Raw genomic sequence first — 114,594 nt, 5'->3', positions numbered from 1 at the left:
CCGCAACGGATACGTATGGCATGTTTGTCGCAGAACCCTTTGAGTCCGGCTACGGTCACAGCATCGGTAATTCGATACGGCGTGTACTCCTGAGTTCAATCGAAGGTGTTGCGATTTCATCTGTAAAGATCGAGGGTGTTGCTCACGAGTTTCAATCTATTCCCGGTATTGTTGAAGATGTCGCTGCGATCATCTTAAATCTAAAAAAAGTTCTTTTAAAGGCGGATACCCGGGGAAGTATCCATCTCTCCATAGATGTGGATCGCGAAGGGGTTGTAACCGCTGCTGATATTCACAGTGATACCCCTGTGACGGTTGTAAACCCCGATCAGATCATTTGTACGATTAACGAAAAGCGCCGCTTGTTCATGGAGATGGAAGCGGAAGTTGGTCGTGGCTATGCCCTGGCGGACGAGCGGAAATTTACGACTGACATCGGTATTATCCCGATTGATGCGCTTTACAGCCCGGTTAAGTTGGCCCGATATTCCGTAGAGGATACGCGTGTTGGCCAGATGACAGATTTTGACAAGCTAACGCTCGAGATTTGGACCGACGGTCGTGTAACGCCCGAGACCGCATTGAAAGATTCGATTGCGATTTTAAAGCAACATCTGGATGTATTTGATTCGATTAATGGCGATTTCGTCGAGTTCGATGATGGTGCCCGTGAGGCAAGCGATGAGCAGAATCGTCTACGTGTACTTCTGAACATGAGTGTCAACGAGATTGAGCTTTCCGTTCGTGCCGCGAACTGTCTCAATAACGCAAATATTACGACGGTTGGCGAACTTGTCATGAAGGGCGAAAACGAGATGTTAAAGTACCGCAACTTCGGTAAGAAATCGTTAACTGAGATTAAAAATAAGCTCGAAGAGTTAGGATTATCGCTTGGGATGAAAGTCGACGAGCGGATGTTAAATAGTTAGGAAAACCATGCGTCACCAGAAACATAATCACATTTTAGGTGTTAAAAAGGAGCATCGTGAGGCGTTGCTCGCCAGTTTAACGACGGCGTTATTGACCCATGACCGGATTGAGACGACGCTTGCAAAAGCGCGTGCCTTACGTCCATTTGCGGAGAAAATTATCACTTTAGCCAAAAAGGCGCGCACGGTCGAAGCTCCGGAGCAAAAGCTGCACTTTCGTCGACTTGCATTAGCACGCGTACGTGATGAGAGCGTTGTGAAGTCCTTATTCGACGAAAAAGTGGAGAGCTTTTTGAAGCGCAACGGGGGATATACACGGATTTATAAACTCGTCCCGCGTTACAGCGATGCCAGTAAGATGGCGATCATCGAGCTTGTTGCTGCCGATGACGCCGGTCATAAAAAGCCGCGGCGCCGTGGTGCAAAAAAGGCCAAAGCACCTGCAGAAGAGGCGGTTGCCTAGTTTTTTGAGAATAACATTGTAAAAACAGATCTCGTAGCTGGAATGCTACGAGTTTTTTTATGATCCGAGGAGCTTCATTTAAGAATTGGCTCGAGCGTATTGCGCATCTCGATAAAGCGACGCTTATTACGCTGGCGAAACGCTTTTACGGTCAACGCGAGTTTTTCCAAAAAATCCTAAACCTCATCCAAGATGGAATTATTGTAATCGATTCTTCTGGCCGGATAGAGCTCATCAACACAACCGCAGAAACGATGCTCAACCTCAAAGATATCGGAGATATGATTTTATGGAAATGCATTCCCGAGCTCTTGAAACAAGTCGATATTCAACACATTACGGAACATTCCATCCACGCAGAGGTTCATTTGACCTACCCCTCTTCAAAAATCTTACGCTTTTATTCAGTACCGATTGAGGAAGGCGATACGCTTCGAGCGGTTTGTGTTTTTTCGGATATTACACAGCATATTCAAAAAAAAGCATGTGAGATTGAGGAGGGAAAGATCGAGTCGGTTGCGCTTTTATCGGCCGGAATTGCCCATGAAATTGGGAATCCTTTGAACTCGATTGCACTCCAACTTGAGCTCATGAAAAGTGATCTTAGCGCGGGACATAAGGATACGATTTTGTCAGCGATTGATATTTGTCGCACAGAAGTCGATCGTCTCAACGGAATTATTAAAAATTTTCTCCAGGCACTGCGCCCTGTGACGCCGAATTTGACCGATGCCGATGTGCTCGAATTGCTACATTTTGTTGTTAAATTTTTATCGCCCGAGCTTGTGAATGATGGAGTTGAGATTCGCTTTGAAGTCGATGGCGAAATTCCATTAATTATTGGAGATACCAATCAATTAAAGCAGGTTTTTTTCAATATCGTTAAAAATGCGGTCGACGCGATGACCACTCGTAAACAGCTAACGATACAAGTTTCTTCGGATGATGAGCACGTCCTGGTCGCGTTTTGCGATACGGGGGAGGGGATGAGCGAGGTCCAGATTCAGCAGGTATTTACGCCATTTGTAACCTCAAAGGCACATGGAAGTGGTCTGGGGATGTTTATTGTTCAGCGCATTCTCCGTGAACACGGTGCCTCGATCACTGTTGAATCGCACGAACATCAGGGGACAAAAATCGTGCTTTCTTTTCCGCGAAAAATTAAAAATCCGAAGCAGATTACGCAGAAAACATCGCACTTAATTGCTGACGATTGATCTTAGCATTATGCCGTGGATCGACTGGAAACTTTTTAAGGAAAAAGAAATGCTCGATTGATTCGGTTTTGGGAAATTGTTGTGCAAGTTGTTTAAGATGGCGTCGAAAAGCCCATCGTTGCCAGAAGAAATGGGGATAATAACCTTCTTTCGGAAGAATGACGAGCGCAGGAACAACAATGCCTTTGGCTTCGTAGCGAATCAGCGCTGCACGTGCGACCTTCGAGTATTTACAAAAGAGTGGCTCAATACAATCCGGAAAATATTCCTCACTCCCGGATACAACACGCTCGGACTTACGCCCACAAAACCATAGGCGACCTTTTTCATCCAAAAACCCAAGGTCACCCATTCGATGCCACAGTTTTCCGTTGTCATTAATCTTTGCCAACCGTGTTGCCTCGGGAAGTTGATCGTACGCCTCGGTAACATTTTCTCCAGAAACAATAATTTCACCGATAAAACCAGTCGGTAACACATGTCGCTCTTCAATCGCTGTTAATGGCTCGTCTATGGGAGCGATAATTTTAACAGTAACGCCTTCGACGGGATAGCCGATGCAAGTGCCTGCACCATTTTCCTGATAAGGGCGTAATTCCTCTAAAATAGTTGTCGCTTCGAGGAGACAAATCGGCAAACATTCTGTTGCGCCGTAGGGTGTGTAAATTTTGGCATTGGGGGCGGCCTTACGGATCTTTTCTAAAACGCGTGGTGTCGCTGAAACTCCGGCGAGAAAAATCTGATCCAGGCTCCGCAGTTTTAATTCATTTTCTAGGCAATAGTCCGCGATTTTTTCCCACAGCACAGGGGCACCAAAACTGCTGGTCGCTGCACTATTCGCAATCGTCTCAATGACACTAGGTAAATGCAACGTCGCCGGTTTCGTATAATCGATATCAGGAATAATCGTTGTCCGACCAAACATCGGATTAAAGAGCATGAATGCAGGTAGCAACGTGACGTCACGAGCATTTTGCATGAGTCGAAGGCTAGCTCGCAGTTTGCGTAATTGGGCGGCGAAGTGCTTGGCGCAGTAGACAACTCCTTTGGCGGGACCCGTAGAACCAGAGGTAAAGAGAATTGCAGCAACATCGTCTTCGTTCGAAGGATGCATAATCGTTGCTGGCTGCTCACGCTTTGCGAAATGGTGCGAAATCGGAATCACTTTCCCTTGGAGGGGCAAAAACTTTAAACGTACCCACCAGCGGAGCGCGCGAGACCCTAAAATAAAATCCGGTTTGGAAAAATTCGCGAGACGTACAAGTTGCCGAATCCCCATGCCCGAATCGATCAATATGGGAATTGCCCCCATCCGGATGAGTGCAAAAAAGGCGCACATCATTTCGATGCCCGGTTTGAGAAGCATAAGCACACGTTTCCCCGCACGAATCCCACTTTTTTGAAATTTCGAAACATATTGATCAATCCGCCGATCAAACTCCCCATAGCAGAGCCGACGACGAATTACCGCATGTTGGCGGTGTCGCCTCATCTCGATAACGGCATCCGTCGAAGGCGTTGCCGTTGCGTACTGTTTGATGATTTGGGTGAGATTGTCGCTCATAATGCAGCCCGAAGCGCTTGCTCGCGTTCGAGGAGCGTCGGGTGAGAATAGTAGAAGGCGCTAAAAAGGGGATGTGGAGTGAGATTGGATAAATTTTTCTGATGAAGCTTTTGGAGGCTTGCAATGAGTGGCTCGGCACTGCCTATAGCCGTTTTTGCAAAGCGGTCGGCCTCATATTCGTATTGGCGCGATAAACGGTTGAAAATTGGTTCAAACCAGAACGTAATCCCTTCAGCAACTAAGGGAAAGAGCACAAAAAGGGGTACAAAAATGTCCGCTGTTTCAAATCCAAAACTGCTTAAAAACCATGGTGCGATGGCAAGCTGGTATAGCACGGCAAAGCCCAGAAAACTACAAAAACTCTCTAATAAAAGCGACTTACGGATGTGGCATTTTTTATAGTGTCCAATTTCGTGTGCCAGCACTGCGGCGAGCTCGTCAACGGTCAACTGTGCAACTAATGTATCGTAGAGCACAATGTGGCGGAACTTCCCAATACCGGTAAAAAACGCATTGGAATGTAGGGAGCGCCGACTGCCATCCATCAGGAAAATTTTGTTAATTGGGAACTGTGTCTGTTGTGCGAGCTGAAAAAGCCGATCTTTTAGGGGGCCATCTTCTAATGGTGTTAACTTATTGAAAATTGGAAGAATAATGAGCGGATAGAGGATTGTCATGACGAGCTTGAAGCCCGTGAGTGTCGCCCAAACGAGTAACCACCAAGTATACGTAAACGATTGAAAGAGATACACAAGAAGCGCGAGAATCGGAAGACCGATTAGGGCGCTGAGGAGGTAGCCTTTAAGTTTGTCGCTCCAGAAAATTTTTAACGTTGATTGGTTAAATCCAAACCGTTCTTCGAGACGAAATTGACTCCACCAACTGAGGGGAATTGAAAAGAGAGAGAGGATCAAGTGGATAAAGAGGAAGTTAGCGGCTTGTCCCCAGATACCTGTTCCGAAGTGTTGGAGGTAAAACGAAAACAGTATAGGAAGGACGCCATAGAGGAGAATGACTGCATCCAAGCCGAAATCAAAAACATCACAGAACGATGAAAATCGCGATTTTGCCAATGTGTAGTCGACACTCTTTTGGTAGGTGTCCAAAGTCACAAAGCTTCGGCAACGTTCAGGAACCATATTGCGGCGCGCCCAGACATACCGTCGATTGAGCCCATTAAGGCATAGTTCCGTCACTAGCTTAAGCGCCAACAACCCGATCACCGCCGTCGTGACGTCATTGAGATACATACGCGTGCCAGGGTGAACAAAACCCCATCGGCGTCAACGGAAATTACGCCTCAGCACTAGCCGGTGTTATGAGGCTCTTTTTCATGGCCTCGAGATTTTTCAGCATACGATTGAGACGGGTATAGCACTCTGCCTTGGGGAGATTTTTGAGCTGAGGACATAGCTCTAGGAGTTTATCTTTTGTCGTTGGAATTTCAGCAACTAACTTTGATACAACCTCGAGCCTTTCCTTTTTACCAGCATTCATCCGCCGTTGATGATCTTTTAGCATTTTTTGGAGGTCTTTTTGGTTAAAGGTATGAATTTCTGTGGAATTATTCAGTTTTGCTGAATGTATGAGTGCCATTTGTGCGCACCCTGCCGTAGCAATTGCGCTTAACGACATAGGGTCGCCATTAACCTTTGTATGCTCATAGTTTGTGAGATCAAAATTATTCAGCATGGCAAGTACGGAAACAAATGCTTGCACTTGTTCCGATCCGATACGCTTTGCAGCTTCATCATAGGCCTGTTCGATGAGTGTGTCGTTACCAGTTGCATCGAGATGGTCTGGAATCCCATCTTTATCGGTGTCTATCTTGGAATCTGCTATACGGTCTTCTTGAATAATTTCCTGCGCTTCTTCGAAACTTTCGAGAAGCCTTTCTTTAATGACTTCAGCTTCACCCGGTTTGGGAGGTTCAGATACGGGCGTTTCGGATCTTGCACTATCGGCTGCGGAGGTCATGTCGTTACTAAGAAAGTTACTGGTAATAGCAGGTTTCTTTTCTTCCTCATTCGCGGCATCTATGTGAGCGTTGTAACTTTGAATTGTTTCAACACTGCTTTTCCTCCCAAAATCTCCTGAAACTCCTTCAATTGGGCTGCTCATCGTCGCCTCCGGGTTATAGCATTAATAAATTAGCCGGGCCAAACGATCCCGGTGCGCTGGCCGTATCTTGGGCGCAGAATTGTGAAAACTGAGTTAACTTTTCCTCGATCTTGGGGACAGAGGCAAAAAATTCACTGATGACTTTGAGCAGAAGCGTGTCCGTGAGGCCTTCAACGGATATCGTTCGCGATAAGATAAATTTATGGCTTCGTTCATCAATCGCTATGGCCGCACAGGATGTTTCAATGCCGTGAAGGTTGAGTTTCAGCGCGTATTCAAACACTTTTTCTCGGTAATCAAAAGGGAGATCCGTTAGGGCCGCGTACAAATGGAGCGTTTCACCGCTGTGCGGGAGTTCGACAATGTACTCTTTCCCAGTTGATTTGAGCCGAATGTTGCACAGATTATTATTCCCAAGGACGACCTGAAATCCAAGCGAATCGGCAATGGCGCTAAAGAGTTCATTGACGGTGGCGCGATTATCCATAACCCTGACGGAAGCGTAGTTAAATTTAAAAATTTTACAATTGTTTTTTCATTATTGTTCGCTTTGCTGTAACGCTGTGTTAAACCGGTTGATTTTTTTGTTAGGCATGTTTGCTCTGTCCCCGCTCATGGCCGGGGTGGTTGTGCTGCCCGTTGAAAAATTGCCCAAGATAGCGACAACGGTTACGGCAAAATCAGAAGATAAAAAAGCAATTTCACCGGCACAGGTAGATGCAGTTGCGGAATTTTTGAAGGATTACAGCCTTTATGTCCAGCCGACGGAATCAGGTCGAGCGTTATCGGCTCTATTTGGACTCATCCGCGAAAACGGCACGAAATTTCACGAAGGTATTGATTTTAAATCCTTTTTGAAGGATAAGACGGGAGCTCCTTTGGATGTGGTACATGCATTTTTGCCGGGGAAAGTGGCTTACGTCAACACAGCGCCGGGGCACAGCAGCTATGGACGTTACGTTATTTTGGAGCATGAAGATTTTTTAACGCTGTATGCACATTTGCAGTCGGTAGATGTAAAGATAGGCGATACGGTTTCCGCGGGTGGTAGGTTGGGGATATTAGGAACAAGCTCTAGCTGTATTGCGATTCCGAATAGCAGGGCACATGTCCATTTTGAAATCGATTTTCGGCTCGGTGACGAGACTCATTTTGCGCAGTGGTACCGGCGGAACTACAAGGATCAAAATTTCCATGGGATGTACAATGGGATTAATCTCGTCGGCGTTGATCCGCGTCAGATTGTTGAGTGTTTCCAGAAAAAACAGAGTTTAGTGACGTATTTTCGCGACATGAAAGAGGCCGCGACGGTCCTTGTGACCAGTGCTTCAATTCCCGAATTCATCAAAAAAAATGCCAAACTCTTTGCGCCGGGTGTTGATCTAACACATCCGGTACAAGCCTGGAAAATAAAGTTTACCTGGTATGGGTTGCCGTTTCATTGGGAGCCCATTGTACCTCAAGCAACGCTACCAAAATCGCAGTCACCGAGCGTTTCGCTGCCGGTCTCGTCGGCCAAAGTTCAGCTCCTTTCTTATCGCACCTCACTTTTGAGAAGTGCGGTCTTACGTGATGTACTCCAAGAAAGGAAATCGACCAAAGGAGCGGAAGTAATCCTAGGGACGCGCATCCTTAATAACCTTTCGAAGATCGGATTTTAGTACGTTGATGGATGTAAAGGCGCAATACCGCGACGCTCAGTCCGAGCAGAGAAAATAGTGTGAGTGCGTGGGTGAGGTAGAGGTAAGATCCGGCGTCGTGGGCCCGGCTCATACACCAGGGGGAAATCGAGGAACAGAGAAGCGCGATCGTCGAGACGACAGACATAATGTGGGCGAGGTGTGTAGATCCAAATAATTTAGACCATGGGGCCGCATAGATGATCCCATACAGCGCCCAATTAATGCCGAAAAGAAAAATAAAGGTCCCAAGAACCCAGGGATGAGCAATAAAGTCAATCGAGCCCGCGATAAGCCCATTAACGACAAATACTGCAACTGGGCAGAAATAGATCGCGATTCTCTCCTGAAAGAAGCCAAAAAAGACGCCAAAGATGGCACTCACGATGGCGACTGGTAAAAAGATATTGAGAGCGTTATCCATGTACGCGTGAACGTCACGAAATAGATCGACGATGTGAATTTGGAGGCCCGTGGTCGTAAACGTTGAGGTTGCCGTTGCGATCGCAAATAGCCAGAAGTCGAAAGTTCGTAACGCTTGCCATAAGGTCGAATCGGTCGCAGCGTTGGTATTCCCCGCCTTTTTCTGGAAGCCTTCGGGCGCTGCCATTTCACAGGATTCGGGACTATCGCGGCAAAAAAGCCAAAGCATCGGCAGAACAACTAAAAGCGTCACAATCCCCATTTGGAGCCATGCGCCGAGATAACCGTATCGTATAATGAGAAACTCGGTCATCTTGGGGCCGCAGCCGAAAATAATGGATACAAAAAGCCCCGAAATCCCCATAATGGCATAGGTCGTATTGGGGTACCAGCGGAGTAACATGAAGCGGCTGGCGAGCGGCAGGAGGTTTTGCCCCAGCAGTTTTAGCAAAAAGAATCCCCCAAAAAGCGTTAAAAGTATAGATGTGTGTGTTCCCAGAAAAGGCGTTAAGGTTGAGATTATCGGTTCGATATTACCTAAAAACAGTAGCGTCAGCCCTAGGCCGAATGCCGAATAGACTGCTGCCTTTCGCGCCCCGATTTGATCGAAAACACGTCCGAAAATGGGGAGGGGAAACGTACTGAGAAAAATCGCAATACCCAGTATTTGGCTAAAATCCGTCCGCGTGATTGCGAGATGCTGTAGAATCGGTTCTGTGAACGGAGCAATGCCGACATTATGCCCCGGGACGCTAATCAGCCGTTCCGCGAGCGAGATGACAAAAATCACCCAGCCGTAATAGCCGGGGATTGCTTGAGGATCAAACGGGTAGCGCGGCGCAAATAATTTTGACTCCCGAGGCATTCCCGTATGTTGATGGCCCGATGGAACTTTTCAAGTACCAAGCGCTCGGCAACGCGTACCTCGTATGTTTCGATCCAGGGCAGCTTGTATCGCTGACGCCAAAGCATATCCGCCAACTCTGCGACCTGCATTACGGTTTGGGTTCCGATGGGCTTTTATATAGCTATCCGCTCCCAGATCCGGGGCATTTTCGCCTCAAAATCTACAATCCCGACGCCTCTATCGCGGAAAAAAGCGGCAACGGCCTACGTATTTTGGCTCAATTCCTGTTTGATACTTTTAATGGCGATACTGTGTTAATTACAACGGATTCGGGAGATTGTCTGTGTCGAAAATCGAGTGATACGATCTGCGTTGATCTGGGAGAACCTCAGTTTTCGGGACCATTATTGCCATCACCGAGCACCCAAACGGTGACATTGGAGGGCAATAGCTTCAATACTACCGCAGTTTCGATGGGCAATCCGCACTGTGTGGTGTGGGTTTCGGATGTTCAACAGCTCAAAGACGATTATGTCGAGCACTTCGGGTCGCAATTCGAAATATTGCCTATGTTCCCGGAAAAAACGAATGTGCAGTTTGCCTATGTCGCATCACCAGATAAAATATGGGCCCAAATTTGGGAGCGCGGTGTTGGACGAACGTTGTCTTCGGGGAGTAGTGCGGCAGCGGTCTTCGCTGCTGCATATCGTCAACAATTGTGTGGACCGACCGTGACTGTCAAGATGCCGGGTGGAAGCCTACAGATGAAGCTTTCCGGGCGATCGATTCTTCAATATGGCCACGCCGAACGCGTCGCGCGCTGCTTTACGTTTTAGGGCCGCAACGGTAATTTTTCTTAAAACTTGACAGCGATAGTGTGAAAAATTGATTCAGTTCTGTTTTTAGGCGCTTGGGAAGGGGAAATGTAGAATGAAGAAGTGCGTTTTGTTAATGTTGGCGGTGTTGGCAGTGGCAGCCTTTGTGTGGTTCGGCAATAAAGGGGAGTGTACCAAAAAGACAGAATCCGTGCCCGTTGCCCAGGCCCGAGAAGATTATGCTACTATGTCGCTCGAGGAGTTGAAACCGCTGTTGGAGACCATCACTGAGGGACGCTTAACCGTTGCGACGAGCCCCGATTTTGCGCCGTACGAATTCTATGCGCTTGATGGCGAAGGAAATCCGAGTTTAGCGGGTTTCGATCTTGCGTTAGCGGGATATATTGCGGATTACCTCGGATTGGAGTTGGAAATCATTCCGATGGATTTCGACGGCGTGATTATGGAGCTTCAATCGGGGACTGTAGATATTGGGATGGCCGGGTTTACGCCCGATCCCGTACGCGAGGCGATTATGGACTTTTCAAAAATTTACTACCAGAGCGGACAGTCATTTATCTGCCTGAAGTCGAACAAAGATCGTTATCCGGACCTGGCGGCGACCGATCGAGCGGGATTAGAGATTGGAGCGCAGACGGGTTCGATTCAGATCGATCTCGCGAAAAAGTATAGTTCGCATGCCGATATTATCCCGTTAGCGAAAGTTCCTGAGATCCTCGCCGAAGTTCTGAGTGGAAAGCTCGATGGTGCCTACATCGAAACCCCTGTAGCGAAAAGTTATCAAACGAACTACCCTGAATTGTGTGTTGCGCTCGATGTACCCTGTGAGATCAAAGGGTTCGCGATTGGCGTTGCGAAAAATCATCCCGCGCTACTGGCAGCAATTAACCTTGCGGTTACGGCGGCGCTCGACGATGGGAGCATGGCGCGCTTTATTCGAGAGGCAAGAGAGCTTGCAGACGGAAATACGTACGAAGGTCTTCTTGGTGCTGACGGAAAGGTTCATCCGTAACTGGAGAGTCTGAAATAGACTCATGATGGAACATTTTATCCAGGTCGCGAATTTCGAAAAAATAATCCCTTACGCGAAGCTTTTCGGCGAAGGGTTTATGGTGACGGTTTTTCTTTCGCTGCTCGCGGTAATGATCGGCTTCGCGCTTGCGCTCGTTTTAGCGACCCTACGCATGAGCCACTACTACCCATTTCTTTGGCTTGCCCGAACTTTCCCAAGAATTTTTGGCTTTTTAGAGTATACGAGCAAGGGAATAAAGCGCGAAAGTGGCTTTTGGTACCGTTTGGGGCGTTTTAATCCCTTGGCTTTCATCGCCGCGACCTATGTCGAGCTCGTGCGATCGACGCCGGTAATCGTACAAATTTTCATCATCTATCACGGCGTTTTTAGCCTCATTAAGCTGCCGACGGGTACGCTTTTTGGGTTTATTAAGTTTCACCGGTTCTTGCCCGGTGTTATCGCATTGGGAATGAATTCCGGAGCATACCTTTGTGAGATCATTCGCTTAGGGATCCAGTCGGTCGACCGTGGGCAAACTGAGGCCGCGCGCTCACTGGGACTGAATCGCTTCCAGACCTTCCGTTATGTGATTTTTCCGCAGGCGCTGAAAAACATTTTACCGGCCATCGCTAACGAGTTTGTCGCCATTATCAAGGAGTCGGCGGTGACCTATACGATTGGCGTCCAGGATATCATGTCGGCGGTCAATGCGGTCCGCGGTGCGGCGTTCATCGTGATGGAGCCGTTACTGGTCGCGACGGGGCTGTATTTTTGTCTTTGTTTCCCGGCAAGCAAGGGTGTGGCCTATTTAGAAAAAAGGATGCGTCGTGGCGACCAACGATAGTCTGATTCAGATCCAGCGCCTCAAAAAGCACTACGGTCAGGGCTCAGTTAAAGCGCTTAACGGCGTTACAGTCGATATCCGCCGCGGTGATGTCATGGTGGTCATCGGACCCTCAGGCTCGGGAAAATCGACGTTTTTACGCAGCTTGAACCTGCTCGAAGAACCGACAAGTGGCGCGATTCTCTTTAACGGCATCGATATTACGAAACGCAGCTATGTGAACTCGGTGGGAAAAACAGTGACGCTAGACATCGACTATTACCGCCAACGGATGGGGATGGTTTTTCAGCATTTTAACCTCTTCCCGCATATGACGGTCTTGCAAAACATGACCCTAGCGCCGCGAAAGGTACGACATTTTCCTAAAAGGGCGATTGAACAAAAAGCCTGGGCCTTACTTGAGCGTGTGGGCTTGAAAAACAAGGCGAATGCGTATCCCATTCAGCTCTCTGGGGGGCAGAAGCAGCGCGTAGCAATTGTCCGCGCGTTATGTATGGATCCTGAGGTCATGCTTTTTGACGAGCCAACTTCGGCGCTGGATCCTGAGATGGTCGGCGAAGTTCTCGACGTAATGAAGGAGCTTGCACGCGAGGGGATGACGATGGTTGTTGTAACGCACGAGATGGGATTTGCGCGTGAGGTCGGTAATCGTATTCTTTTTATGGCGGACGGAAAGTTGTTAGAAGAGGGCAGTCCGAATGCAATTTTTGAACACCCACAGCATCCGCGCCTGCGTGATTTTCTAAGCAAAGTTCTTTGATGGCTGATCGGCTACGTCGAACGTAACGAGTTCACATAACCGGCAGTCGGGCCATTGATCCCAAATAATTTTCTGTGCTTCTTGGAGTTCCGAAGAATTTTTCCCTAAAACAAATCCACCGCTACCACTTCCCGTAAGATGGGGGCAAAAATCGTGCTCTCTCAGTGCGGTAAACAGCGTATTCAATCCGGGATAGATGTTTAAAACTAAGAATTCAAAAGAGTTAAAACACAGCGCCTCGATATCGAAATCTTTTTTAGGTGAACGAAGCGTATTTTTTAATAATGCCGTCTGTTGGTTTGAGGAATGCGGATTTTCTTTAAACAAACGGTAGATGTCCGGTGTATGAATTTCAAAGGACGGGCAAAATACAAGACAGTGATAATCTTTCAAAAGCGGAGCAATAGCGATCGGTTCCAATAGTTCCCCACGGCCAGTTGCGAGCTGTACGGATTGCTGGTGGAGAAAAAACGGGCAATCCATTCCAATTTGTTGTGCGAGTGGGCTTAGATCGGGAAAGGGATTGTTATAAAAATCGTTGAGTGCCATCAATGTGGTGGCGGCATTGCTACTGCCTCCGCCAAAGCCGGCTCCAGTGGGAATCTTTTTTTGAAGGGTAATGTTTTCGAGTGCCAATTTTTCGAGCTCTGTAGCTTCTTGAAAATATTGGACTGCTTGCGTGATGGTGTTATTCGTGTCGTCAAAAGGCAAAGTTTTACTGGACGTAATCGTTATCTCTTTTCGGTGAGGGATTAAGGTGAAATCATAACGGAGCGTGTCACAAAGCGTGATGGGCGCTATAAGGGATGTGATGGAACAATAGCCATCGGGGCGTTGACCATGGATCTCAAAAAACAAGTTGACTTTCGCCGGCGACCGTAAAGAAAGCGATCTCACTGCCGCGAGCATGAGGAGGTTTTTGTGAATTGTCCAGTACAAAGCGCTTTGCGAGCATCGCTCGAATCGCAGCGCGAGCCAATTGCCATTTTAGGAGGTGGTGTAAGTGCTCAGGGCGCGGTCCAGCTTCTGAAAAAGATCGGCCTCCCATATGCAATTTACGATCAAAATCCGGAGCGCGGATCCATGTTTGATCTAGCTGCGGCGAAGTGCCATCAGTGGGTAATTTGTAGCCCCAGTTTTACCTTGGAGCACCCATGGACGTCTCTAGCTTTAGCGCAGGGAGCGACATGTCTTTCGGAGCTCGATTTTGCGAGTCTCTACACAACTGCGCCGATTATTGCGATTACAGGGACCAACGGCAAGACGACGGTGACGACATTCTTAGCCGATTTTTTTAAAAATCTCGGATATCGGGCTTGGAGTGCCGGTAATATCGGTCGCTCGCTCAGCGAGGTCGTCGTTTGCGAGCAGCCGGGGCCTGAAGATTTCATTTTTTGTGAGGTCAGTTCATTTCAGGCGGAAACGTCCCGGTGTATTACATTTGAACATATCATTTGGACGAATTTTGCTCCCAATCATCTCAACGTACATGCCACGCTTGAGAATTACTTTAGAGCAAAATATCGGTTAGTCGGTTCGCTATTACGTCTTGGCGGTGCCGTATTTTGTGGTGTTAGTGTTCAACAAGCGGCAGAGCAGATGGGGTATATCTTGCCCAACAATACTTATGTCGTCCAACCATCGCCAAGTGCTCCAGGTGCCTTTGCCGTTGCACCTCAGCGAGAAAATTTCGCCCTTATTGAGGCTTTCTGCCGGTATCTTCACGTATCGAAGGAACGTTTTAATGCATTTACCCAACGGTTTTCACGACCAAAATATCGCTTGGAGGATCTGGGTATCGTAGCAGGAAATCATTACTGGAATGACGCTAAAAGTACCAATTTTGCGGCCTTAGAGAGTGCGCTCCAAAATTTTTCAAATAAATCGGTTATTTGGATTGGTGGGGGACGTTCAAAGGGCGAGAATCTTGAGGATATTATTCCCGTCTTAAAAGGTCGTATCGAGTTGGCGCTGCTGATTGGTGAAACAGGACAGGAGTTGGAACCGATTTTGAAGGCGGCGCAAATTCCGGCACTAGACGTAAAAAATATAGAAAGTGCGCTCGAATACATAAAAAATGCTTGCATTCAAGGAAAGACCATCGTATTTAGTCCGGCGTTTTCGAGTTTCGACCAGTTTGAGAACTACATGGCCCGCGGGAAATCTTTCGAGGAGCACGTTTTTGGTTTGCGGTGAGAACGGCATTCAATACACTCCGCGGATCGCTGTGAGGGACGCGAAAGAGGCCGCATTATGGAGCATTTGAGTTGTTGTTTTAGAGTCATTTTTGTAATTGCCGGGTTGCTACTCGGTGGGTGTACAACGCCGTTTATGGATCGCGATCGTGGACCATCGCCAACGGATACTCTGATTCGCCGTGAACAGAAGCCGGCGTGGACTGCTCCGGAACCACTGCCTATAAGGCGTGCGTTTTCGACACCGCGTCGCCCAGCGCCGGAGGTATACGTTGAGGAAACCGCTCCCGAAGTTGAGGTGATAGAGGTTATACCTGCGGGCGCGGAATACACGGTTGAAAAGGGAGACTGTTTGTTTGGCCTCGCCAAGCGATTCAATATTAGTTTCCACGAGCTCCTTACCGCGAACAAGCTCGATGAACATGCGCAGCTGTACGTCGGGCAGAGAATCATTTTGCCGGGAGTTGACGTTGCAGAAATTGAGCGCACGGCAGCTAAAACGCAAACGCACAAGGTTAAACGCAACGAGTGTCTTTCAAAGATTGCCAAGAAGTATGGCGTCAGTGTCCGTGCAATAAAATCCGCAAACAACTTGAAGAGCGACCGTATTTTTGAAGGCCAGCTGCTTGTAATCCCGGGGGCGGGGTATGTCCCGACAACAGTTCCTGAAAAGAAGGGAAGTAAGCCTAAAGAGAAGCCTTTTGAAGTCGATGCCGACGGCTATTATACCCTCCAAAAGAATGATTCGCTTTCAAAAGTTGCGCAAAAGGCCAAAGTTCGAGTGCGAGATCTTCAAGAGTGGAATGATATTAGCGACCCTAATAAGGTCACGAAGGGGCAGAAAATTTTAGTACGTGCGCCACGTGTTTCAGCGACCAAGTCGGTTGTCCCTGCAGCGGCTCCGGCTCCCGTTCTGGAAAATACAACCGTGCCTGTTGTCGAAGAGCAAAGTACCCCGTTAGATCCTTACGCCTTCATGAGCGATGCCGACTTTTTTAACGACAACGACATCCCGATTGTTCCGGTGACGGTTAAAAATCCGCCGGTTTCGAATTGATAGCTTTGAAGCGGCCGGTCAAGCTTGTTTTAGCGCTTACATTGGCGCTTAATAGCGTTGGTCTGGTTGCGTTGCCCAGTGCAAGTTTATCATTTGGAAGTGGCTTTTTCAAAAAGCAATTGCTGGCGGTAGCTTTATCTTTGTTCATCTGTTTAATTTTTGCGAAAATTCCGTTGCAAGCACTTTATCGACATCGAAAAGGGGTTTTGCAGCTTGCGTTTTTAGGACTTGTTTTGGTTCTCATTCCCAGTGTCGGACATCGCGTCAATGGATCTCGACGTTGGATTCCATTGGGTGGTTTTAATCTCCAGGTTTCGGAATTTGTAAAGATCGCGCTCATCATTTGGCTTGCGGGGTATTTGGCACAGTATCAGTCCGAAGTCGAAAATTTCACACGTGGGTTTGTGAAGCCGATGTTCGTTTGCGCAGCCCTTTCGTTTTTTGTGCTCTGCGAGCCAGACTATGGGACGACGTTTTTAATGATGAGTGTCACCCTTGCGATGTTTTTTCTCTCGGGAACGCGTTTACGCCACCTACTTTCAATTGTTGTTTTAGGAGCACTGGCATTTGGAGGACTAATTTTGTTGAGTCCGGTCCGGCTACAACGTGTGACGGCATTTTTTGATGTCGAAAATCACCGCTTCGATACGACTTACCAGCTCTGGCAAGGGATTTTGTGTTTTGCGGCTGGTGGAATGCAGGGGGCGGGCGCTGGCTTGGGACTGCAGAAATTTTCCTATTTACCGGAAGCCCATACGGATTTTATTTTTCCAGTTATCGGCGAAGAATTCGGTGGATGGTTTGCAATCGGCGTCGTTTTATTGTTTTTTTTACTCGAGGTGGTTGTGTTGTGGGCGCTACATCATCAGGAGGATCGCTTTGCGCAGTTACTGGGTGGTGGTGCCGTTCTTATGATTGCGCTTCAAGCCGTGATTAATATTGCGGTTGTGACGGGGTGTATGCCGACCAAAGGGATCGCGTTGCCGTTCATCAGTTACGGGGGATCCAATCTCGTGGCGATGTACGGTCTGATCGGTCTCGTTATTAACTGTATCAATTATACGCGTCGGGATACTGTCCGTAGCATTACGTTCTGTTGATTTAGCTTTACTTTGAAGGGGATTTGTGCTCCCTCGACGCGCGCGGGAATGAGTACAGAGACCCTCCAAGCCGTATTAGAGCGTATCGTTTACCGCAATGAAGAGACGTTTTTTGCGATCATGGCGATGCGTTCAACGGATTCTTCGTTGGGGACATTTACGGCTTGTGGTAAGGTTCCGGGAGCCAATTGCGGCGAGACCTTAACACTTCACGGATCTTGGACAGAACACCCTAAGTTTGGGCGCCAATTTGAAATTGAGTCATTTTCGGCGGCGCTTCCAGCAGATGTTAGTGGAATTCGCAAGTACCTCAGCAGTGGGATGATTCATGGCATCGGCAAAGTATATGCCGATAAAATTGTCGATTATTTCGGTGCGGATACTCTGGATATTATCTCAACGGAATCGGCGCGATTGACCGAAGTTCCGGGGATTGGTGTGGTTCGGGCAAGGAGCATTAAGGCGGCCTGGGACGAGCAGTACGCGTTGCGGGATATCATGATTTTTTTGCAGACCTACGATATTTCCAATGCGCTTTGTTTGCGGCTTTACCGAAAGTATGGCAATGAGGCGAAACAGATCCTTCAATCAGATCCCTACCGGGTAGCGCGTGAAGTTGAAGGGATCGGATTTAAAACTGCCGACAAAATTGCGCAAAACATCGGTATTCCCAGTAACCATATTGCGCGGATCGATGCTGGGATTTTGCATATTTTTTCCGAGATCGCAACACAGGGCCATACCGCATACCCGTTAAAGGAATTTTTAGGGCTCGTTCAGCAGCTTTTAGCGATCGGCAGCGAGAAAATCGAAGCACGAATTAAGACACTTATTTCGTTTGGCCGTGTACGATTCCTGAAGGGCGATTTGATACAACTCGAGCTTATGGCGAGTTATGAGACGCAATTGCTCGAAGCCTTAAAGCGTCTGCGTTCAGGACGTTCATCGTTGCCGCCGATTAACATCGAGGGTGCAATTGCGTGGGCACAAAAGCGCGAAGGGTTCCCTCTCGCCTCCGAACAGGTTGCAGCGTTACGAAACGCGCTAGGACAGAAATTATCGATTATTACAGGGGGACCAGGGACGGGAAAGACAACAATTCTCCGGGCACTCGTTTCGATTTTAAGAGCCAAAAATGTGCGAATTGGACTTGCGGCGCCCACAGGACGTGCAGCGCAAAAGATGGCTGAAACAACGGGCTGCGAGGCCAAGACGATTCACCGACTGTTGCAGTACAACCCGCAGACGGGTAGTTTTTCGTATGACGGAGAGAATCAATTGCCATTTGACTTTGTCATCATCGATGAGACGAGCATGATTGATACGCGTCTCGCAGTCTCGCTATTTGTCGCTATCCCGCCGGAAGCGCACATATTATTAGTGGGGGACAATGATCAGTTGCCTTCTGTGGGTGCGGGCAATATTTTGGCAGACTTCATTGGTTCGGGATTTTTTTCAGTCACGTACCTCGTTAAAATTTTTCGGCAAGGCAAACATAGCGAGATCACGCAGTGGGCGCATCGTATTATCCATGAAGACTTAGAGACATTGCCGGAAGTAATTTCCCTAGATCAGTGGGATCCAGAACGCGATTTCACTTTTATTGCAGCGGAATCACCCGAAGACTGTGTTGCGAAAGTCGAACAGCTATGCACAAAACTCCTCCCGCAGTGCTATCGCATTCATCCCGTCAGTGATATCCAGATTTTAGCGCCATTGCACAGGGGAACGGCGGGTATCGATGCTCTCAATACCCGTTTACAGGAATGTTTTTCGTCAAAAGCAAATCAGGTTCCGTGGTGCCGTTATCGTTTGGGTGACAAAGTTATCCAGCTACGCAATAATTACGAAAAAAATATTTTTAATGGAGACCTTGGGTACATTAGCCGTGTTAATGCCGATGATGAAACATTGACAGTCACATTTAATGACGAAAGGGTGTTACTTTCCAAAGGAGAGTTGGGCGATTTAGCGCTGGCTTATGCGATTAGTATTCACAAGTCCCAGGGGAGCGAGTTTCCAATCGTCGTCATCCCACTACTGACACAGCACTATGTTATGTTGCAGCGCAATCTCCTCTATACCGCTGTGACGCGTGGTCGCAACAAAGTGTTTTTAGTGGGGGATCCGAAAGCCTATCGAATTGCAGTTAGTAACAAGCAGAGTACGCGGCGTATTACCGGATTGCCGCTCCTATTTCATCCCGAGGTTTCGGCCGAATCGCTTAGCCTCATTAACAGCTAGCCTCTAAGCAATGTTTTTTCTTGCCATGGCGCGGTGGCTTGGTAGGGTGGCGCTGGTCTGGTGAGGTATCCAAGTGGCTAAAGGGTGCAGACTGTAAATCTGTCAGGCATTGCCTTTCGGGCGTTCGAATCGCTCCCTCACCACCAGATGAGCTTTTTAGTCGTGTGATCGGTAACGTTGAGCGAGATAGCGTTCTGCTTCTCGGAGTTCGGTGCGCTGGCGGAGGTCGTGGCGCTTATCGTAGAGTTTCTTACCCTTGCAAAGCCCAAAGAGCAGCTTCACGAGCCCGTGTGTGACGTACATTTTGAGCGGGATAGCTGAAAATCCCTCTTGCTCGAGCGCACTACGAATATGGCGGATCTCTCGGGCATGAAGCAATAAAAATCGCTCTTGTTTTGCCTCGTGGTTAGCGTAATTTCCGAAGGCATATTCGTCGATTTGCGCGTTAAATAACACCGGACGTCCTCGTTTATCGATGCGAACAAAGGCCTCATTAATCTGAGCATGGCCTAACTTTACCGACTTTACCTCGGTTCCATGGAGCACAATCCCCGCCTCGAATGTATCACCGATAATGTAGTCGTGAGCGGCTTTCCTATTGCGGATTTCCGGGGCGTTTTTTGCCATATCCCCGGTATAGAATTTTAGGCCTTGGAGTAAAGTTTGTACGTAATTTTATGCTCTGCAATCTCGCGTAAGGCGATATCTTCGGGCTCGAGTTTTTCAAGTGAATCGATCAACGGGCGTTCGCCGAACTTAAGCTGTTTAACGCGCTTTGAGACGACGTTAACCAAAATCATCGGGTCTTCGATCACACATTGCGCAGCCTGCAGATAATCGTTCCTCATAAATCGGACCTCGGTATGCTGAGGTTTATCCATGGGAACGTCAAGTTTTTTATCCATTTATTTCGTTGATTTTGCCAGTAAAATTGTTCTACTGTCGCCCGAGGTAGCATGAGGTTTGACGAGGACGAAGACGGCGAAGTCATTGAAGGAACGCAGAAGGGTGGTGCGTATGCTGCGATCATCCAGAAGAAGTTTTTGGAAGAGCGGAAAGTTTTTCTATGGGGGGCAGTAGAAGACCGCTCCGCGAAAGAAATTACGGAAAAATTGCTTTACCTTGAGCTTGTTGATCCGGGCAAGAAAATTCAGTTTTTTGTCAATACCCCAGGCGGGTCTATTACCGCTGGAATGGCAATCTATGACACGATGAAGCTCATGAAGTCGCCGATTGAGGTCATCGTAACGGGCCTCGCCGCGAGTATGGGATCGATTTTGTTGTGTGGACCGAAAAAAGGTCACCGGTTTTTGTACCCAAGTGCGCGGGTTTTGATTCACCAACCCCTAATTTCGGGTCGGTTTTATGCACCCGCTGTCGATATCGGGATCCAGGCAGAAGAGATGGAAAAAACGCGAAATGAGATGAATCGGATTCTTGCTGAGGCGTCGGGACAGCCATTGGAAAAAATTCAGAAAGATACCGATCGTGATTTTTATATGAATGCCCGCGAGGCGATTGAATATGGCTTGGCGGATGCGATTGTTGAAAAAATTTGGTAATTGAAAGATGATGAAGAAACTTGGAATGTATCTAGGAGCGCTCGGGGTTGTCGGTGTCGGAGCCGGCTTCCTGTTCGCAAAACCTGAGGAAAAGACCGCCTCTACTAAGGTGGCGCCTAAAATGGCGGCACCGGCGAAGCCTGTGGAAAAGATTCAGGTGGAGCACCGTATTGGATTTGTGAATGCGCAGCGTTTGACCGAGGGGTACTATCGCGTGACAGCGCTCAATAAGCGCATAACGGATGAGTACGAAGCGGCACAAAAGCAGTTGAATTCGATGGTTTCGGAGCACGAAGAGCTCTCGAAGGAATGCCAAAAACTCGAAGAAACGCTCAATAATCCGGCGCTCAATGCGGATGCGAAGAAAAAAACTCAGGAAACGCTGGCATCGAAACGGCTCATGCTTGAGCAAAAGACTCACGCGATCCATGATTTTAAAACGAATTCCGAGCAACGGATTCTCCAAGTGCGCATCGAGGAGGGCGAAAAGATCGCGACCCTCGTGAAGCAACGTATTAGAGATGTGGCGGTTGCACATGGGTTTACATTGGTGATTGATCAGGAGAACCCCATGGTGTTTTTTGCCGATGAGCGCTTTAACATTACGGAAGAAGTACTCGCAAAGCTTAACGCGGATCAACCGGCACCAGCACCTGTAGCCGCGGCGACGCACTAGTCTTGAATATTGCAAATTACGTCACACTTTCTCGGATCCCACTGCTATTCATTGTGGTGGGACTCTTGTGTGTTCCAATTCCATTCGCAAAAACGATTGGTTTTTTTGTGTATCTCGTTGCGGCGCTGAGTGACTGGCTTGATGGCTACATTGCGCGGCGTTGCGACATAGTCTCGACCTTCGGACGTTTCATGGATGCACTCACCGATAAGATTTTTATGATCGGGCTCTTTATTTCGATCTTGGTCTTAGGGGTAATGCCGCGATGGACGTTGTTTTTTGTGCTCGTTATCATGGGACGCGAGTTTTTCATTACGGGCTTGCGCCTCGTCGCCTCGAGCCGTGGAATTGTTCTGGGCGCCGAACGTATCGGAAAAATTAAGACGGTGATGCAAACCGTGACCGTGGGCCTTTTTCTCTCAAGTCAAATGATCCGATCCGATCTTCCGTTTTTCCCACATTGGTTTGAGCGGATGATCTATGGGGCGGCACTGATTACGTTTGGCGTCGCGTTTATCCTAACCGTCCTGTCAGGGGGGTATTACATCCACCGCTACCGCGATCTTTTTGATGATCGGGATTCGAAAGGAGTTGGCGGATGCGACTTTTAGCGGCATTACCCGATCGGTTTGTGCTCAATGTGGCGACTTTAGGGCCATTGGGACGATGTCCGGTTGCGCCGGGAACAATTGGATCCTTTGCGGGCATCTTTTGGTATCTTTTAGGTTTTTGGCATATTTCTTTCGGGCAATTTTTATTGGCGTTTGGGATTTCGGTCGCGATCGGGACCTGTTTTTGTGGCGAAGCCGAGGTGCGGATTGGAGAAAAAGATCCGTCGTGTGTCATTCTCGATGAGTTTTTGGCGATGCCGCTCTGTTACTGGAATTGCGAAAAGTTTGCTGAATACCTCGAACCCTGGAAGCTCATACTTTGGGGCTTTATTCTGTTTCGCGTCTTTGATATTTGGAAGCCCTGCGGGATCCGATCGCTTCAAAAAATGCGGGGTGGAGCGGGAATCATGCTCGATGATATTGCAGCGGCCTTTGCGACTTGCCTCGTAATTCATATTGCGGCACCATTGCTCGCACACTGAGGTTTTTGCTGTTTTACGGTTTGACTAAAACTTTACTTCCATATAATCCCCTCACGATATGGATGGAGATCGGAAGCCGTGGAAATACGGGCTCAGGGGGATTGTATCGCTGTTTTGCTTATTGTTGAGCGGTTGTGGTAGCTCGGTGCTTTTTAATGCGCTCGAGGAGCAGGAGGTCAATGAGATGATCGCACTTCTCCAACAGCATGGAATCACGGGGACGAAAATTATCGGCAAGGAGAGCTGTGCTTTATCGGTTGCGAGCGATAATTTTTCGACGGCGGTCGACCTTTTGCAGTCCTACGGTTACCCGTTGCCTAAGTACCAGACTTTGGGAGATGTATTTAAAAAATCCGGTCTTGTTTCATCGCCGTTAGAAGAGCGCGTCCGTTTTATGAATTCGCTCGCGGAGAGCGTTGCATTGACGCTCAGTAAGATTCCGGATGTTTTGAAGGCTCGTGTCCATATCGTGATTCCGGAAAATGACCCCTACGCCGAGCACATTGTCCCTTCCTCCGCCGCGGTATTTATCGCATATCGGCAGAATGCGCCGGTTGAGGATTACGTGAAGCAGATCAAGTATTTAGTGACCAACAGCGTTGAAGGCCTGAGTCCCGAAAAAGTTTCCGTTGCATTTTTCCCTATTACCTTACCGCCATTACCAAAGGCTGTTGCACCGAATGCTTCGCCGATCAATGTACTGGGAATCGACATTAGTGACGCCGATAAGGTACCGTTCTTCATGCTCATAGGAGGGCTACTGTTGGTAATTCTCCTTCTGATTGGCGCACTCGTTTGGATGTGGCTTTCGACGAAGCGGAAGAAAAAAGAAAAGACCGCGGAGATCGAAAACTTAGCGGAGGCGTCGGATATTGTCCCTGTTGCTGCCGAGGAAGGAACCCAAGAAGAATCGTTAGATTAATCATGGAAGCGCTCGATTACGTCACAACCTTGATACGGCAGCATCGCGAAAACCTTTTCCGGGAGATCTATCAGTTCAATAACGGGATGCTCGCCTACGCGCATGACGACCACCTTCAAGACTTGCCGATGTCGGTGTTACGTCCGTTGGCAGCTTCGCCAAAATTGCGATGTGCGGCAATCCAATATGCGAGGGAAGCACTGAAGTTGGAGGAGGATGTGTACGATTTCTCGGAACCGCGTTCGTATCTCTGCCTTTTTTCAGCGGAAGAAATTCAGCGCATTATTGGATATATTGGCGGTATCTGTTTTTCGGAACAGGTCCGGAAGACGATTATTGGGCGCGAAATTTTGGCGATCAAGCATGCACTAGGAAATGACGCCTACACTTTTTCAATCCGCAATGCGCCGTTATTTGTGAAGTCAGTCGTTGCGGAACATTTTCAGGTCGAAGGAGGAAATCTCGTTGAGCGCATGTTGAATACCGGACGTTCCCTGATCGGCATGGCATTATCGGGGCTTTCGGAAGCGATGTTACGGCGTTTTCAAATGAAATTTCCGAAAAATTTTGGGTGGGACTTTCGGCACAATGCCGATGAAGATCCCGGGTACTGTTTTGAGTTTATTAAACGCGTCGTAAAGCGGGCGCTAAAGGATGACGGCAGTGTCGCTGTCGCGATGGTGAGGGCATAGCAATGTTACAGATCAATCGGTCAAAGTTTAAATTATTATCGCAGGGAAAGGTTTTTAAGTGCCACGATTACGGTATGTACCTCGAGGCGGAGCGTGCAGTCGCAGAGGCGTATCAGGAGAACGATCGGCTGATTCAGTACGCGAGCGAACTGTGCGAGAAACTCGTTTCTGATACCAATGGACAAGTGTCGCAGTTCGTAACGGAGGCGAATGAGAACGTTGCATCACTTATTGCACAGGCAAATCAGAATGCCGAAACGATCATCCAGCAGGCCAACCAAAAGAGCCAGACGCTTTTAGCGGAAACTGAAAAAAAGCGCCAAGAAATTCTCGCCGAAGCGAAAAAGTACTACGCGCAGGAGGCAAAGCGAGGTTACAAAGACGGTTTTGATCAGGGGAAGGAGACACTCGCAAAGCAGTTAGCCGAAGCATCGATCAAAAATAGCGCCAATATCAAACAGCTTGAAAACAACATCGTCGGCCTTGTACTTAAGGCACTCAAACGAATTTTAGGAGAAGTCGACCAAGAGACGTTGATGGTATCGCTTGCACGCCAGGCCCTCAAAGCGGTTAAAAACCAGAGTGAAGCCATTTTAAAAGTATCGCCCAGAGATGCAGGTATCGTACGCAGTCAAATGGAGAAAGTCATGGCGGATGGCATTGTCGACTATTTGGAAGTCGTTGCTGATTCGCGCCTCCAGCCCGGGACTTGTATTTTGGAGACCGATATTGGTGTCGTCGACGCGAGCCTTGAAGTTCAGATGAATGCCATTACGGAAGCATTCAAAAAAGCCGAAAAAAGCCTGTTGGTATCTTCGTCTGAGCCGCCTGCACCAGAGCTTCAAGCTAAAACAAAAGAGGCAACAGCCACTGAGGACAAGGTTGAGGAAATCGATGCCGACAACGAAAACGAGGAAGCGTAATGGCAAACCCCAATACAATTGTTTCGTCGAACCCCTACGACCGCGTCACAGTAACCCTCGACCAGTTGCTTGAGGAGACAAAGACCGTTAAGACGAAGGGTAAGGTTCTGCAAGTTTTGGGAACCATTATCAAGGCGATGGTCCCGAACGTAAAAGTTGGAGAACTGTGTATTTTACGAACACCTTGGGAGGAAACAGAAGTTTGGACAGAGGTTGTCGGATTTGAGAAGCAAGCCGCCATTTTGAGTCCGTTAGGGGAATTGCGTGGTGTTTCCTCGGCAACGGAGGTGATTCCAACGGGAGATGTACACACCGTTGGTGTCGGAGATGATCTTTTAGGGCGTGTTGTCGATGGACTGGGGCGTGTAACGGCGGAATCAATTGCCGAGAAGGGAGAATTTATTCCGGAAACGTATTATCCGGTTTATGCGAGCCCGCCGCCAGCGATGTCGCGTGCGCCGATTTCGACACCAATTTCATTGGGAGTACGTGCACTCGATGGCTTGTTAACCTGTGGTGAAGGGCAGCGTCTTGGAATTTTCGCAGCGGCTGGTGGTGGTAAAAGTACGCTTTTGTCGCAGATTATCCGCAATACCGAAGCAGAGCTCAGTGTTTTGGCGCTGATCGGTGAGCGTGGTCGTGAGGTCCGCGAGTTTGTTGAGAAAGATCTTGGCCCTGAGGGCATGAAGCGAGCGATTTTGGTCATTGCGACCTCGGACCGTTCATCGATGGAACGTCTTAAGGCGGCTTATGTTGCGACAGCCATTGCGGAATATTTTCGTGATAAAAACAAAAAGGTCCTCTTGATGATGGACTCGGTTACTCGTTTTGGTCGTGCGCAACGTGAGATTGGTCTTGCGGCGGGTGAGCCTCCTGCTCGTCGTGGATTTCCGCCTTCAGTCTTTTCGGAGTTGCCGAAGCTCATGGAGCGTGCCGGGCAGTCTGCCAAAGGTTCGATTACAGCGCTTTATACCGTCCTAGTTGAAGGTGACGATATGACGGAGCCGATTGCGGATGAAACACGTTCCATCTTAGACGGACATATTATTCTTTCTCGAAAACTCGGTGCGGCGAACCACTATCCGGCGATCGATATTTTGGCGAGTATTAGTCGTTGTATGGCGGCAATTGCTTCGGAAGAACATAAGGCGGCAGCGAGTAAGTTGCGGACAATTTTAGCCAAATACAGTGAAGTCGAACTACTTGTCCGTATCGGTGAGTATAAGCGGGGTTCAGATGCGGTGACTGATGAGGCAATTGACCGTGTCGACGCGTGTAATAACTTTCTCAAGCAGGGCCGTAATGAGTGTAACACCTTTGATGAGACGATCGAGATGTTAAAGAAGGTCGTTGGGATGTAATGGCGCGGAAGTACGAGTTAGACGACCTGTTACGGGTTCGTGAAATCCGCAAAGACCGTGCGGAGAAGGTGCTTCACGAGGCGCAGCAGCTCGTACGCGAAGCGGAACAGGCGATTGTCAAAGCGCAGCAGGAGCTAGAGGACTACAAATTATTTGTCATTCAGGAGTCGCAACGGCTCTACGATCAGGTTATGCGCAAGAGCATCAACAAGCGTGAGATCGATAATCTGAACTTTCTCATCAAAGAGTTACAGAATAAAATTTTCGATTACATGAAGCGCGTTGAGGATGCGATTTTAGCCTGTGATAAAGCGAAGGAGCACCTAGAGGAAAGTCGAAAAGCTCTACGCGAAGCCGAGCGCAACATTGATAAGATCGAGACGATGAAGGATGTGTGGCGCGAACAGGTTCGCATTGAAGAGGAGCGCGCGGCGGATGCGGAGATGGAGGACTTACCGGCGAAGCGACGTTAAGAATTTTTAATTAGGGAAAAGATATGAGTGGGATAAAAGTAAACCAAGGGGAAATGAATCGCGCACCGTCACCGATGACGGAGTCCAGCGTGCAACGTTACGGGGCACCAGACGCAGATGATATCAACGTCTTTGATGCGGTTATGGACGGCGGTACAGTGAGTGAACAAGTTGAAGGAACGTTCAAAAAAGCGACGAAGGACAAAGGTGACAGTGCTTCAGAGACCATGCCATCCGATCACGAGGAAGTTGCACGTTTATTGGGAGGGGCCAGCGTCACGACTGACGAGTCAAATATCGGAAGCTTTGCATCTGTTATGAAGAGCGGTACCGGTAGTGAACCAGTTGAAGGTACATCGAAGAGGTCGGTGAAGGAGGGTAATAATAGCGCTTCAGAACTGATAAAATCCGATATTGGTGAGGATGTAGATCTTGCATTTCCCGTTCAAGAAACTAAGGTATTTGAATCCGATGACACTAAAGAGGTGCCCGTTTCTAGGTCCGAAAGCCAGGAAGGTTTCATGTTGGATGAAAAGGGCACTACGGTCGGAGCATCAGAGGTAAAAAATCATGCATCTATTTCAGAGGAGAAATTTAATGGAGCAGTAACCCCGGAGAGCAAGGTCGTGCCGGAGAGCAAGGTCGTGCCGGAGAGCAAGGTCGTGCCGGAGAGCAAGGTCGTGCCGGAGAGCAAGGTCGTGCCGGAGAGCAAGGTCGTGCCGGAGAGCAAGGTCGTGCCGGAGAGCAAGGTCGTGCCGGAGAGCAAGGTCGTGCCGGAGAGCAAGGTCGTGCCGGAGAGCAAGGTCGTGCCGGAGAGCAAGGTCGTGCCGGAGAGCAAGGTCGTGCCGGAGAGCAAGGTCGTGCCGGAGAGCAAGGTCGTGCCGGAGAGCAAGGTCGTGCCGGAGAGCAAGGTCGTGCCGGAGAGCAAGGTCGTGCCGGCTGCGCCTGTAATGAAAAAAAGTAATAATGCAAGCATAAAAAACGAGGAAATCGACCCCCAACATCAGGATACAACAAGCCCTATAACAGTTATAAAGCGGGAGTCGGAAACACTAACTATTGGACAAGAGGAAATCGTCGTCCAACCTGAGGAGATTGTCGCTAATTATGCCGAACAGGTGCTATCGAGTTTAACAAGTATATCGGATAATCGTACGGTTGTAGCGGCGGAGCGTATTTCTAGCATCGGTAACGCGATTATCGAGCGATTGATGGTTACCGAGGCGGCGTTGGCGGCGAAACAAGAAGTCACAATCGTCTTTAAGGAAAATATTTTACCCGGGACACAGGTCTCGATTACGCGTGACGGTACGGCGTTATCACTTTCGTTTGTTTCGGTAAATCCTAATTCGCTGGAATTTTTGCAGGCAGGCCAGGAAAGCTTGCGTAATTTTCTGATGGATCGCGTCGATCGCGTTTCCAATGTCCATATCAAGTTTGAAGGACAGCATGAGGCAAACGATCTTGCTCAACCGCGTCAACAACGCCGTCAACAGCAAGATGAACCCTCGCACGAGGAGCGTTGACATCGGACGAAATTCCATTTGCTTGCGCGTAGGTCTCCATAGTTTAAGGGATAGAACCGCGGTTTCCTAAACCGTTAATCCCAGTTCGAGTCTGGGTGGAGGCGCCACGCTACCGAAGCTGCAAAATAATCACCGCGAGTACCACGCGGTAAAACGCAAAGATCCATAGCCCATAACGGACGAGAAAACGTAAACACGGCCGAATTACCAAAAGCGCAACACTAAAGGTACATAAAGTGCCCGCAACAAAGGTCGTTAGCGAAAGTTGTTGTGTTAATAAGTGCCAATCCTCCCATAGTTTTGCAACCGTTGCGACTAAGCAAGAAAGCATTCCAAGGAGAAAACTAAAAGTGACTGCGGAGTAACGGTTCAGGCCGCAAAAATATCCACCAATCAGCGTGGTCAGGGAACGACTCATCCCGGAGATAAGTGCGAGACATTGCCAAAATCCGATGAACAGCGCTTGCCATAATGCCAGAGGTGTATAAGTTTGGCCGTTCTTAGGGTGACAAGACAACTCCGCTACAATCGCTAGAACACTACCCGCGATAAGCGCATAAGCGATCATGTGCAATTGGTGAAATGCAGAGATTGCGTGTTGAAACGAAAAAGCCATCACGCCGAGTGGCACAAAGGCAACCCCTAATAAAACGAGTTCGTTTTCTAAAAAAGGGGATCGTTTCTTGGGAATACGAAGTTTTTCGTGGAAATCACTCCATAACTGCCAGATTTTTTTTCGGAAAAAGACAAGTGCGGCAAGCACGGTTCCCAGCTGTAAGATGACGTCGAGCGCAAATAGGGTTTCCGTGGCAATAAAGTGCCCGCTGTTACAGCATCCATCAATGTTTAAAAGTGCTTCCGTGCATAGAAGATGTGAACTCGAAGAGATTGGTAGAAATTCCGTAAGGCCTTGGATGGTACCGAGTAATAAAACATCAGCTAACGAGAGCGACGCACTGTGCTCGTGTGCGACATAGATTATAAGCGCTAAAGATAAGCCGAGCAAAATGAGTAAGCGCTTTATCGCCGAAGAGGGGGTACTTGAATCTTTAAACATCACAGATTGAAAAATGCTCGAGCATTGCGCGTTGTTATACTGGAGAGTTCTTCTTCGGAAATCCTGAGCAGATTCGCGGCAAAGTTTGCAATGGCACGAACGTATGCAGGTTCATTTTGCTTGGAACGATAGGGAACTGGCGCCAAATAAGGGCTGTCAGTTTCAAGCATGAGGCGTTCGATGCCTTGTGTGAGAAGCGCTTGGCGAACATTTTCGGCACTCTTATACGTGATAATGCCTGTAAAAGATCCACGCGCACCGCGGGCGTTGAGACGATTGATCGCCCCTGGACCCTCAGAAAAACAATGTACGACGATTTTATGCCAATCAACTTTTGCCTGTTCAATGATTGTCAAACAATCATCAAAAGCATTACGCGAGTGAACGACAACGGGCAAATCGTACCTTTTGGCTATCAGTAGTTGTTGACGAAAAACTTCTTTCTGAGAGGCAATGATGGCCGCTGTGTCACCGGTAATTTCGTGATAATCGAGGCCAATTTCGCCGATAGCAACCGGTTTTGGAGTTTTCGCGCAGTATGTTTCCAGTACCTCGAGATTTTGTTCCCAAGTATTGTCGATGTTCGTTGGGTGAATGCCTACAGTGTAGTGAATATTGCTGTAAGTTGTCGCGTTTTTGAGATGGATAGGCCAGTCTGCGGGGTTCGTTCCGCAAGCAATCATCTCTGTTACGAAGGCTTCCGAAGCGCGTTGTACAACTGCCGGCAGTTGATCGCCGAAATAATCGGGGTGACAATGCGTATCGATAAGCTGCATTATTGGTCTAAAAGTTGATGGAGAATTTTATCGGTCAGCGCCGGATCGGCCTGGCCACGTGTGTTTTTCATCACGTTACCTTTTAAGGCATTGATGGCTGTTAATTTCCCTGCGCGGTACTCGTTGACGGCCTTCGGATTATTTTCAATTGCTGCACGACAAAAATCTGTTAGCGCTGCCGTATCCGAGAGCTGAGCGAGGCCCTTTTCATCGATAATGGTTTTCGCATCTTTACCCGATTGGAACATCTCAGCAAAGACATTTTGAGCCGTTTGTTTGGAAATTGTCCCCGCCTCCGTGATGCATACAAGGTCGGCAAGTTGCTGTGGAGATATCCGAAAATTTTCACGCGTGATGCTCAAGTGTGCATCTGAAAGCTCACGTAAAAGATCATTGGTGATGAAATTGGCGATTTCTTTTGGACGATCATAGCACTGAACAGCCTCTTCAAAGTAGGCGCACAGCTCTGCGTTGGGATATAGGACCGAGGTGATCGTGTAGGGCAGGCTATAGTCGGCAAAAAAGCGTTCTTGTTTTTCGAATGGGGATTCCGGAAGTGTCTGTTTCAATTCATCAACCCAAGTGCGCGCAATGTGAAGAGGGACGAGATCTGGATCTGGGAAATAGCGATAATCATCGACGGTTTCTTTGGTCCGCATCGAGGTTGAAATACCGTTTTCAGCATCCCATTTTCGCGTCTCCTGAATAATATGTCCGCCATCTGATAGAATTTTTTGTTGGCGCGAAATCTCATAGGCGATCCCATTTTTGACGCCGGAAATCGAATTGAGATTCTTGAGTTCTACCTTTGTACCTAACTCAGTCTGCCCCTTGGGGCGGATACTGACATTGGCATCGCAACGCATTTGGCCTTTTTCCATATCGCAATCGGAAATGCCGGCGTACTCGAGGTGCATGCGGAGCGAAGTCAAATAGGCAAACGCCTCCTCGGCAGAGCGCATTGCGGGAAGCGAGACAATTTCCAAAAGCGGGACGCCCGCACGGTTAAAATCAATGAGACTCTGATCGCCGTCATGTGTGAGTTTCCCGACATCTTCTTCGAGTTGAATGCGATCAAGCGCAATTTTTTTATGTTCGCCTATAATGTTTCGAGCGGGGCCCGGAAGCTCGATTTCGACGAAACCATCTTTGCAAATCGGTTGATCGAGTTGCGAAATTTGGTAATTTTTGGGGTTATCCGGGTAAAAATAGCTTTTTCGGTCCCAACGCGTGATTTCCGGAATTGTACAGTGAAAAATGAGCCCTGTCCGAATAGCCTGCCGTACCGCTTCGCGATTGAGTACCGGTAGCGCGCCTGGAAGTCCAAGAACAACGGGATCCGTCAGTGTATTCATTGAAGCACCGTAACTGTAGCGCGAACGTGCGAATAATTTCGTCGCCGTTTTGACCTGAACGTGGACCTCTAACCCAATCACGGCTTCATATTCCATGCGTTTTAGGTGAAGCATTTGGGCGCTGTTTTACAAGGAAAATTTCCGATCGCGTCCCGGAAGATCGTTGAGCATTTCGATTGCGGTATAAGCGACGAGGTCGATTTCGCTAGGCTTATTTTCGAGGCGTAGGGCGACATTAGATTTGCGATAAACAGGATAAGGGCCGAAGCGGAGTGGATCCGTAATGGTGAACAACCCAAGCGTTGGACGTCCCTGAGCGGCTGAAATATGCATGGGGCCGCTGTCGTTTGCGATCACGAGACTTGCATGCCGAATGAGAAAGACGATGTCGGTTAGCGACGTTTGCCCGCGAAAGTCAAATAAGCGAGAATTTTCGCAATGAAATCTAAGGTGCGAGGGACTTCCAAGGATAAGGAGGTTGAGATTTGGTTCCGATAACAGTAAAAGTTCGGCGAGTTTTGAAAAATGCCGCCACTCTTTTTCAGACACGCGACTTTCGGGAAAGAGGCAAACGAAGGGTCTTTGTGGGATTTGCTCTTTGAGAAATTCCGTGTATTTTGGCGACATGACGTGTTCGAATTCCGGAACGATCCCGGAAATCTCGTTGCTACAATCGACAGTCGTAAGGAATTCTTTAAGAATATCGATCGCATGCGTTGCACCGGGATATGGGACTGTCTCAGTGTATGCCAAGCACGAGAGTTCGCGCGCATCTTTGCGTCCGATTTTTCGAGGAGATCTTGCAAAAAGTGTCATAATACCGCTACGTGCCAGGCCCTGCATATCGAAAACGCAGTCGTAGGTCTCTTGGCGGATCAGCGAAAGTAGCCGGAAAAACGATAACAAACCGCCATGACGTTCGTAAATTAGCACCCGTTGTGCGATCTGCGAAGCCCTAACGAGTTCGGCAAAGCAATCCCGAGCGATCCAATCGACGACGACCTCTGGTCGCTGACGTTTAAGTTCACTCACAACGACCATCGCGTGAACGATATCGCCGAGCGAAGAAGGCTTAATGACGAGGAGGCGCATGGGGGGAACTTTTCGTCTTGGAGCTAATCGCGGCTATGGAGCTTCGTCAATAGCTCGAGGACTTCGATATAAATCCACAGAAGTGTGACAAAGAGGCCGAGCGTTGCAATCCACTCCATCTCCTTGGGGGCACCATTCTTAATCTGGTTTTCGATAAACCCAAAATCAAGAATGAGATTCAGCGCCGCAACAACACAAACAACAGCGCTAACGCCAATGCCGAGTAAGGAGTTTCCGTGGAGAAATGAAAATCCGCCCCCACCAAATGCGCTAAATAGAGCGCTCAGAAGATAAGTAATTGCGATCGCAACTGTCGCCGAGAAAACGACAAGCGTAAACCTTTGTGTCGGCTGGATGATTCCCCGACGATACATGAACAGCATAACTGCTAAAACAACAACCGTTGAAAGTGCAGCTTGCGAAACGACACTTGGAACCCTCAATTCTGCGATTCGCGAAATCGCGCCGAACACAAATCCCTCTGTTAATGCATAAAGCGGCGCGATAATCCGTGCGGCTTGAGGAGGGCAAAGGCGAACAGCGATGCAAAGACCAAATACAATCAATGAAAATAGAATAATCTGTTGGCAGAGCGCTTCCGGAGGGCATGGCCGAAACCACGCGAAGGCTGCTGTCATCAGAAGTAAACCGAGCAATATAAAGGTTTTTTTACATACACCGCTCGCGGTCATCGTTTGCACTACCTCAAACGGGCTACTCTGAACGCTACGAAAAACCTGTTCCTGAAAAACGGGGTTGCTCCGAGAAATCTCCTCTTTCATACAGTCTGGCGATTATTGATAGTTAGAGCGACTTGTCAAGTGATGCTCCGGAAACGCGGCATTTCCTCGAATTAGGAGATTTGTCCTTTTTGAGGTCATGGGAGCCTAAAATGTTAAATGTAAGCTTGCCGAAATTGTCCTGTCGCAAAGCCGCTTCCCCAAAAACATCAAACCCACGGTTATTGCGTAACGTCGGATCTAGGCCAAGGCCGACAAACAGCAATACGAGCGCTTCTAAATTTCCTTGTCGTACAGCGATATGAAGAGGACCATTGCCCTGATTGTCAGTGGCCGTGTTAATCTCGGGAATCGTACGTGCGGATACATTGCACTTACTCAGAAGCGCCAATAATCGCGTGTTATTAAGCTGTGTTGCGCGAAGAACGATTTCGGGATGAGCACGCACGAGCGCTTGTACCGGATCCGATTGATTTTCTTCAGACTGCTCAATAGAATTGGCGATCCGATTTAAGTCCTCTTGTGTAAAGTTCCGGTGGCCTTCACTTTTGACGGCCTTCTCGTGAATCGATACAGCTTCCGTGTTATCGCTCTGAGGCGGGGAAAAATACACACCCGACGCATGAACACTTCCTGTCAACATCCCTAACAAACAAACTTCAAAGTAGTACCCCATAGATTTTCCTTTGGAGAGAGCGTTAAACCTGAATCGAGCTTGTGTCAAGAAAAAAATAATGCCTCCCGAAAATCAGGAAGCACGCACAACGACACACAATTCGACCCAAGCGATGAATTCGTTATTTTGCGGTAACCGATTTCCGTGCACGACGAATAAGATGGGCAGCGGTTTCAGTTGGTTTTGCTCCGACGCTCATCCAGTAGGTTGCACGGTCAATATCGAGAATCAACGGTGCCGTATTGCCTCGGGCTTGAGGCTCGTACGTTCCGAGCTTCTCGACATACTTCCCGTCGCGACGACAGGTACTCTCCGCGACAACGATCCGATACGCGGGATGATGGATACGACCTTGCCGCTGCAATCTAATCTTTAATGACATAAGACTCCGCTACGGCTAGGGATTCGTTTTGGCGTGTCAAGTTCTTTGCGCAGAGACGATGGTATGGGCGAAATTTAGCTTGCTTCTTCGAACGGTGATCCCTTAATACACGCGTATCATGTCCCAACATCCGAGTTTTCAAAGAGGTAGTCTACATGCGGCGAAGCGGTGTGTTTTAAAGCGTTTTGAGCGCGTTGAGTTATTACGTCGGCGCGGTCAGTGGACCGAAGGGCGTCGCGTAACGGCGCTTCCGAAGACGAAGCCGGAGGACTAGTTGTTGAGCGTCCTATGGCGCTTCCTACTGGTATTAGGAGGTGTCTCATGGTTTTTAAATCAGGTACCGTTTCCGCAATTAACGTGTTCTATCCCTAAAGGGACATGTTTTGTTCGATATTTACGGGTCGATCCTGAGGATCCGGTTCTGATGAAGCTCTCGAGTAAGGAAAAATTTTTCCCGAAAAAATATATTCCGGAAGACCAACTTTTACCGCAGTGGGATAAGATGGAGTACCGCGAGCCTGATTTTATGGTTCCATGATTTTAGGTGTTGAGAGTTCTTGTGATGACACGGGCTTAGCGGTATGGGAGGCGGGGCAATTTGTTTACGAACAAACGAGCTCGCAGATTGATTTACATGCCCTCTACGGTGGGGTAGTACCGCAGCTGGCTGCTCGAGAACACCTCAGGAATTTTCCCATTTTACTGAAGGATCTTCAAAAACAGGTCGATCTTCGGAAAATACAACAAATTGCCGTTACCTGTGGCCCGGGTTTGCCAGGAAGTTTGGCTTTGGGAATTGCTTTTGCCTGGAGTTTACGCCTTGCTCTAGGTTGCGAGCTGGTTGGAGTTCATCACCTTCGAGGACATATTTTATCACCCTTCATTGAACATCTGAACTTTCGGAAACAAAACAATCTCTTTCCGCATTTATCTCTACTTGTTTCGGGTGGCAATACGATTTTGTCTTCTGTAGACGAGACGTTAAATATTCATGTGCTGGCCGCGACCATTGATGATGCTGCGGGCGAAGCGATTGATAAAGGTGCGAAGCTCTTAGGATTGCGTTATCCTGGCGGACCAGAAATCGAACAATACGCGCAGCAGGGGGATGCTCGAAAATATATATTTCCGCAAGCATTTACTCAAGATGGCGAGTGGAAGTTTAGTTTTTCAGGGATTAAAACAAGTCTCCGCTATCGACTCGAGGCATTAACGGAAACAGAATTAAAAGGACAATTCCATGACATTTGCGCGGGCTATCAACGAGCGATCATCGACGTTCTAGTAAGGAAACTACACCAAGCGCTCCAGCATGATCATTTTGGAAGTATCGGCCTATCCGGAGGAGTTGCCAATAACCGCCTGCTACGGGAACGTGTCCAAGAACTTGGAGAGGCGATGCAATTACCCGTCTTTTTGCCAAAACCTAAATATACAGGCGATAATGCCTCGATGATTGCGTTTGCCGCAGCCGTCGATCCCGTGCACACAACAGATACAATTGACTTTAAGCCGAACTGGCCGCTTTAATTCCCTTGAGGTCGTGTAGTGATTAGTTAGGACGATGAGTGTGGACGCGAACGTTTTTGATGTGATCGTCTGTGGTGGTGGCCATGCGGGCTGTGAAGCGGCCCATATTGCAGCTGTTCGGGGCGCACGAACGTTATTATTGACGTGGAATCTCGATACGATCGCTAAGATGAGCTGTAATCCCGCGATTGGCGGTCAAGCAAAGGGACAGATGGTCCGCGAAATCGATGCACTCGGAGGTCTGATGGCCCTCAATACCGACCAAACAGCGATTCAATTCCGCCTCCTCAATGCCTCGAAAGGCCCCGCAGTCCAATCCCCACGTGCACAATGCGACAAGGCGTATTACCAAGCACGCATGAAGTACGTTTTGGAACGAGTCCCCAACTTATCGCTGTTTCAAGCCGAGGCACGACAGTTAATCGTTGTGCACGGCAAAGTTACGGGTGTTGTGACCAATGTTGGCGTTACGTTTAAAGCGCCAGCGGTTATTTTAACCTCCGGAACCTTCCTTCGCGGCGTTATGCATATCGGTATGGATCCAATCTCGGGAGGACGGTTAGGGGATTTTGCGGCAAATGATCTGTCTGCGTCGTTACAGCACTACGGGATTGAGCTGGGGCGGATGAAGACTGGGACCTGTGCGCGTCTCCGCGGTTCGACGATCGATTTTTCGGCCTGTGAAGAGCAAGTTGGAGATATAGATCCACAATATTTCGCTTTCTATCAATCCCGTAACCTCAAGCTCAAACGTGGCAATCAATCGGCGTTCTTCAAAGCACGTTCTCCGCAAGATACGCCTGAAAATCGTTCGTGTTGGATTACGTACACCAATGCCGCGACACGTGAAATTATCAACAGAAGCCTCCATTTGTCGCCGCTCTATTCGGGTGTTATTACCGGGATTGGTCCCCGTTATTGCCCAAGCATTGAGGACAAGTATGTCAAATTTCCACAAAAGGATTCGCATCGTCTCTTTTTAGAGCCAGAGGGCAATGGTACAGATGAATGGTATATTAATGGGCTTTCGACGAGTCTTCCGATCTCTGTCCAGGCGGCGATGTTCAAAACGATTCCCGGTCTTCAAAACGCCCAAATGATCCGACCAGCCTACGCGGTGGAATATGATTACATGCCGCCGACACAGTTATTGCCGACCTTAGAAACAAAACAAATCGAAGGGCTCTTTTGTGCAGGGCAAATTAACGGAACTTCGGGGTATGAGGAAGCCGCAGGGCAGGGGCTTATTGCTGGTGTGAACGCTTCTGCAAAAGTTTTTGGAGAACAGCCACTTGTACTTCAGCGTCATGAAGCGTATATTGGTGTGTTGATCGACGATCTTGTTACTAAGGGGACGCAAGAACCGTACCGTATGTTTACGAGTCGTGCCGAATATCGATTATTATTGAACCACGATAGCGCGGAGTTTCGCCTCGTTGAGTATGCCAAACGTTATGGTTTAATTTCTCTAGAACGTGCGAAGCGTATTGCCATTCAGCAGCAACGCATTGATTTTTGGATGGGGCAACTTAAAGGACATAAATCTTTAATTGCCGATCTGCAGCTCAATGATCTTAAAAACTTCCCCGAAAAGTTTTTTGAAGAGCTTCCCGAAGTTCAGAAGGCGGTACAGTATCAGCTGCTCTATGGTGGGTATCTGGTACGCGAACTGAAGCAGGTCAAAAAGATGCAAGAACTTGATTTTGTTAAAATTCCAAAGCATTTTTCATATGATGAGGTGAAGAGCTTACGAAATGAAAGCCGTCAAAAAATGAATCAAATTCAGCCGAAAACCTTAGGTCAACTGTCGCGTATTTCGGGCATTAGTCCTGTTGACGTGAATCTTGTTTGGGTAGCGATTGAAAGCCAGCGCGAGACAAATAAGGTTTGAAATACGAAAAAACTTGTTTCAATGGCCGTATGGCAACAAAGGTAGCTATTAATGGGTTTGGACGTATCGGTCGTCTTGTATTTCGGGCGATTGTAGACTCGGGAAAATTCGGGAACGAAATTGAGGTCGTCGCGGTCAACGACTTGGTTCCGGCGGACAACCTAGCATACCTCCTGAAGTACGATTCGACACAAGGGCGTTTTGACGGCACAGTTTTCGCAGAAGGCGAGAGCACGCTCGTTGTGAATGGTCATAAGATCAAATGTCTAGCGGTAAAAGAGGGGCCGACCGCCTTGCCGTGGAAGGATCTCGGTGTTGACATTGTGGTTGAATCGACCGGTCTTTTTACCAAGGACGAACTTGCGGAGGGGCATCTCCAAGCCGGTGCTAAGAAAGTGATTATTTCGGCTCCAGGTAAGGGGGAACGCGTCAAGACGGTTGTGTTAGGTGTGAACGACCATACCTTGACCGCGGAACACAACATTGTTTCCAATGCTTCCTGTACAACAAACTGTCTGGCGCCGATCACGAAGGTAATCTTAGAGAATTTTGGGATTGAAGAGGGGCTCATGACGACGATTCACAGCTACACAGCCACGCAAAAGACAGTCGATGGACCTTCGCGCAAAGACTGGAAAGGCGGCCGTAGTGCGGCGACGAATATTATTCCTGCAACGACAGGCGCGGCAGTTGCCGTTGGACTCGTATTGCCTGAAGTGAAGGGGAAATTGACAGGGATGTCATTCCGCGTTCCAACACCAACGGTTTCTGTCGTTGATCTAACGGTAAAAACGCAAAAACCCACATCTTACGAAGCAATTTGCGCTAAGATGAAAGAAGCCTCAGAGGGTGAACTAAAAGGAATTTTGGGATACACTTCTGATGAGGTCGTTTCCTCCGATTTCATCCACTGTGGGCTTTCGTCGATTTTTGATGCGGGCTCTGGAATTCAGCTCAATGATCGCTTCTTCAAGCTTGTCAGCTGGTACGACAATGAATGGGGTTACAGCAATCGCTGTGTGCAGTTAATCTCGAAACTAGCGAAGTTTTTATAATTTAAAACGACAACACAAACCTGTCGGATCTCGTATAACTCGGCAGGTTTTTATTAATTACGCACATTTCAAGGTTGAATCTGTTTGGGATCTATTGAAAGAGCTTTTCGATACAAGGGGTCGCAGTCGATTACAGTCAATCTTGGCTCGTTATCCTTTTTATGTTCTAAAATCTCTACTTGCGGTAGACCACTTGTCGCATCAATTGTAGCGACTATAAGTTCAGGAATAAAAAATCCAGTTGTTACCCCTTCTTTCTTCAATTGCATTCCCGCAATTTCAATTAGAGGATAGGCCATGATCTGGTCATTTACATACAGGGGGCTAATGTACCCGCGGATTGACACGTCTTGGAATTTATGACCCAATACCCACCAATAGCATCCTTGGGCGCGATATTTATCATTCACTTCCTGCGCACTATGACCAATCTGGGTGTCGCCATATGAGATTTTTGAGTAAGGCACTCTGCCCTTACCGTGATGGCTATCGCGATTGAATTTCTGAAATTCTCCGGAGGGGCCAACGTGTATGGTGATTTTTTGACCAGATGCGTGGAGGAATCGCGTAATCTCGTTGGCTGAATCCCCGATCAAAGAAACTTCAATCAGCCCTTTAGTGTTGTGTGCAATATGGAGGGCAACTATGTTTTCAGGCGTTTTGCGTATTTCGGTAAAGGAGATCTCCTCTCCTTCGAGAGTTACCCTTTGTCCATTGAAATCTTCTATGGAAATGTATGTCCGAGTCGGAATATCGCCTGTCCTGCGGATATGTAATTTATGAACCTTTTTTTCGCCGGATACTATTTTTTCTTTAAGCCGATGAATTACAAAGTTCTTGCTGCAAACAGGCGCTATCGTACGGGAGGTACTCCCGCTAGCGGTAAAAACGGTAGCGCCGACACAAGAGATTGAAAGCAATTTCTTTAAAAATCCCCACTTGATCATATCGGAGCAGAGGGTGAATGAATAAAATGCATAGATCAAGACTATTTTGAAAAATATTTTAATTGAGTTAGGGTGCTCGAGGAGGGACTCGAACCCTTACGCTTTGCATCACCAGATCCTAAGGTCAGCTGACACGATAACAAATGGGGTTACAGTAATCGCCGTGTTCAATTGGTCTCAAAGGTGGTGAAGTGTTTACAACCGAACAGGCCTCATTGCGAATCTATGAGGCCCATACTCTGATAGTGGCTTTCCGAATTGTGAAATAATGAGAGGCAGGTCGATGGCTGCCCCTCATTTGATCTCGAGAAAAGGCTTCCCGAGGTAGTCATAGTGCCGGTTTACTGATTCTCTTGTTGAGATACAGGGGCGTGGTCTACGACCGTTAGCATAGGTTCAGAGGCGTCCTTGCTTTTAAAGATTTCGACTTTCGGTAGTCCACTCTCTTCGTCGATTTTTGCGACAACAAAGGCTGGAAAGAACTCACCCGCTCGCCCTTCCCGCGTTAAATCAATACCACTGATTGCAATTGTGGGATAGGTTGGGACTGCAAAGTTACCCATGCGAACATTCCCACTGATGGATACCGTTTGGAATTTATGAGCCAGAACCCACCAATAACGCTTATAGGGGCGATACTGCGAAGGAACCTCATCCTCATTATTACCGAACTCAACTCGAGAGTCGCTGACTTCCGTCCAGACCGTTTCACTTTTGTGACTCTCTGAGATTTTTGAAACTGCCGATTCAATCTGAACAGCCCGTTGTAATCCTCCGGAGGGACCAACATGTATCCTGATTTGCCGACCAGATACATAGAAAAATCGCGAAATTTCATTTTCAGAATCACCAACAAGAGAAACCTCTACGAGACCTTCAGAGTTGCCTGCGATAGAGATGGATTTTACATTTTCAGGCCCCTTGCGTTCCTCTGTAAAAGAGAGATCGTCCCCCTCGAGAGTCACTTTCTGCCCTGTATAATCTTCTACGAAAATGACCGTTCGACGAGGATCTGCACGGTCCTGAGAAATACGAAACCGGTGTATCTTAGTATCACCCAATACAGTTTCTTCACTAACTCGATTAATGACAACACTTTTCTCGTTACTAGACTCTTCCTCCTCGGGCGAGCTACCAAAAGCGCCAGAAGATGGAAACGTAGCTCCGATGGAAAGAATTGTCAATAAGTGTTTTAAAAAGCTTGAACGAATCATAGCAAAGGGAGTGTGGATTTAATAAAAATGGATGTCAAGATTATTTGAGAAAAGAGTTCTGCTTAGCTAGGGTGCTCGAGGAGGGACTCGAACCCTCACGCTTTGCAGCACCAGATCCTAAGTCTGGCGTGTCTGCCAATTCCACCACCCGAGCGGATGCGTCCTCAGAGCCTCCACATTTTCGTGCTTTTGTCGACGCTTTTCTGCGCCTCTTTTCAGAAAACAACTTTTTAAGGTCACTTATAAGTTTTGCTTATACTTTGTAAAACCGTTAAAAATTAGCTTGAGTCTTATTTTGTCGCCTTAGCATTAGAGGTATTCCAATAATGGAAACTTTGACGACAGTCCTGATTGGTGCGGTGATAACGATAGGCGTTTTGCTTGCGTTTATTGCTGTAATCCATCAGCAGGAGTGTTGTATTGTTGAGCGTTTAGGGGCATTTAATCGCGTTCTAGAGCCGGGGTTACATTTTTATATTCCAATCATTGAGACGCTGAGCCCGCGGTTATCGCTGCGGATTTCACAACTCGATGTTAAAATCGAGACGAAAACGAAAGATAATGTATTTATCGATCTTATGGTCTCGGTACAATATCGCATTTTGCCGGCGAAGGTCTATGAGGCATTTTATAAACTCAATAACCCGAGAAAGCAAATTGAAGCCTACGTTTTTGATGTTGTGCGCGCGCAGGTACCCAAAATTGATCTAGATGATGTTTTCGAAAAGAAAGACGATATTGCGGATGCAGTGGAGGGAGAATTGAAAGAGGCGATGGATGATTTCGGTTATGAAATCGTCAAAGCGCTCGTTACGGATATTTCTCCCGCTGGTAATGTCAAAGCGGCGATGAATGAGATCAATGCGTCGCAAAGAATTCGTGTTGCGGCAACGGAAAAAGGGGAGGCTGAAAAAATTCTCAAGGTAAAACAAGCCGAGGCGGAAGCCGAAGCGTGTATCAAGCGTGCGGAAGCCGAAGCAGAAGCGTGTGTGCTTCACGGTAAAGGTCTTGCTGGGCAGCGCTATGAAATTGTCTCCGGATTGCGCGGTTCCGTTGAGGAATTTATTCAAAATGTTCCCGGTTTGACCGAGAAGGATGTTATGGAGATGGTCCTTCTGATCCAGTATATCGATACGCTGAAAGAGATCGCGGGATCTTCGAAATCCAATGTCATTTTTGTTCCCAATTCGCCTGGAAACGTGGCTGATCTCACAGGCCAGATCCGTCAGTCGATTATCGAGGCGCAGCAAGTCGGCCAATTAACGCCGAATCCGGCATCGAAACATTAGTCATTTCCCAAAGTTAAACCATCCATCCAAAGGGAGGGACAGCAATGTCCCTCCTGATTACTTTTCAGTTCATTAGCTTAGAAACATCAATCCACGCCACGTAATTGGAATAGCGCTCAAGTTCTGAAATGGTCAGTTCGATCGTGCTATTGCTGCTTCCACAGGAAGGATAAATGCTTTCGAAGCGTTGTAGCGAGCGGTCGAGATAGACCTTTACCTCGGGATGAATCGCAAACGGACAAACTCCGCCGATCGCATGGCCAACGAGCGGCTCGACCTCTTCGGGCGCAAGCATTTTAGTTTTAACACCAAATTGCGTTCGATATTTCGTATTATCGATTTTTGTGTCGCCCGACGTGACGATTAATATCACGCCATGATCCGTCATGAAGGAAATGGTTTTCGCAATACGGCTAGGAGGGCAGTGAAGCTTTTGGGCCGCTAAAGCGACGGTCGCAATGGAAGCGTCAAATTCAATGATACGATCAGTGATGTCGAGCCACTGGAAACATGTCCTAACTTTTTCGAGTGCCATGGGATTTTTATAAGCATAGCGTTCTCATCGACAATGGATAAAACCTTATTTCCCAACACAAAATCGTTCGAAGATTTTTCCTAACATCGCCTCCGTATTGTAGCGCCCGACGATGTAGCCGAGCTGTTCGAGACTTTGGCGAATATCACTGGCGCAGAGCTCGTAGGCCTGGTGGTTTTGGAAAGCTTCGTATGCCGAGCGCAAAAAAGTGCGCGTTTTTTCAAAAATCTCTCGATGCCGTTCGTTGATAACAATGGCCGATTCTGGTGGTAACAGCGCCTTTGCCCGGACATAGGATGAAATTGCCGATTTCAATTGCGCTATGTTTTTCTGATTTTTTGCCGAGAGCGTTACGGATGGAAAATCGTTCAATTTTGAAGGAACTTTGATTTCTTGCCGTTTCGGCAAATCGCTTTTGTTCCAAACGAGGATGCATTCCGTGAGTCCTTGAAGAATGTTTGAGTCTGGAATTTTCGGGTCGTTTTGGTCGATTACAAGTAAACAGAGATCAGCGGTGCGGATGTTTTGAAGCGTTTTTTCGATCCCGAGTTGCTCGACGGAATCTCGAGTTTCACGTAGTCCGGCTGTGTCGATAATGTGAATGTAAATGCCGTCCAATATGAGGTTTTCGCGGATAAAATCGCGTGTTGTACCGGGAATGGCGCTTACAAGTGCACGCTCTTCACCGAGGAGAGCATTGAGTAAACTACTTTTCCCCGCATTGGGCGCTCCGATGATCGCAATAGCAACACCATGAAGGAGGCGCTCGCGGTAGTGGTGCGTTTGAAGAATTCCATCGATGCGTTGAAGTGAGGCTTCAATTTGCAGCGGGATATCCGAGGATATCGGCAAATCTTCGTCGGAAAAATCGATGGCAGCTTCGAGTTCGGCCAGTAGATTGAGAAGATCTTCGCTGAGGCGGGTAATTTCGTGACTGAGAGCGCCTTGCAGTTGCCGTTGCGCCGTTGTTAGGGCGGCTTCGTTGGTTGCGTGAATTACATCCAAAACCGCTTCCGCTTGGCAGAGATCGATGTGGTGGTTCAGGTAGGCGCGCTGCGTAAATTCGCCGGGCCCCGCCATTTGACATCCCGAAGCGATTAGGTCTTCAATCAAAAGGTGGATGAGGAGCGGATTCCCGTGACAATCAATCTCTAAAGCATCTTCACCTGTGTAGGAGTGTGCGGCATCGAAAAAAATTGCAATCACTTGGTCGAGGATTTGACCGTTAATATTCGTGTAGTGCGCTAAAAATGCCTGGTGAGAAATGAGTGTTTGTTTTTGAGGAAAATGCTGGGTACAAAGTGTTTTGACAAGAGGCCCACTGATGCGGATTTTCGCAATGGCAGAAACCCCAAGCGGTGTCGCGAGTGCGACAATGGTCGCTGGCATCGCTAACGAGAAGAACGCCCAGGTCCAAAGCTACGGATCGGAGCATTTTTTTGTACAACCGCATTCTTAACGCGAAACGTAATGCGTGCGCGCTCGAGGTCATGCGGATTCATTTCCATATGGACGCGATCACCGACCGCAAGGCGGATGAAATTTTTTCTCAGTTTTCCAGAAATATGTGCTAAAACTTGGTGTCCATTTTCGAGGGCGACGCGAAACATAGTCCCCGGTAACACCGCAACAACTTTTCCGGTCACTTCGATACAATCATCGGCCATAGGCTATCAAACACGCATACCCTCTAAAATTTTTCGTCTTGTGTCAACGCTGTTCGTAAAAATTTGTTATTAAGAATATTTGCTCGTGTTTTTATGCGGTGTGCGCAAAGTAGAGAAACATACGTGAAGCAGCTTTACCAGTATATTGCGCGACGATTTGTAGGGTATTTACTGCTTTCCATTCTATTTTTTTCCGGCCTATTGCTCGTGGGGCGTATGATGAAGGACATGATGACGCTTCTCATCGAAGGCAAGCTATCATTGGCGCATGGGGTGTGGCTCGGCATTATGTTATTGCCTTCGGTGGCCGCGTACGCCTTGCCCTTTGGCTTTGTGTCGGCGACCTTATTGACGCTTGGTGAGCTCTCGGCAGACAGAGAGTACATTGCGCTTCGAGGTGCGGGGATTTCGCCGTTGAAAATTTTTTCACCAATTTTGTATCTATCAATTGTTGGCGTTGTTTTGGCCTTAACAGTAAACTTCCATTACGCGCCACGGGCGATTTCATCCGCAAAAGTTCGTATTCAAAGTATTATCCGGGAAGAGCCGTTACGGTTTATCGCGCCGCAGAAATTTATCCGCGATTTTCCAGGATACGTACTGTTTGTCCGCGCAATTGATGGCGATCAACTACGCGGTTTTCGCATTTGGGAATTTGATGAAAAGGATCGCATGCGAACATTTATCGAAGCGAAACAGGGTTCTCTGGTCTACGATTCGGGAAATAATGCGCTCCAATTGACATTACTTCAGGGAACCATTCAACATCAAGAGCCCGAAGCGAAAGAATGGCCGCTCATCTCGTTTGAAAAACTGACGCTGAGTTTGTCGATGGCGAAAATTTTCCAAAACAACTTAGAAAAGCGGAAAATCCGTAACATGACCTACGGCGAGATGTGTGCATTGAAGAATCAGGCGGAGCGGGATGACGATCGTAGTCTTCTCATGGAAGTCCACGTTGGATTTCAAATGAAGGCGGCGATGGCGTTTGGAATTTTAGCGTTAGTTCTTATGGCGATCCCGCTCTCGATCCGTTTTGCACGACGAGAAACCTCGGCGAATGCGGCGATTGCCTTTCTGATTTGTGTTGGCTATTATGTTACCATGATGCTCCTCTCGTTCCTTACCAAACGACCCCAGCTACGGCCGGATTTACTCTTATGGTTGCCCAATATTGTGTTAAGTGGCCTTGGAATTTGGGGCATACGTAAGCTTTGTTGTCGTTAATGGGCTTGCCAGGGGAAGCGGTAGTTTTTTAACGTTTTTGCATGTTACAGGCCGGTATTGTAGGGCTGCCCAACGTGGGGAAAAGTACACTTTTTAACGCGTTAATTCGGGCGCGTCGTGCGCCCGCCGAAAACTATCCCTTCTGTACGATCGATCCGAACGTAGGGATGGTTGAAGTTCCCGAACCTCGTCTCAAGGTCTTACAGCCCATTGCGAAAACGGATAAACTCGTCCCTGCAGCGATTGAATTTGTGGACATCGCGGGTCTTGTTGCGGGAGCCAATCGAGGTGAGGGTCTTGGCAATAAATTTTTAGCGAACATTCGGGAAGTCGACGCAATTGTCCACGTTGCGCGTTGTTTTGAAAATGATGATATCGTCCACAGTTCCGGCAGTATTGATCCGATTCGCGATATTGAAATTGTCAATACAGAGCTCATTTTAGCCGATCTACAATCCGTTGAAAGTCAGCTCGCCAAGGTGTTGAAAAAAGCACGATCTGGCGATGCCGAGTCGATTAAAGCAGCAGCCCTACTAGAACGCCTTCAACAACACCTCAATGCCGGCAATCCCGCACGTTCGCTCGACGTCGATGAAGAGGAGAGTGCTTTATTAAAAACCTTTCATCTACTTTCAGCAAAGCCCGTACTCTATGCCTGTAATGTTTCTGAAACTGAATTGCAGGGTAATACTCATACCCAATCTGTTATGGAATATGCCCAAAAGCAACATGCGGCATGCTGTATTATTTGCGGCCAACTAGAGGCCGACCTCATTGATTTTACACCCGAAGAAGCACAGCGCTATCTAGCGGATCTCGGTGTTCCAGAAAGTGGTGTGGCCCAACTCATTCGCGCAACTTACCGTCTTTTGGGACTTGCTTCATTTCTGACGGCGGGTGAAAAAGAAGTGAAAGCGTGGACCTTCCGATTAGGGATGAAGGCACCACAGTGCGCAGGCGTTATCCATGGCGACTTCGAAAAAGGCTTCATTAAAGCAGAGGTTGTGAGCTATGAGGATCTTGTGGCAGCGGGTTCTTTTAATGCGGCGAAGGAAGCAGGGAAGTACCGTTTAGAGGGTCGCGACTATGAAGTTAGGGATGGCGATGTCATCATTTTTCGTTTTAATGTTTGAGCCATGCAGAAAATAGTCTTCAACGAGGCGGCGGAATATCCCGATTTACTGGTCATTGCGGGGGAATATTCGGGCGATGAGCATGCGGCGACGTTTGTACGGCAGCTCAAAGCGGAACGTCCGACGTGTAACATCTGTGCAATCGGTGGCGAAAACCTTGAAAAAACGGGCGTCGATTTTCTGTTTAATCTCGTCGACTATTCTGTAATTGGGACAACGGAGGTCTTAAAGCATCTTCGGTTTTTTATGCGTTTTTTAAAAATGACCTGCGATTGGATTGAGCGCTACCGACCGAAAGCAGTTTGTTTTGTCGATTTCCCTGGACTCAATCTTCGGATTGCCAAAGAACTATATCGCCGTGGCATCAGTCACAAAGCCGGTGGCAACGTGAAACTGTATTATTACATTAGCCCACAGATTTGGGCATGGCGAGCGAAGCGCCGCTTCCGGATTGCTAAATATATCGACTCACTAGGAGCCATTTTCCCATTTGAAAAAGAATGCTACCGCGATACTCCCTTGGAGGTTCAATTTTTAGGCCATCCCTTCTTGGATGAAGGTTATGAGTTACCGGTGCACTATGATCCTGAGGGGCCACTTTTATTGCTGCCAGGCAGTCGTGTAGGATCCGTTCAAAAGGTATTCCCCATTATGCTGGAGGCTGTTCAACAGCTCAAAAAATTAGGAGAGTCGCGGGAACTTGTTGTGATCTATCCCGATGACGATATTTTGTCGATTCTTGAAAAACAGAGCCAACGTTGTAAGGGATTGACGATTTCTTTTGTCCGGAGTGGAGCATGTCAAATTGGTGCTTGTGCGGCCTTGATGAGTCCTGGGACAATGTCGCTCAAATGTGCACTGGCCGGAATTCCTGGGGTGATTGTGTATAAAGTGAACACGGTAACGTACGGTCTCGCCAAGATTCTGTTGAAGGTAAAGTTTCTCTATATGGCCAGTATTCTGCTTAAACGAGCGGTAGCACCGGAGTTTTTACAGTTTTCGGCGAAACCGAAGCTCATTGGTAAAGCGGTACGGGCGGCGATGAACGATCGAGCGATTCGCCAGCAAGCAGCGGATGATGCCGAGGAACTGAAACATATTTTATCGGCGGAACCGCAGATGAATGTCGTCCGTTGGATCCAAGAAGCGCTCTAAGAAAAAATTTGCTTTTTTAGGAAAAATCCCAGTGTCACCGCTACGATGGCCATTCGTAGATGTTTGATTACCGGGACACATGGTTGTGGGAAATCGACGCTTTCGCATCGCATTTGTTCCGAATTAAAGCGAAAGGGCTATAATGCGATCGTCATCAGCGAGACGGCACGCGAATCTCCGTTTCCGATTAATAAGGGGCAGACCGTAGAGTCGACGCTCTATATTGCACTCAAACAAGCGGTTAAGGAACTTGAGGCTATCGCACACGGATATACCTATTTGGTGCTCGACCGCGGAGTTTTGGATTCTTTCTTTTATTCAGAGGCAACCCGCCAACATCCGATCACGGATTTAGAAAAACATCTATTGTCGGCACTCACAACGTGGACACAGGATTATGACGAGATCATTTTGTTAACTGGTGAGGGTAAGGAGACACTTGAAGCGGATGGTGTACGCGATACCGATCGTCAATTTGCGCAAAATGTAGAAGATCTCCTTAAAAAATTCTTTTTGGAAAAGTTTGGTGATCGTGTTTGTATGTTATCGTACCCCGAGATGTTAGCCTGTAATATCCATATTAATGAGGATGGAAAAATTGTATTAAAAGATGCATAAGGCTTGGGCGAGTACCGGTGGACAAAGTATCTTATGGGGGTTCTCGATTATCTCGCTGCTGGGCTCGTATTTTAACGGTACCACGCGTTTCAAATTGGGTTATGCGCTATGGCTTTGTAGCGATTCCTTTTTTGTCTTCTATAACTTTTACATTGGCGAGATCCAGCAAAGTATTTTTTATTTCGTGACCGCAATCACGATGGCGATTGGTTACAAAAACACGCGCCACATACGCGGTTGGTTACAGCGAACAAAGGTATAAAATGAATGAGGTTTATTATTGGTTTCAAGAGCACATACAAGCGGTTATCTGGACGTTTACGGCGATAGCGCTTTTAGGTTCTTATTTTAATGCGACGACGCGTTTCAAATTGAGTTACGTCTTATGGCTTGGGTCAAATTTTTTCTTTGTGTGGCATAACTTTCGGATTGGCGAGGTTCAACAGTGTGTGTTGTATTTAGTCTACCTCTATACTGCCATACTTGGGCTTAAGAATACCTATCACCAAAAGGGGTGGTTCGAACGCAGTTCACTTTAGTATGGCGCTTGATGAAGGTCCGACGATGGACCAAATTTTAGGGTGGTGTAAACGGCGGGGGGCGATTTTTCCGTCGTCTGATATTTATAACGGGATTGCCGGATTTTTTGACTATGGTCCACTCGGTATCGAGATTAAGAAAAATATCAAAGATGCTTGGTGGAACGCAATGGTCCATCAACGCGGGGACATTGTCGGTATCGACTGTTCGATTATTATGCACCCTGCGGTTTGGAAGGCTTCGGGACATGTCGATGGTTTTTCCGATCCGATGGTGGACTGTAAGGTTTCGAAAATGCGTTATCGGGCCGATCAACTTTACTTTGCAAAGGTTACGGTTGCCGGTGAATTGTTGGGCTACGTCTCTGTACTCGAAGATGAAAACATGCAATCGGAAGCGGAGCAGCAGGCCGACAAACTTAAACGTAAGCAGGCGAAGCAGGGGACTTTAGATCCGGTTGTTTTAAAACCCTACACAGAGGCGATGCCGGAAGAGTATGCGTTAATTCCTTCCCCGGCAACCGGTCAACCGGGCTCCTTAACAGCACCACGAGCGTTCAACTTGATGTTCCAAACCCATGTTGGTGCGGTGGTTGACGATTCATCCGTTGCTTACCTCCGGCCTGAAACTGCACAGGGGATGTTTGTGAATTTCAAAAACGTCCTCAATACGAATCGCCTCAAGTTACCGTTTGGGATTGCGCAAATGGGCCGTTCCTTCCGTAACGAGATTACGCCCCGTAATTTCACCTTCCGTTCGCGCGAATTCGAGCAAATGGAGATGGAATTTTTTATTCAAGATAATGCGGATTGGCAGCACTGGCACCAATACTGGGTCCAAACGCGTTTTGACTGGCTCAAATCAATCGGCCTCGATGAAAAACGCCTTGCATTGGATGTCCATCGTCCCGAAAAGCTAGCACATTATTCACGTGCTTGTACCGATATCACCTTCCATTATCCATTCGGAGTTCAAGAGCTCGAAGGAATTGCGGCGCGAGGGAATTTTGACCTGACGCAACACCAAAATGCTAGCGGGAAAAATCTCGAATACTTTGATGAGGCGGAGCATCGTAGCTATCTGCCACACGTTATTGAACCTGCTATTGGCGTCGATCGACTGTTTTTAGCGGTTCTCTGTTCGGCTTACCATGAGGAGTCCGTTGAGAATGAGACACGTGTTGTGATGAAGTTTCATCCCAAAATCGCACCTGTTAAAGCAGCGGTATTCCCATTGGTCAAAAATCGTCCAGAGTTGGTCGACCTTGCGAAACAACTACATCAAAAACTCGCACGTCATTGGTTTGTACAATACGATGAGAGTGGGGCAATCGGCCGTCGTTATCGTCGCATGGATGAAATCGGAACGCCGTATTGTATTACCGTGGATTTCGATTCTCTCGAACAGGGAACCTATACGCTCCGTGACCGCGATACCATGGAACAGCGCCGCCTGAGCGAGTCCGAATTAATGACTTTTCTCCTCGAACAATACAGCTAGTGGGATTTTGAGATTGAGCACCGAAGCGGTGTCCGCTATGTTGTGCCCTTATGGCGACTGAGGATTCCGCATTAACCCCACTCATGCAGCAATACCGCGAGCTCAAACGGTCGATTCCCCCGAATGCATTGCTACTCTTTCGTCTCGGCGATTTTTATGAGATGTTTGAAGAAGATGCGCTTATTGGTTCTAAGATCCTGGGCATTACCTTAACACAACGTCATAAAGCGCCGATGGCTGGTATTCCGCACCACGCGGTCGACGGTTACATTGCCAAACTCATCCAGTCCGGCTATAAAGTCGCGATCTGTGATCAGACTGAACTTGCACGTCCGGGAAAAATTATCCGCCGCCAGATTTCTAAAATACTATCTCCGGGAACGCTCATTGCGGAGAACCTGCTGACGCCATCGCATAACCAATATCTCTTGAGTTTAAAGCTGCATCGAAAAGACATTTCAATTGCATGGATTGAGGTTTCGACAGGGGAATTTCAGATTGCCGATGCCCCCAATTTGTGCGAATTAGAACACGTTATAGCTGCACTCGATCCCCGCGAGATTGTCGTCGATGTCGATGACCGTACGCAACTAGAACAATTACCGACGCGTGAACACGAGGCATTAAAGCGCATTTTGGAAAAATGTACGGTTACCGATCTACCGCACTATTATTTTGATGCGCAGCGTGGACTCGAACTGTTATTGGAACGCCTAAAAGTCGGCAACCTCCATGGTTATGGCATTGTGCACGAAGATCCGGCGATTGGTGCTGCGGGTGCCCTCATTTTATACGTCAGCGATAATCTAAAACAGCCACCACATAACCTTCAAAAGTTGCGAAAATACCAGCCCCAGACGGCAATGATCATCGATGCGCGGACGCTCCATCATCTCGAGATTCTGCGCAATGTCCATGGAGGGCGAGAACATACCTTACTCGATGCACTCGATGAGACGAAAACGGCGATGGGGGCACGTCTACTGGAACGCTGGGTCCGGGAACCATTAATTGATTTAGAAGGGATTATTCGTCGCCAAGATGTTGTTGCTGGATTCCGAGAGGTACCGGAAAAAATCGCGAACCTAAAGCAATTCTTCAAAGCGATTGCCGACATCCCTCGCATTCTAACACGCATCAGTAACCGTAGTCGAAATCCGCGTGAACTCGGAATGTTGCGTACGACCTTACAACAGCTTCCGTCGATTATTGAGCTGCTCAGTCAATGGCCACACGAAGCGATTCCACCTTTATCGAAAAAAATAGATTCCCTCGAGCCGTTACGTGTTGTTCTTCAACGAACGTTGGCACAAGAGTTACCCAATGATCTCAGCGAGGGAGGTTATATCGCTGGTGGGTTTGATCCGCAAGTCGATGAATTGCGTTCTCTGGTCCATCATACGAGTTCCTGGCTTTGTACTTTTGAAAATCAGGAACAAGCGCGAACCGGTATCAAAACCCTACGTATAAAGTATAATAACAATTTTGGGTACTTTATCGAGGTGACGAAATCGAATCTCCACCTTGTGCCGAGCGACTATATCCGCCGCCAAACGACGGTGAATGCGGAACGCTACACGACCGAGACGCTGAAAGCAAAAGAACGTGAAATTCTAACGGCCCATGATCGGCTAATTGAGCGCGAAGCGATGCTTTTTCAGTCGCTGGTTGAACAGGTTTTATCGTTTCGAAAACAACTTGATGCCGATGCGCATATTTTAGCGGCGATTGATGTATTGAGTGGATGGGCATCACTCGCACAACAGTGGAATTACTGTCGACCGATCCTGAATAAGGAGCGCATGATTGAAATCCGTGAAGGGCGTCACCCAGTCCTTGCGCGTATGTTGACAAATGAGATGCAGCATTTTATTGCCAACGACACGCGATTAAGCAGCGCGGAAACACAGATTACACTGATTACGGGGCCGAATATGGCCGGGAAATCGACCTATATCCGCCAAGTAGCCCTCATAACATTGATGGCGCAGATCGGAAGTTTTGTTCCTGCGACAACATGTACCTTAGGGCTTGTAGACCGAATTTTCTCGCGGATTGGAGCAAGTGACGACCTCGTCCATGGAAGCTCGACGTTTATGGTCGAGATGAATGAGACGGCCAACATTCTCAATAACGCAACGGAAAGCAGTTTGATTATTTTGGACGAAATTGGGCGCGGAACGAGTACTTACGATGGCCTCAGTTTAGCCTGGGCGATTGTCGAATTTCTACATGAACACTGGGTTCCGTCAGGCCCTAGAACCTTGTTCGCAACCCACTACCACGAGCTGACCAAACTTTCCGAAGACCTCGTTCGCGTCAAGAACTTCCATGTTGCCGTTAAAGAATGGAATGACGAAGTTGTTTTTCTCCACACTATTGAGCCTGGTGCTTCCGATAAGTCGTATGGAATTCACGTTGCACGATTGGCGGGGATGCCGATGCCGGTGATTCAGCGAGCGACAGAGGTTCTAGAAAAATTAGAATCCGAGGGTGATAGTGTTCAGAAGCACCTCCGTAAGATCGTTAAGGCGCCGGATAAGAGGTCTCAACTCGATTTTGATTTTTCATAGAAAAGAGCTCGACATTTTTTTTAGATTCTGCGAGCGTCATGTGTGATGGACATCGATGAGGTTCTGTCGCAGCATATGATTCTCAACGCCTTAGAGGATGTTGGGTCCGCAACGTTGCGTCATTTACTCGCGTTTTTCCAAGAAGATTTTGTTTCGATTTTAACGGCTTCCTACGATACACTTTGCTCTGTTCCCGGTGTCTCCAAAAAAGCAGCCGAAAGAATCGCGAATTGGCGGAAATATTTCAATCTAGAGAGAGAAAAAGAACAACTGATTACCCAAAACGTCCGGTTTTTGATCGAGGAGAATGCAGACTTCCCTCCGTTACTGAAAAGTATCGATACCCCGCCGATTGGGCTCTATGCGAAAGGGCAGGGAGCGCTTGGTGCACAAAAATATATTGCAATCGTCGGAACGAGGAAGCCTTCCGTCTACGGTTTGAAGATTGCGCGTGAATTTGCCTTAGAGCTTGCGAAGATGGGGTTTGTAATCGGTAGTGGTATGGCCCTGGGCATCGATACTGCTGCTCATGAAGGTGCGTTAGCGTCTGGGGCAAATGATGCGACTGTTGCGGTTTTAGGCTCTGGGATTGATGTGATTTATCCCCGAGAAAATGCTCCACTTTACCGAAAGATCCTTGAGCAGGGCACAATTCTTTCCGAATTTCCGTTTGGAAAAAAAGCGAGTAAAGTAACTTTCCCGATACGCAACCGTGTATTGGCGGGAATGTGTTCGCACGTTTTGGTGATTGAGAGCGATCTGCATGGCGGCAGTATGATTACGGCACATCTGGCGAATGACTATGGGCACGGTGTGATGGCGGTGCCAGGGCGCATTGATCAACCGATGAGCCGAGGTTGCCATACTTTGATTCGAGAAGGTGCGACTTTAGTTGCGGGTATGGATCACATACTGGAAGAGCTCAATTGCCCTGTATCCCAGGCCTGTTTTGACTTTGCCGTTCAAGACAAAGTGGAATCGGTACTCGAGGACCCGGTTGAGCAAAAAATTGTCGCGTTCATCCATGAGCAGAATGGTACATCGCCGGACGCGCTTTCCGAGGCGCTCGATATCCCCGTTTTTCGTCTTTTGCCGCGTTTGCAGATGTTGGAATTACGCCAAGTAATTCGCCGAAATCTCCAGGGAAATTATGAGTGTTAATGCTTGCGGCGCCTTTTTGAGTCTCCAGTCTAGGTTTATGCAAAAGCCCGAACAGGATTTATTACGAATATGTGTTCAAATTGCGGAAGATAAGAAATGCGAGGAGCTAAAGATTTTCGATGTGCACGGGATTTCGGGAATTGCGGATTACATTCTTTTGGCGACATGTAACTCGGAGGCACACCTCCGGGCCTTAGGGAGTGCGCTCTATGAGGTTGTCAAACACCGATTTGGATTTGTTGGCCGCATCGATTATCAGCCTCAAAGTGGTTGGTTCGTGCTTGACGCGTTTGATCTCATAGCGCATTTAGTGACTCACGAAGTACGTTCATTGTATCGTTTGGACAAGCTCTGGGAACGTGCTCCGGTTCTTTTGGCGAGTGATTTCCCTGTTGACTTTAAGGCGGAAACCGCAGCATACACGGCTTAAGCTATGGCGAGAGAGCACATTATTTTAGAGTGTACGGAGGCACGCGCGGAAGGGGCGCCGGTATCGCGGTACATGTCGACGCGTAACAAAAAGACGCAGACGGAACGCGTTGAGAAGATGAAGTACAACAAATTTCTCCGTCGGCACACGCTACACCGCGAGATCAAGAAGTAGCCTTGTGGCGCGCACGATTGAGGTTTCGAACCACTGTCGTCGATGGATTATTTCGGAGGCAGCGGTTGTGTCGCTCTATCAAAAACTCGATCAAAATCCTCAATACAAGATTGGACCCGGGGTGTTATCGGTGGCGTTCGTTTCTCCATCTAGAATGAGGGCACTCCATCAGCAGTTTTTACAGGACACCTCATTAACGGATGTGATTACCTTTCCGGGAGATCCAGAGTTTGGTCTTGCTGGGGAGATTATCGTTTGTCCCGCCTATGCCGAACAGCAAGCAAAGCGTTTTGATATGGGTCTCGATGACGAGCTCAAACTTTATCTCATCCATGGATTTCTACACCTATCGGGTTTAAATGATAAAACCCCAGAAGAGTGTTCTGTGATGCGTACAGCAGAAGCTTATTGCCAGGAGTTTTTAAAAGATCTTCCCGAAGTCATTCGCTGATCTGAGTAGAATTTTATCTCTGTTTTTTCAGTAAAAAAAGAGCCCACTAGACATGGACCCTCTTTATAAGATTAAAAACCAAGACTTAGTCAAGTTCCCCGGTCAGATAGGCTTCTTCCTCCTCTTCTTCTTCTTCTTCCTCCTCCTCGTTAGAACCATCGGGTAGCAAGTGAAGGTGACGTAGTGTCTCAACTTGGGACCAAGAAATTTCTCGTTTTTCAACTTTTTCTTGGATTTGCCTTAGGTTTTCGATTGTCCTTTCCGCTGCCCCTTCGTCGCATGGATCACCATCTTCTTCATACGAATCGCTGTCATTCAACTCTTCGATGCGCTCCACAAAATATAGATTGCGTTCCTTTGCGGGTATTTGAGTGAATTGATAGATAAACCAAGTCTCGACAAGCGCTGGATTGATGGCTCCTTGAGCGGGGAGACCTAACTGTGCAAGCTCCTCGGGGGTCGCGTTTCCCTTAATTCGCTGGTGATTGCGGTTTGCGAGGCTAATGAAGTTATCAACAAGTGCGCCGCCTAGCTCATCCTTGCCGTAGAGATTCTCCAAAGGCTCCCTCAAATGATCATAAGGCGCATGAGCGACACTCATTGTCCTTGAAATGAGGTTTCCCCGAGGACCCGGCCGAACAGATTTCGGTGCGCTTGCGATCACAGACGAAATGGAACCGCCGATTAATAATGCTGATATGAGTTTAGTGATATGATTCTTCATGTATTTTTTCCCTTGATAACAGAAGCATTTACAATTCTTCCGTTAAAAATCTTTCCACCCAAATGCGTACCCTAAAAAATCATTTCTTCTAGGCCGAAAGCCACATATTGAAGAGATCTTGAGCTTCCTGCACCGTGAGAAAATTCCGACGAACCGCATCCCGTATTTCTGCTGCGGTAAAATTGCCATCCTCGATTTGTTCCTTGAGTGACCAAAGATGCACAATCCCAGGCTCAACCCAGGTCTGCGTTCTCTCGCCGTATCTTTCGAGCGATGAGGTGAGTTCCCCTATACATTCCGGGTGTAGTAAGACGAAAAAGGCGACCAAGATATCGAGATCTGTGGAACTAACGCCGGTGAGATTGATGTTTCCTGTACGCTCGTTGACGAAATGAAATAACTCTCCGCTGACACCGTCTTGTTGGTGAAGGGTTCTCAAAAAGTTTCGCAGGCCATAAACGTGTTCGTGTGTTGCACGAACCGGTGGCCCCTGTCTGACAGCAAGTGCAGTTGAAATAGAACCACCCAGCAATAATACTGATAAGAGTTTAGTAATATGATTCTTCATGTGTTTTCCTTTCTTATCAGTGGGAAAACAGAATACCTTCCCACCAAAAGCTTCTGCGCCAACGCTTAGCCATGGAGCTTCGCCTTTGATAAATTTTGTCAAGATATTTTTACTATCAGTTTTTAGTAGCATCGCGGGTGTTCAAGAGTTTCACTAGCGATCCGAAATGGGGGCCTTGTTTTCTCGGCGATAATCCGAGGTGATCAATAAACCAGTCGGCAACAAAAGGATGGTGAGAGGATAAATGTTCCGGCTTTGATTTATCTTCAATTAACCTAAGTGCTTTACGATCTTCTTCGGACATTGGCGGCCACAACGATCGCCGCATTTTAATGTGCCATTTTCGGATAAATTTCCAATGTTTGTTGGCAAGCTCGATAAATTGATCTACCTCCGGAATATTGCCGTAAATTTGCACTAATTGCGGCATTAGATCATCATAAGGGCCTGCTGCAATGGCGAAAATTGGATAAACAAGACATATTGCCAGTGAAAGTAGATAAAAGTGTTTCTTCATGCATGTATTCCCTAATTCAGGATTCAAAAACCATTTTATTAGGCGTGGGTTTTGTCAAGATGCTTTAAATCACATACTGCGATAAACGAACGTATATTGGTCTCTTTCATGAGTAAGCTGTCAGAGTAGTCGAAACAAAAAGAGGGCCGAAGCCCCCTTTCTATGCCTAAAATGAACTAAAAAGCCTACATATTCTCGTAGCGCACACGCAACATGTTGTTAAAGACCGCAGCCTTCTTGATTCGACGACGTTTCTCACATGGCTTCTCAAAGTAGCGCTTCGCCCGTACGTCTTTTAGGACGGATTCGCGGTCGAGCTTCTTTTTGAGCCGCCGTAATGCTTTGTCGACGGTCTCGCCCTTGCGTAAAGTAACTTCAACGGACATCGCTTCTCACCTCCTTCGCTCCTGTGACCTTAATCTGTCGGGCAAAATGTCAACGCCAGAGATAGCGATTTTGATGCGGATCGTCTGCTTCCGTGCGTTGAAGCCGTTTATTGGTCGATAGGTGCTCGAGGAGTTTGAACAGTGTCTCAAAATCTTGTGTTTGAATTGAGGCCGCAATCTCTAGAACCGTTTTCGGTTGTGGGTGAGACTTGAGATGTTCGAGTGCTGTCGCTTGGAGCTGTAGGATTGTATTGGCCGCCTTCTTGCCGGCTTCAACACCGGGTTGATGATAAGCATTGATGTGAACCATTGTGGCGTAAAAGCTGACCGTCCGTTCGTAGAGTGCAATCAGAACGCCGAGATGGTAGGCGTCGATGCGATCAATAGTGAGTGTTATGGAGGAGCGATCGGCTTCGTGGAGTGCTTGGCGTGTCCCTAAGAAAAAGCCCTCGAGATAGTCGCCTGTCGTCGTGTGAGCGTCGATCATGACCGGTTCGGTATCGCGGTCCGTGAGGACTTCGATGAAGGTAACGAAAAAGTTCGAAAGTCCGTCGCGGAGTTGTTGGACGTAGGCATGCTGATCCGTCGAGCCCTTATTGCCGTAAACGGTAATTCCTTGGTATACTGGATGGTTGTCCCGATCGAGCTTTTTGCCAAGCGATTCCATGATGAGTTGCTGGAGAAATCGAGAAAATAACGATAGGCGGTCTTTATAGGGAAGGATAACCATATCTTTTGTACCTTTTCCGTCGGTTGCGGCGTACCAAGCTGTTGCCAGGAGGAGTGCCGGGTTGTTGGGGTCGTGGCGGCGTGTAAGCGAGTCCATATCGCGCATGCCGTTCAGAAAGGTTTTGTAATCGATGCCGCAGAGAGCCATCGGTAAAGGACCGACGACAGAGGCGATACTAGTCCGGCCACCGACCCAGTCCCACATGGGGAAGCGTTTCAGCCAGCCCTCTTTTCGCGCTTGCTGGTCGAGTTTACTATCTATACAGGTAATTGCGACAGCGTGTCGGGCAAAGGAAAGTCCTGCGTTTTGGTAAGCATGGGCAACTTCAAGCATTCCATTGCGGGTCTCGGGAGTGCCACCAGATTTCGAGGTCACAATGACGAGTGTGGCATCCAGTTGTCCTTCGAGTTGAGCAAGAACGGTATCGATGCCCTCTGGGTCCGTGTTGTCGAGAAAATAGACCGCGAGCTTTGGTTTTTGAGGGGAAAGTGCTGCGCAAGCAAGTTGAGGTCCTAGGGCAGATCCGCCGATCCCAATACAGAGGAGATTTTTAAAGGCATGCGTTTCTCCGGTAATGTCTCCGGAATGAACGGCGTAGACGAAGCGATCAATGGAATCCCAAACCTCGGTAATGGCGTTTTTGAGTTCGGGAGTCGGAGCAATCGCGGGATTGCGTAACCAGTAGTGGCCGACCATACGGTTTTCATCGGGATTAGCGATACCTCCACTTTCTAAAAAGCTCATCTCTTTAAAAACCGATTCGCGATCGATTTTTTGGGATGTCTCATCGAATTGCGAGAGCTTGCTGACGTCAAGACCCAGGCCGACAGAGCGGTAGGTGAAGTGATGGTCACAAAAATATTGCCATGCATCCATGGCATGAGCGTACTTTTTTTCAAGGAACCGTCAATGCGAAGTCCCCATATTCGCTCTCGACTTGTTAGCGAAAAGTCGCCAGAGTAGTTGGGTTGAGCGTATGCAGATTCAAAATAAACTCAACAATACCTTATACTAAGCCGAGGTTTCCATCTGTTGTAGGAGACGTTGCGCAAGCTCTTCTGCCGGATTATGACCGCGCTTCCGTAGTAGGTGGAGCGTTGCCGCAATCTCGACAAGCCGACAGGCATCATTCCCTGAGCAGACAGGGAGTTGGATGAGTGGTAGGGTACAATCGAGGATGGTATCTTCAGACGGTGCTTCGAGACCTGTTTTTTCCGCATTCGGTAAGACGTCTAGGAACTGTACGATGAGATCGACCGGACCTTTGGCACGAACCGCATGTGTCCCAAAGTGTTCAGAGACTTTTAGGAGCCCAATGCCGCGGAATTCCATAAACCCGCGTGCGAGATCTTTACCGCTGCCCACTAGGAGGCCGTCATGGCTACGAGAGACACAAACGACTTCGTCCGCAATCAGCGTATGGCCATGTTCGATGAGTACAATCGTCGAAACACTTTTACTCAAAGCCGGTAACCCTTGGATGAGTACGCCTATGCCATTGACTTCTACGAGCGTTCCGGAGAGAACGGTATTGGGTGCGAAATACTCGTCGAGTGCAATCGTTGCACGTTCAACGAATTCCGCAGACGTGAGATGCGTCGATAGAAGGGGTAGAGCCCGTTCATTACAGTGCTCTACGATTGAGGTGGGTACCGGAATTCGATCCGTGACGACGAAACACGGGATACCGACTTCATCAATTCCATCGATTGCATGGAGTTGAGCTTCTGGATCGAGATCGAGAAGGTAAGAGAGCTCACAGAATCCGAGATATTGAACACGCTTCGAAGCGAAACGCTTAAAATACCCCGTCAATGCGAGACCTGGACGGTTAACGGCATTATCGGTGATCGCGTGGGTATTGAGACCCGATTCACCTGCGACGAGCGCAAGTTGTAGCGAGGCACGGCCCATGTCAAAAAAACGCCGTACCGATAATGCTTCATTCTTTTTAATGAGAGGCTGCATTTTTCCGATATACCCTTCCTAGATAAGAGCAAAAGCCTTTTAGATGGTTGAGGATGAAAAACTTTGGTCAGAGAATAGCATCATTTTACCATCTTTAAACAGCGTTACCTGATGGGTACTCTCCGAAACCGCGATTGCGATACAATCGGCAACGGCTGAAATAACCGCTCCGGCGGCATGACGCGTTCCAAATCCGCTTGGCATCTGGATAGCATTTTCACTCGATGCCTGAATCAACGATCCTGCGGACTCGATAACGCCGTCACCTCGGACGATAAATGCGCCATCAATAGAAGAAAATTCCTTAATGGTTTCTGCCATAAAGGGGTTTAAAATATTACGGTCTTCTTCTTTGTAGCCGTAGAATGGATTAAGGACGAGAGGCTTTGTAAAGGGCTTAATTTTAGCAATATCCCCAATGACAAAGAGACAACCCACGGGCTTTCCTTCCCTACCTTCGACGGAGATATCCGCCGCGATGGCCAATAACCGTTCGAGTGCCTCCGGATGGATGCCTTCCGATAAAAGATCTTCGTTATTAAAGAACGAATTCCCAAACTCTTTGGCGACATCAATAATAGAAATGGTATCAAAAATATCACTTTGAGGGAGACCTGAGAAGCAGCAAACTTTGTCTTTATGACTAATAATACCGCGTGTTAAACCGATGATAATCGCGCTACGGGCCTGAGAAAGACGGTAATTCGAGAATGGATGAACGTAAATAACGTCATCAAAATTATTTTCCGAAGCAGCAAGACTATCCGTTTTATGGGTGACGAGGACGAGTTTTGCATTACTGGTCGGTGCTTCAATTTCGAACGAACTCGTTAAAATATCTCCAAAAATAAGAACCGTACTACATTTAGTCGCTTTCACAATCTTTTGTGCTTCCCGGAGCATCAGTTGATTCTGATGGTTCTTACTTTGATTGGTAATCGATTTACACGCACCAAAGAGGTTTCGAATATGACCACGGAAGGAGCCAATAGATTGGTTCGCGAGAATCTGATGAATATTTTCTTGGCTCTGAAAAATACGGGCGATTGCCGCGAGTACGGTAAGGTAGGATTCTTCGTTTTCGGTCGAAATAATCATCAAAAAGATGATCCGTGTATCCTTATGTTCACCGGAATTTGCAAAATTAAGACCATTCTTACAGCGCCCAATGGCGAAAATATAGGGCTTATTAATCGGACGTCGGATGTAAGGAAGGGCAACTCCATTGCCTAAATACGACGTAATCGTTTGTTCACGTTCGAGAATCTCGTTAACGATCGAGTCTTGTTCCTCAGCGTTCTTGGCGATCGCGCAAGTCGATAAAAGCTCGACGAGGGCATCCTTAAACTCGTGGCTTTTCAGCTCGATAATTCGATTTTTCGCTAAATATCTTCCAAGGCGCATGATCCGTTTGGCGATGAGGATAAACCGTAAAATCCATCTGCCAACGATAAAATCGTCACCCGTGGGATAGGGCTTGTCATTTGTAGTGCGAGGCCTACGGTGATGGGTAATGAAGTTTTCGATCGAGAAGGAGGCGCTCATAGCGGGGCTACAACAGGTCATGAATGTTGTGGGGACACGATTAACAATGCCCATCTTGTCCAATGTTTTATTAGAAGCCATGCCGGAACGTATCGCACTATCGACAACCAATCTTGACATTGGGATGCGCTGCCTCGTAAAGGCAGAAGTTTCAGAGCCGGGAAGCACAACTTTACCGGTCAAAAAACTCACTTCGATCATCAAGGCGCTTGCGGCAAAGACCGTTGAGTTTCGTTCGGAGACGAATGAGCAAATTAGTATTTCAGGGGGGAGTTCGCATTTCCGTGTTCTGGGATTGCCCGCAGAGGATTTCCCTAAGCTTCCGCAACTCGAGATTGAACAGAAGGTTACGCTAAATCAGATGCAGTTTGCCAGGATGCTCAAAAGCATTTCGTATGCGCAATCACGGGATGAAAACCGCTATCTGTTAAATGGCATGTACTGGCTCGTAGAGGGTGAGAAGCTCCATTTTATCGCGACCGATGGGCGACGTTTGGCGATGATTGCGAATGAAGTCCCAGGGTGTCTTCTTCAGCGAAGTGTCATTGTGCCGGCAAAAACCGTCGTCGAGCTTGAGCGCACGCTTGGCGTTGGTGAAACTGCCCAAATCATGATAACGGATAAACAGATCGCATTTCTCTTTGATGTTGCCGGAGAGGGTAGTATGACGGACTCAATTTACGTCGTCTCCAAAATTGTCGAAGGCAACTATCCGAATTACAAACAAGTCATTCCATCCACGCTCGATCACCATATCCACATCGATCGCGAACAACTCTTATCGGTGATTCAGCGGATTGCGCTTGTTGCCGACGAGAAAAATTACGCGGTGAAGCTTGCATTTTCCAAAAACAGTCTCGAAATTTCCGCTCAGAGTCAGGCCTATGGCGAGGCGCGCGAGGTATTTCCGATTGCCTACGAGGATGAAGACATCGCAATGGGCTTTAATCCGCAATTCCTCTGCGATCCACTCAAGGTCCTAACGAGTGATGAGATTGCCTTCGAATTTAAGAACGAAATGAGCCCCGGTGTCATCCGAACGAATGACGACTTTAAATGTGTCATTATGCCGTTACGCATTAATTAAAGCAATGAGCGCACTATCGCCGATCAAAATTGCACCGCTACGCTTTATTTTCACGGGCATTGGGGGATTACAGTGTCTCCTATTACCGCGAATTTTTCTCACATCACATCTCCAGACGCTATCACCACTCGCACGGGAATCTCTTTTAGAAGTAGCCGTTGGGGTAACGGCATTGTCTTGTGGATTTTTTGGCATTCGCCTCAACCAGTTTCGTTATTATCCATCGGTGAATCCGCTGCCATTATATCGCCGTCAACTCTGGGCAAGCTTGGGTTGTATGGCGCTTCTCTGGCTAGGAATTGTTATTCTAATTACGCCACTTTGGGAAGTTTTATTAGATTACTGGCAATATCCATCCGTTCCACAGGGCATTTTGCTACTCCTACAGAACGCGACAGAATTGTGGCCTGTTTTTGGTGTTGCTGTTGCGGCGGTTATTCTAGCACCCATTATCGAAGAAATCGGGTTCCGCTACTATTGTTACCGTTACTTGAAGGGTCTTTTTCGGGGACCGTATTGTGCCGCGCTGCTAACGGCTTGGTTATTTGCACAACTCCATGGCAATTTACGGAGTTTTCCAGGATTATTTTTGTTTAGCCTTTTGTTGACGTGGCTGTATGAGCGCTATGGAAATCTGTGGCCTGCTATTTTTGCGCATGCGGCTAACAACGCCCTAACCATTCTCTTAACGGTTTGTGGAAGTACCATCTTTTAAGTGGATTTGTCCAACGCCCGAAGCACTGATACGGCAGGGTGAAGTTTTTGGAAAAACGCTTCAAGCCGGGGATATTATTGCCTTAGCAGGCAATTTAGGTGTCGGGAAAACGACTTTTGTCAAAGGAATTGCGCGCGCACTAGGGGTCACAGAACCTATTACGAGTCCTACCTTTAATATTGCTTCGATTTATTCCGGATCAGACTTAACACTAGTTCACATCGACGCCTATCGTTTAGAGACGGGGATGTCGATTGATATTTTAGAATACGTTACGCCGCCCTATATTGTTGTGATCGAGTGGCCCGCGCATTTCCAAGAACTCAACAGTACGCATCGTGTGACTTTTTCCGTCGATGTAGAGGGCGTTCGACATCTAGTGGTCACGAGAATATAAGTGTTGTATTCGCTCGAGATTGGTTAAGATAAAAATATGGCATGTGCGGTCCGTAAACGCTGGCGTCTCTTAAAAGTCGCGAAAAATTGTTTTCTGACGGGGCTCTTTTTATTGCTTCCGCTTGGGGTGACCGCAATTGTTGTCGGACTCTTACTCGATTATGTTGGTTCGCCAGTGAGTTCGTTAATCCTCGAGTCGCTTGGTCTCGAACTTCCCGATAAATTCTGGATGAGCACGATCGTCAATCTTGGGTCGACGATCCTTGTTGTCGGACTGGTAACGTTACTGGGCTTTGTCTCCAAGTATTTTTTAGTCCGCATGACTGCAAAGTTGTTAGGGCTCATTGAAAGCCTGATCAATAATGTGCCTTTTGTGAGCTCTGTTTACAAGACCGTCAAACAGGTCGTCGATACATTTAATAAGAATCAAGAAGCGGTTTTTCAGGCAGTAGTTTTAATCGAATACCCGCATAAGGGGATGTATGCGTTGGGATTTTTAACGAGTGAGACGCGCGGGGAGGTCCAGGTCAAAACGCAGCAAAATGTTGTCAATGTCTTTATCCCGACGACACCAAACCCGACAAGCGGATTTTTATTATTTGTTCCGAAAGAAGATGTTGTTGTGCTCGAAATGAGTATTTCTGACGGCATGAAGATGATTATTTCGGGAGGTGTCGTGAATCCTGAATACCCGCCGAAACCCAGTAGGGCGGAAAAAGCATTACCTGAGGATTGCCAAAGTTAAAAAAATACAATCGTACGATCAAACATGGTCGGCGAGCGGTTTTTTATTTTCGGTAGCGATGCCTTCACGGTTCTTAACCGCGGAGAGGCAGTTTTGGAGTCGCATCGGAATCAAGAAATTGAGGTGATTGCGAGTGAAGCGACAAAGGTTGCCGAGGTGGTTGCGGAATTAAAACGGGTCCATGAGGCACTTCGAACGTCGTCACTCTTTTCCGAGGAAAAATTCGTCTGGTACCGCGGGGTATCGTATCTCAATGACAGTGTGGTCTTGAAATCAGAAGCTGTTCTGGAGTGGATCGAGGTTGTTCAGAAAACTTTGAAAACTGTGCCCACCGGATTTTTATTAACCGCAGGAGCGTGTGATCGCCGACAAAAGGTCGTGAAATGGTTTTTAGACCACAGTCAGTCCGAGCTGTGTGAATCACTGAAGGCATTGGATTGCGAGCGGTTACTTTCTAAAAAAATCGAAAAGGAGCAGAAAAAAATCACTTCTGAAGCCGCAGCGCTTTTCTTGAGACGAACAGGGAATGAAACGGCCGTCATCGATAATGAGCTCGAAAAATTGTTACTATACGTCGGCGATCGCCGTGATATTGAAATCGAGGATATCCGAGCGGTTGTGGTAGACATTCAAAATAGCGATTTTTTTGAAACAATCGATAGTTTTTTTCAAGACGATGTTGAGCGTTTTCGGGAAGAAATTCGGCGCTACTTTTTATATCAGGAAGAGGGGCGTCCGTTGCTTATGGCCTTACAAAACCGGGTTCGTATTTTGGTACAGCTCGCTTATTTATGTGAGCATGATCACGTGGCGCGTATTAATAAAGCAACACTTGAACAGCTTGCAACGCGTTATCCCAAGGCATCGGATGAAAGTATTTTTAGCCAAAATCCGTGGTATCTGTCGAAGTTGTTACCAATTGCACAACAGCATAGCGTCAGGGAGTGGCTTCAGTTCCAGCGCCAACTTTTGTGGGCGATCGTCGATTTATCTACCTATTACCGTGAGTCAATAACGGTTTTCGAAACACTTTACTTTCATTTGCGTACGATGAGCAAAGTGGGACAAGGAGCCCTTGCGACAAAAGACTAAACGTATGCGATTTCTACGTAAAGTTCGTTATTTTTTAAAAAAACAGCAAAAACATCTCCATAGGAGTGGGGATCGTTTTGCGCAGTTTGTTGCGGATGTGTTATATGATCGTCGCCGAACGCGGGGAGCGCGGATTTTTGCCGCCTTTTTAGTCCCGCTGTCATTTGTATTTTTCGGTATTGTTCAGTTGCGTCAGTGGTTATATCGTAAACGCTTACTGAGGGCCCAGGCATTAGGATGTCATGTGATCGTTGTTGGTAATATTACGATGGGTGGTACCGGCAAAACACCAGTTGCAGAATATCTCGCACATCTCTTGTTGTCGATGGGACGGCGACCAGCCATTATCAGTCGTGGCTATAAAAGTAAGGGGGAGCCGTTTTATCAAAAATTTTGGCGGTGGATGACGCACGCCCCGGAGCGTCCACCTAAAATCGTCAGCGACGGGCGACAGATTCTCATGGATTCTGAACACGCCGGCGACGAGCCCTATATGTTGGCGAAAAATCTCCAAGGCGTACCGGTCATTGTCGACAAAGATCGTGTTAAAGCGGGGCGTTGTGCGATTAAGCGCTTTCACGCCGATGTCCTCATTTTAGACGATGGTTATCAGTATTTTCGGATCGCGTCGACTTTGCGGGTTGTTTTGGTCGACAGTAGTAATCCTTTTGGAAATTACTACCTCCTGCCGCGGGGAATTCTACGGGAACCGCTCTGTAATCTTGATCGGGCGTCCTTACTATTGTTGACGAAATCCGAGGATACACTCGATCCGCTATTGGAGCAAAATTTGCGCTATGGTAATCCAACCGCGCCACTTGTGGAATGCCGGCATCAGTCGTGTTATTTTGTCAGTCAAAATGAGGCAACAATCCTACCATTGGATGCCATTTCTGGGAAAAAGGTGGCGCTTTTCTGCGGAATTGCCTCACCGACTGGATTTGAGCAGCTGATTGTACGTTTAGGTGCCAAAGTCATCTATAAGAAGCGTTATCTTGATCATCATCGGTTTTCAGGAGCGGAACTTTCCAGCATCGACGAACATGCGCTCAACGCGGATTACCTCATTACAACGGAAAAGGATGCCGTTCGAATCCCCAAAAATTATCCCTTTCACACGCCGCTTTACTATGTTCGTGTGGACATTCAATTTCTACGCAACGAGTGCGCGCTCAAGAATCTGCTAGACAATGCGCTCAATTGCGCAGCCGTATCATAAAAAAGCCGAGATTTCCTCGGCCTTTGTAAACAAACTAAAAGCGTCTTACTTTTTGCAAGTATCGCCTTGGCAAGGGGGCATTGGTTTTTCGCAAGTCGGCCCTTCGCAAGTCGGTTGTTCCGGATTCGGGTTCTCATTCCCCGGTTTCGCTGTCGGTGTACCAAAGAGTGCACTTCCAAGACCGAAAACCATAAGACTCATCATTAATTTTTCTTTCATCGATTTTCCTTTCTCTAAATGATCCCACGATCATACCACACCCCACACGGTTTGTCAATAGGACTTCCCAACTTCGTGTAAACTCTTTTCGTCGGGAAATTCGAGAATAGACTTGCTTTCTGGCAGATGGGCTTTTTACTCGGCAAACAAAGGTAATGAAGGCGATTATCGAGACTCAGGGGCAGCAGTGGATCGTGCATGAGGGCGATGTTTTGTGCGTCGATCGTTACGCCGGATCCAAGGCGGGTGACGTGATTAATTTGAACAAGGTATTATTTGTTGGCGAAGGGCCCAGTGCGAAGGTAGGTGTACCTTATGTTGAGGGAGCAGTCGTTAAAGCGATGCTTCTCGAGAACAAACGCGGTAAGAAGGTCGTTGTGTTTAAAAGAAAACGTCGCCACGGGTATGAATGTCGTCGCGGGCATCGTCAGGAGTTATCGGTGATTCGCATCGAGTCAATTAAGGCGTAAGGAGGCAGTATGGCACATAAAAAAGGTCAGGGAACATCGCGTAATGGTCGGGACAGCAACAGCCAGCGGCTCGGCGTTAAAAAATACGGTGGCGAGGCAGTTCGTGCAGGAAATATCTTGATGCGCCAGCGGGGAACAAAAATGCATCCGGGGAAAAATGTGGGCCTCGGACGTGATTTTACGCTGTTTGCGCTTGTTGATGGTCGTGTGGAGTGGGATGCAAAGCACCGGCGCGTAAACGTTGTTGCGTAAGCCGGATCCGCGGATGGATCGCGCTATTATTCGAGGGATCGGCTCGTATGTCCCCGATCGCGTCTTGACGAATGCCGATTTGGAGAGCATGGTCGAGACGACGCACGAGTGGATTGTAACGCGGACGGGAATTGAATCGCGTCACATTTGCCTCGATACAGAAAATACGTCGGGTTTATGCTTTGAGGCGGCGAAGCGTGCGATTGCCAGTGCGGGGGTTGCAGTTTGCGATCTCGATATGATCGTCACAGCGACAATAACGCCCGATTTTCAGTTTCCTTCAACCGCCTGTCTGATTCAGGAAAAACTCGGTTGTAGTGATATTCCTTGTTTTGACCTCGGAGCAGCCTGCTCGGGGTTTATTTATGCACTGGATGTGGCACGTAATTTCATTGCGAGTAATGCCTCGATCAAGAATGTCCTGGTAATCGGGGGCGAAAAATTGTCCTCGGTCGTTGATTGGGAAGATCGTTCGACTTGTGTTTTATTCGGTGACGGTGCGGGGGCAGCGGTGGTATCGCGAGCCCATGGAACAGGTGGGGCTGGTATTTTAGATGTGCTCATTGGTGCTGATGGGCGATGTGCTAAACTACTTTATTGCCCAGGAAGCGATGTTTCCTGGGGGACAGAACGCCATCTTAAAATGGAGGGTCGCGAGGTATTTAAGGAGGCCGTTCGCCGGATGTGTGCGGCGGTTGAGGATATTCTTTTGCGTAACCACCTTGGCATTGAAGACATCGCGTGTGTAGTCCCGCATCAGGCCAATACGCGGATTATTACGGCGATCGCGGAGCGCGTCAAAATCCCCGAAGAAAAACTTTTTGTCAACTTAGCGCATACCGGCAATACTTCAGCGGCGTCGATCCCGATCGCGCTTGATGAAGCTGTCCGCGAAGGTAAAATTCAGTCGGGGGATCTCGTATTGCTCGTCGCATTCGGTGCAGGGATGACCTGGGGTTCGGCATTGGTCCGTTGGGCGTAACTTTTTTGTTGCCCATTGGGAATGGGTTTGTTTCTTACGGTGGCGTATGTTTAACAAAGCGCCTTGGGGCGTCGTCCTCTTTTTAGGTCTCGCGGTTCCGGCATTTTCTCGCTCGCATACGTCGTTTTACAGAGAAAGTCGACAAAAGGAATCCGCCAAACAGCAATCGGTCAAATTACCGTTATCAGAGCTCTTGACCGAGCGAGAAAAAACTCGAGCGTCGGGCAATCGACGCGAGATGCTCAAGATCTACGAGCAAATTTATAATAGTTATCCCAACAGCGACGCGGCACCAGAGGCTTATTTTTGCCGTGGAGAGCTCTACGAGAACAATCGGGAGTTTAGTTCCGCGATGAAGATGTTTTCAGCGGTTATCGAAAAATATCCCGGGAGCGTTTGGTTTGCACCGGCGATTGAGCATGGATTCGCTGTTGCCAAAAGTCTTCAGTCAGGCACACGGCCCCGCTATTTTGGTATCATCCCAGGGCTAAAGGACTACACCTCAGCGGTTAAAAACTATGAGCTCGTGGTAAAGTATGCCCCCTATAGCCGGTTAGCACCTCAAGCACTGTTTGAAATCGCAAAACTTCACCAGCGCGGCAAGCATCATGAGCAGGCGATTGATGCTTTGGAACGGGTAATTGATCTCTACCCGGATTCCCAGGAGGTTCCCGATGCTTATTTACGGATCGCGGAAATCTATAGCAGTGTTGTCAAAGGGGTAGAGTACAATCAAGGGGGCGCACTTGCGGCGCGGCGCTACTATCGGGAGTTTTTGTCATTATTCCCGCTCGATGCCCGTGTCCCAGAGGTACAGCAACGGATCCGCGAGCTTGAGGAGGCCGTTGGACGTTCAAAGATTGCGCTCGGGGATTTCTATTTTAACGCATGCTACAACGATATTGCCGCCAAGCGGTTATACCGGCTCGCGATCGACTTCGCGCCCTACACGCTATCCGCCGAAGTGGCCAAAGAAAAGATCGATGCGATTGAACACGGTAAGAAGCCAAAAACGACGGCAGTTGACTTTCTATTCCCGTCGTACATGCCGAAGCAAGAGCGTTTAGCACTGGAGGCCGCTGCAAAGACGACTAAGGCCGTTAAAAAATATCCGGGAAGCCGTCGCATAAAATTCCACGTCTAATTTTTGGGATGAACGTGTCGTGGTTCTGTAAACAATGTGCCCTGTGGATTGCAGGGTTTGTGCTAGCGGGCTGTCAGCATTACACCCGACAGGATTCGTGTCCCATCGCGTCGATTTATATCGCTCCCGTCAAAAATAGCTCGACAGCACCGAGGCTCGCGGAATCGTTAACAACGGCGCTCTTTAGAGCATTCCAGGAAAAAACTTCGATAAAGGTGGTACCGTATTCGGAAAACGTACCGGATCTAGAGGTTGAAGTTACAGAATTTACCCAGGGTACATCGGTTGATGATCCTTTTGACGAGGATGAAGCGCTGGCGTGGTCACAAAAAATGGTGGCCCGCTGGACATTAACTGACGCGGAGGGAAATGTTTTATCCGACCAGTCGACGTTTTCTGAGGTCGATCTGGGAAAACAGGACAGTTTTCAAACCGCACGCGACCAGAATATGGCATATCTATCTTGGCGCATCGCGTCAACGATCGCGGGAATTGTGTCACACGCTTGGTAAATGGTTATCGTCGCACCGTCGATTTTTGCGGGAGATCTTTCCGATTTACGTTTTAGTTTCGAAGTTATCCATCGCAGTGGCGCTTCGTGGGTACACATCGACGTCATGGATGGACATTTTGTACCGAATTTAGCGCTAGGCCCGGAAACAGTTCGACGTCTGTTGCCATATAAAAAAAATCTGAAGTTCGAGGTACATTTAATGCTAGAGCATCCTCAAAATTTTATCGAATCTTTTGCTCAGGTTGGCGCTGATCGGATTTCGGTTCATATCGAAGCGTCCGATGATCCGCAAAAATCATTAACAAAAATTCGACAGTTTGGATTGCTCGCGGGACTGGCAGTAAATCCGGAAACTCCCGTCGAGACCGCAATACTTTACTATCCGGATTACTATGTTGTGATGGGCGTCCATCCGGGCTTCGCGGGACAGACGTTTATTCCAGGGGTTGCCGAAAAAATTCAAAAAATCCACGAAAGTGATCCGACAATTCCAATCGAGGTCGATGGAGGGATGGATCTCAGGACTGCTCCAATGTGTATCCAGCAGGGAGCCAGTATCATCGTCGCAGGAAGTGCGTTTTTTCATGCACCCGACCCGCGAGCCTTTGTACAGCAATTAGAAGATGAATAAGGTCTTTTTAGCGTTATCTACCCAAGAATGTACGGAGTTGTCGCAGCTCTTGGAGGTGCATGAGCAGCCTAATTGGACCATCGAAAAGACTGATGCTGCCTGCCAACTGTGTGGTTATTTCGACGAGAATTACGAGCCCGCGTGGGTGGAATTACAGGTTCTCTATCCTGCACTAAAAGAAAAATCTTTAGTGGTCGAGCCCGTCGAGGCTTGTGATTGGAAAGACGCATATAAGCGGTATCTTCATCCAGTTCGTATTGGGCCCATTCACATAGTCCCTGTTTGGGAGCGTGACACTTATGAAATCCCCTCGGGCGATTTTGGCATTTTTCTGGACGCAGAAATGGCGTTTGGGACGGGGATGCACGAGACGACGCGCCTTTGCCTATCGCGTGCGGTGGATTACAAGGGATTATTTTCGAAAGATCTTTTTTTAAAGCAGGCGATTGATGTCGGTTGTGGCTCAGGAATTCTTTCGATTGCGGCCGCAAAACTTGGGTTTGCAGGCGTGTATGGCTTCGATATCGATCCAGATGCGATCCAGGTCAGTCGCAGCAATGCGGTGCTTAACGAGACGCCAGGAATCGAATTCCGGACCGCGGACCTCAAGGCGGGCATTTTAGGCCGTCAGGGCGACCTCATCATGGCGAATGTCCTTGCGTCCGTACTGATCGAACACGCATCGATTTTAGTCAACACTGTCAATCGCTATGGCTGCCTTTCGCTAAGCGGGATTTTAAAAGAAGAGGCTTCGGCGGTTGAGGCGGTATTTACACCGCTCGTCAAGCAGTACTGGGATTCTTATTTTTTGAATACGAGGGTGCTTGGACAATGGGCGGAGCTCGCGTACTTCCAGACCTAAAACATTGACATCACGCAGTAAGATTACAGAAAGAGCCTATGCGTGGATGGATGGTGGGGCTGCTAGGAATTTTTTTAGGGATACCGCTTTGTTGTGGGCAATCAGGGCCGTCTTCGGAGCTCGGAACAGCGCAAGAAGAACCCACCAGTCTGACGATCGAAGCGAAACACGTCAATGCCGCGCGAGCGATTGCCGATGCGCTTTTTTCTTATCACGAGCGCCACGATTTAAGCCACCAAAAAGCCAACACCGAGGGATTCAAAATTACGTTAGATTCCCAAAAAATCGATGCGGCTGCGAAGCTTGCGGAGCGCCTACTTCCTCAACGGGTATCGCAACAACAAGCAGCTCCAAATACCGAGGCGAAAAAGGTTCTCCGTGTCGGCGTACTCGATCACAACTTGCCGTTCTGTGAACAACGTGGTCATGAATTTGCCGGGTTCGAGATCGATGTTTTTTTACTTTTAGCGCAAGAGGGGGCGTTTCAACACGATTTTGTGGCGATTTCAGCAGCCGAGGTAGCCCAGAAGTTACAGGATCACTCCATCGATGTTGTTTTGGGTTCGAATTGGTGCGATGAAGATGCTAAAGATTACACGAGCGGCATTGTATCAACAGATCTTGGTGCGGTTTTTCTTAAGATCCAAAGTCAAGATACAACAGCAAAACCGTCAAAAAAGCTGAATTTTACGGGGAAATGCATCGGGGTATTACGCGATTCTTCTGCCGAGCGATTTATCCGTTCGGCCCAGATTCAGGATGCCAAAATTGTGGTCTGTGATGATCTCAAGACGCTTCGACAATACATTTTACAGGAATTGGAGGGCAAAAACCTCGATTATGCACTCGTCGACCATTTTACGGCGCAGGATTGGCTCGCGCAGGATCCCCGTCTTCGGTATCTGTCGCTCGGGATCCGTAAGGAACTCGCGTTTCGAATTTTGCCCAATAACCCTTGGCGAGAAACGCTCAACGAAGCGATAAAGCGGGTGATTTTGACGCCAAAATTTCGTGAATTACGCGACCAATGGTCTTTTAACCTTTGACGTACGGGGAAATCTCGCATGCTCGCAATCATGAGAGCGTGCTCTGCCAGCCCACGGCGGCTATTGAGCTACCTGCGGTATCTGCGCGACGCAAAGGGGCAGGTGTGGATTGCCATCCTCGCTGGTATTTTGTACGGGATTTCGAGTGGGTTTGGGATCCCGATCATTTTAGAATTTTCCTCCAAAAATCTCTTTGGAGATACGAGAATTCCAACGTCGATGCTCGTCGTGCTGACGCTCTTACCGGTCTTTGTGATGTTAGTCCGGGGCATTTCGGGGTTTTTGAGTTCTTACTACTTTGCGGCCTGTGGGCAGCGAATTGTCGAAGGCCTCCGCCTGGAAATTTTCCAAAAAATCCAGCGCCTCCACCTCGGTTTTTTTAATGATTATCCGCCGGCAGAAGTTATTTCGCGTTCTATCGATGCAAGTACTATGATCCAGACGGGGATTGTGAATATCGCAGAAGATATCGTAACGCAACCGATGGTTCTTTTAGGCGCGACGGGGTATTTGGCGTATTTGTGTATTCAGCAGCGGGATCTAATTGCGTTGTTATTGTTTCTGTCGGCATTACCGGCGTTTATTTTCCCGATCCGGCGCATTGGAGTACGGTTACGGCGAAAGTCCGAGCAAATGCAGGGCCGTGTTGCCAATGTGATTGATAAATTAAACCACAATTTGGCAGCGTTAAAGGAAGTGCGTGCTTTTTGCCTCGAACAAGCGGAGACTGAACGCTATCGTCTGGCGTGTCGCAATTTTGCAAATGCGTACCTGAAGGTTGTTAAATACCAGTTGTTTGTGACGCCAATGGTTGAAATTCTCTCGGCTGCGGGTGTGGGATTTACGATGTTTTACGCCTATCGGAAAGGGCTTTCGTTGGAGGTTTTTATGTCCTTAGCGACGGCGCTCTACTTCGGTTATGATGCTTTGAAACGATTGGGAGTGATCAGCAGCGAGATCCAGACAAGTATGGGGGCCGTCGATCGAATTGAGTCGATTTTAGGCGAACCAGAGCAGATTTGCGATCCCCAAAATCCTATTAAGTTGCAGCAATGCCGTGGCGAAATTAAGTTTTCAGACGTTACATTTTCTTACGGGAAGAAAAAGCCCGCATTAAAAAATATTGATATCACACTGAATCCCGGGGAAAAATACGCACTGGTCGGTAGCAGTGGCGCGGGGAAGTCGACTTTTGTCAACATGATCCTGCGCTTTTATGATCCACAACAGGGCACGGTATTTCTTGACGATATTGATCTTCGCTCATTGCGACAAAGGGACCTTCGTGAGCAGATTGGTTATGTCCCGCAAGACCCGGCACTTATCAATGATACGGTATTTAATAATATCATTTGGGGAAATCCTAAAGCATCTTATGAGACGGTTGTGCAGGCGGCCAAGGCGGCCTACGCTCACGACTTTATCGCTCAATTACCGCAGGGTTATGACACGATCGTCGGGGAAAGTGGGAGCTGTCTCAGTGGTGGTCAACGGCAACGGATTGCATTGGCGCGTGTTTTTTTGAAAAACAGTAAGATTTTGATCTTTGATGAGGCGACGTCGGCGTTGGATTCGGAGAGCCAGCATGCGATTTACCAGGCTGTAGAGGCCATTGCAGCGGATCGTACCGTCATTATGATCTCGCACCGTTTTAGTATGATGTCCATGATTGATGAAGCGCTTGTTTTTGATCACGGCGAGATCGTTGAACGGGGAACCCACAGCGAACTCCTCGCGCACACAACCCTTTACAAAAAATTATACGAGAAACAGCAGGTGAAAAATGAGCATTCATGAGGGAACAATTTTAGTCACTGGTGGTGCCGGGTTGATTGGGAGCGCACTGGTCTGGGCATTGAATAATCTCGGGATCGAGTCGATTGTTGTATGCGATCGGTTGGGGCGCGATGACCGTTACAAACATCTTATTCCACTGCGTTTTAGCGACTTTGTCGATGCGGATGACCTTTGGTCATATCTCGAAACACCCGAAGCCGAGGAAATTCGGACAATTTTTCATCTCGGGGCGTGTGCCGACACCACGGAGACCGATGCACGCTACCTGATGCAGAACAATTTTGATTTTACTAAAAAACTTGCACAGATTGCTGTTTCACGCCGGATCCGTTTCGTCTATGCATCCTCTGCCGCGACTTATGGTGACGGTCAAGACGGAATGGATGACAATGAGCTTTGCATCGACCAGTTGCGCCCACTCAACGCGTACGGTTACTCCAAGCAGCTTTTTGATATCTATGCCTGGCGTCGTGCGTTGCCGATTTATGGCATGAAGTATTTTAATGTTTTTGGCCCCAATGAAGATCATAAGGGTCCGATGGAAAGTATGGTTCGTCGTGGATTCCATCAGATCCAAGCGACTGGTAGTGTAAAGTTGTTTAAGAGTTATCATCCGGATTATCTCGACGGCCGACAACAACGCGATTTTTTGTATGTGAAAGATGCGGTCGCGATGACGATTTTTCTCGGCGATGTTCCAGAATTTGTCGACGGCGAGCCCACCGCCGGTATTTATAACCTCGGTTCCGGTGTTGCACACACGTGGGTTGATTTGGTGTCGCCAATTTTTAGCGCTTTGAACTTACCGCCTAAAATCGAATATATTGATATGCCGGAGTCACTCCGCGCGAAGTACCAGTACTACACCTGCGGTAATATTCAAAAACTACGTAATATTGGTTATACGACACCAACGACACCGCTCGCAGAAGCAGTCCAAGACTATGTTTTGAACTATCTGGTGCCAGGAAAGTTACTTGGGGCGTGAGATGACGCCTAAAGAAAAGCGCAAGCTCCAGAAGCAGTGGGAGCAACTCCGGACGGCGATTGAGCGCCACGACCGCCTCTACTACAAGGAATCAAAGCCGGAGATTTCGGATTTCGAGTACGACTGCCTGAAAAATGAGTTACGGCACATCGAACAGCGGTTAATTCCGGAACTAGAGCAGATCGGCGTCGGCGATGACCGCAGCGGGATACGTCTGACGCGAAAACATACGGTACCTCTGTTAAGTCTCGAAAATACCTATAATCTCGACGAAGTTCGAGAATTTGATGCGCGAATTTGTAAAAATCTCGGCGTCGAAAAAGTTACGTATGTGGCGGAACCCAAAATCGATGGCCTTGCAGTCAATTTAGTGTACGAGCATGGGACTTTGGCATATGCTTTGACACGCGGTAATGGCATTGAGGGCGATGACGTGACGGACAATGTCAAAACAATCGAGGAGCTGCCGTTGACATTACACGATGTCCCGGAATTACTAGAAGTCCGTGGAGAGGTCTATATTGAAGAATCGGTTTTTCAGCAGATTAACCAGGCGCGGCGAGAAGCGGGGCAGGAGATGTTTGCTAATGCGCGTAATTTGGCATCAGGGACGTTAAAATTGATGGACAGCGAGGTCGTTCGGTCGCGCCCGCTTCGTTTGTTAACCTACGGCATCGGTGCGGGAAATTTTTTTACACGCCAGCACGAGATGTATGCTTTTTTTAAACAACAAGGCTTCGCATCGCAGGATGCCTATCACCTTTTATCGGATTTAAATGCGCTTGAAAGCGTCATAGAGCAGCTTCACCATGAATGTCAGCAGTTCCCGTACCACACCGATGGCGTCGTCTTCAAGGTGGACGAGGTTGCACAACAGGCGGTGTTAGGGCATACGGCGAAGGCGCCCCGCTGGGCGTTTGCATACAAGTTTGAGCCTGAGTGCGCGGAGACCGTTCTAAAAAAAATTACGCTACAAATTGGAAGGACGGGAGTGATTGCACCTGTTGCCGAGCTTGTTCCTGTCCAACTCGCGGGATCGACCATCGCGAGGGCGACGCTGCATAATGCCGATGAGATTGCCGCCAAAGATATCCGTGAAGGCGATGTCGTGCGTATCGAAAAATCGGGGGAGATCATTCCTGCAATTGTCGCGGTCGTCAAAGAGCGTCGTCCAGAGGGAGTGTTACCTTTTCATTTCCCACAACATTGTCCTTGTTGCGGTACCGAGTTAGTGCGCGACGAGGGTGAGGTGATGTGGCGCTGTCCCAATAAAAATCACTGCCGGGAACAGATTATTCAACGCATTGTTTACTTCACATCTAAGCCGGTACTCGATATCGAGGGCTTTGGCGAATCCATCGTACGGCAACTTGTCGAACAAGGAAAAATACGCGAGGGCAGCGACCTTTATCGGCTACAAAAACAGGATTTGTTGCATTTAGCGAATTTTGGAGAAAAGTCAGCGAATCGGCTTTTATTGAGTATCGAAAAGAGTTATCACACGACGTTGGATCGCTGGATTAATGCGCTCGAAATTCCGCTTGTCGGAGCTAAGACGGCCCACGATTTGGCGCAACATTTCGCTTCTCAAGACGCTTTTTTGGCGGCTTCGGAGGAAGATCTCAGTGCTGTCGATGGGGTCGGAACAAAAATCGCACAGAGTATTGTGACCTTTTTCAAAGAATCGTCGGAATTTATCCACGCGATGTGTGCGATTCCATTCCGGTTTCAGCAGCAGGAAGTACAAAATCACCCAGCATTTTCCCAAAAAGTGTTTTTATTAACCGGTAAATTGTTTCGCTTTTCGCGGAATGAAGCGCAGGCTGCGATCATACAGAGAGGTGGCACAGTTACGCAAACGGCGTCGAAGAGAGTAGATGTCGTGATTGCCGGTGAAGATGCCGGTCAAAAATTATTGTGGGCGCAAGAACAAGGAATTCCGGTTTGGTCTGAGGATGAGTTTTTAGGTCAATTATCGTGATCGTTAGAAGTTTCAGAAGTCAGTTGAGTCTGTTGCCGTATCGGTGCGCCACTTGGTGTGAGAATATTGGCTGTCACAAAAATCAAGAGATTCTTCTTTTGACTAGTCTCGCCTTTAGAGCGAAATAGTTTCCCAAGTAGCGGAATATCGCCCAGGATGGGTACTTTATCGTGGACCTCTTTGACCTCTTCGCGCGTAAGCCCGCCCATTACGACTGTTGCGCCGTCGAAAATCGTGACCTCAGTTTGGATCTGACGGGTCGAAAAAATCGGCTGGAAGAATCCCGGTGGAACATCGACTGATGTGTTCCCTTGGATCGCCACACTGCGACCACCGTACTCGATAAACCCTTCGAGTTCCGTGACGCGCGGTTCCAATCGCATGCTAATACAACCGTTCTCTTCGATAATGGGTGTTACGGTCATTTCGACGCCGATGTTACGCGTTTCGAAGTCACTAGGCGTTCCCGCTGTAATAGTTACTCCGGCGGAGTCGTGGTCTCCTGTCCCGACTTCCGAAGAGATCGCACCGTAGGTTTTGGGATAAATAAATTCTTTCGCGACGGTAATTTTTGCCGTTCGTCCGGAAAGCACGGTGACCTTAGGGGCGCTCATCAAATCGGTTCCCGAATGTTGTTCGAGTGCCCGTAGCGTGAGGGCGAGGTCGAGTTTCCCACTGATAACACCGGTAATTTTGGCAAAATCCGAGGCCATAACCCCAAGATTCGCACCGCCGGGAAGCGACGGAATGGGGTTGGCAAATGTCAATTCTTGTGCATTTCCGCCCGCATTGGAGGTGTTGCCAATGACAATTTTCCCTTCGCTACTCGATGCGCTTTTAACGTTAAAAGCCTCGTTGAGTGTCCGTAAGTTGTTATTTTGATTGTTAGAGGAGGTCGATAAGGAAATGGATTGGAGGTGTTTATTGAGGGGCGTGTTATTGGAAAAATTCCAGCCAAATTGGAGCTCATCCAGAACGCCCTGCTGAACCTCGATAAATTTCGCTTCGATCTCAACCTGTTTCGTCTCCGCATACTTGGCCAAAATATCGCGAACATGTTTGATGTTGCGCGGTGTCTGTGTTATAATGAGTTGCGCACCGTCGAAGGCAAGGTTGGTGCCCGCACTAAAGTGAACACCGGCCTTCTGAAAAAACGCCTTAATAAGTTGCTCTTCTTGGGCAACAGAAGGTTGGTTGATAGGGTCTCCTGTCGCGAGGCCTGTCATACGGACGACAGCAGCGCGTGAGATTTTAAAAAAATGCGTTTGGAGGTGTTCGGTAACCGCGTTTTCAGTTTTTCGAAAAACGATCACATCATCTTCGACGTCGTACTGGTACGCGCTCGCCTTAGCGATAAAATTTAAAATCTTATCCAGCGACATATTTTTCAAACTCAAGGTGAGCGTTGGTTCCGGTATGCCTGGTGCGAGGACGACGAGCATATTTATCCCACGTTTTTGGGGATCGTATTGCTCAGATAAACCAATGAGCGCATTGATGGTCTGCGTGAGGGGCGTGTTGTGAAAGGCGATGGTCGGAATGACAATTTCGTTGAGCCGTTGAAGTAGGCTGCTTTCTTCGAGGATGGGTTTCTCTTCAGAAAGCGTTGGCAGGGGCGGGGTATTTGGCGAGCGCTGCCATGAATGTTCCACATCATCGAGGAGTTGGACCCGGATTTGACGACGCGAAGTGGGGGATTGTTCTGTGTGTTTCTGGATATATTCGGCGATAACGTGGGCTTTTTCGTTGACCGGATCGGTTTTCAAGACTTCTTCGATTGTCTGCTTTGCCCCATCGAATTTTTTCGCAATCAGTAGACTTCGGGCTTTTAGCAGCTGTGCATCGACATCGTCGGGCACCGACAGCTCTACATTTTCCGTGTTCGCTTTTCTTATTGTAGGCGTACCTGAGTGGCCATATTTTTCGCGGTTTCTATGTGCGCAACACGGACCGATATGCCCGAGAATACAACACAAGATCAAGCATCTTCCAAACCTACGCCTTCCCATCCCCAGTAGGGGCACTTTCTAGTAAAAATTCCCCGTTCGTCAAATGTGAACAAGTCGGCAGAAGAAAGAGCGTCTGGATGAATTAACATTAACCTAAATGCGCGTTATCAGATTCTATTAAAACCATCTGAACAACCGATTCTCCGTAGAGGTCACTGGTATTTTGTTCATGGACTTTGGTAGATAGGGATTTATAAAATCCCGATGCACCGGCTAAGAGAAGGCTGGCGGCAAGCGATGCAACGATAAAACCCGCAATTTTTTCAAATCCGCCCAAAAGCGCCGGCGTGAGGTATTTTGAAAATTTGCAGGCAAAATAAAACGTAAGGTAAACCAAGACCAATGTTGTCGCTAGTGCTAAGTAAAATGTCAACCGACAACTCAAACCTTCGGGAAGATTCGCGATTTTAACGATCGTCGCAGCGATGGTACCGGGCCCGACTAACAGCGGTGTTGCCAGGGGTGTGACGATACATGCTTCTAACTTGCCCGCCGGCGCCGCTTCTTCCGTCTCTGTATCAGCCGGTTTAGAAAGCAACATCGAGAGACCGCTTGTTAACAACAACAATCCGCCCGCGACCTGAAATGCCTCCGTTGAAATGTGAAAAATCGAATCGAGAATCAGGTTCCCGAAGAAAGCGAATGTAAACAGTAGCAAACCCGCGATGCAACACACTTTTCGAGCAGCAGCCAAACGCTCGCCAACCGTATTGCTCTTGGACATGCCGAGGAGAATTACTGCGGCAATCGGTGGATAGAGCATGATGTACATGTACACAATGACTTGAACGAACAGGCTCACGGCCCCGATGTCTGTTTGCGACGGCTCCACGGTGCCCTTTTATGAAAAACATCCACGAATTGTCTACATATTTTTACTGGAATCCTTCAGCTCTAGCCGTTATTCTCGTCCATATTTTTCGATGAATTTTTGTTGTCGGATTTCGATTCAGGAGCAGGTGATTCCGGTTTATTTTCAGGATCTGCAGCGGTTGTTATCTTCTTTTTCGGGGGATTCCGGTATCGCGCAGAGGAAAGTTTGGAACGGAATTTGCCGTATTTTACCAGCTCATAAACATGGCGACCTTCGATGGTCTCGTACTTCAATAATGCGTCGGCGAGTTGTTGGATGAGTGGATAATGTTCCGTCAAAATTGCTTTAGCGCGCGCGTACTGTTCTTGGAGAATGCGGTTCATCTCGTGGTCGATCTTTTGCGCTGTGAGCTCGCTATAATTTCGATTCCGGGCAATTTCTTTGCCAAGAAATACATGGTCTTGGTTTTCACCATATGCAATCGCGCCGAGGTCACTCATTCCAAGATCGCAAACCATACGGCGGGCCGTCTGAGTCGCCGTCTTGATATCGGCAACCGCACCAGTTGTAAGCTCATTGAACTCGATTTCTTCGGCAACGCGGCCGCCCATACAGCAACAAATCTCGTTGAGAAGTTCGGTTTTCGTGTGGTTGAGAATATCTTTTTTCGGAAGCATCATGGTACTGCCGAGACTTTGACCTCGCGGGAGAATTGTCACCTTGTGGACTGGCATATTGCCCTCGTCGATGAGTGCCTGAACGATCGCATGGCCGGACTCGTGGACCGCTGTTACCTTTTTCTCCTTCGCGTCCATGAGCTTACGGCGTTCACGGCCGAAGGCGACTTTATCAAAAGCTTCGTCAATTTCGCGCCGATCGACAGCCTTATGGTTAAAGCGGGCTGCAAGTAGGGCGGCTTCGTTGAGGAGATTTTCGAGATCCGCGCCAGCGAATCCCGCAGTATGTCGAGCGATTTCCTTTAAACTGACATTGGGTTTGAGTTTAAAACGTTCTGCGTGCACTTTGAGAATTTCAAGTCGGCCGTTGAGATCCGGCATATCAATGGTGACGCGGCGATCAAAGCGACCCGGGCGGAGGAGGGCACTATCTAAAACATCGGGACGATTTGTTGCCGCGATAACAATCACGCCGCTATTTTCGCTAAACCCGTCCATTTCGACCAATAGCGAGTTTAAGGTTTGTTCGCGCTCGTCGTTACCACCGCCGATCCCAGCGCCACGACTACGTCCAACGGCATCGATTTCGTCGATAAAAATCAAGCATGGAGCATTTGCTCGAGCTTGATCAAAAGTATCGCGGACACGTGCTGCTCCCAGGCCAACAAACATTTCGACAAAATCCGAGCCGCTTGTGTTAAAAAAGGGGACATTGGCCTCACCCGCAATCGCCTTTACGAGGAGCGTTTTTCCGGTTCCTGGGGGCCCTACCAGTAGACAGCCTTTCGGAACTTTAGCGCCAATATCGCGAAACTTTTGGGGATTTTTTAAAAATTCGACAATCTCGGAAACTTCCTCCTTCGCCTCCTCATAACCCGCAAAGTCCTTAAATGTCTTTTTCAGTTCCTCCTTTTTGACCATTTTGGCCTTACTTTTCCAAAACATCATGGTCGTACGGTTCGCGTTCTTGATTTGCCGAAAGATAAAGAAATAAGCGAAGAAAATAAGGAGCAATAGTGGTAAAACGCTGACAAAAACGGAGGTCCAAAAGTTATGATTAGCGACTTCTTTCCATACCGGTGACGATTGGATGAGATCCTCAAAGCGCTGGCTTGTCAACTTGCCTTCTGCGATAAAGTTAACGTGGTCGCGAGGGGTTCCATCGAGAGTGATAACGGGTTGCGTCAAACGCGCCTTGCCGTAAATCACATGCCACTTTTCGCCTTTTGATGGGTCTGACTTGATGTATCCTTCCGTTATGCGACCATCACGCGATGCTTCGATAACCTGAGCAACGGTCCACTCTTGGTGCCGCGAGATCGCAAACTGGTAATTGTCCCACAACAGGCACATCGCGAGAATAACGATGCCCCAAATGAGGAGTGATCGCAGGGGGCTGTTGTTTTTTTTCGGACTAGGCGTAGCCATGCTTAAACGCTGCCTAAGCGCATCGAAATTTTATTTTATGTCGACGAAAAAGTGAATTTTTGGGCGAATTCACCACGGACCTGAGCAAAGTCGGCAGGCGGAAACCCCGGAACCCAAAGGATCCGTCCTTTGGAATCACAGAGCACCGGTAATTGATGGCGTTCTTCTCGCGGAATTTTTTGATCGGAAAACAATTTTTTAAGCGATTTTTCGTGACTTTTGAAGGGACGATAACGGTCACCGGGAAGCCAAGTCCGAACGGTAATATGGGAACAGTATTGGGGATCTAAAAAAACACATGTCCGATTGAGCTGCGATTCTGTAAAAATTTGTTCGCGAGTGCTATTACTGCGTATCAAGCGATATCCCGTTGGAAGATAAAGCGTTCCGGTCGTCCAATTCGTGAATTTGTAAGGTACCGAAAGTCGAAAAATTTTTTTCGTTATGATGCGATTTTGGATGACGAGCTCGAAATGAGGGTTAAGCGTGATGCGAAAGGGGATTTTGGAGTCGAGATGGGTAAGAATTTTTTCGAAACAAGTGCGTGAGATCGGCTGCCGAAGCCAAAGATGAATTGCGCGGCGAGCTAATGCCGGATAAGGGACTTCCCGAAGGTCGAGTTGAGTACCGTTCTGAACACAACTTTGGGCGAGTGCGTCGAGACAGGCGCTATCTTCCTCGAGGTACCGGTGTGCTAAAACAAATCCCGATTCCCAGTGCGTGCGTTGTGCCGCTGAATCGAAATTCGTCAAAAGCTGTCGAATTCTGTTGCGTAGGTAGTTGAGGCTGTGATTACTCGGATCTTCGCGCCATGGGATTTTATTTTTGGTCAAAAAATCTAAAATTTCTTGTTTTCGAATTCCCAACAGAGGGTGTACACGAAAATGATCGCCGAATTTTTGACAATTTTTAGGCGCAGCAATTTCAGAACTACCGCGGATGAGGCGCATCAACATTGTTTCCACGAGGTCATTAGCATGGTGCGCGGTTAGAAGGTAATGACTGCCGATTTTTTTAAGTGTTTTTGCGAAAAAAGCGTAGCGGTCACGACGTAAAGTATCTTCCGTTTGAATCCCAGATGTGCGTTTCTCTGCAAAAAACGAAATTTGTAACGCTTCGGCGAGTTGTTGGACAAAATCGGCATCGGCGTCAGTTTCTCTATCCCGAGTATTGTGGTTGTAATGCAGAATTGCCAGCTGTTTCGGCGGCAAGGTTCCTGCGAAAATTAATACTAGCAGTACCGAATCGGCACCTCCGGAGCACGCGAGACAAAGACGCTCTTGCTGCCACGAATTACCGGGCATTCGAATGCGTGGTAAGAAACATTGGGTGGCGCGCCGAGCTACGGATCGCCAATCAAAAAAGTTATCAAATTCCGGTTCCAAAGCGCCTAATATTTTTTCCAGAACTGGGGCGCGAGAAGAACAATCAGCGCGTAAAATTCGATACGCCCTAAAATCATCATGAGCGCGGCCACAATTTTAGTAAGGTCGCTAAAAAGCCTAAAGTCCGGCGGCGAAGACGTCGCGATAACGCCGGAGTTCGAAACCAATGCGACGGCTGTCGCGATACCGTTGGCGAAATCCAATTTAGGTTCCAGTACTAGCAATACAAGGGCAGAAAGAATCGTGAAAAAAAAGGCAAAGATGCAGAAGCGTAACGTGCTACTGAGGTCATTATTGTCAATGCGCCGATGGTTAAAGTAAATGTTTTGGACGCGTTGGGGACGAAAACTGCACAAAAGCGTATGCGTGAGTGCTTTGAAAAAGATACCAATGCGCGCAACCTTGAGGCCGCCAGCAGTCGAACCAACACACCCCCCAAACGACATTAATAAAATGAGCAACATCTGGTTCACGGGGGTCCAAATGATCGCAGTATCACTAAGCGTCGCCCCGCAGGTTGAAAGTGTTGAAATTGCATGGAAATAACCCTCTTGCAATGATAAGGGCGATCCATTTACGCGTTGGGCAACATAGACAAAAAGGCCAGAGAGCAGCACCAGAAGGCAATAAATTTTAATCTCGCTGTTTTCACGAATCTTATCGTATCGGTGCCGAGCTAGTGCAATGAAGCAAAAAAAGTTGAGTCCACCTAAGATCATAAAAAAGGCGGCGATCCACGGCAAAAAGGGTGATTGAAATGCTTGGAACCCTTCGGTATGTGTTGAAAATCCACCCGTTGCGACTGTCGAAAGTGCATAGCAGAGCGCATCGTAGAATGACATGCCGAAAATGAGAAAAAGCGCAAAGCAGGCGAGCGTGAGCGTGAGATAAACATACAAAAGAGGTCGAACGTTGCTCTGCATTTTTCCCGCGTCGAAATCTGCTACGTCGTAAGAGGATTCCTGCGCGAAGATCTGTTTAGCCGTAGTCCCGACGGAAGGTGTAAAAACGATAAAGAAGACCGCAAATCCGAGGCCTCCAATAGCCGTTGAGAGTGCCCGCCACAGCAAGATGCCTCGACCGATTGTTTCTGGATGCGAAAAAACCGTCATCCCAGTCGTCGTAATTCCCGAAGTCGCTTCCCAAAACGCGTCGCAAAAAGAAAGCTTGGCGACAAAAAGATAGGGGAGCATACCCAAAGCGCAGGCAAATAACCACGAGAGACCGACGATGGCAATCGATTCACGACGGAAGAGCTCCGGCTTGCGATGAATAGAAAAAATGAAAAAAATAACAAAAACAATTGCCGTGATTTCGATCGCAGGAAGCCAATCTTTTCCATTGATATTTCCAAAAAAATAGACGTCGCAGCCAGCGCAAATGGCGAACGAAACCGATAAGACGAGTGCAATATAGGCGAGTGTTCGGACGATTGCAGGGTAGTTCATGGCCTAGGGGCGCAAAAGGTGTTGGTTGACAATTGAAATACCGCTCAACATCGCACCAATAATCCCTAAAAATCCCTGGTCTGTCCCGCATAAAAATAGGTTTTTAATCGGCAAAACCCCATCGTAAATTTTTTGGGGAGAACCGTAGATCGCGCCGTTAACGCGGCCCGTAAAGCGTTCAATCGTCAGCGGAGTAAAAAAATCCTGATCGAGAAGGTGTTGTTTCCAATTTTCAAAAGAGATACGGGTTTCGCCAAGGATCTTAACCGCTTGGTGGATGAGCTGGTCGAAGCAACGTTGTTTTATGGCTTGATACATTGTCGATGGCAACGACTTCCATTTATCGTAGTTCGAAAGCGCTGTGACGCGCAACGTTCCTTCTGACATCGCGTGCCCATCGGTGTAGCGGAAATTGTTGGGGAGGCAAATAACACCTGAAGAAAGACCGACCTCCTCTGTCGACTTTTTGTAAGCAAAGTGTGGGTTTTGCTCGAAGAAAACAATCGTATCGTCCCAACCGAAATGACTCGGTGGCCGATCGAAGATAGCAATCGCTTCACAAAACGCGAGCTGCCCTTTGGGGGTTTGAGAAAATTGCGTCTGGTTGTACAGTTTGACTGTTTCGGGGTATCCGATTGTCGATAGAATGTTGTTACAGCGGATGGATGTGCCGTCGGTGAGCGTAACGCCGGAGACCGTACCGTGATCGGTATCAATCGACTGTACTTCGCTGCGCATGCGTTTTTCGCCGCCAAATTCTTGAAACTTTTGCATTAACAGCAGAAGAATTTTGCGGATTCCCTCAAATGGACGCGCGAATCCCTCTAAAAAGATCGAGCGGAAAAGGATAACGAACTGCTTCCAGGTTACGTCATTTTCTCGAGCACTACCGTAATAAAGTATTGGCAACAGCAAAACATCTTCGAGCTCGGGATTATTGAGCGCCTGCGAGAGCATCTCCCGAGTAGAAGTATCTTGCAGGGGAGAGTCTTTGTAGGGGTGAAAACGTTTGATTTCCTCGACGAGTTTTCGAAATCGGTCAACGGAGTCTGGAAAGCATCGCGCGACCTCCGATTCAAACAAAGCAAAATCGTTGCTAAACTTTAGCGTTTTGTCGCCAAGGATGATTTTTGAGCGGTTTTGTTCGCAAAGTTCTAGCAAATCATAGGGAATCCTTAGCTGACGTAGTAGCTTAGAAAGTGGCGAACCGGTAATACCTTTTTTGACAAAATTTGTAATGGCATGGAGCCCGACATCGATCTTTCGTCCGAAGCGCGAATAAAAGCTATTCAGACCTCCGATGACGCTGTGTTTCTCTAAAATAAGGACATTCTTACCGAATTGGGCGAGACGAATCCCTGCAGCCAACCCCGAAAGACCCGCACCAATAATTACCGAATCGTACGCTTTGCAGTGCATGAGCGAAGAAGACCATGATAGCCTCCTTCAAATTTCTTCAATAACAAAAGAATTCCCATCGCTAGTACCAAGATGCAAGGCTTTGAGTAGTTTTTTCTGGAGTTTTAATCCCGACAAATGGGCGATTTTGCTCCTTACACCACTGGCCCGCGCTTTGCAATGCAATAGAATCGACGCTAATGAAAATAATAAACTCCTGCTCGGCGGGGTGTTTCCTCCTTGTAGAAACATAAGGTGAAGATTTCTTTTTATTTTCCCGAAAATCTCGGGGAGTACCCGATAAAGCTTTTAGACAAGATTCGAGAACCAAGTCATCTCGGTTTTTGTAGCATTCTTGGATGAAATTTGCAAAAACCACGTTGCCTATTGCGACAGGAAATCCAATAATTTCCGTGAGTGGGGTATCTTTAGCCATTGCCCTGGGACGACGGAAAATCTTCAACGGAGTTGGTATGTACCCGGAAGTAACCTCTTCTTTTTTGAAAAGCCCTAGAAGGGAAGAGTGAAACTCCGGAGCTTCGAAGTCCAATTTTTCCGTGTAGAGATCGCTGCGATCATTGTCGTATTCGATATCGCTGACAATCGGAGGTAAGAGTCGAGCTGCGAGATTCCCATTGGATAGACCAAAACAAAACATTGTACGTGCAAAAATCCGGGCATAGGAGCAGACAGAAGACGCCAAATGTTCGATCGTGCAAGGATTGGCATCGGCGGAAAATTGCGTTTTGAAATGCTTTTCCTTGAGTGTAATCTGAGTGTGCGAATACCGCAGTTCCCAATCTTCACGATGAGAAATAATGAGGATTTGTGCGCCCTCTTTTTTCAATTCTTGCAAGTGTTTGCTGAGATCTAAAAAACGTGGCAACAACATGGCATTACTTCCCGTTGCCAGAAAGGATTCGTAGTCCGCGCGGTCCTTAATTAATGCACGGGCATCGACGACGATCAGCATGTCTCGGTTACTAGATTGGTGCGCACAATCGATCGCCGCTTCGAGTTGACAAAGCATATCGTCTTCCGAATAGGCAGAGAAAACCGTACATGGAGTATTGCCGTGGGTCTCGTGATCGCTTAAAAAGCGTCCACTAGAGGTCTTTTGCATTGAGGCACCGTCATATTGAGGGCGAAAAACAGGAGCAGAAGATATTCGTAAAGAACCAAAAAGAGAACTTATACTGCACACCCATACCATCACTAACCTAATCCAAAGTATCCGATACCGATCCATATGCATCTCGAGCGAAACATCTGTGGGATGCTGTCAATGTAAACCGTTTATGAAAGCGAAAAATTTTCCACTTCCCGTGAATTTTTTGGTTTTCTCGGCACAAAATCGGGCTTAAGCGAGAAAAGAGGCTTCTCGTTCAAAACGCCCGAATCGAAAAGAAGGGAATACCGACTGCCTGGCAGTGCTTGTCTTCGTCATCTAGGATGTCTTGGCGGTCATCAATGCTAATCACGGCCGGTCGATTGTCGTCATCGCCATATCGTTCCTTGTAGAAGGAGATCAAAGAGCGCGCTTTGTCATTAGCGTAGCGTTCATTGACGATAATATAAAAAATGATACCAGCCTGTTCGACGGTAAGCGCCGCGAGTTCGAAGAAAGTTGATGGCGCATTTGGTTTTGTACGTTTGCGTAGAATCCGTGCGTGGTGCTCCAAATCCGCTTCTTCGACAGGGACTTGGGAGGCGAAAATTTCGGAGGCAGCATCGATCTCGAGATGCTCTGGTTTCCCATTAACAGTTCCCTTGAAGTCGATCCCAGTGACGAGAATTTTCGATGCTTTAGAAAAATCTTCTGACGATATGGGTGCCCATTCGAGTGCAATGACACGTGCCGGTTGTCCCGCATTATGCCCAAAAGAGGGGCCAACTGTATGGATTGCCTGAATCCGAACCTGACTAAAGGAAGTATTTTCGTCAAAAACGTTCCACTGATCGTAGGGCGAGAACTCTAACGGAGAAAACACAAGTCGACGTCCCAAAACAAACGCATGCCAAGGACTCGAATTGGTCAAAAAATGCACATCGATACGGGGATGCTCACTGAGTTTTTTAATGCAATTGAAAAGATCTGGGTAAAGCATCCGAACACCTTCAAAACTACCGCGACGCTGAATGGAGTTAAAGTCTGAACCTCTTAGGAAAAACGTATCGTCGATATCGATAAAAATGCTGACCCGTTGGGTTCCCAACTCATCAATGACTCCCAATATCTCGCGCAATTTACGAGACATAATTTCCTCATGGGAAACCCAAGAGTTTTTTTCATCGGATGATGAGATCTTGCCGAATGCAGGATCCAATTCCTCCGATAAGGAAGTAGAAGCACGTAAACTGTAAACCAGACTAGAAAAAAATGCCACTGCAACAAGAACACTTCTCAAAAAACGCCCACCCATACAGTGGCCGACGGATAGGATGATGAGAATAAATGTCAATGAGAATCCCAAATTTGGGGAGTATAGCAGTGCAATTTTTAAATTTCAGCTCATACAAAACAACAGATGCATTTTTCCTGGGTTGACAACGTATCTACGATTATAACGCTCCCTACACAGTTGGTGGTAGTAGCTCAGCTGGTTAGAGCATCGGATTGTGGTTCCGAGGGTCACCGGTTCGAATCCGGTTTACCACCCCAGCTTGAGAAAAGAGTGGACTTTAGTTATAGCCAGAGAGGTCCGTGAAAACGTGAGCCGGTCGGGGCGTGCTCTCTTCGCTTCTGATTTTTCTTGACTTCGCATTTGTACAGACTTGTGACAACGTCCGTATGCGCGGAGTGCTTCGTGTTGATTTGCGAGCTCTTGGGGAAAATGTTCGAAAAATTCGGCAATATTTGCCCCAAAACTGCCAATATATCTCTGTTTTAAAGGCGAATGCCTATGGTCTGGGAGCCGTAAAGATTGCACAGTTTTTAGAACGTGGGTCATTGGTTGACGGGTTTGCGATGGCGAATGTTGACGAGGCACTTAAGCTTCGTGTCGCGAATATACGTCTTCCAATTTACATTTTGAGCCCTGTGTTACCCGATGAGATGCCATTGCTTTTTGAAGCGAACCTTATTCCATTGGTTTCGTTCCGAGAGGAGGTCGATCGGCTAGAACTACTGGCTGAAGAAAGAGAGCGATCTCTGGCAATCCATATAAAAATTGATACTGGAATGGGACGATCGGGCGTTTGGTACGGCAAGGTCGACGATTTTGCTTACTACATTCGAACGCATTGTCCTCATTTGCGGATCGCAGGATATGCGACACACTATTCTTCGACGGCTACCGATCCCGATTTTACAGCGGTACAACACCAACGATTCCTTGCAGCGATACCGGATGAGAATTCATCGGAATTACTTTTACACGCTTCGAGTAGTTTTGGAATTGGGGCTTCATTTACCAAGGGGACAAATGCTGTACGCATTGGAGCGCTTCAGTATGCCATTCCGGAGGGAGAGCTCGTCAAGTTGCTTCATTTGGAAACTGTGGCGACGTTCTACGGCTTCGTTACGGGTATTAAATGGGTTCCTAAAGGATGCCGTATCGGCTATGACCAGACCTATCAACTTAAACGAGATACAAAAATTGCCCTCATTTCGCTTGGGTACGTCGATGGCGTGGCTGTCCAGTTGTCGAACCGCGGACATGTCGATATCAACGGGTGGCGTTGTCCCATTGTTGGACGCATATCGATGGATCAAGCGATGGTCGATGTAACGGATGGCGTAAAGATTCAAATCGGTGATCAGGCGATTTTCTTCGGAAAAGGCGGCCCGACACTGGACGAATTCGCAGCAGATGCCGACCTGCCGACACGCCTTTGTCTTTGCCAGATTTCCGACCGCGTTACGCGGTGTTACGTGTAGATGTCGACCATGCTTTGGGGCTAGTGCATGGTCACGTGAAACTATTCAGACTTTGGATTGGATTCCGGAGTTGAACTGGTTGGTTTACTTGCTTCTTCGGGAGTTGGCGCTTTTCTTCGAATAACGGCACAAACAGGGTCATTGAGGTACTTCTGAGCCGTTTTTTGGACGACTTCCGGTGTGATATCGGCGAGATAGGTCTCAATTGTGCGCAGTGCTTCGATGTCTCTTGGGAATTTTTGACAGTCAGAGAGCGTATTAAGCCAAAATCCATTAGAATTTAACATCCGGGGAATTCCCGTCTGAATCGGGCGTGTAACGCGTGCGAGCTCTTCCGCTGTGACGGGTGAAGCTTTAAATGTTTCAATAATTTTAAGGACCTGGGATTGAAGTTTTTCCGCTGCCTCGGGGTGAATCGACATCAGGATTTCCATTCGTCCATAGTTTTCGAAATTCGTAGGGCGATTTTGGACCCGTACCCCGTAAATTTGCCCGTCTTTCTCTCGCACTTGATCCATGATGCGGTTGTTGAGAAGGTCGGCAACAATCGCTAGCCGACGGTTTTCGGCAAAATCACGTTTATCAATCGTTGGAAAATTAATGGCCAAAATTGAGCGCGATTCATCGTTATCGAATTCAAAAATTTGGGTATCCTTTTGTTGCGGAAGTGTGAGGTGAATTTTCTCAGCCTCTTGCGGCATGTCGCGTTTGAGAAGCGTCCCTAACGTACGTTGAATTTGTTCTTTAATAGAAACGGTATCAATATCGCCAACAACGGTTACTTCGATGGGAGCATGTTTGAAAATTTCGACAGCGGTTGCCAGTGCATCTTCGCGCTTTTTCGAGAAAAATACTTCACGATCGGGGAGGCCAAAAAGATCCTGATTGCTCGCGATCCATTGCGTATAGGCGTTCCGCAAGATGGCGCCTGGTTTCCCGGTTTGGTTATCGAATGCAATCTTCATTTGTTCCTGGGTATCGCTCCAAGCGCGTTCCTCGAGCGCCGGTTCTTGAAGATAGGCCGTGATGAGCTCTAGAAGAAAAGGAACGTGTGCTGTATCGCTACTCCCGGAAAAAGAGAGATTGGTTAGGCTTGCGGAAAATCCAATACTGACGCACTGCTCCTCAATAATTTTATAAAGTTCTCTCCAAGAATGCTTTTTTAGCCCGCCACAAATAAGACTCGCATCCAGGTAAATCGAGGTCGACAGATCTAATTGAGGTTGATAGGCGCTGGTTCCGTAGGCTTGACCGATGTTGACGTTGACGAGGACTTCATCGTCTTTTAACCCGACATTTTTCAGATTCACGCGAACACCATTATCGAGCGTTAGCTGCATGACATCGAGGTCTTCTAGATGGGTTTCGGTGTGTAAAGGCGGAAGCGGATCTTTTTCATTTTTGTGATATGCAAAAGGCGGCGGCGCTAGTTCGTCGTGTGCTTCAACAGGGACTTGTTGAGATTTTTCCCAAACTGCCTTTAACTCGTTTTCGAGAGAAGGACCTTGTTTATTAGTCATTAATTCGATGACGAGGTTGGATTCAAGTTCTTGAATGACCTTTTTGCAGTCTTCGGGTGTTATAATTTGTGCCTGTTGTTGAACAAGTTCGAGTTTCGTCTGAAGTGAAGGAACGGGCCAACGAATGCTATGGGCATCGGCGATCTGCTCTGCAAGTGCAGCCGAAAAACGTGTTTTTGCGGCGTTAAGGTTTTGTTGTGCAGCCAGGATACTTTGCCGTTTCTGGCGCGCAAGCTCTTGTTCCGTGACCCCATGCTGCTTGAGTCGACGGAATTCCTGCTCTAAAATCGTCAGACACTCCTCCCAATGCTCCAACTGACATTCAATATCGATTTCGACACAATCGAATTTCGATTTAAAAAAATTTCCGGCATATTGCGAGCTTCCTCCTAGGAAAAGTCCGCTGTCATGACGTTTATTGCTGAGCCGCTCTGCGAGGACTCCCAAAGCCCAATTCATAGTCTGGCAATACTGACTCGTTTTCTTGTCGTAGATTAAGCAACGTGTTGGAGAAAATATGGAAAGTGACAGACTTGTTTGTTGAATATCACGGTTTGAGTAGTGTATAAACTGCGGTGGTTTTGGATGAACCGTTCCCCAGTCAGGATCTGGTGCAGACGGTGTTGCTGGTAGACTTTCAAACGTATCCCGAATACGTTGCTCCATGGTGTCGACATCAAGATCACCGACGGCAACAAAGAACAAGCGTCCGGGTGTGTACCAGTGATCATGAAAACGCATCAACTTTTCGGCAGTACATTGCTCAATAGTCCGGCGCTTACCAATATTAGGGATGCGTTGTGTCAGCCGCAAATCGGGGAGTATTCGGTTGAACAAAAATTTTGTATGTCGCTCATCAACGTTTTTTTTATCGCGTTTTTCCGAAAGCACTGCACCACGCTCCTGATTGAGGTCGTCATCGGTAAATTGCAGGCCATCACAAATGTCACGATACCACTCCATGGCCGCGTCCAGACTGGCCGTATTATTAATGACCAAATCGACATGGTATTGGGTGCAAAAAGGCCCTGTGCCTGCATTCAATTCGGGACCGTACGCGACACCAAGCTGTTCCATTTGTTTGTTGAGGTCGCCATTGGGAAAGTGTTTTGAGCGTCGAAATACCGCGTGTTCCAAAAAGTGCGCAAACCCCCGCTCATCTTCGTCTTCCATGGCCGATCCCGCATCAACGTGAAGCATGGTCGCGATCCGATCCTTGGGGTAAGGATGCCGCATAACAGCGTAACGAAATCCATTCGAAAGGCGGCCATAGTGAATTTCAGGGTCGGAAGGGATTTTTGCAGCGAGAGAAAATGCCGTTTGAGAATGCCTTGTCGATTGGCATCCGACAAACGCTACGATACAGGATCCCAATAAGAGAAATTGTTGGAGTACGACTCGAATCCTAGGAGAATTCTTCCACATAATATGGCGAATTAAGAACAGTTTTTTAGCAAACATCAACCTTTTACTTTCCAGAATTGATTACATACATCCGTTGTTCATGTTTGTCTTTTTACGGAGAAAATGAAAAAATTTTTTTCAAAGGAATTGTGGTACCACATGGTTCGATGGTGTGGTTGGGTACTTTGGGTTGTGATTGGCGTTATCGGCGTGAGATCTGTCTATGAGGTCTACGTTTACTATCGCCAAGTGGCGGATTTGGAGGCGGCACGCGAGCAACAATATCAGGAAGAACAAGAAGCTGTCGCGATTCAAGAGGAACACGTACGGGCGCTGCGCGAAGATTTAGAATTCCGCGAACACGTTGCGCGCGAACAGCTGCAATCGGTTCACGAGGACGAACTTCTCTTCCGATTTGAGTAGCGCGATATCCTTTGACAAAAGAACGTGAAACCGTAGAAAATAAACGTGCCGAGGGTCTATCGAGTCGGGTGGCAGCGATCATGGAGTGCTTCGTGTGTGCTTCTGACGACGATGGCGGCGACGTTTTTGCTCAGCTCGGTATTTGGGCGCCACTTCCACGACATTTTTGCTCTTTCAATTGATGGGCTTCGGAGCGGTCGGATTTGGCAGATATTGACGTATTCGCTGATGCATGCCGATTTTTGGCATCTCTTTGGGAATGGTCTGATTTTATTTTTTATCGGACGCGTCGTCGAACAACAGTATGGCTCCCGAATCCTGTATAGTTTATTTTTCTTTGCGAGTTTAACCGGTGCTCTCGTGTGGCTTTTGGTAAGTTGTACACATCCGGGGCGGTTTTTGATCGGTGCTTCGGCGGGATGCTTGGGGATTTTTACGTATTTCTGTCTGGCTCTAAGAGACCAGCCTTTGACGTTTTTATTTTTTTTCGTTCTGCCGATACGACTGCGACCGCGTACGCTTTTAGCAATCACCGTTGGATTAGAAGTTTTGGGCTTCTTGACACAGGAGCTCGCGGGGTATGGAATGATCGCGAATTCCGCACACCTTGGTGGCTTTTTAGGGGGATACCTGGTCTATGTTTTGAGCCAACGGGGGTTTGATTTCGGAAAAATGATTCAAAAACAATGGAAGGAATGGTTTATCCGGAAGTCGACCGTGCAAGGCGATAGTTACAGACTATACATCGCCAAAAACGCGTCACAGCGCCAAGAAATTGACCGTATTCTCGATAAAATCAATGCGACAGGGTTTCAGTCACTAACACCGGGAGAGCGCGATACCTTGGAATCGGCAAAACAGCTGATGCATCGCTAAGTATTCTTAAGAAATAGGGAAACCGCTTCTGCGATGGCACCGTTGCCGCCGGTAGATTGTAGGATATGCACACTAGGAACGGTTTGGATAATCGGCATTGCCGTCGAAGGGCACGCGATCCAGCCGTGGTGTTGTACTAGAAATTCCATGACGCCAAAATCATTGATATCGTCGCCGACGTAAGCAATGTCGCCGAGGTTGACGCCATATTCCTGGCACAGCGAAGTGACAATAGATCGTTTGCGATTACCGGCATCAGTAAATACATGTGACTCCGGAGTTTCGGTTAATGCTGCTAAGCGATAAGGAATAAGCCCATTTTCACCGGTGACAAAAAAGACGTGATTGCCAGCCTGGTTCCAATGCTTGATCGCTGCAATGTCGCGTTTAGAAAAACGTTTCCAGCGAGAACCATCGGTAGCAAAGATCATGGCAGCATCCGTACACGTTCCATCGATGTCCAAAATAAGCGTCGACTTGGAGTTTTTATGCAGTGATATGGTGGGTGTAGTTGTCTCTTGACGCAGAACCTCAAGAAGTTGAACGATTTGCGGTAACTCCATAGTATACCGGTTCGCGAACTGGCGGAGCATGTGCGGTCTTTTAAGCGAAAAGTATTGGGTTGAGGGTGTCATAACAGGTCGTTCCGTAACGACGATAGGGCCCTCATCATTCCTAGCGGTTTCTAAAATTGCTTCGTCGTTGCCGAAGTAGAGTAGGTTCTGAAAATTGCAGTCGTTTTTTTGACGAAATTGTTCCAGAAAACGCATTCGATTGCCGAGATTTGGAAAATAACCGGCGATATTGAGGACCTTCATGCGCGACTCGATAATTTCCGAAAAACGATTCTCGGACGAGAGCACATAAACCTCCATCCCCAGAGCTTCGTGAAAAATGTTTTTCAACGCCATGCCGTCGTAGGTACTGAACGGGATCGCGGATTCTGGCGACGGATCCTGGTTTTGGTTGTGAAGATAGATCGCATCTCCTCCGGGATTTTTGAGATCGTTCCCTGAAAGTATGCGCTGAGGATCCCAAAAGATTCCATCGTCAACCAAAAGATAGCGTACTTCTTTAAGTGAAACCTCGGGTAACGTCATGCGATGTTGGAATTATTTTTAGCTCTTCTGGCAACCCCTATTTATTATAACGAAAAGCGTTCACCGAGGTAGAGTTTGCGGCTTCGGGGATCGTTAAGCAGGACACCGCGGTCGCCTTCACAAAGTACCTTCCCCTCGTGAATCAGATAGGCGCGATCGACGATTGAAAGCGTTTCGCGCACGTTGTGATCCGTGATCAGGATGCCAATCGATTTCTGCTTCAGCTGCGTAATAATTGCCTGGATTTCCGCAACGCTAATGGGATCGACGCCGCCGAAAGGTTCGTCGAGCAGTAAGATTTTGGGATTCATCATTAAGGCACGGCTGATTTCGAGCCGCCGGCGTTCTCCGCCACTTAAAGTGTACGCCTTTTGAGATGCGAGATGCGTGATCCCTAGTTCTTCAAGCGCATGACGAATAGTCGCATCCAGCGAACCCGCGGGAATCGGAAGATTTTCGGCAACAATACGCAAGTTGTCGTATACCGATAGCTGGCGAAAAATCGAGCTCTCTTGAGGAAGATATCCAATGCCGAGCTGTGCGCGACGATGCATCGGTAAACGCGATATGTCCTGTTCTTCGAAAACAATCTGGCCGGAATCTGGAGCGACGAGCCCGACAATCATATAAAAAGTTGTCGTCTTTCCGGCACCATTAGGGCCAAGGATACCGACAATTTCGCCCGCGGCGACCTCTAGACTTACCTTTTGGACAACCGAGCGTTTCCCGTAAGTTTTACAGAGGTCATGTGCTGAGAGAACGCAGGGCATGTTTTTAATAAAGCGAGGGACACTACTTTTGAAAAGAACAAACCGCCGTTAGATTCCTCAAATGACCGGAGGTGCCTCGCGAACAATAAATTGTGGCGTCTGGAGAAGATTTTTTAATCGAGAAGTATGAGGATAATCCGGGGGTTTTAGTGGTTGATGTGCCGAAATTTCTGGGGCTGGCGTGGCTATTAATTCGGTTTGTTCAATCGAGATCTGAACGGGTTGTGAACCTCCGCGGTCACTAATTACTTCTACGTTCTTAGTGAGGTAATTAACTTTAATCATGGGTGCCGAGACCGTCCCCATAGAACTTCGAATAACCGCATTCCCTTTTAAAAGAATGATCGATTCACCGGGAATAATTTCTGCCGCATCTGCTGTGCATTGGCGATCTTCCTGGGTTAGCGAGAGAGGACCCGTGATCCAGACATGACGGATGCTACCGAGGTCGGACTGAAAGTCGGTCAACTTGCCAGCAACGGCGACGCGGGCTTGGGTGCAGTCGGCGGTAAAAAGCGGAGCAGTGACGTGAACATGCTCGGAAAACGTTAACTCAGAAGCGTTATCTTCAAAAGAAACATTCAGCCGGTCGCTGGTTATGGAAATTCCGGCAAACAGTGACGATGAAAGCAAAAAGAGAAAAAGAAAAAGGCGCAAACGCTCACTAGCGGCTTGGATTTGCCTCGAAAAATACCTGGACATTTTTGTTAAGCGTGAGTTGTTTTTGTGCGCCGTTTAATTCCCATTGCTCGCCTGTAGCCGAAAATTGTTTGTGAGCAACGACAATAAAACCGTCGCCCGAGGCTTCGTTATTGGGTAAGTCGATTTTCGCCTGATCGCTCATAATCGAAAGGTCTGGAGCCTCTTCCGATGTCGTCGTGATCAGGACATCCTGAACGCAAAAACGTCCTCCTGGGAACACATCTGCCTGCTTCCCTGAAATATTGTAAACCTTGACGCCTTGTGAGTTGAAAAACGGGATCGCAAACTGGTGAAGGCTATCGCCGTGCGCGCTTCCAAGTAAAAAAACTCCGCCAAGTAAATGAAAAAAATGTCTCAACACGGCGCCGCATTAGAAAAAGTAAAAAATGTTTTTCAAGCTGAAAATAAGGATTGACAAAAAAAAATGGCAATGCTACCGAACTGCCCTAAAGGGTCCACTCATGTTACACATCAAAACAATTACAAACGAAGAATGGAATGATCTTTACTGTAAACCTTTGATTTTTTTTGGCTTCCATCCGCAGTTATCACAAAAGCCCAATCAATGCGTTGCGGTTGCTGCGTTTGAGGACGGAATTTGTGAGTATCGAGAGATTCACAAGAAACGCGAGGCGTATCAAGATTTTTTTCAAAGCCTTTTACGTAAATATCAAGATGCGCCTATTGAAGTTTTGCCCCAGAAAACGCAGCGGATTTTGGAACAATTCGAGTACGAGCGTGAGCGCACTGCAACGTCGGTTTACCTTTATTTGAAGGGGAGTTCTGAGGAGGTGAAGCGCTGGTCAGAGGAGCTACGACTTCCCGAAAACGTCGTCAGTGACGATAATCCGATTCAAATGAACACCACTCCATAGAGATTGTAAAAATTAGTCGATCGATTATCCTATAACCTGTGGGAGAGGCCGTTGAATGGGTTGAGTGGTTGGATGCGAAAAGAGGAGTTGTCAAGTGGCGTGATGGTTTTTCGATAAGCCATTTCCAGGAATTTTTTAGGGAATTTACGATTAATGGTGCCCCCGTTGCCGTTCAATGGAAACAGGCTCCACTCAGTGTGTGGCTGCGAGAATATGCTTATGGAACGCAAGACGGTCGCATTGTTTCAGGGGTAAGTGAGGCGTATTTAGCAAAAAATTGTGTTGGTGGCGAAAAGATTTACCTGGCGGCAGAAATTAATGGTTGGCTTTCACAAGGTCTAGACGCGCGTTGGGAACTGCATCCGCAGACGATCGATGAGAGGCTTTTTTATGTAACGACAATCGCGTCCGAAGAGGTTAAAGACAATTTTCAATTCAAGTTGGTTACGGAGTGTTGGCGCTGGTTGCCGGTAGGGGAATTTTTTAAGAACAAAATTATTTCCGAGCAAAATGCGGAGAATTTTTATTACGATCCAACACTCCATCCCAAAGCTCTTTCCGTTTTTGAGTTGGAAAATCAAAAGTACTCGTGTGCGGATGCAGCGACACTTTTCGTAGAAAACGAAAAATTTCAGATTAATTATGACCATTACTTGGCGTCGCTATCCTCAACGGCATTTTTGGGGGCGCACGTCGAGGATCAAAAAACATTTTTCGGATTATTTGCGCCACAAGCGCGTATAGTTGAAGTCTTGTGGAAAGTTTCGCTGGGCGCCGAATGGAATACTTTCCCTATGGAGTGTAATTCTGAAGAAGGTACCTGGTCAGCTGTGATTGAAAAAGATCTATCGGAGCAATACTACATGTACCGCGTAACGCGCATACAGGGTTCAGCAGCAGTAACGACCGACGTGGTCGATCCCTATGCACAGGCACTTGTCCAGCGTGAAGGCCCAGGAATAATCGTCAATTCCCAGAAAGTTGATGGTATTTATCCTCATCGATCAGCACCCGAGGAGCTTGTGATTTACGAATGCCACGTGCGTGATATGACAGCCAAAGTTACCTCCATTACGCCAGAAGATCGACTTCATTTCTCGGGTCTTTGCCAACTCATTGAAAACGGCTATTTCGAGTCACTTGGGATCAATGCGCTTGAACTGCAACCGATCCAGGAGTTCGATAATGAGAAGCCCGAAGGGTACCATTGGGGGTATATGCCCGTCAATTACTTTTCTCCGGCGAGCGCGTATGCTTCTTGCCCCGAACGTGCATCTCAGATCGAAGAGTTCAAAAAACTGGTCGAAACTTGCCATCGACACGGGTTATCCGTTATTCTAGACGTCGTTTACAATCATGTTGGCAATCCCAATCATTTGTATGCGATCGATGACCGCTATTACTTTCGACAAAAAAGCGGCGATGGGACGTTAGAGAATTTCAGTGGCTGCGGAAATGATTTGAAAACGGAGAACCCGATGGTACGCCGATTAATTCTCGATAGCCTTCAACATTGGATCGAGATGTATGATGTCGATGGTTTTCGTTTTGATCTCGCAGAACTTATAGGGTTACCTTTTCTCGAAGAAGCCCGAGAAAAGCTGCAACAATTAAAACCCAATTTAGTAATGATTGCGGAGCCTTGGAGCTTCCGGTGTTATGTGGGGCACGAGGTTAAAGCGACGCGATTACAGGCCTGGAACGACGAATTCCGGAATTTCATCCCGCAGTATGTTCATGGACATGGCAATCGCGAGGGCTTGCGTTATTTCCTCCGCGGATCGGTCGATTTTCGGTCTAGTTTCCCGGCGCAGAGCATCAACTATCTCGCATCGCATGATGATTACTGTTGGTTGGACGCGATCACTGAAAATGCCAATCACGATGGGAGCTATCCGACGATGAATGATCTTCGTCGAACGCATATGGCGCTCGCGATTTTGTTACTTTCTCAAGGTGTTCCGATGTTTGCAGAAGGTATCGAGCTACTACATTCCAAGCGTGGCGTTGAAAACACCTATCAGCGGGGTGACCACAATGCGCTTTCCTACATGCGCCAAAACGAATACCCGTTGACGTTTCAGTACATTAAAAACCTCATTCATTTGCGCCAAACTTCGAGACTGTTTCAAAAAAGGCAGTCTCTTCCCGAGGACTACGCAAAAATTTTTCCATCGGCAAGAAACGATTCTGCGGCAGCCATTTTATTGAAACTTGAGAACGTTTCCGGTGTTTTGTTGGCGCTCAATCCGCATGAAACAATTGCCGAGTTTGATTTACAAAATACGTCTTGGGAAGCTTTTCAACAGATTGCCGATACGTTCACTTTTGGTACTGGCTGTGCACATTATCCATTGTCGTCAATGATTCTCGAAATTCCTCCAATGAGCTGTGGTGTGTGGGTTGAAACTCAGGCAGGTAAGAACTTATAGCGATACCGTTGGAATCCGCTTGCCAGAGTGTCGGAGTTCTGAAAGCTCCGGTGTAATTTTTGTTGTAGATGGCGACATCACACTTCCAGTTGATCGTTATTAGTTGCCTTTGGGTGTTGATTTCGTTGACGTTTCACGAGTGGGCGCATGCCTGTGTCGCTGTAGCGTTTGGTGATCCGACGCCAAAAAACCAGGGCCGTTTTACCCTAAATCCCTTGGCGCATATTTCATTTTTCGGGTCGGTCGTCATTCCATTACTTTGCGCATTTAGTTCCTTTCAAGTATTGGGTTGGGCCCGCCCCGTAGAGATTTGTCCGGAAAACTTTAAACATCGCAAACTAGGGGATTTGTGCTGTAGCCTTGCCGGTCCCTTGATGAACTTTTTTTTCGCTTTTCTATTGGTTATTGCCAGCGAATGGGCCTGCCGACATAGCGCATCATGGGGGAGCTTGCTGTTGATTGGGGCGAGTTGTAATATTTCCCTCGGACTTTTTAATCTGATTCCAATTCCACCACTCGATGGAGCGCACGTGCTTAAAATCATTTTTCGTATATCGGAAATGGCATTTTTGAGTTACGCTTCAGTTGGATCGCTATTGTTGCTAATACTCATCAACATTCCGTGGTTCAGTACCGGTTTTGCGATTATTCACCGCAGTGTATTTTTGTGGCTTGATGCCGTTGTATTGCGTTATTGTTTTTAATTTGTGGAGATTGTCGGCGTCCCGCGATTGTTTTAGCAAGTGCGTAAAACTCGATCGTAGATGTACCAAACGGACTTGACAAAAGGGGCGGGGTTGCTGGACTTGTAGCAGTTTGCCAGGGTAGCTCAGCGGTAGAGCAGAGGACTCATAAGCCTTTGGTCGGCGGTTCAAATCCGCCCTCTGGCACACGTGCTCAGGTGGTGGAACGGTAGACACGCATGTTTGAGGTGCATGTGCCGCAAGGTGTAGGGGTTCGAGTCCCCTCTTGAGCACCAAGAGCTTGTAGCATTGTAGTTTTGGTTGCGAGACTTTTGATTGCGCTTCTCAAGATTCTGTTTTTGGAGATCTTGTTCGTGGTAATTCACCGGTGTAGTTATGCAGGTTTAGATGATATGAAATAGCCACTAGAGACACGACTCTGTAACTGGAAGAAGCAGCAATAATCACAAAATCCCATGGTCGGAGCGACTGGATTCGAACCAGCGGCCTCTACCTCCCTAAGGTAGCGCTCTACCAGGCTAAGCTACGCCCCGAACGTTCTTCCCAATCTAAATTCAGGCGCCAAAAGGCAAGATTTTTGTTTATGCTATTACTGTGAGGATTTTTTGAATATCCTCAACAATCTGTGGTGGCGTAAGGCGGCATTGCTCAAAAAATGTCTCGGGATCGTATCGATCGACAAAGGCTTTAGGTGCGCCACAATTCAGCACTTTCATGTTGCTTGTGCCATAATAACGGGCGACCTTTTCGCCGAATCCACCATCGAGAACGCCATCTTCAAGTGTAACGACAAGGCGATGTCGTTGCTTGAGCCCTTCTAGAAGCCTTGTGTCGAGACCCGTAATAAAGCGCGGATTAATCAGCGTGGCACCCATGCCTATTTTTTCGTGAAGTAGGGCAGTGACGGTTTCGCCGAGTTGGTAAAAAGATCCGAGAGCCAAAATTGCAACTTCGGAGCCCGAGTGAGTGATCGTATATTGGCTGAGATGGTCGTAGTTATCAGCGACCTTCCGATTTTTGTCCGAAATCACGCCATTAGCAGGCACCCGGATCGCGATAGGATGGGCGGTTTGGCGAATACTCCATTCGAGCATCGAAAAATATTCTTCCCGACACGTTGGAGCCAGATAGACCATGTTGGGAATATTGGAAATAACCGGGATATCAAAGAATCCGAGGTGCGTGATATCGCGAAAACCATTGAGCGTTCCCATGAAGACTAAGATGACTGCCGGGTTGTTGTTAATGCAAAGATCCTGTGAGAGTTGATCGTACGTCCGCTGAACAAAAGTACTGAACACGCCCCAAACCGGTCGGCCGCCTCCTGCAGCAATCCCCGAAGCCATGGCGACGGCATGTTCTTCCGCAATACCAACATCGACGAATTGTTTTCCTGCCTGTTGACGCCTCTGGGGAGTAAACCCAAAAACTGTCGGTGTACCGGAGGTAATTGCAACGAGTTTGGGATTGTGTTGCATTTCTCTTAAGAGGTATTCCGCGGTGAGGTCAGCATAATTTTCCATGGAGCGAGCCGCACTTGCCCCGGTTTTTAGATCAAATGGCATGCCACAGCAATGCCACGTTTCCTTGTCTTGTTCCGCAATCGACAGGCCTTTGCCTTTAACGGTATTAATGTGAACCACAACAGGGTGGTCGATGTCTTTGACTTCGGAAAATGCCGCTACGAGTGCATGGACATCATTCCCATTGGCAACATACCGGTAATCAAAGCCCATAGACTTGAAAAAATTGCAAGGACATTGCCCATTACTGTCGCGAAGTGCTTTGAGATTTTGATAGACACCGCCATGATTTTCAGCGATAGACATCTGGTTATCATTGAAAATAACAATGCCATTGGTGCCAAGTTCCGCAACGTTGTTGAGACCTTCAAAGGCCTCGCCACCACTGAGCGATCCATCGCCTAAAATTGCTATAACGTTGCGTTTTTCGCTCTTGAGGTCGCGCGCCTTCATCAAACCACACGCCAAACTAACAGCCGTCGAGGTGTGCCCGATGGTAAATCGGTCATGTTCGCTTTCATGAGGATTGGTATAGCCTGAAATGCGGTCAAATCGCTCCGGGTCTAAAAAGCCGTCTTTGCGTCCCGTAAGCACCTTGTGTGCATAGCATTGATGAGAGACATCGAAAATAATCGCATCTTTGGGCGAGTTGAAAACATAATGCAGCGCAACCGTCGCCTCCACCATCCCAAGATTAGGGCCAACATGTCCGCCGTGTTCGCTGAGCTTTTTTAAAATTGCCTGCCGAACGTCATCGCAGAGTCGTTTCAATTCCTGCACAGAAACTTTTTTAACGTCCGCAGGGCCCTCAATACGCTCCAAAACCATCGAAATGGAGCCTAGAGCAACAGCCCTCAAAGTCAAGTAAGCTAAAATTGTGGTCGGGGTGACTGGATTCGAACCAGCGACCTCTACGTCCCGAACGTAGCGCTCTACCAGGCTAAGCTACACCCCGCCGCCGACCTAACCTACAAAGTCAAAATAAAAAGCCAGCTTTTTCCTCATGAAAAGTTGCGTTTGTTCCGTGATTTTTCGATGTAAATTTGCGGTGTTGAAATGAAAAATTTCAATTTAAAAACGGTTGACGAATGTAAAATTATTTTTAATCTGTCGTACGATGATGAGAACGACAAAAATGATGACGATCTGGAAGAAATTCTTGCTACTTGGCTGTTTCTTTGGAGTTTCCGTAAATGGATTGTGGGGAGATGATCTTTTACCGGGGAGATTGGAAAAGAAGGAGTCCGGTCTTACCGCGCCTCTTGCTTCAGATGCTGTGCTGGCTAGCGTTGTTTATGGCGCGCTAAGAATCATGGAACTCGCAGATCCGGACTTTAAAACGAATCTAAAAGCCAATGTCGAGCAAGTTGTGAGTAATTGCGATGTTGAAGGCAAAATTGAACAGTTGCTTAAAAGCGACAATGATTTGGAATTTGCCCTTGGTTTGATTGCCCTATCTTTGATCATTAACCCCGATGCGGATGATCCCAACGATGACGAAGGTACGAAGAAAGTTTTCGATGGTTTCGGGAAAAATATCCAAGCGGCTCTTCAGCACGCATTTAATATCCCCGAACCGAAAAAATAACGAGACACATCCTGATAATTCCCAACGCATCGCGGGGTGCCCGGGGCGGGACTCGAACCCGCACGTCTTTTCAGACAAAGGATTTTAAGTCCTCAGCGTCTACCATTCCGCCACCCGGGCTTGCGAACGCTCCTCATTACGAGGAGTTTTTGTCGTTTTGCAAGTGAAATAGCGGAATTTCCTTGTGCGCGCACACATAAGTTTTTGAATAAATTGAGAAAATCTTGTGTTCATGAGATTAAATTGGGGAATAAGTGATGAGGGATGGATGTTGGAAAACAGTAGTCGGTGTTTTGTTGATTGGGAATGTGTGTATTGAGGGAAGTAGTACGAATAGTTTACTACATGTCACATTTGATCCAGAGCGTTTGGTGCCGGCGCGAAAAACACAGAGTACTACGGCAATACCCGATCGACCTAAGTCTCAAGCGGTATTGGCGAGGCAAAAAGATATGGCGGCGCGGATGGGATTATTTTTGGGAAATCGACCGCTTGGAGCGATGATCGAGCAAATTTTAAACCCTTTCGGAGCGGTTGCGGAGGGAAACGGTTACCGTGAGAGGAAGGAAATTTGGCAGGGATATTCCGCCTGGAAATGCGTTATGGAATTAGGAAGACTGTCTGCCTACTTTCAGGAAGTCAGTCAATGGCCCTTTGCCGGTGGGGCGCTTTCTGAACGCGTCCAGCGCTATCGGATGCAGGCACGGATCGCGAGCCTCTATCAAATGCAGTTTGGACTCTTATTACTGGCCCTTATACCCGAAGAACGACAAGCACTAAACGAGGTCATCACTATACGTATAGAAGATTGTTTCACGGATCTCGAGCGTTCCAATAGTGCCAATAGCATACGGGCACGTTTTAAACCGATTCGAGAGGCGTTGTTTGGGAAGATAAAAACTCTTACGGATGATGACTCGATCACCGAGGAAAGTCCTGTGGCATTTTTAGAGACCGGTGATGAAGAGCGGATTTTCTGGAAAGAGATGCCATTAACGATGGTGTCTGTGGCACTGACGGTATGGTCGTTTTTTTTCGAGAATATGGCGCAATTTTTTCGCCGAGAAGGAGGTAACGAAGAGCTTGCTCAACAGTATGCGACGCGCGCGATGTTTGTGGGGTATTATCGCAACGCGGTATGGTCACTGATTGATCCGAAAAAAACAATTCAAGGCATCCAAAAGGAACTAATGTATTTTCGCGCAAATATTACCCTCTTTATCTCCGATCGGAACAATGCGCCATTGCAATCAGCTTTTGATTTTCTATTCGAGCGTTTGTTTTCAAAAAGCCTTCGCTTTATCAATGGAAGAGTAAATACGGGAAACGGGGAGAAACTACTCACAGAACAAGAAAAAAGAGCGCTTGGATTTTAAAGGTCATTGATTTCTTCGATGCGGTGACGTCGGGTATCGAAAAATCGACGAACGAGTTCGTAGCAGGATTCCTTTAGAACATCTTGCTTGATAACGGGCCGGTGATTGGTTTGTGGAAGATTTTGTAGCGAAAATGCACCGCCAAGACCGCCCATTTTAGGATCGGAAAAACCGAAAATAACCGTTCCGACGCGAGCCATAATCGTAGCACCGGAGCACATAGGGCAGGGCTCCTTGGTGACGTAAAGCGTCGTTTCATTGAGCCGCCAATCGCCGATAAATTGCGCTGCTTGGGTAATGGCGAGCATTTCGGCATGTGCAGTTGGATCATTGAGCGTTTTGACGCGGTTGTGTGCAGATGCAATGATTTGTTGTTGATAGACAATTACTGCGCCGACGGGAATTTCGTCGGCTTCATAGGCCTGGATAGCTTCGTTGTAGGCCATCGACATGAAAAATTCATCGTCTTTTTGGAGTTGTGAGGGGAATTTTTTCGGAAAAGGACACTGCATGTACATGATGTTTAGTAATGGCCAGTGTGGCGAAAAGTAAAAATTTTTGCTTTACAATTGAAAGCAGCACTTAGCATAAGACGCCGCTATGGTCAATGTTACATGGGGTTCGATCGTTTGTGTCCGCAACCATGCGGTGTTTTCGGCAGGGCATCATGTACATCATCATGAGGTTTTGAAGTTCACGGACACCGGTTCATTGTAAACGAAGGAACAGTATGATTCTGACGAACTCGGTGCTCGCCGCGGTTGGCTGTGTACTTATTTTGGCTTTATGCCGTGTCAATGTCGTGATTGCGTTAACGACAGGGGCATTTGTAGGTGGTATTTTAGGAGGATTTTCTCCTCAAAAGACGTTGGAGATTTTTGCATTGGGACTTGGTGGTGGTGCGAATATCGCTCTAAGCTATGGCATTCTCGGGGCGTTTGCGGCTGCGGTTGCCCATTCAGGAGTTCCGATTTGGTTATCCCAAAAAATAATTGCTTTTGTTCGACGTCCACGTGGAAAGCCTATTTTCGTAAAGGTCCTAATGTTTATCCTGATTGGTGGCTTGGCGATTGCTTCGCAAAATGCGATCCCAGTTCATATTGCGTTTATACCGATTCTTATTCCACCTTTGCTAGAAGTTTTTGCCGAACTACAGATCGATCGTCGTGTCGTCGGCAATCTCATTTCGTTTGGGATTATCTTTGCCTACATGTGGATTCCATATGGCTTTGGTAGTATCTTTTTAGAAAGCATTTTGCGAACCCATTTGGTCCAAAACGGTTTGTCAGTGAGTCTTAAGGAAGTAATGTTGGGTATGACGTTTCCGGCGATAGGGATGATTGTCGGGTTGCTATTATCGTTTTATCGTTACCGGAAGCCACGAGATTATAGTTGTACGAAAATTCATTCTATCCAGACCCGTGAGGAAAAACCGTGTACGCGTCGGGATATGATCGTTTCGAGTTCAGCAATTTTCGGAGCACTTGTTGTTCAAATTGTTTTAGAAAGTACCATTGCGAGCGCAATGGCAGGGTTCTTGATTTTTACGCTAGGCGGTGTTGTTGGCTGGCGCGAATCGGATAACGTCGTAACCCAGGGATTCAAAATGATGTCGCTCATTGCGTTTATCATGATTGCAGCTTCTGGATTTAGTGCAGTTCTACGTGCGACGGGCGATACACAAGCTCTCGTTCAGTGGCTAAGTGATGCAGTTCATGGCAATTCCTTCCTTGCAGCTTGTGGTATGTTATCCGTTGGGCTTTTGATTACAATGGGCATCGGTTCTTCATTTTCAACGGTTCCGATTATCGCCGGTATTTATGTTCCCTTGTGTTTGGAATTGGGCTTTAGTCCACTGGCGACAATCTGTATTGTCGGGGCAACAGCGGTAATTGGCGATGCGGGATCACCGGTATCGGATACGATGTTGGGTGTTACATCGGGACTCAATGCGGATGGCCAGCATGATCATATTTGGGATAGCTGCGTACCGGCGTTTATTGATTTCAATCTTCCGGTGATTGCGTTTGGGCTGCTCGGTGCGCTTTGGCTGTAAAAGAGGGAGTTTTTTATTTCCTTTTCAGCGAATCTGTGTACCGTCGGCGCCACTATGGTACGCGTTCGTTTTGCACCGAGTCCGACAGGGTTTTTTCATATTGGCGGGGCGAGGACCGCGCTGTTTAACTGGCTCTACGCGCGCCATACCGGGGGGACTTTTGTTTTACGCATAGAAGATACTGATCGCGAACGACATATTCCAGGGGCGACGGAGGTTATTTTTGACAGTCTTCATTGGCTTGGGCTCGATTGGGATGAAGGTCCGGAAGTCGGTGGGGATTATGGCCCTTATTTTCAGAGTCAACGTGATACAATTTACCAAGAATATTTGGAAATTCTCCGAAAAAACGATAAAGTCTACGAGCAAGAGGGGGCGATTTTCTTTCGAGTTTCACACGAACCGCAGCTCATTGACGATTTAATCCACGGGCCTGTTTACCGTGCGGAGGAAAAAGATTTTGTAATCTTTCGCTCGAATGGGACACCGACCTTTCATTTTGTCAATGTGGTCGATGATGCTGCGATGCAGATTTCCCATGTGATTCGTGGGGCTGATCACTTATCGAATTCTAGCAAACATGTAGAGCTCTTCAAAGCACTCGGTGTGCAGCCGCCAAAATTTGCCCACATTCCGTTAATCTTAAAAACCAATGGAGCGGGGAAGATGAGTAAGCGCGAAACCGGAGCCCTGGTTGAAGATTATCATAAACAGCACTTTATTCCCGAAGCACTACGCAATTACCTTTGTTTACTCGGGTGGTCTCCCAAAGATGATCGCGAAATTATGCCGATTGAAGAAGTGATTCGTCTCTTTGATCTCCCTGAAATTAACAAGACGAATGCCCGTTTCGATGAACGTAAATTAGCCTACATGAATGCGGAATACATTAAAAATATGCCGCTCGAAGAATTTTTACGCCGCGGGAAGGAATTACTCGATGTTCATACGGATGAAGCCTATATCGACCAAGTCCTGACGATTTGCCAAGAAAAGCTACGTTCATTTACCGAATTAGGGCGTTTTGTAGAATACTTTTTCGATGAAAACTTTGAGCGTCCGCAAGCAGAGTGGGAAAAGTTATCGAAATTCAATCCGCGTCCACGTCTCGAAGAATTTTTAAATGCTGCCGATGCGTTAACAGAATTCAACGAAACGAATTTGGAACAGATGATTCACGATCTTTCCGAACAACATGGCGTTAAAACCGGGGACTATATTCATACGGTTCGCTTTGCGGTCTCTGGACGCGGTGTTGGTCCGAGCTTTTATCGGATGTTGCCTGTCCTCGGTAAGAAACGGGTATTAGCACGTATTCGTCGGACACTCGAAATCTTTCAATCTTAAAAAACATGATTCTAACAAATTCGGTTCTCGTTGCGATTGCGAGCGTTCTTGGGCTTGCGCTCCTTCGGGTAAACGTAGTGATTGCGCTGACAGCAGGTGCGATTTTAGGGGGGACTTTGGGTGGATTTTCCGTTCCCAAAACACTCGAGATTTTTGCTTCAGGTCTCGGTGGCGGTGCGAATATCGCCCTAAGCTATGGGATTTTAGGTGCTTTTGCAGCAGCCGTAGCGCATTCTGGTGTTCCCATTTGGCTATCGCAAAAAGTCATTCACTTTGTTACGAGTCGAGAAAGTCATCGTCGACTTCACCTCAAAGCGCTCATTTTTGTTTTTATTGGTTTGATTGCCATTGCCTCGAAAAACATACTTCCGGTCCATATTGCGTTTATACCGATTCTCATTCCACCTTTGCTAGAAGTTTTTGCCGAGCTCCAGATTGATCGCCGTTTATTGAGTAATTTATTAGCCTTTGGTCTGATTTTTGCGTACATGCTGATTCCGTATGGCTTTGGGAGCATTTTTTTAGATAGCATTCTCCGTGAAAATTTACTCCAATACGGTGTTTCGGTCAGTCTGAAAGAAATTGTTCTCGGCATGGCATTACCGGCATTCGGAATGGTTGTCGGGCTTGTGTTATCGCTCTACCGTTATCGGAAGCCTCGGCATTATGATCGCAACAAAACGCGTTCTGTCCATGCGACGGAAGAAGAACCTTGTACGCGTTGGGATATCATTGTTTCGGGGTTGGCGATTTTAGGCACACTGATCGTCCAAATTATTTTGGAAAACACCATTGCGAGTGCGATGACGGGATTTTGTATCTTTACGCTTGGTGGTGTTGTCGGGTGGCATGAGTCGGACAATATCGTGACACAGGGGTTTAAAATGATGTCGCTGATTGCGTTTATTATGATCGCGGCCTCGGGTTTCAGTGCCGTACTCCAAGCAACAGGCGATACGCAGGCACTTGTCAGTTGGTTGACCGAAGCCGTCCACGGTAGCCCTTTTCTCGGTGCTTTAGGCATGTTACTCGTTGGGCTCCTCATTACCATGGGTATCGGATCATCGTTTTCCACAGTACCGATTGTCGCGGGGATTTGTGTTCCATTATGCGTCGAGCTAGGTTTTAGCCCTTTAGCGACCGTTTGTCTCATTGGGGCGACGGCGGCGTTGGGCGATGCGGGATCGCCGGTTTCCGATACAATGTTGGGCGTTACGTCAGGACTTAATGCCGATGGACAGCATGATCATATTTGGGATAGCTGTGTGCCGGCGTTTATTTATTTCAATCTCCCGGTGATGGGATTTGCGCTCATTGGCGCACTGTGCCTCTAAGCCATGCGTCCGCGGTTTTCGAAAAAAATCCAGAACCTTATTGCCGATTTCCGTGGACTACCACGTGATACTTCGATCGCAGTGGAGCGTGAGGAGGTTCCCATAGAAACAATCGCCAAGCGTCTTATCGAAAAATACATTCAAACACCGGAAGCTCGAACGCATTCCACGATTGTCGATCAGTGGCCTTTGATTGTCGGTGAGCCCTTGCAGAAATTTTCAAAACCGGAGCGCGTCAATGCCCAGGGAATTTTGTTTGTGAATGTCAACAACAGCACCATACGCCAAGAACTGACATTCCGCCAAAAGGAAATCCTTAAAAAAATTCAACAACTCTGTCCCCAAAGCCGTATTCAGAAAATCGTCTTTAAACCTGCATGAGATCTTTTTCTTTCGAAGCAAGTAATTTGGCGATTTCGTCGATGGCGTTATCCGTGAGTTTCTGAACCTCTTTATCGAGACGCTTCATTTCATCTTCGGTGACTGTACCGGCTTTTTGGAGTTTTTTAAAGCTTTCCAGTGCATCCCTACGAATAGAACGAATCGCAACACGCCCAGCTTCGGCCATCGTATTGGCGACCTTCACCAGTTCTTTACGGCGCTCCCCACTCATTTCCGGAACGGTACAGCGAATAAGCGTGCTCTGCGAAATCGGTGTTAGACCGATATTGGCTGTTAGGATTGCCTTTTCAATACACGGTACAGAAGATTTATCCCAGGGTTGAATCTGGATCGTCCGTACATCGGGTGTCGTAATGGCTGCAATTTCCTTAATCCGCATACTGCTTCCGTAGACATCCGCGATAAGATTTTCGACCATCGACGTTGAAGCCTTACCGGTATGGAGCGATGAAAATTCGCTATTCGTGTGTTCGACGGCCCTCGTCATAGCCGCTTTAATATTTTTTAGAGCCAAATCTGTTTCCATAAAATACTTATTCCCCAATCAATGTTCCGATAGGCTGTCCTTGAACTGCTTGTACAACTGAGTCTTCATCATGTCCATTAAAAACACGGATAGGAATATTGTTTTCCCTACAAAGAATAAAGGCGGTCATGTCCATAACACAAAGGCCGAGCTGAAGGACTTCCGAATAGGTGAGGTGGTTAAATTTTTTAGCCTCCGGGTGTAATTTCGGGTCATAGTCGTAGACACCATCGACATTGGTTGCTTTAAGTAAGATATCCGCCTGAAGTTCGCAGGCGCGAAGTGCGGCCGCCGAATCAGTTGAAAAAAATGGATTCCCAGTACCACAACAAAATAAAACCACTTTCCCATCTCGTAATGCGGTTTCGCTATTGGTAACCGAAAAACGCTCTGCAATGCCTTCAATTTTAATCGAGCTCTGAATGGTTGCGGAAACCCCTTGTTGCGCTAAGACACTACGCAGTGCAAGTGCATTGATAGCCGTTGCAAGCATACCCATTTGGTCGGCATCCGTCCGCTTAAACCCGGAATTACGGTGGTTATACGTGTGTCCACGGAAGATGTTACCGCCCCCGAGCACGAGGGCTAATGCGACGCCGAACTTTTGGATTGCAACAATTTGCTGAGCAAACGCTTCGATCTTGGGTCTCGATAAACCGATACCGGTTTCACCCAGATATTCTCCGCTGACTTTGAGGACCACCCGTTGGTACACGCCCGTCAGCAGAGGGATTTTTCCTCAAAAAGCAACGCTTTACTCGGCCGCTTGTGTGTTTAACGCTTTTGCCCGGTCTTCTTCGTCCTTGAGAAACCTACTATATTCCGTTGTCCGAACATTTTCCGGGACAGCAGCTAGAGCCACAAGGGCCTCGCGGAAAGCATCGGCATCGAATTTATACGGGAATTGCGCCCTTTGGAGCATATGCATCGCCGACTGTTGGAATGAGGCTTGCTCATTCGCTGAAACCGCAGGAAGGTTCTGTGCCGTATCGCCCATCAAGCGGATCAGTGGACGCTGAGCAACTGCATTGATATTATCGATCCCTTGGTCAGCGTTTTGATCGATAGATTCAAAGAGTGCGACGTGCCAGCTATGGCGTTTTTCCGAGGTATCAGTGTTATCGATTGCTTGGAGAAGTTTTTTTTGTGCTTCGCCTGAAGTGAGTGCGGATAGCTGTGCCGCGAGATCCTGGTAGAGCGCCTTCCCCTTTTCCTGGACATCGGTACTTGCATGGCTGTGTTGGATAATTTTTGAAGGCGTATTGACGAGCTCATTTTGCGCACGTTCCGAAAGTAGGGAAGCGCTGGTGATTAACTTTTGAGTTGTTTCTGTTGCCTTCAGTAACTCTTCGGAAGTAGTTTCGCGCCCCGAGATATTGAGCACGAGCTGATCCATCGTGGCGTCCGGAATCATATTTCCCTGCTCGCGGGCATTCTGTATTTGGTCTTCGATAGTGTTAAAAATTTCCGTTTTTGTTCTCATCGAAGAGGCGAACGGCAGCGCATCGCGTACCCCCATGTTACTCCCATCCCGTGGACGACTAATGTTATTGCTTAAGTCTATATTTCCCATACCCAGAGAGTAGATTTATGAAATATTTACACAATGGCAATCAAATTTTCTGCTCCGCACGTTGGTAGGCATCGGTCTTGAGCGCTGTTTTCAGGTCTTGAAGTGATTGCTGCGTCTGCTGCATCGCTTGCTCGACAGTTGTCGTTACGGGTGTGTGACCAAAGAGATAAAACTTAATTTTCGGCTCTGTACCACTACCTCGAACGGCGTAACGGCTCCCATCAGCGAGATCCAAGATAAAGAAAGATTGCGACGGAATTTGTTTCCCATCGGCATCGTAGATCGTATCGCGGGTGAAATCCGTGACATGCGCAACCGGAACTCCATGGATTTCCTTGGGGGGATTTTGAGAGTAGGATGTTAAAATATTTTGAATTTTTTGCGCGCCCGTAGCACCCTCAAAGTAGAGATTGATCTGCGATTCCGCATAGTAGCCGTACTTTTGATAGAGTTCGTCGCGAAAATCAATCAGTGTTTTCCCTTGTTGCCGTAAAAACGCGTAGAGTTCGCAAATCATCAGGGCAGCGGCGTTTGCATCCTTGTCGCGTACATTATTACTGGCGAGGTAGCCGTAACTTTCTTCGCCACCGAAGGCAAAAAAAGTACTATCGCGCAAAAGTAGGGCACGACGTTCGTCGGCAGGCGTTTCGACGTAGTCGATTTTCGGCTGTTGGCGTGCTTCGAGTTTTTTCTGGAGTTGCTGCTCGTAGTCATTGAGCTTTTCGCCGATCCATTTAAAACCTGTCAGCGTATTGATGC

General features: G+C 47.7%; 115 protein-coding genes and 9 tRNA genes (2 of these 124 only partly in view). 73 read left to right on the top strand and 51 right to left on the bottom strand.

Annotation, left to right across the window (positions count from 1 at the left end; genetic code table 11):
* The 3 genes in view from LW808_001295 to LW808_001285 are tightly spaced (at most 59 nt apart) and all read left to right on the top strand, a layout consistent with a single transcriptional unit that may run on beyond the window.
* Positions 1-929, top strand: the 3' portion of a protein-coding gene (locus LW808_001295) for a DNA-directed RNA polymerase subunit alpha (protein ID UPA28688.1). 58 nt of this gene lie to the left of the window's left edge; the window shows 929 of its 987 coding nt (coding positions 59-987); its start codon lies beyond the left edge, outside the window; its stop codon occupies positions 927-929.
* A gap of 7 nt (positions 930-936) precedes the next feature.
* Complete coding sequence (gene rplQ / locus LW808_001290) at positions 937-1,392, top strand: 50S ribosomal protein L17 (GenBank protein UPA28687.1); 456 nt, start codon at positions 937-939, stop codon at positions 1,390-1,392.
* A 59-nt stretch (positions 1,393-1,451) separates the two neighbouring features.
* Complete coding sequence (locus LW808_001285; protein UPA28686.1) at positions 1,452-2,609, top strand: ATP-binding protein; 1,158 nt, start codon at positions 1,452-1,454, stop codon at positions 2,607-2,609.
* Here LW808_001285 and LW808_001280 read toward each other — a convergent pair.
* The 4 genes from LW808_001280 to LW808_001265 are packed head-to-tail and all read right to left on the bottom strand — an operon-like array spanning position 2,572 to position 6,781.
* Positions 2,572-4,173, bottom strand: coding sequence for a fatty acid CoA ligase family protein (locus tag LW808_001280; protein ID UPA28685.1), 1,602 nt, complete (start codon positions 4,171-4,173; stop codon positions 2,572-2,574). The two genes, LW808_001285 and LW808_001280, sit on opposite strands and share 38 nt — an antisense overlap.
* Complete coding sequence (locus tag LW808_001275) at positions 4,170-5,423, bottom strand: M48 family metallopeptidase (protein ID UPA28684.1); 1,254 nt, start codon at positions 5,421-5,423, stop codon at positions 4,170-4,172. The genes LW808_001280 and LW808_001275 overlap by 4 nt, the downstream gene beginning before the upstream one ends.
* Positions 5,424-5,466: 43 nt before the next feature.
* Positions 5,467-6,294: a hypothetical protein gene (locus LW808_001270; protein ID UPA28683.1), complete on the bottom strand. Its 828-nt coding sequence runs from the start codon at positions 6,292-6,294 to the stop codon at positions 5,467-5,469.
* A 13-nt stretch (positions 6,295-6,307) separates the two neighbouring features.
* Positions 6,308-6,781: a CesT family type III secretion system chaperone gene (locus LW808_001265; GenBank protein ID UPA28682.1), complete on the bottom strand. Its 474-nt coding sequence runs from the start codon at positions 6,779-6,781 to the stop codon at positions 6,308-6,310.
* 127 nt (positions 6,782-6,908) lie between these two features.
* Here LW808_001265 and LW808_001260 point away from each other — a divergent pair, with 127 nt between their 5' ends.
* Positions 6,909-7,955, top strand: coding sequence for a M23 family metallopeptidase (locus LW808_001260; GenBank protein UPA28681.1), 1,047 nt, complete (start codon positions 6,909-6,911; stop codon positions 7,953-7,955).
* Here the strand turns inward: LW808_001260 and LW808_001255 are convergent.
* Positions 7,927-9,261: an MFS transporter gene (locus LW808_001255; protein ID UPA28680.1), complete on the bottom strand. Its 1,335-nt coding sequence runs from the start codon at positions 9,259-9,261 to the stop codon at positions 7,927-7,929. The genes LW808_001260 and LW808_001255 overlap by 29 nt on opposite strands.
* A gap of 20 nt (positions 9,262-9,281) precedes the next feature.
* Between LW808_001255 and dapF the strand changes: the two genes are divergently transcribed.
* From dapF to LW808_001235, 4 genes are all read left to right on the top strand, one after another.
* Positions 9,282-10,079 carry a diaminopimelate epimerase gene (gene dapF / locus LW808_001250; protein UPA28679.1) on the top strand — a complete coding sequence of 266 codons (798 nt, stop codon included), beginning with the start codon at positions 9,282-9,284 and terminating at the stop codon, positions 10,077-10,079.
* A 94-nt stretch (positions 10,080-10,173) separates the two neighbouring features.
* Complete coding sequence (locus tag LW808_001245; protein UPA28678.1) at positions 10,174-11,091, top strand: transporter substrate-binding domain-containing protein; 918 nt, start codon at positions 10,174-10,176, stop codon at positions 11,089-11,091.
* A 22-nt stretch (positions 11,092-11,113) separates the two neighbouring features.
* A complete protein-coding gene (locus LW808_001240) occupies positions 11,114-11,935 on the top strand; it encodes an amino acid ABC transporter permease (GenBank protein UPA28677.1) in 822 nt (273 codons plus the stop codon).
* Between the two features lies 1 nt (position 11,936).
* Positions 11,937-12,695, top strand: coding sequence for an amino acid ABC transporter ATP-binding protein (locus LW808_001235; protein UPA28836.1), 759 nt, complete (start codon positions 11,937-11,939; stop codon positions 12,693-12,695).
* On the opposite strand, the gene ispE is transcribed toward LW808_001235, so the two are convergent.
* Complete coding sequence (gene ispE, locus LW808_001230; GenBank protein UPA28676.1) at positions 12,678-13,592, bottom strand: 4-(cytidine 5'-diphospho)-2-C-methyl-D-erythritol kinase; 915 nt, start codon at positions 13,590-13,592, stop codon at positions 12,678-12,680. The genes LW808_001235 and ispE overlap by 18 nt on opposite strands.
* A gap of 24 nt (positions 13,593-13,616) precedes the next feature.
* On the opposite strand from ispE, the gene murD reads away from it, so the two are divergent.
* The 5 genes from murD (at position 13,617) to LW808_001205 (ending at position 19,437) form a co-directional block, all read left to right on the top strand.
* On the top strand, positions 13,617-14,891 hold the full coding sequence (gene murD / locus LW808_001225) for a UDP-N-acetylmuramoyl-L-alanine--D-glutamate ligase (GenBank protein ID UPA28675.1): 1,275 nt from the start codon (positions 13,617-13,619) through the stop codon (positions 14,889-14,891).
* 57 nt (positions 14,892-14,948) lie between these two features.
* Positions 14,949-15,947, top strand: a complete 999-nt coding sequence (locus LW808_001220) for a LysM peptidoglycan-binding domain-containing protein (GenBank protein ID UPA28674.1) — start codon at positions 14,949-14,951, stop codon at positions 15,945-15,947.
* A 5-nt stretch (positions 15,948-15,952) separates the two neighbouring features.
* On the top strand, positions 15,953-17,047 hold the full coding sequence (locus LW808_001215; protein UPA28673.1) for a putative lipid II flippase FtsW: 1,095 nt from the start codon (positions 15,953-15,955) through the stop codon (positions 17,045-17,047).
* Between the two features lie 48 nt (positions 17,048-17,095).
* Positions 17,096-19,291 carry an ATP-dependent RecD-like DNA helicase gene (locus LW808_001210; protein ID UPA28672.1) on the top strand — a complete coding sequence of 732 codons (2,196 nt, stop codon included), beginning with the start codon at positions 17,096-17,098 and terminating at the stop codon, positions 19,289-19,291.
* A gap of 59 nt (positions 19,292-19,350) precedes the next feature.
* Positions 19,351-19,437, top strand: a tRNA-Tyr gene (locus LW808_001205).
* Positions 19,438-19,447: 10 nt separating this feature from the next.
* Here the strand turns inward: LW808_001205 and smpB are convergent.
* Both smpB and LW808_001195 read right to left on the bottom strand, forming a co-directional pair.
* Positions 19,448-19,918 (bottom strand): SsrA-binding protein SmpB, encoded by a 471-nt coding sequence (gene smpB, locus LW808_001200; protein UPA28671.1) that lies wholly within the window; start codon positions 19,916-19,918, stop codon positions 19,448-19,450.
* Positions 19,919-19,935: 17 nt separating this feature from the next.
* Entirely contained in the window at positions 19,936-20,196 is a 261-nt protein-coding gene (locus tag LW808_001195; GenBank protein UPA28670.1) for a DNA-directed RNA polymerase subunit omega, read from the bottom strand.
* 51 nt (positions 20,197-20,247) lie between these two features.
* On the opposite strand from LW808_001195, the gene LW808_001190 reads away from it, so the two are divergent.
* The 11 genes from LW808_001190 to LW808_001140 all read left to right on the top strand — a co-directional run bounded on the left by LW808_001190 (position 20,248) and on the right by LW808_001140 (position 28,626).
* Positions 20,248-20,853 (top strand): ATP-dependent Clp protease proteolytic subunit, encoded by a 606-nt coding sequence (locus LW808_001190; protein UPA28669.1) that lies wholly within the window; start codon positions 20,248-20,250, stop codon positions 20,851-20,853.
* A 7-nt stretch (positions 20,854-20,860) separates the two neighbouring features.
* Positions 20,861-21,529: an OmpH family outer membrane protein gene (locus tag LW808_001185; GenBank protein UPA28668.1), complete on the top strand. Its 669-nt coding sequence runs from the start codon at positions 20,861-20,863 to the stop codon at positions 21,527-21,529.
* A 2-nt stretch (positions 21,530-21,531) separates the two neighbouring features.
* The gene (gene pgsA / locus LW808_001180; GenBank protein ID UPA28667.1) at positions 21,532-22,140 is read left to right on the top strand and encodes a CDP-diacylglycerol--glycerol-3-phosphate 3-phosphatidyltransferase; all 609 of its coding nucleotides are present in this window, start codon (positions 21,532-21,534) and stop codon (positions 22,138-22,140) included.
* A complete protein-coding gene (locus LW808_001175; protein ID UPA28666.1) occupies positions 22,128-22,622 on the top strand; it encodes a phosphatidylglycerophosphatase A in 495 nt (164 codons plus the stop codon). The genes pgsA and LW808_001175 overlap by 13 nt, the downstream gene beginning before the upstream one ends.
* Before the next feature lie 58 nt (positions 22,623-22,680).
* Positions 22,681-23,544 (top strand): type III secretion inner membrane ring lipoprotein SctJ, encoded by an 864-nt coding sequence (gene sctJ, locus LW808_001170; GenBank protein ID UPA28665.1) that lies wholly within the window; start codon positions 22,681-22,683, stop codon positions 23,542-23,544.
* Between the two features lie 2 nt (positions 23,545-23,546).
* The gene (locus LW808_001165) at positions 23,547-24,236 is read left to right on the top strand and encodes a Yop proteins translocation protein K (protein UPA28664.1); all 690 of its coding nucleotides are present in this window, start codon (positions 23,547-23,549) and stop codon (positions 24,234-24,236) included.
* A 2-nt stretch (positions 24,237-24,238) separates the two neighbouring features.
* Positions 24,239-25,159: an HrpE/YscL family type III secretion apparatus protein gene (locus LW808_001160; GenBank protein UPA28663.1), complete on the top strand. Its 921-nt coding sequence runs from the start codon at positions 24,239-24,241 to the stop codon at positions 25,157-25,159.
* Positions 25,159-26,520, top strand: coding sequence for a type III secretion system ATPase SctN (gene sctN / locus LW808_001155; protein UPA28662.1), 1,362 nt, complete (start codon positions 25,159-25,161; stop codon positions 26,518-26,520). The genes LW808_001160 and sctN overlap by 1 nt, the downstream gene beginning before the upstream one ends.
* Positions 26,520-26,993, top strand: a complete 474-nt coding sequence (locus LW808_001150) for a type III secretion protein (GenBank protein ID UPA28661.1) — start codon at positions 26,520-26,522, stop codon at positions 26,991-26,993. The genes sctN and LW808_001150 overlap by 1 nt, the downstream gene beginning before the upstream one ends.
* A 23-nt stretch (positions 26,994-27,016) precedes the next feature.
* Entirely contained in the window at positions 27,017-28,519 is a 1,503-nt protein-coding gene (locus tag LW808_001145; protein UPA28660.1) for a hypothetical protein, read from the top strand.
* 32 nt (positions 28,520-28,551) lie between these two features.
* Positions 28,552-28,626, top strand: a tRNA-Arg gene (locus LW808_001140).
* Positions 28,627-28,628: 2 nt separating this feature from the next.
* On the opposite strand, the gene LW808_001135 is transcribed toward LW808_001140, so the two are convergent.
* The 7 genes from LW808_001135 to rpsP all read right to left on the bottom strand — a co-directional run bounded on the left by LW808_001135 (position 28,629) and on the right by rpsP (position 34,597).
* Complete coding sequence (locus tag LW808_001135; GenBank protein ID UPA28659.1) at positions 28,629-29,576, bottom strand: undecaprenyl-diphosphate phosphatase; 948 nt, start codon at positions 29,574-29,576, stop codon at positions 28,629-28,631.
* Positions 29,576-30,352: a TatD family hydrolase gene (locus LW808_001130; GenBank protein UPA28658.1), complete on the bottom strand. Its 777-nt coding sequence runs from the start codon at positions 30,350-30,352 to the stop codon at positions 29,576-29,578. The genes LW808_001135 and LW808_001130 overlap by 1 nt, the downstream gene beginning before the upstream one ends.
* The gene (gene gatB / locus LW808_001125) at positions 30,352-31,803 is read right to left on the bottom strand and encodes an Asp-tRNA(Asn)/Glu-tRNA(Gln) amidotransferase subunit GatB (protein UPA28657.1); all 1,452 of its coding nucleotides are present in this window, start codon (positions 31,801-31,803) and stop codon (positions 30,352-30,354) included. Before gatB ends, LW808_001130 begins: the two co-directional genes overlap by 1 nt.
* Positions 31,804-31,833: 30 nt before the next feature.
* On the bottom strand, positions 31,834-32,799 hold the full coding sequence (locus LW808_001120) for a glycosyltransferase family 9 protein (GenBank protein UPA28656.1): 966 nt from the start codon (positions 32,797-32,799) through the stop codon (positions 31,834-31,836).
* A 23-nt stretch (positions 32,800-32,822) separates the two neighbouring features.
* On the bottom strand, positions 32,823-33,581 hold the full coding sequence (locus tag LW808_001115) for a Bax inhibitor-1/YccA family protein (protein UPA28655.1): 759 nt from the start codon (positions 33,579-33,581) through the stop codon (positions 32,823-32,825).
* Between the two features lie 22 nt (positions 33,582-33,603).
* Positions 33,604-34,215: a hypothetical protein gene (locus LW808_001110; GenBank protein ID UPA28654.1), complete on the bottom strand. Its 612-nt coding sequence runs from the start codon at positions 34,213-34,215 to the stop codon at positions 33,604-33,606.
* 121 nt (positions 34,216-34,336) lie between these two features.
* Positions 34,337-34,597 carry a 30S ribosomal protein S16 gene (gene rpsP, locus LW808_001105; protein ID UPA28653.1) on the bottom strand — a complete coding sequence of 87 codons (261 nt, stop codon included), beginning with the start codon at positions 34,595-34,597 and terminating at the stop codon, positions 34,337-34,339.
* 118 nt (positions 34,598-34,715) lie between these two features.
* Between rpsP and LW808_001100 the strand changes: the two genes are divergently transcribed.
* From LW808_001100 to gap, 5 genes are read left to right on the top strand one after another with little or no spacing between them, the layout of a single operon-like run.
* Entirely contained in the window at positions 34,716-34,871 is a 156-nt protein-coding gene (locus LW808_001100) for a small basic protein (GenBank protein UPA28652.1), read from the top strand.
* 3 nt (positions 34,872-34,874) lie between these two features.
* Positions 34,875-35,135: a hypothetical protein gene (locus LW808_001095; protein UPA28651.1), complete on the top strand. Its 261-nt coding sequence runs from the start codon at positions 34,875-34,877 to the stop codon at positions 35,133-35,135.
* Positions 35,132-36,127 (top strand): tRNA (adenosine(37)-N6)-threonylcarbamoyltransferase complex transferase subunit TsaD, encoded by a 996-nt coding sequence (tsaD, locus tag LW808_001090; GenBank protein UPA28650.1) that lies wholly within the window; start codon positions 35,132-35,134, stop codon positions 36,125-36,127. Before LW808_001095 ends, tsaD begins: the two co-directional genes overlap by 4 nt.
* A gap of 34 nt (positions 36,128-36,161) precedes the next feature.
* On the top strand, positions 36,162-38,018 hold the full coding sequence (gene mnmG / locus LW808_001085; protein ID UPA28649.1) for a tRNA uridine-5-carboxymethylaminomethyl(34) synthesis enzyme MnmG: 1,857 nt from the start codon (positions 36,162-36,164) through the stop codon (positions 38,016-38,018).
* A 29-nt stretch (positions 38,019-38,047) separates the two neighbouring features.
* On the top strand, positions 38,048-39,073 hold the full coding sequence (gene gap / locus LW808_001080) for a type I glyceraldehyde-3-phosphate dehydrogenase (GenBank protein ID UPA28648.1): 1,026 nt from the start codon (positions 38,048-38,050) through the stop codon (positions 39,071-39,073).
* A gap of 68 nt (positions 39,074-39,141) precedes the next feature.
* Here gap and LW808_001075 read toward each other — a convergent pair whose 3' ends face one another.
* The 3 genes from LW808_001075 to LW808_001065 form a co-directional block, all read right to left on the bottom strand.
* A complete protein-coding gene (locus LW808_001075; protein ID UPA28647.1) occupies positions 39,142-40,020 on the bottom strand; it encodes a hypothetical protein in 879 nt (292 codons plus the stop codon).
* Positions 40,021-40,361: 341 nt separating this feature from the next.
* Positions 40,362-41,234, bottom strand: coding sequence for a hypothetical protein (locus LW808_001070; protein ID UPA28646.1), 873 nt, complete (start codon positions 41,232-41,234; stop codon positions 40,362-40,364).
* A gap of 72 nt (positions 41,235-41,306) precedes the next feature.
* A tRNA-Leu gene (locus tag LW808_001065) sits at positions 41,307-41,388 on the bottom strand.
* A gap of 172 nt (positions 41,389-41,560) precedes the next feature.
* Here LW808_001065 and LW808_001060 point away from each other — a divergent pair.
* Positions 41,561-42,523 carry an SPFH domain-containing protein gene (locus LW808_001060; protein ID UPA28645.1) on the top strand — a complete coding sequence of 321 codons (963 nt, stop codon included), beginning with the start codon at positions 41,561-41,563 and terminating at the stop codon, positions 42,521-42,523.
* A gap of 64 nt (positions 42,524-42,587) precedes the next feature.
* Here the strand turns inward: LW808_001060 and LW808_001055 are convergent, their stop codons facing one another.
* From LW808_001055 to infA, 3 genes are read right to left on the bottom strand one after another with little or no spacing between them, the layout of a single operon-like run.
* Entirely contained in the window at positions 42,588-43,058 is a 471-nt protein-coding gene (locus tag LW808_001055) for a YbaK/EbsC family protein (GenBank protein UPA28644.1), read from the bottom strand.
* A 45-nt stretch (positions 43,059-43,103) separates the two neighbouring features.
* Complete coding sequence (gene mnmE / locus LW808_001050; GenBank protein UPA28643.1) at positions 43,104-44,447, bottom strand: tRNA uridine-5-carboxymethylaminomethyl(34) synthesis GTPase MnmE; 1,344 nt, start codon at positions 44,445-44,447, stop codon at positions 43,104-43,106.
* Positions 44,448-44,449: 2 nt separating this feature from the next.
* Positions 44,450-44,725 (bottom strand): translation initiation factor IF-1, encoded by a 276-nt coding sequence (gene infA / locus LW808_001045; GenBank protein ID UPA28642.1) that lies wholly within the window; start codon positions 44,723-44,725, stop codon positions 44,450-44,452.
* A 93-nt stretch (positions 44,726-44,818) separates the two neighbouring features.
* Between infA and LW808_001040 the strand changes: the two genes are divergently transcribed.
* The 11 genes from LW808_001040 (at position 44,819) to ybeY (ending at position 55,687) form a co-directional block, all read left to right on the top strand.
* Positions 44,819-45,952: an LptF/LptG family permease gene (locus tag LW808_001040; protein ID UPA28641.1), complete on the top strand. Its 1,134-nt coding sequence runs from the start codon at positions 44,819-44,821 to the stop codon at positions 45,950-45,952.
* A 41-nt stretch (positions 45,953-45,993) separates the two neighbouring features.
* A complete protein-coding gene (gene ychF / locus LW808_001035; protein UPA28640.1) occupies positions 45,994-47,085 on the top strand; it encodes a redox-regulated ATPase YchF in 1,092 nt (363 codons plus the stop codon).
* A gap of 3 nt (positions 47,086-47,088) precedes the next feature.
* Positions 47,089-48,240 (top strand): lipid-A-disaccharide synthase, encoded by a 1,152-nt coding sequence (gene lpxB / locus LW808_001030; protein ID UPA28639.1) that lies wholly within the window; start codon positions 47,089-47,091, stop codon positions 48,238-48,240.
* 45 nt (positions 48,241-48,285) lie between these two features.
* Entirely contained in the window at positions 48,286-48,858 is a 573-nt protein-coding gene (locus tag LW808_001025; GenBank protein ID UPA28638.1) for an ATP-binding protein, read from the top strand.
* Between the two features lie 263 nt (positions 48,859-49,121).
* Positions 49,122-49,397 (top strand): hypothetical protein, encoded by a 276-nt coding sequence (locus tag LW808_001020; protein ID UPA28637.1) that lies wholly within the window; start codon positions 49,122-49,124, stop codon positions 49,395-49,397.
* 1 nt (position 49,398) lies between these two features.
* Positions 49,399-50,898, top strand: coding sequence for a glycine--tRNA ligase (locus tag LW808_001015; GenBank protein ID UPA28636.1), 1,500 nt, complete (start codon positions 49,399-49,401; stop codon positions 50,896-50,898).
* A 50-nt stretch (positions 50,899-50,948) separates the two neighbouring features.
* Positions 50,949-53,471 carry a DNA mismatch repair protein MutS gene (mutS, locus tag LW808_001010; protein UPA28635.1) on the top strand — a complete coding sequence of 841 codons (2,523 nt, stop codon included), beginning with the start codon at positions 50,949-50,951 and terminating at the stop codon, positions 53,469-53,471.
* 45 nt (positions 53,472-53,516) lie between these two features.
* Positions 53,517-54,632: a DNA-processing protein DprA gene (gene dprA, locus LW808_001005; GenBank protein ID UPA28634.1), complete on the top strand. Its 1,116-nt coding sequence runs from the start codon at positions 53,517-53,519 to the stop codon at positions 54,630-54,632.
* On the top strand, positions 54,622-55,062 hold the full coding sequence (gene rsfS / locus LW808_001000) for a ribosome silencing factor (protein ID UPA28633.1): 441 nt from the start codon (positions 54,622-54,624) through the stop codon (positions 55,060-55,062). The genes dprA and rsfS overlap by 11 nt, the downstream gene beginning before the upstream one ends.
* Positions 55,063-55,065: 3 nt before the next feature.
* Positions 55,066-55,236: a 50S ribosomal protein L33 gene (rpmG, locus tag LW808_000995; GenBank protein UPA28632.1), complete on the top strand. Its 171-nt coding sequence runs from the start codon at positions 55,066-55,068 to the stop codon at positions 55,234-55,236.
* Between the two features lie 4 nt (positions 55,237-55,240).
* Entirely contained in the window at positions 55,241-55,687 is a 447-nt protein-coding gene (gene ybeY, locus LW808_000990) for an rRNA maturation RNase YbeY (protein ID UPA28631.1), read from the top strand.
* A gap of 85 nt (positions 55,688-55,772) precedes the next feature.
* On the opposite strand, the gene LW808_000985 is transcribed toward ybeY, so the two are convergent.
* The 7 genes from LW808_000985 to LW808_000955 all read right to left on the bottom strand — a co-directional run bounded on the left by LW808_000985 (position 55,773) and on the right by LW808_000955 (position 62,125).
* Positions 55,773-56,411: a hypothetical protein gene (locus LW808_000985; protein ID UPA28630.1), complete on the bottom strand. Its 639-nt coding sequence runs from the start codon at positions 56,409-56,411 to the stop codon at positions 55,773-55,775.
* Between the two features lie 88 nt (positions 56,412-56,499).
* The gene (locus LW808_000980; GenBank protein UPA28629.1) at positions 56,500-56,979 is read right to left on the bottom strand and encodes a hypothetical protein; all 480 of its coding nucleotides are present in this window, start codon (positions 56,977-56,979) and stop codon (positions 56,500-56,502) included.
* A 115-nt stretch (positions 56,980-57,094) separates the two neighbouring features.
* Positions 57,095-57,496 carry a hypothetical protein gene (locus tag LW808_000975; GenBank protein UPA28628.1) on the bottom strand — a complete coding sequence of 134 codons (402 nt, stop codon included), beginning with the start codon at positions 57,494-57,496 and terminating at the stop codon, positions 57,095-57,097.
* 185 nt (positions 57,497-57,681) lie between these two features.
* Entirely contained in the window at positions 57,682-57,882 is a 201-nt protein-coding gene (rpsU, locus tag LW808_000970) for a 30S ribosomal protein S21 (GenBank protein ID UPA28627.1), read from the bottom strand.
* Between the two features lie 49 nt (positions 57,883-57,931).
* Positions 57,932-59,488 (bottom strand): glucose-6-phosphate isomerase, encoded by a 1,557-nt coding sequence (locus LW808_000965; GenBank protein ID UPA28626.1) that lies wholly within the window; start codon positions 59,486-59,488, stop codon positions 57,932-57,934.
* A 135-nt stretch (positions 59,489-59,623) separates the two neighbouring features.
* Positions 59,624-60,580 (bottom strand): HPr(Ser) kinase/phosphatase, encoded by a 957-nt coding sequence (gene hprK / locus LW808_000960; GenBank protein UPA28625.1) that lies wholly within the window; start codon positions 60,578-60,580, stop codon positions 59,624-59,626.
* Between the two features lie 39 nt (positions 60,581-60,619).
* On the bottom strand, positions 60,620-62,125 hold the full coding sequence (locus LW808_000955) for a diadenylate cyclase (protein UPA28624.1): 1,506 nt from the start codon (positions 62,123-62,125) through the stop codon (positions 60,620-60,622).
* Between LW808_000955 and dnaN the strand changes: the two genes are divergently transcribed.
* The 6 genes from dnaN to lpxK are packed head-to-tail and all read left to right on the top strand — an operon-like array spanning position 62,094 to position 67,379.
* Positions 62,094-63,212: a DNA polymerase III subunit beta gene (gene dnaN, locus LW808_000950; protein UPA28623.1), complete on the top strand. Its 1,119-nt coding sequence runs from the start codon at positions 62,094-62,096 to the stop codon at positions 63,210-63,212. The genes LW808_000955 and dnaN overlap by 32 nt on opposite strands.
* The gene (locus LW808_000945; GenBank protein ID UPA28622.1) at positions 63,169-63,927 is read left to right on the top strand and encodes a CPBP family intramembrane metalloprotease; all 759 of its coding nucleotides are present in this window, start codon (positions 63,169-63,171) and stop codon (positions 63,925-63,927) included. Before dnaN ends, LW808_000945 begins: the two co-directional genes overlap by 44 nt.
* A complete protein-coding gene (tsaE, locus tag LW808_000940; protein UPA28621.1) occupies positions 63,908-64,324 on the top strand; it encodes a tRNA (adenosine(37)-N6)-threonylcarbamoyltransferase complex ATPase subunit type 1 TsaE in 417 nt (138 codons plus the stop codon). The genes LW808_000945 and tsaE overlap by 20 nt, the downstream gene beginning before the upstream one ends.
* Positions 64,325-64,360: 36 nt before the next feature.
* Positions 64,361-65,068, top strand: a complete 708-nt coding sequence (locus LW808_000935) for a DUF502 domain-containing protein (GenBank protein ID UPA28620.1) — start codon at positions 64,361-64,363, stop codon at positions 65,066-65,068.
* Between the two features lie 24 nt (positions 65,069-65,092).
* On the top strand, positions 65,093-66,160 hold the full coding sequence (locus LW808_000930; GenBank protein ID UPA28619.1) for a hypothetical protein: 1,068 nt from the start codon (positions 65,093-65,095) through the stop codon (positions 66,158-66,160).
* A gap of 4 nt (positions 66,161-66,164) precedes the next feature.
* A complete protein-coding gene (lpxK, locus tag LW808_000925; GenBank protein ID UPA28618.1) occupies positions 66,165-67,379 on the top strand; it encodes a tetraacyldisaccharide 4'-kinase in 1,215 nt (404 codons plus the stop codon).
* 45 nt (positions 67,380-67,424) lie between these two features.
* Here the strand turns inward: lpxK and LW808_000920 are convergent, their stop codons facing one another.
* On the bottom strand, positions 67,425-67,598 hold the full coding sequence (locus LW808_000920; GenBank protein ID UPA28617.1) for a hypothetical protein: 174 nt from the start codon (positions 67,596-67,598) through the stop codon (positions 67,425-67,427).
* Between the two features lie 155 nt (positions 67,599-67,753).
* Here LW808_000920 and rplU point away from each other — a divergent pair, with 155 nt between their 5' ends.
* From rplU to ligA, 11 genes are read left to right on the top strand one after another with little or no spacing between them, the layout of a single operon-like run.
* Entirely contained in the window at positions 67,754-68,068 is a 315-nt protein-coding gene (gene rplU / locus LW808_000915; GenBank protein UPA28616.1) for a 50S ribosomal protein L21, read from the top strand.
* 9 nt (positions 68,069-68,077) lie between these two features.
* Positions 68,078-68,320 (top strand): 50S ribosomal protein L27, encoded by a 243-nt coding sequence (rpmA, locus tag LW808_000910; protein ID UPA28615.1) that lies wholly within the window; start codon positions 68,078-68,080, stop codon positions 68,318-68,320.
* A gap of 13 nt (positions 68,321-68,333) precedes the next feature.
* Positions 68,334-69,302 carry a ketoacyl-ACP synthase III gene (locus tag LW808_000905; GenBank protein ID UPA28614.1) on the top strand — a complete coding sequence of 323 codons (969 nt, stop codon included), beginning with the start codon at positions 68,334-68,336 and terminating at the stop codon, positions 69,300-69,302.
* Positions 69,303-69,348: 46 nt separating this feature from the next.
* The gene (locus tag LW808_000900) at positions 69,349-70,446 is read left to right on the top strand and encodes a tetratricopeptide repeat protein (protein ID UPA28613.1); all 1,098 of its coding nucleotides are present in this window, start codon (positions 69,349-69,351) and stop codon (positions 70,444-70,446) included.
* Between the two features lie 8 nt (positions 70,447-70,454).
* Positions 70,455-70,958 (top strand): LPS assembly lipoprotein LptE, encoded by a 504-nt coding sequence (lptE, locus tag LW808_000895; protein ID UPA28612.1) that lies wholly within the window; start codon positions 70,455-70,457, stop codon positions 70,956-70,958.
* Entirely contained in the window at positions 70,959-71,591 is a 633-nt protein-coding gene (gene rpe / locus LW808_000890; protein ID UPA28611.1) for a ribulose-phosphate 3-epimerase, read from the top strand. It begins immediately after the preceding gene.
* Positions 71,584-72,453: a 50S ribosomal protein L11 methyltransferase gene (locus LW808_000885; GenBank protein ID UPA28610.1), complete on the top strand. Its 870-nt coding sequence runs from the start codon at positions 71,584-71,586 to the stop codon at positions 72,451-72,453. The genes rpe and LW808_000885 overlap by 8 nt, the downstream gene beginning before the upstream one ends.
* A gap of 38 nt (positions 72,454-72,491) precedes the next feature.
* Complete coding sequence (locus tag LW808_000880; protein UPA28609.1) at positions 72,492-73,499, top strand: transporter substrate-binding domain-containing protein; 1,008 nt, start codon at positions 72,492-72,494, stop codon at positions 73,497-73,499.
* Between the two features lie 30 nt (positions 73,500-73,529).
* The gene (locus LW808_000875; protein UPA28608.1) at positions 73,530-75,296 is read left to right on the top strand and encodes an ABC transporter ATP-binding protein/permease; all 1,767 of its coding nucleotides are present in this window, start codon (positions 73,530-73,532) and stop codon (positions 75,294-75,296) included.
* Positions 75,283-76,284, top strand: a complete 1,002-nt coding sequence (gene rfaD, locus LW808_000870; GenBank protein ID UPA28607.1) for an ADP-glyceromanno-heptose 6-epimerase — start codon at positions 75,283-75,285, stop codon at positions 76,282-76,284. Before LW808_000875 ends, rfaD begins: the two co-directional genes overlap by 14 nt.
* 1 nt (position 76,285) lies before the next feature.
* Complete coding sequence (gene ligA / locus LW808_000865) at positions 76,286-78,265, top strand: NAD-dependent DNA ligase LigA (GenBank protein UPA28606.1); 1,980 nt, start codon at positions 76,286-76,288, stop codon at positions 78,263-78,265.
* Here ligA and LW808_000860 read toward each other — a convergent pair.
* From LW808_000860 to LW808_000825, 8 genes are all read right to left on the bottom strand, one after another.
* Positions 78,253-80,124 (bottom strand): hypothetical protein, encoded by a 1,872-nt coding sequence (locus LW808_000860; GenBank protein UPA28605.1) that lies wholly within the window; start codon positions 80,122-80,124, stop codon positions 78,253-78,255. The two genes, ligA and LW808_000860, sit on opposite strands and share 13 nt — an antisense overlap.
* A gap of 238 nt (positions 80,125-80,362) precedes the next feature.
* A complete protein-coding gene (locus LW808_000855; GenBank protein UPA28604.1) occupies positions 80,363-81,076 on the bottom strand; it encodes a hypothetical protein in 714 nt (237 codons plus the stop codon).
* 92 nt (positions 81,077-81,168) lie between these two features.
* Complete coding sequence (ftsH, locus tag LW808_000850) at positions 81,169-83,193, bottom strand: ATP-dependent zinc metalloprotease FtsH (GenBank protein ID UPA28603.1); 2,025 nt, start codon at positions 83,191-83,193, stop codon at positions 81,169-81,171.
* Between the two features lie 35 nt (positions 83,194-83,228).
* Complete coding sequence (gene tilS, locus LW808_000845) at positions 83,229-84,497, bottom strand: tRNA lysidine(34) synthetase TilS (protein UPA28602.1); 1,269 nt, start codon at positions 84,495-84,497, stop codon at positions 83,229-83,231.
* A gap of 86 nt (positions 84,498-84,583) precedes the next feature.
* Entirely contained in the window at positions 84,584-86,026 is a 1,443-nt protein-coding gene (locus tag LW808_000840) for a hypothetical protein (protein ID UPA28601.1), read from the bottom strand.
* 3 nt (positions 86,027-86,029) lie between these two features.
* Positions 86,030-87,445, bottom strand: coding sequence for an NAD(P)/FAD-dependent oxidoreductase (locus LW808_000835; protein ID UPA28600.1), 1,416 nt, complete (start codon positions 87,443-87,445; stop codon positions 86,030-86,032).
* 61 nt (positions 87,446-87,506) lie between these two features.
* Complete coding sequence (locus LW808_000830; protein UPA28599.1) at positions 87,507-88,547, bottom strand: hypothetical protein; 1,041 nt, start codon at positions 88,545-88,547, stop codon at positions 87,507-87,509.
* A 262-nt stretch (positions 88,548-88,809) separates the two neighbouring features.
* Positions 88,810-89,847, bottom strand: coding sequence for a hypothetical protein (locus LW808_000825; protein ID UPA28598.1), 1,038 nt, complete (start codon positions 89,845-89,847; stop codon positions 88,810-88,812).
* A 162-nt stretch (positions 89,848-90,009) separates the two neighbouring features.
* Here LW808_000825 and LW808_000820 point away from each other — a divergent pair.
* Both LW808_000820 and alr read left to right on the top strand, forming a co-directional pair.
* Positions 90,010-90,086 (top strand) — tRNA-His (locus tag LW808_000820).
* A gap of 129 nt (positions 90,087-90,215) precedes the next feature.
* Positions 90,216-91,304, top strand: a complete 1,089-nt coding sequence (gene alr, locus LW808_000815) for an alanine racemase (GenBank protein UPA28597.1) — start codon at positions 90,216-90,218, stop codon at positions 91,302-91,304.
* A gap of 41 nt (positions 91,305-91,345) precedes the next feature.
* On the opposite strand, the gene LW808_000810 is transcribed toward alr, so the two are convergent.
* The gene (locus LW808_000810; protein UPA28596.1) at positions 91,346-94,249 is read right to left on the bottom strand and encodes an insulinase family protein; all 2,904 of its coding nucleotides are present in this window, start codon (positions 94,247-94,249) and stop codon (positions 91,346-91,348) included.
* A 138-nt stretch (positions 94,250-94,387) separates the two neighbouring features.
* Between LW808_000810 and LW808_000805 the strand changes: the two genes are divergently transcribed.
* Positions 94,388-94,651, top strand: coding sequence for a hypothetical protein (locus tag LW808_000805; protein ID UPA28595.1), 264 nt, complete (start codon positions 94,388-94,390; stop codon positions 94,649-94,651).
* A 45-nt stretch (positions 94,652-94,696) separates the two neighbouring features.
* Entirely contained in the window at positions 94,697-95,527 is an 831-nt protein-coding gene (locus LW808_000800) for a rhomboid family intramembrane serine protease (protein ID UPA28594.1), read from the top strand.
* Here the strand turns inward: LW808_000800 and LW808_000795 are convergent.
* The 4 genes from LW808_000795 to lptC are packed head-to-tail and all read right to left on the bottom strand — an operon-like array spanning position 95,524 to position 98,460.
* Positions 95,524-96,627, bottom strand: a complete 1,104-nt coding sequence (locus LW808_000795; GenBank protein UPA28593.1) for a hypothetical protein — start codon at positions 96,625-96,627, stop codon at positions 95,524-95,526. The two genes, LW808_000800 and LW808_000795, sit on opposite strands and share 4 nt — an antisense overlap.
* 44 nt (positions 96,628-96,671) lie before the next feature.
* Positions 96,672-97,397: an LPS export ABC transporter ATP-binding protein gene (gene lptB / locus LW808_000790; protein UPA28592.1), complete on the bottom strand. Its 726-nt coding sequence runs from the start codon at positions 97,395-97,397 to the stop codon at positions 96,672-96,674.
* A gap of 57 nt (positions 97,398-97,454) precedes the next feature.
* Complete coding sequence (locus tag LW808_000785) at positions 97,455-98,099, bottom strand: hypothetical protein (GenBank protein UPA28591.1); 645 nt, start codon at positions 98,097-98,099, stop codon at positions 97,455-97,457.
* On the bottom strand, positions 98,062-98,460 hold the full coding sequence (gene lptC, locus LW808_000780) for an LPS export ABC transporter periplasmic protein LptC (GenBank protein ID UPA28590.1): 399 nt from the start codon (positions 98,458-98,460) through the stop codon (positions 98,062-98,064). Before lptC ends, LW808_000785 begins: the two co-directional genes overlap by 38 nt.
* Positions 98,461-98,560: 100 nt before the next feature.
* Here lptC and LW808_000775 point away from each other — a divergent pair, with 100 nt between their 5' ends.
* From LW808_000775 to LW808_000755, 5 genes are all read left to right on the top strand, one after another.
* Positions 98,561-98,974 carry a hypothetical protein gene (locus tag LW808_000775; GenBank protein UPA28589.1) on the top strand — a complete coding sequence of 138 codons (414 nt, stop codon included), beginning with the start codon at positions 98,561-98,563 and terminating at the stop codon, positions 98,972-98,974.
* 38 nt (positions 98,975-99,012) lie between these two features.
* Positions 99,013-101,406: an alpha-amylase family glycosyl hydrolase gene (locus tag LW808_000770; protein ID UPA28588.1), complete on the top strand. Its 2,394-nt coding sequence runs from the start codon at positions 99,013-99,015 to the stop codon at positions 101,404-101,406.
* Between the two features lie 68 nt (positions 101,407-101,474).
* Complete coding sequence (locus LW808_000765) at positions 101,475-102,110, top strand: site-2 protease family protein (GenBank protein ID UPA28587.1); 636 nt, start codon at positions 101,475-101,477, stop codon at positions 102,108-102,110.
* 114 nt (positions 102,111-102,224) lie between these two features.
* A tRNA-Met gene (locus LW808_000760) sits at positions 102,225-102,296 on the top strand.
* Positions 102,297-102,301: 5 nt separating this feature from the next.
* Positions 102,302-102,385, top strand: a tRNA-Leu gene (locus tag LW808_000755).
* Positions 102,386-102,566: 181 nt separating this feature from the next.
* Here the strand turns inward: LW808_000755 and LW808_000750 are convergent.
* The 3 genes from LW808_000750 to LW808_000740 form a co-directional block, all read right to left on the bottom strand.
* Positions 102,567-102,643: transfer RNA gene (locus LW808_000750), tRNA-Pro, on the bottom strand.
* 48 nt (positions 102,644-102,691) lie between these two features.
* Positions 102,692-104,461 (bottom strand): 1-deoxy-D-xylulose-5-phosphate synthase, encoded by a 1,770-nt coding sequence (locus LW808_000745; GenBank protein UPA28586.1) that lies wholly within the window; start codon positions 104,459-104,461, stop codon positions 102,692-102,694.
* A 50-nt stretch (positions 104,462-104,511) separates the two neighbouring features.
* Positions 104,512-104,588 (bottom strand) — tRNA-Pro (locus tag LW808_000740).
* 162 nt (positions 104,589-104,750) lie between these two features.
* On the opposite strand from LW808_000740, the gene LW808_000735 reads away from it, so the two are divergent.
* Positions 104,751-105,221 (top strand): hypothetical protein, encoded by a 471-nt coding sequence (locus LW808_000735; protein ID UPA28585.1) that lies wholly within the window; start codon positions 104,751-104,753, stop codon positions 105,219-105,221.
* A 37-nt stretch (positions 105,222-105,258) separates the two neighbouring features.
* Here LW808_000735 and LW808_000730 read toward each other — a convergent pair.
* A tRNA-Leu gene (locus LW808_000730) sits at positions 105,259-105,341 on the bottom strand.
* A 137-nt stretch (positions 105,342-105,478) separates the two neighbouring features.
* Between LW808_000730 and LW808_000725 the strand changes: the two genes are divergently transcribed.
* A complete protein-coding gene (locus LW808_000725; GenBank protein ID UPA28584.1) occupies positions 105,479-106,597 on the top strand; it encodes a hypothetical protein in 1,119 nt (372 codons plus the stop codon).
* Here the strand turns inward: LW808_000725 and LW808_000720 are convergent.
* Complete coding sequence (locus LW808_000720; GenBank protein ID UPA28583.1) at positions 106,594-107,115, bottom strand: nucleoside deaminase; 522 nt, start codon at positions 107,113-107,115, stop codon at positions 106,594-106,596. The two genes, LW808_000725 and LW808_000720, sit on opposite strands and share 4 nt — an antisense overlap.
* A gap of 212 nt (positions 107,116-107,327) precedes the next feature.
* On the opposite strand from LW808_000720, the gene LW808_000715 reads away from it, so the two are divergent.
* From LW808_000715 to LW808_000700, 4 genes are read left to right on the top strand one after another with little or no spacing between them, the layout of a single operon-like run.
* Positions 107,328-108,653 carry a sodium:proton antiporter gene (locus LW808_000715; GenBank protein UPA28582.1) on the top strand — a complete coding sequence of 442 codons (1,326 nt, stop codon included), beginning with the start codon at positions 107,328-107,330 and terminating at the stop codon, positions 108,651-108,653.
* 54 nt (positions 108,654-108,707) lie between these two features.
* Complete coding sequence (locus tag LW808_000710; protein UPA28581.1) at positions 108,708-110,000, top strand: glutamate--tRNA ligase; 1,293 nt, start codon at positions 108,708-108,710, stop codon at positions 109,998-110,000.
* 5 nt (positions 110,001-110,005) lie between these two features.
* Entirely contained in the window at positions 110,006-111,334 is a 1,329-nt protein-coding gene (locus tag LW808_000705; protein UPA28580.1) for a sodium:proton antiporter, read from the top strand.
* Positions 111,335-111,337: 3 nt separating this feature from the next.
* On the top strand, positions 111,338-111,715 hold the full coding sequence (locus tag LW808_000700) for a DUF721 domain-containing protein (protein UPA28579.1): 378 nt from the start codon (positions 111,338-111,340) through the stop codon (positions 111,713-111,715).
* Here the strand turns inward: LW808_000700 and frr are convergent.
* The 4 genes in view from frr to LW808_000680 are tightly spaced (at most 46 nt apart) and all read right to left on the bottom strand, a layout consistent with a single transcriptional unit that may run on beyond the window.
* A complete protein-coding gene (frr, locus tag LW808_000695; GenBank protein UPA28578.1) occupies positions 111,702-112,223 on the bottom strand; it encodes a ribosome recycling factor in 522 nt (173 codons plus the stop codon). The two genes, LW808_000700 and frr, sit on opposite strands and share 14 nt — an antisense overlap.
* Before the next feature lie 46 nt (positions 112,224-112,269).
* Entirely contained in the window at positions 112,270-112,977 is a 708-nt protein-coding gene (pyrH, locus tag LW808_000690; GenBank protein ID UPA28577.1) for a UMP kinase, read from the bottom strand.
* Positions 112,978-113,016: 39 nt separating this feature from the next.
* On the bottom strand, positions 113,017-113,835 hold the full coding sequence (locus LW808_000685) for a hypothetical protein (protein ID UPA28576.1): 819 nt from the start codon (positions 113,833-113,835) through the stop codon (positions 113,017-113,019).
* Positions 113,836-113,875: 40 nt separating this feature from the next.
* Positions 113,876-114,594, bottom strand: partial view of a phospho-sugar mutase gene (locus LW808_000680; protein ID UPA28575.1) — the final stretch only. 1,228 nt of this gene lie beyond the right edge of the window; the window shows 719 of its 1,947 coding nt (coding positions 1,229-1,947); its start codon lies off the right edge, out of view; the stop codon is at positions 113,876-113,878.

The organism is Verrucomicrobiota bacterium, from assembly GCA_021294815.2.
Classification (GTDB): Bacteria; Verrucomicrobiota; Verrucomicrobiia; order Opitutales; family LL51; genus LL51.
Note: the sequence above shows the minus strand (reverse complement) of the source record. Positions and strands in the feature narration are given on the sequence as shown.

What these genes read in the sequence shown, in the direction of transcription:
- rplQ (UPA28687.1), top strand. Translation starts at nt 937, where the DNA reads ATGCGTCACCAGAAACATAATCACATTTTAGGTGTTAAAAAGGAGCAT.
- LW808_001285 (UPA28686.1), top strand. Translation starts at nt 1,452, where the DNA reads ATGATCCGAGGAGCTTCATTTAAGAATTGGCTCGAGCGTATTGCGCAT.
- LW808_001280 (UPA28685.1), bottom strand. Translation starts at nt 4,173, where the DNA reads ATGAGCGACAATCTCACCCAAATCATCAAACAGTACGCAACGGCAACG.
- LW808_001275 (UPA28684.1), bottom strand. Translation starts at nt 5,423, where the DNA reads ATGTATCTCAATGACGTCACGACGGCGGTGATCGGGTTGTTGGCGCTT.
- LW808_001270 (UPA28683.1), bottom strand. Translation starts at nt 6,294, where the DNA reads ATGAGCAGCCCAATTGAAGGAGTTTCAGGAGATTTTGGGAGGAAAAGC.
- LW808_001265 (UPA28682.1), bottom strand. Translation starts at nt 6,781, where the DNA reads ATGGATAATCGCGCCACCGTCAATGAACTCTTTAGCGCCATTGCCGAT.
- LW808_001260 (UPA28681.1), top strand. Translation starts at nt 6,909, where the DNA reads ATGGCCGGGGTGGTTGTGCTGCCCGTTGAAAAATTGCCCAAGATAGCG.
- LW808_001255 (UPA28680.1), bottom strand. Translation starts at nt 9,261, where the DNA reads ATGCCTCGGGAGTCAAAATTATTTGCGCCGCGCTACCCGTTTGATCCT.
- dapF (UPA28679.1), top strand. Translation starts at nt 9,282, where the DNA reads ATGGAACTTTTCAAGTACCAAGCGCTCGGCAACGCGTACCTCGTATGT.
- LW808_001245 (UPA28678.1), top strand. Translation starts at nt 10,174, where the DNA reads ATGAAGAAGTGCGTTTTGTTAATGTTGGCGGTGTTGGCAGTGGCAGCC.
- LW808_001240 (UPA28677.1), top strand. Translation starts at nt 11,114, where the DNA reads ATGATGGAACATTTTATCCAGGTCGCGAATTTCGAAAAAATAATCCCT.
- LW808_001220 (UPA28674.1), top strand. Translation starts at nt 14,949, where the DNA reads ATGGAGCATTTGAGTTGTTGTTTTAGAGTCATTTTTGTAATTGCCGGG.
- LW808_001210 (UPA28672.1), top strand. Translation starts at nt 17,096, where the DNA reads ATGAGTACAGAGACCCTCCAAGCCGTATTAGAGCGTATCGTTTACCGC.
- smpB (UPA28671.1), bottom strand. Translation starts at nt 19,918, where the DNA reads ATGGCAAAAAACGCCCCGGAAATCCGCAATAGGAAAGCCGCTCACGAC.
- LW808_001195 (UPA28670.1), bottom strand. Translation starts at nt 20,196, where the DNA reads ATGGATAAAAAACTTGACGTTCCCATGGATAAACCTCAGCATACCGAG.
- LW808_001190 (UPA28669.1), top strand. Translation starts at nt 20,248, where the DNA reads ATGAGGTTTGACGAGGACGAAGACGGCGAAGTCATTGAAGGAACGCAG.
- LW808_001185 (UPA28668.1), top strand. Translation starts at nt 20,861, where the DNA reads ATGATGAAGAAACTTGGAATGTATCTAGGAGCGCTCGGGGTTGTCGGT.
- LW808_001175 (UPA28666.1), top strand. Translation starts at nt 22,128, where the DNA reads ATGCGACTTTTAGCGGCATTACCCGATCGGTTTGTGCTCAATGTGGCG.
- sctJ (UPA28665.1), top strand. Translation starts at nt 22,681, where the DNA reads ATGGATGGAGATCGGAAGCCGTGGAAATACGGGCTCAGGGGGATTGTA.
- LW808_001165 (UPA28664.1), top strand. Translation starts at nt 23,547, where the DNA reads ATGGAAGCGCTCGATTACGTCACAACCTTGATACGGCAGCATCGCGAA.
- LW808_001160 (UPA28663.1), top strand. Translation starts at nt 24,239, where the DNA reads ATGTTACAGATCAATCGGTCAAAGTTTAAATTATTATCGCAGGGAAAG.
- sctN (UPA28662.1), top strand. Translation starts at nt 25,159, where the DNA reads ATGGCAAACCCCAATACAATTGTTTCGTCGAACCCCTACGACCGCGTC.
- LW808_001150 (UPA28661.1), top strand. Translation starts at nt 26,520, where the DNA reads ATGGCGCGGAAGTACGAGTTAGACGACCTGTTACGGGTTCGTGAAATC.
- LW808_001145 (UPA28660.1), top strand. Translation starts at nt 27,017, where the DNA reads ATGAGTGGGATAAAAGTAAACCAAGGGGAAATGAATCGCGCACCGTCA.
- LW808_001135 (UPA28659.1), bottom strand. Translation starts at nt 29,576, where the DNA reads ATGTTTAAAGATTCAAGTACCCCCTCTTCGGCGATAAAGCGCTTACTC.
- LW808_001130 (UPA28658.1), bottom strand. Translation starts at nt 30,352, where the DNA reads ATGCAGCTTATCGATACGCATTGTCACCCCGATTATTTCGGCGATCAA.
- gatB (UPA28657.1), bottom strand. Translation starts at nt 31,803, where the DNA reads ATGGAATATGAAGCCGTGATTGGGTTAGAGGTCCACGTTCAGGTCAAA.
- LW808_001120 (UPA28656.1), bottom strand. Translation starts at nt 32,799, where the DNA reads ATGCGCCTCCTCGTCATTAAGCCTTCTTCGCTCGGCGATATCGTTCAC.
- LW808_001115 (UPA28655.1), bottom strand. Translation starts at nt 33,581, where the DNA reads ATGAAAGAGGAGATTTCTCGGAGCAACCCCGTTTTTCAGGAACAGGTT.
- LW808_001110 (UPA28654.1), bottom strand. Translation starts at nt 34,215, where the DNA reads ATGGGGTACTACTTTGAAGTTTGTTTGTTAGGGATGTTGACAGGAAGT.
- rpsP (UPA28653.1), bottom strand. Translation starts at nt 34,597, where the DNA reads ATGTCATTAAAGATTAGATTGCAGCGGCAAGGTCGTATCCATCATCCC.
- LW808_001100 (UPA28652.1), top strand. Translation starts at nt 34,716, where the DNA reads ATGTCCCAACATCCGAGTTTTCAAAGAGGTAGTCTACATGCGGCGAAG.
- tsaD (UPA28650.1), top strand. Translation starts at nt 35,132, where the DNA reads ATGATTTTAGGTGTTGAGAGTTCTTGTGATGACACGGGCTTAGCGGTA.
- mnmG (UPA28649.1), top strand. Translation starts at nt 36,162, where the DNA reads ATGAGTGTGGACGCGAACGTTTTTGATGTGATCGTCTGTGGTGGTGGC.
- gap (UPA28648.1), top strand. Translation starts at nt 38,048, where the DNA reads ATGGCAACAAAGGTAGCTATTAATGGGTTTGGACGTATCGGTCGTCTT.
- LW808_001075 (UPA28647.1), bottom strand. Translation starts at nt 40,020, where the DNA reads ATGATCAAGTGGGGATTTTTAAAGAAATTGCTTTCAATCTCTTGTGTC.
- LW808_001070 (UPA28646.1), bottom strand. Translation starts at nt 41,234, where the DNA reads ATGATTCGTTCAAGCTTTTTAAAACACTTATTGACAATTCTTTCCATC.
- LW808_001060 (UPA28645.1), top strand. Translation starts at nt 41,561, where the DNA reads ATGGAAACTTTGACGACAGTCCTGATTGGTGCGGTGATAACGATAGGC.
- LW808_001055 (UPA28644.1), bottom strand. Translation starts at nt 43,058, where the DNA reads ATGGCACTCGAAAAAGTTAGGACATGTTTCCAGTGGCTCGACATCACT.
- mnmE (UPA28643.1), bottom strand. Translation starts at nt 44,447, where the DNA reads ATGCCAGCGACCATTGTCGCACTCGCGACACCGCTTGGGGTTTCTGCC.
- infA (UPA28642.1), bottom strand. Translation starts at nt 44,725, where the DNA reads ATGGCCGATGATTGTATCGAAGTGACCGGAAAAGTTGTTGCGGTGTTA.
- LW808_001040 (UPA28641.1), top strand. Translation starts at nt 44,819, where the DNA reads ATGCGGTGTGCGCAAAGTAGAGAAACATACGTGAAGCAGCTTTACCAG.
- ychF (UPA28640.1), top strand. Translation starts at nt 45,994, where the DNA reads ATGTTACAGGCCGGTATTGTAGGGCTGCCCAACGTGGGGAAAAGTACA.
- lpxB (UPA28639.1), top strand. Translation starts at nt 47,089, where the DNA reads ATGCAGAAAATAGTCTTCAACGAGGCGGCGGAATATCCCGATTTACTG.
- LW808_001025 (UPA28638.1), top strand. Translation starts at nt 48,286, where the DNA reads ATGGCCATTCGTAGATGTTTGATTACCGGGACACATGGTTGTGGGAAA.
- LW808_001020 (UPA28637.1), top strand. Translation starts at nt 49,122, where the DNA reads ATGAATGAGGTTTATTATTGGTTTCAAGAGCACATACAAGCGGTTATC.
- LW808_001015 (UPA28636.1), top strand. Translation starts at nt 49,399, where the DNA reads ATGGCGCTTGATGAAGGTCCGACGATGGACCAAATTTTAGGGTGGTGT.
- mutS (UPA28635.1), top strand. Translation starts at nt 50,949, where the DNA reads ATGGCGACTGAGGATTCCGCATTAACCCCACTCATGCAGCAATACCGC.
- dprA (UPA28634.1), top strand. Translation starts at nt 53,517, where the DNA reads ATGGACATCGATGAGGTTCTGTCGCAGCATATGATTCTCAACGCCTTA.
- rsfS (UPA28633.1), top strand. Translation starts at nt 54,622, where the DNA reads ATGAGTGTTAATGCTTGCGGCGCCTTTTTGAGTCTCCAGTCTAGGTTT.
- rpmG (UPA28632.1), top strand. Translation starts at nt 55,066, where the DNA reads ATGGCGAGAGAGCACATTATTTTAGAGTGTACGGAGGCACGCGCGGAA.
- LW808_000985 (UPA28630.1), bottom strand. Translation starts at nt 56,411, where the DNA reads ATGAAGAATCATATCACTAAACTCATATCAGCATTATTAATCGGCGGT.
- LW808_000980 (UPA28629.1), bottom strand. Translation starts at nt 56,979, where the DNA reads ATGAAGAATCATATTACTAAACTCTTATCAGTATTATTGCTGGGTGGT.
- LW808_000975 (UPA28628.1), bottom strand. Translation starts at nt 57,496, where the DNA reads ATGAAGAAACACTTTTATCTACTTTCACTGGCAATATGTCTTGTTTAT.
- rpsU (UPA28627.1), bottom strand. Translation starts at nt 57,882, where the DNA reads ATGTCCGTTGAAGTTACTTTACGCAAGGGCGAGACCGTCGACAAAGCA.
- LW808_000965 (UPA28626.1), bottom strand. Translation starts at nt 59,488, where the DNA reads ATGGATGCATGGCAATATTTTTGTGACCATCACTTCACCTACCGCTCT.
- hprK (UPA28625.1), bottom strand. Translation starts at nt 60,580, where the DNA reads ATGCAGCCTCTCATTAAAAAGAATGAAGCATTATCGGTACGGCGTTTT.
- dnaN (UPA28623.1), top strand. Translation starts at nt 62,094, where the DNA reads ATGAAGTTTTCGATCGAGAAGGAGGCGCTCATAGCGGGGCTACAACAG.
- LW808_000955 (UPA28624.1), bottom strand. Translation starts at nt 62,125, where the DNA reads ATGAGCGCCTCCTTCTCGATCGAAAACTTCATTACCCATCACCGTAGG.
- LW808_000945 (UPA28622.1), top strand. Translation starts at nt 63,169, where the DNA reads ATGACGACTTTAAATGTGTCATTATGCCGTTACGCATTAATTAAAGCA.
- LW808_000935 (UPA28620.1), top strand. Translation starts at nt 64,361, where the DNA reads ATGGCATGTGCGGTCCGTAAACGCTGGCGTCTCTTAAAAGTCGCGAAA.
- LW808_000930 (UPA28619.1), top strand. Translation starts at nt 65,093, where the DNA reads ATGGTCGGCGAGCGGTTTTTTATTTTCGGTAGCGATGCCTTCACGGTT.
- lpxK (UPA28618.1), top strand. Translation starts at nt 66,165, where the DNA reads ATGCGATTTCTACGTAAAGTTCGTTATTTTTTAAAAAAACAGCAAAAA.
- LW808_000920 (UPA28617.1), bottom strand. Translation starts at nt 67,598, where the DNA reads ATGAAAGAAAAATTAATGATGAGTCTTATGGTTTTCGGTCTTGGAAGT.
- rplU (UPA28616.1), top strand. Translation starts at nt 67,754, where the DNA reads ATGAAGGCGATTATCGAGACTCAGGGGCAGCAGTGGATCGTGCATGAG.
- rpmA (UPA28615.1), top strand. Translation starts at nt 68,078, where the DNA reads ATGGCACATAAAAAAGGTCAGGGAACATCGCGTAATGGTCGGGACAGC.
- LW808_000905 (UPA28614.1), top strand. Translation starts at nt 68,334, where the DNA reads ATGGATCGCGCTATTATTCGAGGGATCGGCTCGTATGTCCCCGATCGC.
- LW808_000900 (UPA28613.1), top strand. Translation starts at nt 69,349, where the DNA reads ATGTTTAACAAAGCGCCTTGGGGCGTCGTCCTCTTTTTAGGTCTCGCG.
- lptE (UPA28612.1), top strand. Translation starts at nt 70,455, where the DNA reads ATGAACGTGTCGTGGTTCTGTAAACAATGTGCCCTGTGGATTGCAGGG.
- rpe (UPA28611.1), top strand. Translation starts at nt 70,959, where the DNA reads ATGGTTATCGTCGCACCGTCGATTTTTGCGGGAGATCTTTCCGATTTA.
- LW808_000885 (UPA28610.1), top strand. Translation starts at nt 71,584, where the DNA reads ATGAATAAGGTCTTTTTAGCGTTATCTACCCAAGAATGTACGGAGTTG.
- LW808_000880 (UPA28609.1), top strand. Translation starts at nt 72,492, where the DNA reads ATGCGTGGATGGATGGTGGGGCTGCTAGGAATTTTTTTAGGGATACCG.
- LW808_000875 (UPA28608.1), top strand. Translation starts at nt 73,530, where the DNA reads ATGAGAGCGTGCTCTGCCAGCCCACGGCGGCTATTGAGCTACCTGCGG.
- rfaD (UPA28607.1), top strand. Translation starts at nt 75,283, where the DNA reads ATGAGCATTCATGAGGGAACAATTTTAGTCACTGGTGGTGCCGGGTTG.
- ligA (UPA28606.1), top strand. Translation starts at nt 76,286, where the DNA reads ATGACGCCTAAAGAAAAGCGCAAGCTCCAGAAGCAGTGGGAGCAACTC.
- ftsH (UPA28603.1), bottom strand. Translation starts at nt 83,193, where the DNA reads ATGGCTACGCCTAGTCCGAAAAAAAACAACAGCCCCCTGCGATCACTC.
- tilS (UPA28602.1), bottom strand. Translation starts at nt 84,497, where the DNA reads ATGCCCGGTAATTCGTGGCAGCAAGAGCGTCTTTGTCTCGCGTGCTCC.
- LW808_000840 (UPA28601.1), bottom strand. Translation starts at nt 86,026, where the DNA reads ATGAACTACCCTGCAATCGTCCGAACACTCGCCTATATTGCACTCGTC.
- LW808_000835 (UPA28600.1), bottom strand. Translation starts at nt 87,445, where the DNA reads ATGCACTGCAAAGCGTACGATTCGGTAATTATTGGTGCGGGTCTTTCG.
- LW808_000830 (UPA28599.1), bottom strand. Translation starts at nt 88,547, where the DNA reads ATGCAAAAGACCTCTAGTGGACGCTTTTTAAGCGATCACGAGACCCAC.
- LW808_000825 (UPA28598.1), bottom strand. Translation starts at nt 89,847, where the DNA reads ATGGGTGGGCGTTTTTTGAGAAGTGTTCTTGTTGCAGTGGCATTTTTT.
- alr (UPA28597.1), top strand. Translation starts at nt 90,216, where the DNA reads ATGCGCGGAGTGCTTCGTGTTGATTTGCGAGCTCTTGGGGAAAATGTT.
- LW808_000810 (UPA28596.1), bottom strand. Translation starts at nt 94,249, where the DNA reads ATGTGGAAGAATTCTCCTAGGATTCGAGTCGTACTCCAACAATTTCTC.
- LW808_000805 (UPA28595.1), top strand. Translation starts at nt 94,388, where the DNA reads ATGGTTCGATGGTGTGGTTGGGTACTTTGGGTTGTGATTGGCGTTATC.
- LW808_000795 (UPA28593.1), bottom strand. Translation starts at nt 96,627, where the DNA reads ATGACGTTACCCGAGGTTTCACTTAAAGAAGTACGCTATCTTTTGGTT.
- lptB (UPA28592.1), bottom strand. Translation starts at nt 97,397, where the DNA reads ATGCCCTGCGTTCTCTCAGCACATGACCTCTGTAAAACTTACGGGAAA.
- LW808_000785 (UPA28591.1), bottom strand. Translation starts at nt 98,099, where the DNA reads ATGTCCAGGTATTTTTCGAGGCAAATCCAAGCCGCTAGTGAGCGTTTG.
- LW808_000775 (UPA28589.1), top strand. Translation starts at nt 98,561, where the DNA reads ATGTTACACATCAAAACAATTACAAACGAAGAATGGAATGATCTTTAC.
- LW808_000765 (UPA28587.1), top strand. Translation starts at nt 101,475, where the DNA reads ATGGCGACATCACACTTCCAGTTGATCGTTATTAGTTGCCTTTGGGTG.
- LW808_000745 (UPA28586.1), bottom strand. Translation starts at nt 104,461, where the DNA reads ATGGTTTTGGAGCGTATTGAGGGCCCTGCGGACGTTAAAAAAGTTTCT.
- LW808_000735 (UPA28585.1), top strand. Translation starts at nt 104,751, where the DNA reads ATGATGAGAACGACAAAAATGATGACGATCTGGAAGAAATTCTTGCTA.
- LW808_000725 (UPA28584.1), top strand. Translation starts at nt 105,479, where the DNA reads ATGAGGGATGGATGTTGGAAAACAGTAGTCGGTGTTTTGTTGATTGGG.
- LW808_000720 (UPA28583.1), bottom strand. Translation starts at nt 107,115, where the DNA reads ATGTACATGCAGTGTCCTTTTCCGAAAAAATTCCCCTCACAACTCCAA.
- LW808_000715 (UPA28582.1), top strand. Translation starts at nt 107,328, where the DNA reads ATGATTCTGACGAACTCGGTGCTCGCCGCGGTTGGCTGTGTACTTATT.
- LW808_000710 (UPA28581.1), top strand. Translation starts at nt 108,708, where the DNA reads ATGGTACGCGTTCGTTTTGCACCGAGTCCGACAGGGTTTTTTCATATT.
- LW808_000705 (UPA28580.1), top strand. Translation starts at nt 110,006, where the DNA reads ATGATTCTAACAAATTCGGTTCTCGTTGCGATTGCGAGCGTTCTTGGG.
- LW808_000700 (UPA28579.1), top strand. Translation starts at nt 111,338, where the DNA reads ATGCGTCCGCGGTTTTCGAAAAAAATCCAGAACCTTATTGCCGATTTC.
- frr (UPA28578.1), bottom strand. Translation starts at nt 112,223, where the DNA reads ATGACGAGGGCCGTCGAACACACGAATAGCGAATTTTCATCGCTCCAT.
- LW808_000685 (UPA28576.1), bottom strand. Translation starts at nt 113,835, where the DNA reads ATGGGAAATATAGACTTAAGCAATAACATTAGTCGTCCACGGGATGGG.